At 72.0% G+C, this 113572-nt stretch carries 100 protein-coding genes, 1 pseudogene and 1 riboswitch (1 of these 102 cut by a window edge); of the genes and pseudogenes, 42 read left to right on the forward strand and 59 right to left on the reverse strand.

Annotation, left to right across the window (positions count from 1 at the left end; genetic code table 11):
• Positions 1 to 173: 173 nt before the first annotated feature.
• On the reverse strand, positions 174 to 1661 hold the full coding sequence (locus M4D53_RS03445; RefSeq protein WP_259951934.1) for a L,D-transpeptidase family protein: 1488 nt from the start codon (positions 1659 to 1661) through the stop codon (positions 174 to 176).
• Between the two features lie 115 nt (positions 1662 to 1776).
• Positions 1777 to 2181: a RidA family protein gene (locus M4D53_RS03450; protein WP_187663468.1), complete on the reverse strand. Its 405-nt coding sequence runs from the start codon at positions 2179 to 2181 to the stop codon at positions 1777 to 1779.
• 25 nt (positions 2182 to 2206) lie between these two features.
• On the opposite strand from M4D53_RS03450, the gene M4D53_RS03455 reads away from it, so the two are divergent.
• The 5 genes from M4D53_RS03455 to nagB all read left to right on the forward strand — a co-directional run bounded on the left by M4D53_RS03455 (position 2207) and on the right by nagB (position 9723).
• The gene (locus M4D53_RS03455) at positions 2207 to 3424 is read left to right on the forward strand and encodes a type III PLP-dependent enzyme domain-containing protein (protein WP_259951936.1); all 1218 of its coding nucleotides are present in this window, start codon (positions 2207 to 2209) and stop codon (positions 3422 to 3424) included.
• The gene (locus M4D53_RS03460; protein ID WP_259951938.1) at positions 3415 to 6687 is read left to right on the forward strand and encodes a family 20 glycosylhydrolase; all 3273 of its coding nucleotides are present in this window, start codon (positions 3415 to 3417) and stop codon (positions 6685 to 6687) included. The genes M4D53_RS03455 and M4D53_RS03460 overlap by 10 nt, the downstream gene beginning before the upstream one ends.
• A gap of 79 nt (positions 6688 to 6766) precedes the next feature.
• Positions 6767 to 7954: an ROK family transcriptional regulator gene (locus M4D53_RS03465; RefSeq protein ID WP_259951940.1), complete on the forward strand. Its 1188-nt coding sequence runs from the start codon at positions 6767 to 6769 to the stop codon at positions 7952 to 7954.
• 31 nt (positions 7955 to 7985) lie between these two features.
• Positions 7986 to 8951, forward strand: a complete 966-nt coding sequence (locus M4D53_RS03470) for an ROK family protein (RefSeq protein WP_259951942.1) — start codon at positions 7986 to 7988, stop codon at positions 8949 to 8951.
• Complete coding sequence (nagB, locus tag M4D53_RS03475) at positions 8944 to 9723, forward strand: glucosamine-6-phosphate deaminase (RefSeq protein ID WP_187663473.1); 780 nt, start codon at positions 8944 to 8946, stop codon at positions 9721 to 9723. The genes M4D53_RS03470 and nagB overlap by 8 nt, the downstream gene beginning before the upstream one ends.
• A gap of 10 nt (positions 9724 to 9733) precedes the next feature.
• Here the strand turns inward: nagB and M4D53_RS03480 are convergent, their stop codons facing one another.
• The 6 genes from M4D53_RS03480 to M4D53_RS03510 form a co-directional block, all read right to left on the reverse strand.
• Complete coding sequence (locus M4D53_RS03480; RefSeq protein ID WP_187663474.1) at positions 9734 to 10141, reverse strand: NUDIX hydrolase; 408 nt, start codon at positions 10139 to 10141, stop codon at positions 9734 to 9736.
• Positions 10134 to 11498, reverse strand: coding sequence for an FAD-binding oxidoreductase (locus tag M4D53_RS03485; protein WP_187663475.1), 1365 nt, complete (start codon positions 11496 to 11498; stop codon positions 10134 to 10136). Before M4D53_RS03485 ends, M4D53_RS03480 begins: the two co-directional genes overlap by 8 nt.
• 10 nt (positions 11499 to 11508) lie before the next feature.
• Complete coding sequence (locus tag M4D53_RS03490; RefSeq protein WP_187663476.1) at positions 11509 to 11880, reverse strand: YrdB family protein; 372 nt, start codon at positions 11878 to 11880, stop codon at positions 11509 to 11511.
• A gap of 9 nt (positions 11881 to 11889) precedes the next feature.
• Positions 11890 to 13935 (reverse strand): sigma-70 family RNA polymerase sigma factor, encoded by a 2046-nt coding sequence (locus M4D53_RS17495; protein WP_311198678.1) that lies wholly within the window; start codon positions 13933 to 13935, stop codon positions 11890 to 11892.
• 506 nt (positions 13936 to 14441) lie between these two features.
• Positions 14442 to 15614 (reverse strand): N-acetylglucosamine-6-phosphate deacetylase, encoded by a 1173-nt coding sequence (locus M4D53_RS03505; RefSeq protein WP_259951954.1) that lies wholly within the window; start codon positions 15612 to 15614, stop codon positions 14442 to 14444.
• Positions 15611 to 17122: a beta-N-acetylhexosaminidase gene (locus tag M4D53_RS03510; protein WP_259951956.1), complete on the reverse strand. Its 1512-nt coding sequence runs from the start codon at positions 17120 to 17122 to the stop codon at positions 15611 to 15613. The genes M4D53_RS03505 and M4D53_RS03510 overlap by 4 nt, the downstream gene beginning before the upstream one ends.
• A 117-nt stretch (positions 17123 to 17239) precedes the next feature.
• Positions 17240 to 17324: riboswitch (ZMP/ZTP riboswitch) on the forward strand.
• Between the two features lie 38 nt (positions 17325 to 17362).
• Here M4D53_RS03510 and glyA point away from each other — a divergent pair.
• Both glyA and M4D53_RS03520 read left to right on the forward strand, forming a co-directional pair.
• On the forward strand, positions 17363 to 18637 hold the full coding sequence (gene glyA, locus M4D53_RS03515; RefSeq protein ID WP_025103803.1) for a serine hydroxymethyltransferase: 1275 nt from the start codon (positions 17363 to 17365) through the stop codon (positions 18635 to 18637).
• The gene (locus M4D53_RS03520; protein ID WP_259951964.1) at positions 18634 to 19512 is read left to right on the forward strand and encodes a bifunctional methylenetetrahydrofolate dehydrogenase/methenyltetrahydrofolate cyclohydrolase; all 879 of its coding nucleotides are present in this window, start codon (positions 18634 to 18636) and stop codon (positions 19510 to 19512) included. Before glyA ends, M4D53_RS03520 begins: the two co-directional genes overlap by 4 nt.
• 80 nt (positions 19513 to 19592) lie before the next feature.
• Here M4D53_RS03520 and M4D53_RS03525 read toward each other — a convergent pair whose 3' ends face one another.
• The 8 genes from M4D53_RS03525 to M4D53_RS03560 form a co-directional block, all read right to left on the reverse strand.
• Entirely contained in the window at positions 19593 to 20315 is a 723-nt protein-coding gene (locus tag M4D53_RS03525; protein ID WP_259951966.1) for a DUF6882 domain-containing protein, read from the reverse strand.
• Positions 20316 to 20337: 22 nt separating this feature from the next.
• The gene (locus M4D53_RS03530) at positions 20338 to 21582 is read right to left on the reverse strand and encodes an MFS transporter (protein WP_259951967.1); all 1245 of its coding nucleotides are present in this window, start codon (positions 21580 to 21582) and stop codon (positions 20338 to 20340) included.
• An 81-nt stretch (positions 21583 to 21663) separates the two neighbouring features.
• Positions 21664 to 22467, reverse strand: coding sequence for an HpcH/HpaI aldolase family protein (locus tag M4D53_RS03535; RefSeq protein WP_259951968.1), 804 nt, complete (start codon positions 22465 to 22467; stop codon positions 21664 to 21666).
• On the reverse strand, positions 22452 to 23237 hold the full coding sequence (locus M4D53_RS03540; RefSeq protein WP_259951969.1) for a fumarylacetoacetate hydrolase family protein: 786 nt from the start codon (positions 23235 to 23237) through the stop codon (positions 22452 to 22454). Before M4D53_RS03540 ends, M4D53_RS03535 begins: the two co-directional genes overlap by 16 nt.
• Before the next feature lie 9 nt (positions 23238 to 23246).
• Entirely contained in the window at positions 23247 to 24413 is a 1167-nt protein-coding gene (gene hpaD / locus M4D53_RS03545; protein WP_259951970.1) for a 3,4-dihydroxyphenylacetate 2,3-dioxygenase, read from the reverse strand.
• A 29-nt stretch (positions 24414 to 24442) separates the two neighbouring features.
• A complete protein-coding gene (gene hpaE / locus M4D53_RS03550; RefSeq protein ID WP_025103810.1) occupies positions 24443 to 25942 on the reverse strand; it encodes a 5-carboxymethyl-2-hydroxymuconate semialdehyde dehydrogenase in 1500 nt (499 codons plus the stop codon).
• Entirely contained in the window at positions 25939 to 26625 is a 687-nt protein-coding gene (locus M4D53_RS03555; protein ID WP_025103811.1) for a GntR family transcriptional regulator, read from the reverse strand. The genes hpaE and M4D53_RS03555 overlap by 4 nt, the downstream gene beginning before the upstream one ends.
• Positions 26622 to 28094 carry a fumarylacetoacetate hydrolase family protein gene (locus tag M4D53_RS03560; RefSeq protein ID WP_187663487.1) on the reverse strand — a complete coding sequence of 491 codons (1473 nt, stop codon included), beginning with the start codon at positions 28092 to 28094 and terminating at the stop codon, positions 26622 to 26624. Before M4D53_RS03560 ends, M4D53_RS03555 begins: the two co-directional genes overlap by 4 nt.
• Positions 28095 to 28237: 143 nt before the next feature.
• On the opposite strand from M4D53_RS03560, the gene M4D53_RS03565 reads away from it, so the two are divergent.
• On the forward strand, positions 28238 to 29617 hold the full coding sequence (locus tag M4D53_RS03565; RefSeq protein ID WP_187663488.1) for an MFS transporter: 1380 nt from the start codon (positions 28238 to 28240) through the stop codon (positions 29615 to 29617).
• 57 nt (positions 29618 to 29674) lie between these two features.
• Here M4D53_RS03565 and M4D53_RS03570 read toward each other — a convergent pair whose 3' ends face one another.
• Positions 29675 to 30382 carry an IclR family transcriptional regulator gene (locus M4D53_RS03570; RefSeq protein ID WP_259951973.1) on the reverse strand — a complete coding sequence of 236 codons (708 nt, stop codon included), beginning with the start codon at positions 30380 to 30382 and terminating at the stop codon, positions 29675 to 29677.
• A gap of 128 nt (positions 30383 to 30510) precedes the next feature.
• Here M4D53_RS03570 and M4D53_RS03575 point away from each other — a divergent pair, with 128 nt between their 5' ends.
• The 6 genes from M4D53_RS03575 (at position 30511) to M4D53_RS03600 (ending at position 36428) form a co-directional block, all read left to right on the forward strand.
• Positions 30511 to 32373, forward strand: coding sequence for an FAD-dependent monooxygenase (locus M4D53_RS03575; protein ID WP_259952188.1), 1863 nt, complete (start codon positions 30511 to 30513; stop codon positions 32371 to 32373).
• Positions 32374 to 32453: 80 nt separating this feature from the next.
• Complete coding sequence (locus M4D53_RS03580; protein ID WP_259951982.1) at positions 32454 to 33428, forward strand: ABC transporter ATP-binding protein; 975 nt, start codon at positions 32454 to 32456, stop codon at positions 33426 to 33428.
• A gap of 1 nt (position 33429) precedes the next feature.
• Positions 33430 to 34191, forward strand: a complete 762-nt coding sequence (locus tag M4D53_RS03585) for an ABC transporter permease (protein ID WP_259951989.1) — start codon at positions 33430 to 33432, stop codon at positions 34189 to 34191.
• Positions 34192 to 34220: 29 nt separating this feature from the next.
• Positions 34221 to 35348 (forward strand): sensor histidine kinase, encoded by a 1128-nt coding sequence (locus M4D53_RS03590; protein ID WP_259951991.1) that lies wholly within the window; start codon positions 34221 to 34223, stop codon positions 35346 to 35348.
• Positions 35349 to 35359: 11 nt separating this feature from the next.
• A complete protein-coding gene (locus M4D53_RS03595) occupies positions 35360 to 35971 on the forward strand; it encodes a response regulator transcription factor (RefSeq protein ID WP_259952189.1) in 612 nt (203 codons plus the stop codon).
• Between the two features lie 76 nt (positions 35972 to 36047).
• Complete coding sequence (locus M4D53_RS03600) at positions 36048 to 36428, forward strand: VOC family protein (protein WP_187663491.1); 381 nt, start codon at positions 36048 to 36050, stop codon at positions 36426 to 36428.
• A gap of 520 nt (positions 36429 to 36948) precedes the next feature.
• Here the strand turns inward: M4D53_RS03600 and M4D53_RS03605 are convergent.
• Both M4D53_RS03605 and M4D53_RS03610 read right to left on the reverse strand, forming a co-directional pair.
• Entirely contained in the window at positions 36949 to 37797 is an 849-nt protein-coding gene (locus tag M4D53_RS03605) for a PhzF family protein (RefSeq protein ID WP_259951994.1), read from the reverse strand.
• A gap of 26 nt (positions 37798 to 37823) precedes the next feature.
• Positions 37824 to 39551: a thiamine pyrophosphate-binding protein gene (locus M4D53_RS03610; protein ID WP_259951996.1), complete on the reverse strand. Its 1728-nt coding sequence runs from the start codon at positions 39549 to 39551 to the stop codon at positions 37824 to 37826.
• A gap of 160 nt (positions 39552 to 39711) precedes the next feature.
• On the opposite strand from M4D53_RS03610, the gene M4D53_RS03615 reads away from it, so the two are divergent.
• Entirely contained in the window at positions 39712 to 40221 is a 510-nt protein-coding gene (locus M4D53_RS03615) for a phosphoribosyltransferase (protein ID WP_187663494.1), read from the forward strand.
• Here the strand turns inward: M4D53_RS03615 and M4D53_RS03620 are convergent, their stop codons facing one another.
• The 8 genes from M4D53_RS03620 to M4D53_RS03655 all read right to left on the reverse strand — a co-directional run bounded on the left by M4D53_RS03620 (position 40222) and on the right by M4D53_RS03655 (position 46980).
• Positions 40222 to 41760 (reverse strand): ATP-dependent DNA ligase, encoded by a 1539-nt coding sequence (locus tag M4D53_RS03620; RefSeq protein WP_259951997.1) that lies wholly within the window; start codon positions 41758 to 41760, stop codon positions 40222 to 40224.
• 67 nt (positions 41761 to 41827) lie between these two features.
• Positions 41828 to 42598, reverse strand: a complete 771-nt coding sequence (locus tag M4D53_RS03625) for an enoyl-CoA hydratase/isomerase family protein (RefSeq protein ID WP_259952000.1) — start codon at positions 42596 to 42598, stop codon at positions 41828 to 41830.
• A gap of 12 nt (positions 42599 to 42610) precedes the next feature.
• Positions 42611 to 43774: a 1,2-phenylacetyl-CoA epoxidase subunit PaaE gene (gene paaE / locus M4D53_RS03630; protein WP_259952003.1), complete on the reverse strand. Its 1164-nt coding sequence runs from the start codon at positions 43772 to 43774 to the stop codon at positions 42611 to 42613.
• Positions 43774 to 44277 (reverse strand): 1,2-phenylacetyl-CoA epoxidase subunit PaaD, encoded by a 504-nt coding sequence (gene paaD, locus M4D53_RS03635; protein WP_259952005.1) that lies wholly within the window; start codon positions 44275 to 44277, stop codon positions 43774 to 43776. The genes paaE and paaD overlap by 1 nt, the downstream gene beginning before the upstream one ends.
• A complete protein-coding gene (gene paaC, locus M4D53_RS03640) occupies positions 44271 to 45161 on the reverse strand; it encodes a 1,2-phenylacetyl-CoA epoxidase subunit PaaC (protein WP_396817655.1) in 891 nt (296 codons plus the stop codon). The genes paaD and paaC overlap by 7 nt, the downstream gene beginning before the upstream one ends.
• Positions 45158 to 45487: a 1,2-phenylacetyl-CoA epoxidase subunit PaaB gene (paaB, locus tag M4D53_RS03645; protein WP_025103829.1), complete on the reverse strand. Its 330-nt coding sequence runs from the start codon at positions 45485 to 45487 to the stop codon at positions 45158 to 45160. The genes paaC and paaB overlap by 4 nt, the downstream gene beginning before the upstream one ends.
• Positions 45487 to 46476: a 1,2-phenylacetyl-CoA epoxidase subunit PaaA gene (gene paaA / locus M4D53_RS03650; protein ID WP_396654799.1), complete on the reverse strand. Its 990-nt coding sequence runs from the start codon at positions 46474 to 46476 to the stop codon at positions 45487 to 45489. The genes paaB and paaA overlap by 1 nt, the downstream gene beginning before the upstream one ends.
• A gap of 84 nt (positions 46477 to 46560) precedes the next feature.
• Positions 46561 to 46980, reverse strand: coding sequence for a pilus assembly protein CpaE (locus M4D53_RS03655; protein WP_187663501.1), 420 nt, complete (start codon positions 46978 to 46980; stop codon positions 46561 to 46563).
• An 88-nt stretch (positions 46981 to 47068) separates the two neighbouring features.
• On the opposite strand from M4D53_RS03655, the gene M4D53_RS03660 reads away from it, so the two are divergent.
• Positions 47069 to 49195, forward strand: coding sequence for a RecQ family ATP-dependent DNA helicase (locus M4D53_RS03660; RefSeq protein WP_259952007.1), 2127 nt, complete (start codon positions 47069 to 47071; stop codon positions 49193 to 49195).
• Positions 49196 to 49219: 24 nt separating this feature from the next.
• Here the strand turns inward: M4D53_RS03660 and M4D53_RS03665 are convergent, their stop codons facing one another.
• The gene (locus M4D53_RS03665; protein ID WP_259952009.1) at positions 49220 to 49987 is read right to left on the reverse strand and encodes an IclR family transcriptional regulator; all 768 of its coding nucleotides are present in this window, start codon (positions 49985 to 49987) and stop codon (positions 49220 to 49222) included.
• A gap of 146 nt (positions 49988 to 50133) precedes the next feature.
• On the opposite strand from M4D53_RS03665, the gene dhaK reads away from it, so the two are divergent.
• The 6 genes and pseudogenes from dhaK to M4D53_RS03695 all read left to right on the forward strand — a co-directional run bounded on the left by dhaK (position 50134) and on the right by M4D53_RS03695 (position 56878).
• The gene (dhaK, locus tag M4D53_RS03670) at positions 50134 to 51126 is read left to right on the forward strand and encodes a dihydroxyacetone kinase subunit DhaK (RefSeq protein ID WP_259952011.1); all 993 of its coding nucleotides are present in this window, start codon (positions 50134 to 50136) and stop codon (positions 51124 to 51126) included.
• Positions 51126 to 51767: a dihydroxyacetone kinase subunit DhaL gene (dhaL, locus tag M4D53_RS03675; protein WP_259952013.1), complete on the forward strand. Its 642-nt coding sequence runs from the start codon at positions 51126 to 51128 to the stop codon at positions 51765 to 51767. The genes dhaK and dhaL overlap by 1 nt, the downstream gene beginning before the upstream one ends.
• On the forward strand, positions 51764 to 54319 hold the full coding sequence (gene ptsP, locus M4D53_RS03680) for a phosphoenolpyruvate--protein phosphotransferase (protein ID WP_259952015.1): 2556 nt from the start codon (positions 51764 to 51766) through the stop codon (positions 54317 to 54319). Before dhaL ends, ptsP begins: the two co-directional genes overlap by 4 nt.
• A gap of 158 nt (positions 54320 to 54477) precedes the next feature.
• Complete coding sequence (gene paaI / locus M4D53_RS03685; RefSeq protein ID WP_259952019.1) at positions 54478 to 54855, forward strand: hydroxyphenylacetyl-CoA thioesterase PaaI; 378 nt, start codon at positions 54478 to 54480, stop codon at positions 54853 to 54855.
• Positions 54856 to 54890: 35 nt separating this feature from the next.
• A pseudogene (gene paaK / locus M4D53_RS03690) lies at positions 54891 to 56206 on the forward strand (phenylacetate--CoA ligase PaaK).
• Positions 56207 to 56269: 63 nt separating this feature from the next.
• Positions 56270 to 56878 (forward strand): TetR/AcrR family transcriptional regulator, encoded by a 609-nt coding sequence (locus tag M4D53_RS03695; protein ID WP_259952020.1) that lies wholly within the window; start codon positions 56270 to 56272, stop codon positions 56876 to 56878.
• 87 nt (positions 56879 to 56965) lie between these two features.
• Here the strand turns inward: M4D53_RS03695 and paaZ are convergent, their stop codons facing one another.
• The 8 genes from paaZ to M4D53_RS03735 form a co-directional block, all read right to left on the reverse strand.
• Positions 56966 to 59050 carry a phenylacetic acid degradation bifunctional protein PaaZ gene (gene paaZ, locus M4D53_RS03700; RefSeq protein WP_259952022.1) on the reverse strand — a complete coding sequence of 695 codons (2085 nt, stop codon included), beginning with the start codon at positions 59048 to 59050 and terminating at the stop codon, positions 56966 to 56968.
• A gap of 14 nt (positions 59051 to 59064) precedes the next feature.
• On the reverse strand, positions 59065 to 59940 hold the full coding sequence (locus M4D53_RS03705) for a 3-hydroxyacyl-CoA dehydrogenase family protein (RefSeq protein ID WP_259952023.1): 876 nt from the start codon (positions 59938 to 59940) through the stop codon (positions 59065 to 59067).
• Positions 59937 to 60683: an enoyl-CoA hydratase/isomerase family protein gene (locus M4D53_RS03710; RefSeq protein ID WP_259952026.1), complete on the reverse strand. Its 747-nt coding sequence runs from the start codon at positions 60681 to 60683 to the stop codon at positions 59937 to 59939. Before M4D53_RS03710 ends, M4D53_RS03705 begins: the two co-directional genes overlap by 4 nt.
• Positions 60680 to 61870, reverse strand: coding sequence for a thiolase family protein (locus M4D53_RS03715; RefSeq protein WP_259952028.1), 1191 nt, complete (start codon positions 61868 to 61870; stop codon positions 60680 to 60682). The genes M4D53_RS03710 and M4D53_RS03715 overlap by 4 nt, the downstream gene beginning before the upstream one ends.
• Positions 61871 to 61989: 119 nt before the next feature.
• Positions 61990 to 63309: an MFS transporter gene (locus M4D53_RS03720; RefSeq protein ID WP_259952031.1), complete on the reverse strand. Its 1320-nt coding sequence runs from the start codon at positions 63307 to 63309 to the stop codon at positions 61990 to 61992.
• A 135-nt stretch (positions 63310 to 63444) separates the two neighbouring features.
• Complete coding sequence (locus tag M4D53_RS03725) at positions 63445 to 64863, reverse strand: dihydrolipoamide acetyltransferase family protein (RefSeq protein ID WP_259952035.1); 1419 nt, start codon at positions 64861 to 64863, stop codon at positions 63445 to 63447.
• Positions 64860 to 65888 carry an alpha-ketoacid dehydrogenase subunit beta gene (locus M4D53_RS03730; RefSeq protein WP_259952038.1) on the reverse strand — a complete coding sequence of 343 codons (1029 nt, stop codon included), beginning with the start codon at positions 65886 to 65888 and terminating at the stop codon, positions 64860 to 64862. The genes M4D53_RS03725 and M4D53_RS03730 overlap by 4 nt, the downstream gene beginning before the upstream one ends.
• Positions 65885 to 66997 (reverse strand): thiamine pyrophosphate-dependent enzyme, encoded by a 1113-nt coding sequence (locus M4D53_RS03735; protein ID WP_259952040.1) that lies wholly within the window; start codon positions 66995 to 66997, stop codon positions 65885 to 65887. Before M4D53_RS03735 ends, M4D53_RS03730 begins: the two co-directional genes overlap by 4 nt.
• A gap of 149 nt (positions 66998 to 67146) precedes the next feature.
• Between M4D53_RS03735 and M4D53_RS03740 the strand changes: the two genes are divergently transcribed.
• The 4 genes from M4D53_RS03740 (at position 67147) to M4D53_RS03755 (ending at position 72433) form a co-directional block, all read left to right on the forward strand.
• Entirely contained in the window at positions 67147 to 67584 is a 438-nt protein-coding gene (locus tag M4D53_RS03740) for an Lrp/AsnC family transcriptional regulator (protein ID WP_259952041.1), read from the forward strand.
• A 227-nt stretch (positions 67585 to 67811) separates the two neighbouring features.
• Entirely contained in the window at positions 67812 to 69413 is a 1602-nt protein-coding gene (locus M4D53_RS03745) for an HNH endonuclease signature motif containing protein (protein ID WP_259952042.1), read from the forward strand.
• Positions 69414 to 69461: 48 nt separating this feature from the next.
• Positions 69462 to 70940 (forward strand): aldehyde dehydrogenase family protein, encoded by a 1479-nt coding sequence (locus tag M4D53_RS03750; RefSeq protein ID WP_259952043.1) that lies wholly within the window; start codon positions 69462 to 69464, stop codon positions 70938 to 70940.
• Positions 70941 to 70966: 26 nt separating this feature from the next.
• Entirely contained in the window at positions 70967 to 72433 is a 1467-nt protein-coding gene (locus M4D53_RS03755; protein WP_522711861.1) for a GMC family oxidoreductase, read from the forward strand.
• Positions 72434 to 72499: 66 nt separating this feature from the next.
• Here the strand turns inward: M4D53_RS03755 and M4D53_RS03760 are convergent, their stop codons facing one another.
• From M4D53_RS03760 to M4D53_RS03780, 5 genes are read right to left on the reverse strand one after another with little or no spacing between them, the layout of a single operon-like run.
• Positions 72500 to 72886, reverse strand: coding sequence for a DUF202 domain-containing protein (locus M4D53_RS03760; RefSeq protein WP_259952045.1), 387 nt, complete (start codon positions 72884 to 72886; stop codon positions 72500 to 72502).
• A 13-nt stretch (positions 72887 to 72899) separates the two neighbouring features.
• Positions 72900 to 73256 (reverse strand): YidH family protein, encoded by a 357-nt coding sequence (locus tag M4D53_RS03765; protein WP_025103854.1) that lies wholly within the window; start codon positions 73254 to 73256, stop codon positions 72900 to 72902.
• Positions 73257 to 73281: 25 nt separating this feature from the next.
• Positions 73282 to 74925, reverse strand: coding sequence for an amidohydrolase (locus tag M4D53_RS03770; RefSeq protein ID WP_259952046.1), 1644 nt, complete (start codon positions 74923 to 74925; stop codon positions 73282 to 73284).
• Between the two features lies 1 nt (position 74926).
• Positions 74927 to 75766, reverse strand: a complete 840-nt coding sequence (locus M4D53_RS03775; RefSeq protein WP_259952048.1) for a molybdenum cofactor biosynthesis F family protein — start codon at positions 75764 to 75766, stop codon at positions 74927 to 74929.
• A gap of 39 nt (positions 75767 to 75805) precedes the next feature.
• A complete protein-coding gene (locus M4D53_RS03780) occupies positions 75806 to 77260 on the reverse strand; it encodes an APC family permease (protein ID WP_259952050.1) in 1455 nt (484 codons plus the stop codon).
• A 243-nt stretch (positions 77261 to 77503) separates the two neighbouring features.
• On the opposite strand from M4D53_RS03780, the gene M4D53_RS03785 reads away from it, so the two are divergent.
• Both M4D53_RS03785 and M4D53_RS03790 read left to right on the forward strand, forming a co-directional pair.
• Positions 77504 to 78253 (forward strand): SDR family NAD(P)-dependent oxidoreductase, encoded by a 750-nt coding sequence (locus M4D53_RS03785; protein ID WP_259952051.1) that lies wholly within the window; start codon positions 77504 to 77506, stop codon positions 78251 to 78253.
• A 53-nt stretch (positions 78254 to 78306) separates the two neighbouring features.
• Entirely contained in the window at positions 78307 to 79122 is an 816-nt protein-coding gene (locus tag M4D53_RS03790; protein WP_259952053.1) for an SDR family NAD(P)-dependent oxidoreductase, read from the forward strand.
• 34 nt (positions 79123 to 79156) lie between these two features.
• On the opposite strand, the gene M4D53_RS03795 is transcribed toward M4D53_RS03790, so the two are convergent.
• The 8 genes from M4D53_RS03795 to M4D53_RS03830 all read right to left on the reverse strand — a co-directional run bounded on the left by M4D53_RS03795 (position 79157) and on the right by M4D53_RS03830 (position 87474).
• Complete coding sequence (locus M4D53_RS03795) at positions 79157 to 79807, reverse strand: HAD-IA family hydrolase (protein ID WP_259952055.1); 651 nt, start codon at positions 79805 to 79807, stop codon at positions 79157 to 79159.
• Positions 79808 to 79918: 111 nt separating this feature from the next.
• Entirely contained in the window at positions 79919 to 80611 is a 693-nt protein-coding gene (locus tag M4D53_RS03800; RefSeq protein WP_259952057.1) for an ABC transporter ATP-binding protein, read from the reverse strand.
• Positions 80608 to 82380, reverse strand: a complete 1773-nt coding sequence (locus tag M4D53_RS03805) for a branched-chain amino acid ABC transporter ATP-binding protein/permease (protein ID WP_259952058.1) — start codon at positions 82378 to 82380, stop codon at positions 80608 to 80610. Before M4D53_RS03805 ends, M4D53_RS03800 begins: the two co-directional genes overlap by 4 nt.
• Positions 82367 to 83227 carry an ABC transporter permease subunit gene (locus M4D53_RS03810; RefSeq protein ID WP_101846949.1) on the reverse strand — a complete coding sequence of 287 codons (861 nt, stop codon included), beginning with the start codon at positions 83225 to 83227 and terminating at the stop codon, positions 82367 to 82369. The genes M4D53_RS03805 and M4D53_RS03810 overlap by 14 nt, the downstream gene beginning before the upstream one ends.
• 189 nt (positions 83228 to 83416) lie before the next feature.
• The gene (locus M4D53_RS03815; protein WP_187663528.1) at positions 83417 to 84583 is read right to left on the reverse strand and encodes an ABC transporter substrate-binding protein; all 1167 of its coding nucleotides are present in this window, start codon (positions 84581 to 84583) and stop codon (positions 83417 to 83419) included.
• 33 nt (positions 84584 to 84616) lie between these two features.
• Complete coding sequence (locus tag M4D53_RS03820; RefSeq protein WP_187663529.1) at positions 84617 to 85039, reverse strand: nuclear transport factor 2 family protein; 423 nt, start codon at positions 85037 to 85039, stop codon at positions 84617 to 84619.
• 112 nt (positions 85040 to 85151) lie between these two features.
• Positions 85152 to 85940: a MoaF C-terminal domain-containing protein gene (locus M4D53_RS03825; RefSeq protein ID WP_259952061.1), complete on the reverse strand. Its 789-nt coding sequence runs from the start codon at positions 85938 to 85940 to the stop codon at positions 85152 to 85154.
• 577 nt (positions 85941 to 86517) lie between these two features.
• Complete coding sequence (locus M4D53_RS03830) at positions 86518 to 87474, reverse strand: AraC-like ligand-binding domain-containing protein (RefSeq protein WP_259952063.1); 957 nt, start codon at positions 87472 to 87474, stop codon at positions 86518 to 86520.
• A gap of 105 nt (positions 87475 to 87579) precedes the next feature.
• Here M4D53_RS03830 and M4D53_RS03835 point away from each other — a divergent pair, with 105 nt between their 5' ends.
• Positions 87580 to 88722, forward strand: a complete 1143-nt coding sequence (locus tag M4D53_RS03835) for a DUF998 domain-containing protein (RefSeq protein WP_259952064.1) — start codon at positions 87580 to 87582, stop codon at positions 88720 to 88722.
• 23 nt (positions 88723 to 88745) lie between these two features.
• Here M4D53_RS03835 and M4D53_RS03840 read toward each other — a convergent pair whose 3' ends face one another.
• Positions 88746 to 89603, reverse strand: a complete 858-nt coding sequence (locus M4D53_RS03840; RefSeq protein WP_259952066.1) for a MurR/RpiR family transcriptional regulator — start codon at positions 89601 to 89603, stop codon at positions 88746 to 88748.
• A 102-nt stretch (positions 89604 to 89705) separates the two neighbouring features.
• On the opposite strand from M4D53_RS03840, the gene M4D53_RS03845 reads away from it, so the two are divergent.
• The 3 genes from M4D53_RS03845 (at position 89706) to M4D53_RS03855 (ending at position 92277) form a co-directional block, all read left to right on the forward strand.
• The gene (locus M4D53_RS03845; protein ID WP_259952069.1) at positions 89706 to 90596 is read left to right on the forward strand and encodes a BadF/BadG/BcrA/BcrD ATPase family protein; all 891 of its coding nucleotides are present in this window, start codon (positions 89706 to 89708) and stop codon (positions 90594 to 90596) included.
• Complete coding sequence (murQ, locus tag M4D53_RS03850; protein ID WP_259952070.1) at positions 90586 to 91518, forward strand: N-acetylmuramic acid 6-phosphate etherase; 933 nt, start codon at positions 90586 to 90588, stop codon at positions 91516 to 91518. The genes M4D53_RS03845 and murQ overlap by 11 nt, the downstream gene beginning before the upstream one ends.
• 96 nt (positions 91519 to 91614) lie before the next feature.
• A complete protein-coding gene (locus tag M4D53_RS03855; RefSeq protein ID WP_259952072.1) occupies positions 91615 to 92277 on the forward strand; it encodes an SDR family oxidoreductase in 663 nt (220 codons plus the stop codon).
• Positions 92278 to 92306: 29 nt separating this feature from the next.
• Here M4D53_RS03855 and M4D53_RS03860 read toward each other — a convergent pair whose 3' ends face one another.
• Positions 92307 to 94295, reverse strand: coding sequence for a primary-amine oxidase (locus tag M4D53_RS03860; RefSeq protein WP_259952074.1), 1989 nt, complete (start codon positions 94293 to 94295; stop codon positions 92307 to 92309).
• 103 nt (positions 94296 to 94398) lie between these two features.
• Complete coding sequence (locus M4D53_RS03865; protein ID WP_259952075.1) at positions 94399 to 94983, reverse strand: TetR/AcrR family transcriptional regulator; 585 nt, start codon at positions 94981 to 94983, stop codon at positions 94399 to 94401.
• 65 nt (positions 94984 to 95048) lie between these two features.
• Here M4D53_RS03865 and M4D53_RS03870 point away from each other — a divergent pair, with 65 nt between their 5' ends.
• Positions 95049 to 95582 (forward strand): hypothetical protein, encoded by a 534-nt coding sequence (locus tag M4D53_RS03870; protein ID WP_259952076.1) that lies wholly within the window; start codon positions 95049 to 95051, stop codon positions 95580 to 95582.
• 22 nt (positions 95583 to 95604) lie between these two features.
• On the opposite strand, the gene M4D53_RS03875 is transcribed toward M4D53_RS03870, so the two are convergent.
• From M4D53_RS03875 to M4D53_RS03900, 6 genes are all read right to left on the reverse strand, one after another.
• Positions 95605 to 96816 carry a multidrug effflux MFS transporter gene (locus tag M4D53_RS03875; protein WP_232089195.1) on the reverse strand — a complete coding sequence of 404 codons (1212 nt, stop codon included), beginning with the start codon at positions 96814 to 96816 and terminating at the stop codon, positions 95605 to 95607.
• Positions 96813 to 97796, reverse strand: a complete 984-nt coding sequence (locus tag M4D53_RS03880; RefSeq protein WP_259952078.1) for an alpha/beta hydrolase — start codon at positions 97794 to 97796, stop codon at positions 96813 to 96815. Before M4D53_RS03880 ends, M4D53_RS03875 begins: the two co-directional genes overlap by 4 nt.
• Entirely contained in the window at positions 97793 to 98764 is a 972-nt protein-coding gene (locus M4D53_RS03885) for an alpha/beta hydrolase (protein ID WP_187663540.1), read from the reverse strand. The genes M4D53_RS03880 and M4D53_RS03885 overlap by 4 nt, the downstream gene beginning before the upstream one ends.
• Before the next feature lie 23 nt (positions 98765 to 98787).
• Positions 98788 to 99747 carry an aldo/keto reductase gene (locus M4D53_RS03890; RefSeq protein ID WP_259952080.1) on the reverse strand — a complete coding sequence of 320 codons (960 nt, stop codon included), beginning with the start codon at positions 99745 to 99747 and terminating at the stop codon, positions 98788 to 98790.
• 8 nt (positions 99748 to 99755) lie between these two features.
• Positions 99756 to 100856, reverse strand: a complete 1101-nt coding sequence (locus M4D53_RS03895; RefSeq protein WP_259952081.1) for a zinc-binding dehydrogenase — start codon at positions 100854 to 100856, stop codon at positions 99756 to 99758.
• 94 nt (positions 100857 to 100950) lie between these two features.
• Positions 100951 to 101685: an SDR family NAD(P)-dependent oxidoreductase gene (locus M4D53_RS03900; protein ID WP_259952082.1), complete on the reverse strand. Its 735-nt coding sequence runs from the start codon at positions 101683 to 101685 to the stop codon at positions 100951 to 100953.
• Positions 101686 to 101784: 99 nt separating this feature from the next.
• On the opposite strand from M4D53_RS03900, the gene M4D53_RS03905 reads away from it, so the two are divergent.
• From M4D53_RS03905 to M4D53_RS03940, 8 genes are all read left to right on the forward strand, one after another.
• Positions 101785 to 102747 carry an aldo/keto reductase gene (locus M4D53_RS03905; RefSeq protein WP_259952083.1) on the forward strand — a complete coding sequence of 321 codons (963 nt, stop codon included), beginning with the start codon at positions 101785 to 101787 and terminating at the stop codon, positions 102745 to 102747.
• Positions 102748 to 103957: 1210 nt separating this feature from the next.
• Positions 103958 to 105487, forward strand: a complete 1530-nt coding sequence (locus tag M4D53_RS03910; RefSeq protein WP_232089196.1) for an ABC transporter substrate-binding protein — start codon at positions 103958 to 103960, stop codon at positions 105485 to 105487.
• Positions 105488 to 105560: 73 nt separating this feature from the next.
• On the forward strand, positions 105561 to 106502 hold the full coding sequence (locus tag M4D53_RS03915) for an ABC transporter permease (RefSeq protein ID WP_187663545.1): 942 nt from the start codon (positions 105561 to 105563) through the stop codon (positions 106500 to 106502).
• Entirely contained in the window at positions 106499 to 108295 is a 1797-nt protein-coding gene (locus M4D53_RS03920) for a dipeptide/oligopeptide/nickel ABC transporter permease/ATP-binding protein (protein WP_259952084.1), read from the forward strand. Before M4D53_RS03915 ends, M4D53_RS03920 begins: the two co-directional genes overlap by 4 nt.
• Positions 108292 to 109140, forward strand: coding sequence for an ATP-binding cassette domain-containing protein (locus M4D53_RS03925; RefSeq protein ID WP_259952086.1), 849 nt, complete (start codon positions 108292 to 108294; stop codon positions 109138 to 109140). Before M4D53_RS03920 ends, M4D53_RS03925 begins: the two co-directional genes overlap by 4 nt.
• Before the next feature lie 47 nt (positions 109141 to 109187).
• Positions 109188 to 109775 carry a TetR/AcrR family transcriptional regulator gene (locus tag M4D53_RS03930; RefSeq protein ID WP_101846902.1) on the forward strand — a complete coding sequence of 196 codons (588 nt, stop codon included), beginning with the start codon at positions 109188 to 109190 and terminating at the stop codon, positions 109773 to 109775.
• Between the two features lie 34 nt (positions 109776 to 109809).
• Positions 109810 to 110484, forward strand: a complete 675-nt coding sequence (locus M4D53_RS03935) for an alpha/beta fold hydrolase (RefSeq protein WP_259952087.1) — start codon at positions 109810 to 109812, stop codon at positions 110482 to 110484.
• 74 nt (positions 110485 to 110558) lie between these two features.
• On the forward strand, positions 110559 to 111548 hold the full coding sequence (locus M4D53_RS03940; protein ID WP_259952088.1) for a methyltransferase family protein: 990 nt from the start codon (positions 110559 to 110561) through the stop codon (positions 111546 to 111548).
• A gap of 86 nt (positions 111549 to 111634) precedes the next feature.
• Here M4D53_RS03940 and M4D53_RS03945 read toward each other — a convergent pair whose 3' ends face one another.
• Positions 111635 to 112978 (reverse strand): amidohydrolase family protein, encoded by a 1344-nt coding sequence (locus M4D53_RS03945; RefSeq protein WP_259952090.1) that lies wholly within the window; start codon positions 112976 to 112978, stop codon positions 111635 to 111637.
• 164 nt (positions 112979 to 113142) lie between these two features.
• Here M4D53_RS03945 and M4D53_RS03950 point away from each other — a divergent pair, with 164 nt between their 5' ends.
• Positions 113143 to 113572 carry the start of a glyceraldehyde-3-phosphate dehydrogenase gene (locus M4D53_RS03950; RefSeq protein WP_259952092.1) on the forward strand. It continues 1013 nt past the right edge of the window, so the window shows 430 of its 1443 coding nt (coding positions 1-430); its start codon is at positions 113143 to 113145; the stop codon falls past the right edge of the window.

Consider the following 113572-nt stretch of genomic DNA (forward strand, 5'->3'; position numbering starts at 1 on the left):
GGGGCGCCGCGGGGGGGGGGGGGGGGGGGGGGCCCCCCCCCCCCTTCTCGCTGTCCGCCCTCCGCCAGGCCCGAGCACGACTGCGGAGCGCGACCGCGACACCCTGGGAGAGGGGACGCCTCGGCGGCGTGTCGTTCCGCGTCTCCGAAGCTGTGCTCGGCACGCGAACCGGATCAGTTGTAGACGGAGACCTCGAGGCCGACGGGGGACCAGTCGTAGACGTACTTGGCGAGGTCGATCGGCAGGTTCACGCAGCCGTGGCTCATCCGGTTGCCGAAGTTGTTGTGCCAGTAGGTGCCGTGGAAGCCGATGTTCGGGGCGAACCACGTGATCCAGGGCACGTCCTCGGTGCAGTACGGCGCACCCTCGTAGCAGCCCATGTCCTGCATCGACGTGTGCGCGAAGACCTTGAAGTTGCCGGTCGGCGTCGGCGTACCGGGCAGGCCCGTCGAGACCGCCCAGGACTGCACGACCTTGTCGTTCTCGAAGAGGTAGGCGCGCTGCGTGCTGAGGTTGATCTCCGCACGGCGGAACAGGTTCGTCGTCTCGAACGGCGTCTCGGTCACGGAGAGCGCGAAGGTGCCGTCGCCCGCGGCGAGCTGCGTCGCGAAGTCGTCGGCGATGCCGTCGGTGTCTCCCAGGGCGCGTCCGGTGGCGCCCTCCTTCTCGGCGCGCAGCACATTCCCCGCGGAGTCGACGATGTTGATCGCGTTCACGGGCGCGCGGTCCACGGTGGCGGGCAGCGTGTCGACGGTGGTCTGGATCGCCGCCGGATCCGCCTCGATGCGGAGCTGGCCGTCTTCGTCGACCACGGTCAGCCAGGACGCGGCGACCGCGGGGGAGACCGGGACGGTGCGCTCCTTGCCGACGTAGAAGCCGATGGTGGACAGCATGGTGTTGAGGGTGGTGGCGGTCGCCGTCGCGTCGTCGTCGGACACGGCGGGCAGGGCTTCGACAGGGCCGCCCGGGTACTCGAAGGTCGTGCGTCCGTCGCCGACAGCCTCGACGAAGGCAGCGTTCAGATCGGCCACGTCGACACCGGTGCCGGGAACGGACGGAGTGACGGTGTAGGTGCCCTTCGCGGCGTCGAAGACCACGGCGGCGTCGACCGGGTCGACGAAGCTCCCGGGGACGGCCGCCCGGAGCGCGGCGGATGCGGTCTCCTGGTCGAGGACGATGTCCGCGGGCACGGGGTCGCCCATCCAGGCGCCGAGATTCCACATCGGATGCGCCGAGAACGCGGCATCGGCGAGGGCCGTGGCGTCGGCGGTCGCCCCCAGGTCGGCGCCGGTGAGCACGGCGTCGTCGCCGTCGCCCGTGAGGGTGACCTCGGTCTGGGCGAGGTGCGAGCTGATCGTCTCGGCGGCGGCACCGGGAGTCATCCAGCCCACCGGGATGCCCGCGACGGTGGTGCCGGGGGCGATGAGGATCATCGAGGCGGCGCCGGCGCCGAGCGCGACCACGCCGAGGCCGAGACCGATCCACAGGCCGAGGCGGCGCTTCTTCGGGGCCGGCTCGACGGGAGCCCAGGCCAGGGGCTGCTCGCCGGTCTGCGGCGGGACCGTGTCGGTCGCCGCCTCCGGCGTCAGGACGCTCGTCGGGGTCGCATCGTCGGGCTGTGCCCCCGTCGCAGTGCCCGGCGTGGAAATCAGATCGGTCACGAACTACACCCCCCGCAGTCTCGACGTGTCCTGTCGTCCATGGTACGGGATGGCTGGTAACGGGGAGGCAACGGTCCTGATAAGGTGCCTCCCCGTTCGCCAGGGGTGTCGGGGGTCAGTCGATGACGGCGAGCCCGTCGATCTCGACGAGCATCTCCTCGCGGGGAAGACCGGTGAAGACGGTGGTGCGCGAGGGCAGCACGCCGCTGGTCGTGTGGGCCTCGACGAACGCGCCGTAGGCCTCGTTCATGATCGGGAAGTCCTCGCGCGTGGTGAGGTACACGCGCAGCATCACGACATCGTCGAACGTGGCGCCGGAGGCCTCCACGATGGCCTTGACGTTCTCGAGCGTGCGGGTGGTCTGCGCCGCGACGTCGCCCGGGTACAGGTACTCGTTGGTCTGCGGGTCGACGGGGCCCTGGCCGGAGACCTGGACGATCGGGCCCTTGCGGACGCCCTGGGAGAACGTGTGCGCGGGAGCGGGGGCGGCGTCGGTGGAAACTCGTGTCTTCGCGGTCATGCCGCCAGCCTAGTAGCCTTGTTAGATGCCTCTACAAATTCCGGATCCCGTCCTCGGCGCCTGGGCGAAGGGGTTCCCGGCGCACGCCGCGGGGCTGCGTCTGTCGGAGGTCGCCGGTGCGGGGCTGCGCCTCTCGGACCTCGGCACGCCGGTGCTCACGGTGCATGCCGACGCGATCGCGCACAACGAGGACACGGTGTTCGGCTGGGCCGCGCGCGAGGGCGTCCGCCTCGCCCCGCACGGCAAGACCACCATGGCGCCCGCGCTGTGGCAGCGCTTGCTGGACGCCGGGGCCTGGGGGATCTCCGTGGCGACGCCGTGGCAGGCCCGCGTCGCCGTCGACGCCGGTGTCCCGACGGTGCTCATCGCCAACGGGGTGACCGACGGTGCTGCGGCCCGTGAGCTCGGGGCGCTGCTCGCGGCCGACGAAGGCCTGCGGATCCTGTGCGGGGCGGACTCCCTCGCCGGCGTGGCGATCCTCGCCGACGCCCTCGCGGACGCCCCGCGTCCGCTGGACGTGCTCGTGGAGCTCGGCGGTGCGCAGGGGCGCACGGGTGCGCGGACCGTGGCGGAGGGCGAGCGCATCGCCGCGGCGATCATGGCCGCCCCCGGTCTCCGCCTCGCCGGAGTGACGGGCTACGAAGGGCCCTTCGGCCCCGATCGCTCCGCGGCGTCAGTCGCCGCGGTGGACGGTTTCCTGGCCACCCTCGTCGAGCTGCATCGCCGACTGGAGTACCCCGACGGTGTCCGCCCCGTGCTCAGCGCGGGCGGCAGCTCCTTCCCCGATCGCGCCGCCGCGGTCCTCGGCGCCGCGGGAGCGGACGCCGAGGTCGTGCTGCGCTCCGGTGCCTTCCAGATCCACGACGACGGCTTCTACTCCCGCATGTCGCCGTTCGGTCCGCTCACGCACACCGCCCCGCTGCGCTCCGCGATGCACGCGTGGTCGCGGGTGGTCTCGCAGCCCGAACCCGGCCTCGCCCTGCTCGACGCCGGGCGGCGGGACGTGCCGTTCGACATCGACCTCCCGGCGCCGCAGTCGGTCGCCGGCACCGTGACGGCCCTGAACGACCAGCACGCCTTCCTCCGACCCGCCGACGGGGCGACCGTCGCGGTCGGCGAGGTCGTACCCCTCGGCCTCTCGCACCCGTGCACCGCGTTCGACAAGTGGCGCGTCGTCGCCGTGATCGACGACCCCGACGCCGCGGACCCGCGGGTGATCGGGGCGGTGGCGACATGCTTCTGAGCGCGGAGAAGGCGGCGGCGGGCCTCGTACGCGTCTACCGGCGGGCGACCGTCGTCGACGGCACCGGCGCCCCGCGCTTCGTCGCGGACGTCGCGGTGGAGGGGGCCAGGGTCGTCGCCGTCATCCGCGACGGCGACGGGACGACGCTGGAGCTGCCGGACGACGCGGTCGAGGTCGACGCGTCCGGCCTCGTCCTGGCGCCTGGTTTCATCGACATGCACGCGCACAGCGACCTCGCGGTGCTCCAGGGCGCCGCGCACGACGCCAAGATCCGTCAGGGGGTCACGACAGAGGTGCTCGGCCAGGACGGCCTGGGCTACGCGCCGCTGGACGAGGCGACCGCCGCCGTCATCCCCGCCCAGATCGCGGGCTGGAACGGGCGGCCGGCGGAGGTCCCGTGGCGGTCGATGGACGATTTCCTGGAGGCGATCGACGTCGCCGCGGTGGCCAACGCCGCGGTGCTGGTGCCGCAGGGCAACCTCCGGATGATGGTGGTCGGGCACGATGACCGTCGGGCGACCCCCGCCGAGATCGTGGCGATGGCCGACCTCCTCGGCCAGGCCCTGGATGCCGGGGCCTTCGGCATGTCGAGCGGCCTGACCTACACCCCGGGGATGTACGCCGACGTCGCCGAGCTGGAGGCGCTCTGCCGAGTGGTCGCGGAGCGCGGCGGCTACTGGGCGCCGCACACCCGCAGCTACGGGCGGGCGGCGCTGGATGCGTATCGCGAGGCGATCGAGATCGGCCGCCGTACCGGGTGTCCCGTCCATCTCACGCACGCGACCATGAACTTCGTGCCGAACCGCGGGCGTGCCGCGGAGCTGCTGGCGCTCGTCGACGAGGCGACGGCCGACGGCGTCGACGTGACGCTGGACACCTACCCGTACCTCCCGGGGGCGACCACTCTCGCGGCGCTCCTGCCGAGCAGGCTGGCGGCGACCGGCGACCTGCTGGGCGTCCTGGCCGGCCTGGATGCGGAGGGACGCGAGGCCGTCCGCGTCGAGCTGGAGGAGATCGGCTGCGACGGGTTCCACGGCGAGGTGGCGGACTGGTCGGTGATCCAGATCTCGGGGACAGGCACCCCCGCTCTGGCCGGCCTCGTCGGCCGCACGATCGCCGCCATCGCGGCGGAGACCGGGCAGCGCGCCGTGGACGTCGTGATCGACACGATCCTCGCCGATGCGGGCGCCACCGGCGTGCTCATGCACATCGGCGACGAGGACAACGTCCGCGCCATCATGCGGCACCCGCGGCACTCCGGAGGCAGCGACGGCATCCTCATCGGTGCCCGGCCGCACCCGCGCGGCCGCGGCACATTCCCTCGCTACCTCGGTCACTACGTCAGGGACCTGGGGGTGCTGAGCCTCGAGGAGGCCGTCCGCCATCTCTCCGGCAACCCGGCCGCCCGCCTGGGCCTCGACCGCGGTGACGCGCCGCGCGGTGTGCTCCGCGAGGGCGCCACCGCCGACCTGGTGCTGTTCGACCCGGAGACGATCGCGGCGGGAGCCACGTTCGACCACCCGCACGGTGCGCCGCAGGGTGTGCGCGAGGTTCTCGTCGGCGGTGTGCCGGTCGTCATCGACGGCGACCCCACCGGTGCGGTCGCCGGCCGCGCGCTGCGGATGCCCCCCTCGGCGCCGCGCGCGACGGTGCCGCACGTCGTCGCAGAGATCGACTCCCTGGCTCCGGGCTTCCGATGGACACCGTCGACGCCGATCGAGGCGGCACCGGAGCTGGCCGCGGCCGTCGCACGACTCGGCGGCGGGGGAGCGGACGACACGCTGCCCGCCATCCGCCTCGTGATCGATTCGGAGCTGGGCGCCGCGGCATCCGCGGCAGGGCGCCATGGCCCGGAGGCCTTCCGCGTGACCGTGACGGCCTCGGGGATCGAGATCGCGGGGGCGACGCCGGAGGGGGTCTTCCGCGGCGCGACCACGCTCCGTCAGCTCCGCGACCCGGACCACGACCCCGCTCTCCCCGCGACGATCCCGGCAGGGCGCTGGGAGGGCTCTCCCGCCTACGCCTGGCGTGGAGCGATGCTCGACGTGGCGCGCCACTTCCGCCCCGTGGAGGACGTGCGTCGCCTCATCGACCTGCTGGCCGATCACCACCTCAGCATCCTGCACCTGCACCTGACGGACGATCAGGGCTGGCGGTTCGAGGTGCCGGGATATCCGCGCCTGACCGAGGTCGGTGCGCGGCGCGAGGCCACGCAACGCGGCCACGGCCCTGAGGCCACGGTCGAGCCCGGCGTGCACGAGGGCTTCTACACGACCGCCGAGCTGCGCGACCTCGTGCGGTATGCGGAGGAGCGCTTCGTCACTCTCGTGCCAGAGGTGGAGCTGCCGGGACACATCCAGGCCGCGCTCGCCGCGTACCCGGAGCTGGGCAACCTCGACGTCGGGACGCCGCCCACCGGGCCGTGGGAGCGTTTCGGCGTGAACGCGCGCACCCTCGCGCCGAGCGAGGAGGCGCTGGCCTTCGGCCGTGCCGCCATCGATGCGCTGTGCGACGTGTTCCCGTCCGCGTGGATCGGGATCGGCGGCGACGAGGTGCCGGTGACCGAGTGGGCGGAGAGCGCGGCCGCCGCCGCGCGGATGCGGGAGCTCGGGCTGGCCACCGCGCACGACGTCCAGCCCTGGTTCACGGCGCACTTCGTCGCGCACGTCCGCCGCAGGGGACGGACGGCACTCGCCTGGGACGAGGTGCTGGAGGGCGAGGTCCCGGAGGGCGTGCGCATCCTCGCCTGGCGCGGGCCGGTCGCCATGCGCGAGGCGCTGCGGCGGGGGATCCCCGTTGTCGGGTGCCCGGATCTCGAGGTGTACCTCGACTACCCGCAGTCCGAATCGACCGAGGAGCCCATCCGCGTCGGTCCGCCGCTCACCGTCGAACGGGCGTATTCCTTCCGCGTGGTCGACGGCGCGGTCGGCGGGCAGGCGAACATCTGGACGGAGCACCTGCCGAGCAGGGACCGGGTCGACTTCGCGATGTTCCCGCGCCTCGCCGCGATCGCGGAGCGGTTGTGGGACGGGGGAGAGCCCGCGCCCTTCGCGGACTTCGCCCGGCGGCTGCCCACGCATCTGCGGCGCCTCGCCGCAGGGGGCGTGCGGTATCGTCCGCTGGACGGGCCGTCGCCCGAGCAGCGGCGACCGGGGGTTCCCGGCAAACCCATGACCGTCGAGACCCGGGAGGGGATCGTCGCCGGGCTCGTCGAGCGGCTGCTCCGGATGGCGGCGGACGACGAACCACCGCGGTCGGCATGATGTCACGTTTCGGTAACCCTGCCCGCGGAATCGCGCGGAACAGTTGCACAAATCCTGTTCGTAAGGTCTACTAACAAACATGTCCGTTTCGGATGATCAGCGCCCCGCGGCGACGACAGACTTCGTCGCCGCGAACGCGCACGCCTTCGGCCCCGCGCGGCATCTCCGCTCGCGCACCAAGGTGCTCCCCGAGCACGCCCGCGGACACAACCGCGCGCTCGTGCTGCAGACGCTGTATCACTCGGGGGCGATGAGTCGCGCTGACCTCTCCCGCGAGACCGGCCTCACACGCGTCACGATCTCGGATCTGGTCGCGGAGTTCATCGCCGACGGCATCGTCGTCGAGATCGGCGTGCGCGAGGCCGTCGGCCCCGGCAAGCCGCCCATCCTCATCGACATCGATCGGGTGGGGCATCAGATCATCGGGCTCGACCTCTCCGGTCCGACCGCCTTCGAGGGTGCCGTCCTCAGCCTGGACGGCGACGTGCTGGAGCGGCGGCAGGTGCCGCGTCCGGAGACGCCGGACGGCGATGCCGCGTATGAGGCTCTCCGCGGCCTCGCGCAGACCCTCGTCGAGATCGCCACGCAGCCGGTGCTCGGCGTCGGCATCGGCACCCCGGGCGTCGTGCGCCCCGACGGCCTCGTCCTCAGCTCGCCCAACCTCGGCTGGACGGACTTCCCGCTGGAGGCGAAGCTCAGCGCCGACCTCGACCTGCCGGTGCTCGCACGGAACGACGCCAATGCCGCGGTCCTCGCCGAGTACACGTTCGGCGAGGCGGAGGCCGACTTCATGCTGATCAAGATCGGTCGAGGCGTGGGTGCTGGGCTGATCACCGGAAGCCAGCCGCTCCTCGGCAGCCGTTTCGCCGCCGGGGAGATCGGTCACGTCGTCGTCGGCACGGACGGCGGCCCTCGCTGCGCCTGCGGCAAGATCGGCTGCCTGGAGGCATGGCTGAGCGTGAGTCGCATGCAGGAGGCGCTCGACGCCGACCCGGCCGCGCGCGAGGAGATCCTCCGCGACTCCGGGACGCGCATGGCGATCGCGATCGCCCCGATCGTCGCCGCCCTGGACCTGTCCGAGGTCGTGCTCTCCGGGCCCGCCGAGCTGCTGGACGGCACGCTCATCGACGCGGCCGTCGAGACGCTGCACGCGCGGACGCTCGAGGGCGTCTTCGAGGACGTCATGGTGCGGCTCACCCGTCAGGACGACATCGTGCTCCGCGGTGCCGCCGTCATGGTCCTCTCCGGGCAGCTGGGGGTGTCGTGACATCCGCGACCATGATCGGGAACGGCATCCGATGATTGTCCCCGCCTCCGCCGACCGCGCCGGTCGGCCCCTTCGCGTGGGCCTGGACGTCGGCGGCACGAAGATCGACGCCGTCGCCGTCGATCCGGCAGGGACGATCCTCGCCCGCCTCCGCCGCCCGACCGGGTGGGGAGAGGACGCCGTCGTCGACAGCATCGTGTCGACCGTCGCCGCCCTTGCCGAGGAGAGCGGACTGCCGCTGTCCGCGGTCGGATCCGCCGGCATCGGCATCCCCGGCCTCGTCGATGCGGAGACCGGCCGCGTGCTGCACGCCGTGAATCTCGGGGTGGAGTCGCTCGACCTCGCGGCGCGCGCCGAGCAGGCGCTCGGCGTTCCCTTCCGGGTGGAGAACGATGTGAAGGCCGCCGCGCTCGGCGCCGCGGTCCTGAGCGACGTCGCCGGCTCCATGGCCTATCTGAACCTCGGCACCGGCGTCGCCGCCGGCATCGTGGTGGACGGCCGCATCTGGCGCGGCGCACGCGGGACCGCCGGCGAGGTCGGACACCTCTCCGTCGATCCCCGCGGCCGGCTGTGCGGGTGCGGGCAGCGCGGCTGCGTGGAGACCTTCTGCGGCGGTGGGGCGCTGGCCAAGGCGTGGGGACGTCCCGGTGCGCTGCCGGTCAAGGACATCGTCGAGGCGGCCGACGCGGGCGATCCGCACGCCCAGGCCCTGCAGGCGGACCTCTTCTTCGGGGCCGCGGCGGCCGTGCGCGTGCTCGTGCTGTCGGCCGACGTCGAGACCGTGGTCATCGGCGGGGGACTCACCGCTCTCGGCGGCCGGCTGGCGGCGGGGGTCCGTGCCGCCCTGCACGCCGGTGCCGAGGCGTCACCGTTCCTGAAGTCCCTGCGGCTGGATGAGAGAATCGAACTGCTCCCCGCGGGTTCCCCCGCCGCCGCTTTCGGCGCCGCTCTGGTGGGCGCATCCATTTCTGAGAAGGAGATCGTTCCGCATGGCTGAGGTCGTCATCGTCGAGAATGCCGAGGCCGCCGGCGCCCTGGTCGCCACCGAGATCGTCGAGCTCATCGACAGCCGTCGGGACGCCGTCCTGGGGCTCGCGACCGGATCGACGCCGCTGCCGGTCTATCAGGCTCTCCGCAGCCGCCTCGCGGGACGCGACGTGTCGCAGGTGCGCGGCTTCGCGCTCGACGAGTACGTCGGCATCGACCCGTCCCACCCGGAGAGCTACCGCTCCGTGATCACCCGTGAGGTGGTGGAGCCGCTCGGCCTCGACCCGGAGCGCATCCACGTGCCGAACGGCGCGCAGGCCACCATCCAGCACGCCGGTGAGGACTACGACGCGGCCATCGCGGCGGCCGGCGGCGTCGACCTGCAGATCCTCGGCATCGGCACGGACGGCCACATCGGGTTCAACGAGCCCGGGTCCTCTTTCGCGTCCCGGACGCGGGTGAAGACCCTCACCGAGCAGACGCGCGAGGACAACGCCCGTTTCTTCGACTCCATCGACGACGTGCCGATGCATTGCATCACCCAGGGCCTCGGCACCATCCTCGAGGCCCGCCACCTCGTGCTGCTGGCATTCGGCGCCGGCAAGGCGGAGGCGGTGGCCGGCGCGGTCGAGGGGCCGCTCACGGCGCTGCTGCCCGGATCGGCCATCCAGTTGCACCCGCACGCCACCGTCGTCGTCGACGAAGCCGCCGCGTCGAAGCTGCAGCTCGCGGACTATTACCGATACACGTTCGCGAACAAGCCCTCCTGGCAGGGCATCTGACCCGGACGGGCTAGCGCGCTGCGGCGGGCCAGGCGAGCGGCAGCAGGTGCTCGACGCTCAGCGGGGCCAGCGGAAGCGTCGCGACGTCCGCCGGGGTGATCCAGCGCAGTTCGGCGAGCTCGGCCTGCACCCGGACCCCGTCGGGATCGATCGAGGCCGAGAACGCGTCGGCCACGACGCGGTGCCCCGGCTCGTTGGCGGCCGCCGACACGAAGCGCCCCAGCGGCCGGAGGTCGGTCTCCGCGAGCTCGAGACCGAGCTCCTCGTGCAGCTCCCGGATGAGGGTCTCGGCGGGGGACTCGCCCGCTTCCGGCTTCCCTCCCGGCTGCATGAAGCGCGTCGTGCCGTGCTTGCGGACGACCAGGACGCGGCCCTCCGCATCGACGATCACGGCCGCGCTCACGTGGATGTCAGGCATCGGGGGAGAAGACCTTTCCGGGGTTGAGGATGCCGAGCGGATCGAACACGGCCGCGATGTCGCGCTGAAGGCGCCACTGGTCCTCGCCGAGTTCGTCGGCCAGCCATCGTCTCTTGAGGACGCCGATGCCGTGCTCCCCGGTGAGGGTTCCGCCCAGCCGGATCGCGGCGCGGAAGAGCTCATCGGCCGCCTCCCACACCCGGGCCGGGGTCTCCGGGCCCTCGAAGATGAAGTTCGGATGCAGATTGCCGTCGCCCGCGTGTGCGACCGTCGGGATCACCATGTCGAACTCCCGCTCGATCCGTGCGATCTCGTCGAACATCGCCGGCATGGCGCTCCGCGGCACGGAGACGTCCTCGATGAGGGTGGTCCCGAGCGACGCCATCGCGGCGTGCATGGATCGCCGGACCGCGAGCAGCCGATCGCCCTCGACGGGGTCGTGCGAGACCACGGGGACGCCCTCGTGGGCGCTCAGGATCGCGGCGATGGCCTCCGCCTCCGCGCGGGCGGCGGGGCCGTCGGTCTGGATCGTCAGCTGCGCGGCCCCCGGCGTCGGTGCCGGGAGCCCGAGGAGGGCATGGACGGCGGTGAGACTGGCGGCATCCATGAGCTCCATGATCGCCGGCTGGATTCCCGCAGCGGTCACGGCGGCAGAACCCGCGGCCGCGGCTCGCACGCCGGGGAAGGTCGCGGTCACCGTGCAGGTCTCGCCCGGCACCAGTCTGCGCAGCTTGAGCGTCGCCCCGACGACGACGCCGAGCGTTCCCTCCGATCCCACCACGAGAGCGGTGAGGTCGAGCCCGGTCACGCCCTTCACGCTGCGGTGGCCGAGGTGCAGCAGGCGACCGTCCGCGAGGACGAGGTCGACGCCGAGGACCGCATCCCGCACGACACCGTACTTCGCGCAGAGGAGTCCGCCGGCTCCGGTCGCGATGTTGCCACCCACCGTCGAGATGTCGCGGCTGGCGGGGTCAGGGGCCCACCAGAGGCCGTGCGCGGCCAGGTGCGCGTTGAGGTCGGCGTTGAGGATCCCGGGTTCGACCACGGCGAGGAGGTCGTCCGGTCGCACCTCGAGGACGGCGTCCATCCGGCGGAGGGAGAGGACGATCTCGCCGTCACCCGCATTCGCGGCGCCGGCGAGGCCCGTCCCGGCGCCGCGCACGACGACGGGAGTGCGCGTGGCGGTGGCGATCCGCATCGTCTGCTGCACGTCGTCCACGCTCTCGGCATGGACGACGGCCAGCGGGAGGCCCACCGCGGCATGACCGGAACGGTCGGACCTGGCGTCCTGCCTCGTCTGCTCGCTGACGTCCACGCGCGCCCCGAGGGCGTCGCGGAGCAGCGAGACGACGCTCACGACCGTGCGCTCATGCCAGGGCGCGGCGTCCGCTGAGGACGCCCGCGACGACGGCGACCAGGGCGAAGGCGGTGCCGATCAGGGCCTGGCCCATGGACCACCAGGCGATGGTCACGCCCACGTAGATGAACAGTTCGACGACCGCCCGGAGGAAGGGGTGCACGCGAAGAACCGGCCGCGGCGAGAGGAAGAGCGCCCACAGCAGCAGGGTGACCACGGGGGCGCCGACGCCGATGACGATGCTCCACGGCAGGTCCCAGCTGGCGAACCCCCACAGGGCGAGCGAGGCGATCGCCACGATGAGGACGACGACGCGCACGATGTCGAGGGCCGTGATGGCCGGACGGTCGACGCCGGCGACGGGGGCGGAATCCGGGGTCATGCGTCCAGTCTATTCCGCGACCGGAGCGTCCTCGGTCGGAGCCGGGGCCTCCGTGGCCGGGGCCTCCTCGGCCGGTGCAGCTTCGGCGGCCGGCGCAGTTTCGGGGGCCGGCGCGGGCTCCGCCGGCGCGGGCTCCACGGGTGCGGGAGCTGCCTCGACCTCGTCGGCGGGTGTCGCGGTGTCCTCAGAGGCGGCGGGCGCCGGGGCCTCGACCGGAGCGGTCACCGGCTCGGCCTCGTCGATGACGACCGCCGTCTGCTCGACGGGCGCAGCCGCCGCAGCGCGCTCATCGGCCGCCGCGTCCTGGGGCTGCAAGGCGTAGAGCGTGGTGACGGCCGACGGGGCGTCCGCGCCGGAGGGGAGGACGTAGCGGAAGGTCACGGGCACGAGACTGGCGAACAGGAACTGGTCCAGCGAGGCGCGGAGTTCGAGGGCGCCGGTGCCGTCCTCGCCGAGGACGACGCTGCCGGCGTCTGCGGTGCCGAGGAGAGCCTGCACGATCGTGCCCGGAGCTCCGGCGATCGGCACGAGGTAGTACCAGTGCAGGTCTTCGCCAAGCCAGTAGTCGGCGGGGCTCCAGGTGGGCGGCTCCGTCGGGATCGTAGGATCCACGGGGTCCACGGGGTCGACCGGATCGACCGGGTCCACGGGGTCGACCGGCTCCACCGGATCGACCGGATCGACAGGGTCCACGGGATCGACGGGGTCCACGGGATCGATCGGGTCCACCGGAGCGACGGGCGGCTGCGTGGCCTCGGGAAGCGCCGCGGGGACATTCGGGACGGCGGGTGCCGTGTCGGGCCCAGCCTCCGAGGAGACGGGCGGCGCCGCCTCCTCCTCGGCAGGAGGTGCAGGCGTCTCGTCGTTCTCCGGCGTCTCGATCACCACGGGCTCGTCGAGGTTCAGCGAGGAGTCCGGGGCGATGTCGGTCGCGATCGACGACGGGTCGGTGTCCGAGGCGCTGGGCAGGGAGGTCGCCGGGTTCGCGCCCGCGAGTCCGGGGACGATGGCCGCTGCGGCGACCACTCCGGCCACCACGAGCGCTGCCGACCCGGCGCCGACGACGGCGCCCATGCCCGTGAAGACTCCGCCCGTGCTCGCGCCCGAGCCGGCGCCGCCGGCCGATCCCGCTCCTGAGCCGGCTGCGCCCGCGCCGGAGGTGGCCGCCGCGGCCTGGCCGATGCCGCCGTCACCGACGAACACCGCGCCCGGGATGGTGGACGACATCCCAGCCACGGCCAGGACCGGCGCACCGCCCTGCAGGGCGGCGAGGTACCCGGAGGCCCCGGTGGCGCCGAGGACGAGCGGGAGCAGGACGAGGGCGAGACGCTTGGAGACGTCCTTGGCCTCGGCGGCGACGATCATGCAGCGGGCACACTCGTCGAGGTGCAGCTCCAGGCGACGGTGGTCGCGGGTCGCGAGGTTGCCGCGCGAGTAGGCGCCGAGGTGCTCGATCGTCCACTGGCACTCGGAGCCGGGGCTCGCGCTCCGCAGGTGCGCCTGGATCCACGCCTCGCGGAGCCCCTCACGCGCACGGAACGCGAGCTGCGACACCGCGCCGGCCTTCATCCCGAGGAGCGGAGCCACCTCCTGCGGCTTCATCTGCTCGATCTCGGTGTACCAGAGCACTTCCTGCCACCGCGACGGGAGGCTGCGGAAGGCTTGCGCGGTGAGGCTGCGGTCGAGGGCCTCGTTCGTGGCGTGCTCGGTGCTGTCCGGATCGGCCACCGTGTCGAGCTCGTCGATCGCGGTCTCGCGACGTGCTCGTCCCCACGCCGCGGCGGTGTTGCGGATGCTGGTGAAGAGGTAGGCGCGGAACGAGCCGTTGGGGCCGCCGCCCTTGAGGATCGCCTGGTAGATGCGCGTGTAGGACTCCTGCACCAGATCGTCGGGATCGATCGACGAGGTCACCGATCGCGCGACGGCCATGCCGGACGGATAGTGCCGCCTCCAGAGTTCCCCGAACGCCCCCTTGTCGCCGGAGCGGACGCGGAGGATCAGGTCGGCATCGCCGATGGTCTCGTCTGGTGTGGTGTTCTCTCGGTGCACGGTCATCCATCTGGTCCCGGGGCACACAACCGTCCCCAGGAGGAGAGACGCGAGAAGGCGTCTTTCATTACGCGGTCAGTCCATTCTCTCGCGAAACAGGCGCGGTGGCCACCCCCGGGGAGGACTCGGAGCAGATGCTCGGGGACCCCTCCGCGCCCCGGCGGTGATGCCCGGCGAGAACTTTCTGAACTTTTTTCCGAGAACCGCGTAATGAACCGGGCCGGCCCTCGTCTCATCCCGTAGAGACAGCCGAAATGGACTCCACCGGGGGGCGGAGTTCCGGCGCTGGTGCGGGGGGTACTGCACCAGTGGGCGGGTCGGGATCCTCGGGGGAGGAGCTCCCGGCCCCGCCCGCTCGAACGGGAGGGAAAGGGCCGCCGATCTGGGGAGAACGGCGGCCCTCCACTCCCACCTCGCGAGAAGCGCGACGTCGATCTGGGGAATTCGGCGCCGCCATCTCGTCCGATCGACCGGAGACCGCAGCGCTGCGCGTCGCGCGGAGCGCTGTCTTCCTAGGCGGGCAGCGCCGGTCCTGTCCAGACCCGCGCGACGCGCAGCTCCGCGTCCAGCAGCACGGCATCGCCGAGCAGGCCGGGACGCAGTGCGCCGAGGTGGGCGTCGCGCCCGATCGCCCGCGCCGGCGTCTCGGTCAGCGCACGCACGACCTCCGGCAGATCGACGCCCGCTGCCACGGCCCGCTGCAGCGCGACGTCCTGGGTCAGGGTGGAGCCGGCGATCGAGCCGGTGTCGTCGGCGCGGGCCACGCCGTTCTCGACGGTCACCTTCACCGCACCGAGGTCGTATCTGCCGTCGGCGCTTCCTGCGGCCGCCATCGCATCGGTGATGAGCGCCACGCGGTGCGGGGCCGCGTCGAACACGAGCTTGACGACGTGGGGGTCGAGGTGGACGTCGTCGGCGATGGCCTCCAGGATCACCCGGTGGTCGGCGGCCGCGGCGAGCACCGGGCCGGGAGCGCGGTGGTGGATGCCGGGCATCGCGTTGAACGCGTGGGTCAGCAGCGAGGCGCCGGCCTCGAAGGCCGCGACGGCCATGGCGGCATCGGCGTCGGTGTGACCCACGGCGGCGGCGGCGCCGGCCGCGACGATCTGACGGACGGCGTCGATCCCGCCCGGGAGCTCCGGAGCGATGGTGACCTGGCGGACCGTGCCTTCTCCGGCCTCCAGCAGCCGGGCCACATCGGCCGCGACGGGGTGCCGGAGCAGCGTGGGCTCATGGGCCCCATGGTGACCGGGGTCGAGGAACGGGCCCTCGAGGTGCGAGCCGAGCACGTCCCCGTCGGTCCTGGTCAGGGCGGCGATCAGGGCGACGCTGCGGGCCAGGTCGTCGATCGTGCCGGTGACGAGCGAGATGACCGCCCTGGTGGTGCCGTGCTCGCGGTGCAGGTTCCGCCCCGTCCGGATCGCGTCCACCCCGTCGTCGTACGCGGCGCCCGCTCCACCGTGACCGTGGATGTCCACGAAGCCCGGCGTGAGCAGCGCGCCGGGGCCTGCCACCTCCGTCCCGTCCACCACCTCGGTCGCGGGCTCCCAGTCCGTGCCCGTGCCGCGCGCGACGACGACGCCGTCCTCGATGCGCACCCACGCGTCCTCGGCGATCTCCCCGCGATCGACGAGGCGGACGGAGTGGATGACGAGGGAACCGGTCGCGGAGGAGAGGGTCTTCAACGGGCGCTCCAGGGGATCTCGGGGGCGGGGTGGAAATCGACCCCCTCAGCCTTCCACAGCGGTGCGAGCGCACCGAGTCGGTCGCGGAAGGACTCCCACGTGCGGCCGACGCCCTCGCGCGGCGACCAGGCGATCTCGGCCTGCGCGGCGGCACGGGGGAACACGAGCTGCTCCACCTCGTCGAGCGTGCGGGTGGTCTCGGACCACAGCGGCGCCTCGATTCCCAGGATCGCCTCGTCGGGCACGTCGAGGACAGCGGTCGGCTCCCACTCGTAGGCGCGACGGACGTCGATGATCGCGGCCCAGGTGAGACCCAGCGGGAAGTCGGCGGTGTATTTCATGTCGAGGTAGGTCGCATCCGCCGCCGACATGATGAGGGCGCCGCCGCGCTCGACGAAGTGCGCGGCCTCCTCGGCGTGCGTTCCGGTCGGCGTCGTCATACCCCAGTACTGGCCGACCGTGCCGGAGGCGATGCCCGCAGCCGAGCCCATCTCGTGCCAGGCCACAGGGGTCTTGCCCTCCTCGACGACGATCGCCGTCGCGCGCTCCGCGAAGAGGTCGAAGTCGGCCTGTGGCGTGCCGAGGGACTCGTCGCCGCCGATGTGGATGTACGGCCCCGGGGTCATCTCGGCGAGCTCGCGGACGACGTCGCGGACGAATCGATACGTCTCCTCCTCGTGGATGCGCACGCTGGAGTGCCCGACGCCCCAGCCCAGATAGGGCTCTCCGGCCACCGGGAGCGGCTGGCCGAGCTGCTCGGACTGGGCCACCAGTGCGTCGTTCAGGACAGGGGCCTCGACCAGCTCGGGGTAGGCCACGCCGATCGCGTGGGTGTGCCCGGGGAGGTCGACCTCGGGGATCACGATCATGTGGCGTGCGGCCGCGTACGCCACGATCTCGCGGTAGCCGTCCTTGGTGTAGAAGCCACCGGGGGCGCCGTCGGCCGCGGTGGTGGCCGCCCGCTCGGTGAGCAGCGGCCAGGAGTCGATGTGCACGCGCCAGCCCTGGTCGTCCGTCAGGTGCAGGTGCAGGTGGTTGAACTTCAGCGCGGTGGTGCTGTCGATGAATCTCTTCACGTCGTCGACGCCGAAGAAATGCCGGGCCACGTCGAGCATGACGCCGCGGCGGGCGAAGCGCGGGGCGTCCGCGATGTCGGCACGGAGCAGCGCCCAGCCGGCGTCGTCCTCACGCAGCAGCTGCAGCAGCGTCTGGACCCCGTAGAAGAGCCCCGCCTCATCGGCGCCGATGAGGATGGCGCGGTCGCCGATCTCGAGCGTGTAGCCCTCCGGCGCGGAGGATGCCGGATCGACGAACAACTCGATCTCGGCGGGGCCGGAGTCCGCCGCGGTGAGGGTGAGGCCGGTGCGGCGTGCGACGGCGTCGATCAGCTGTCCGGCGGCGGGGGAGGAGCCGAGCACACGCGTCGTCGCGGACAGCGGCAGGCGTCCGTCGCGGGCCTTCGCGGACACCGGTGCAGGGACGAGGGGCAGATCAAGAGGTAGGACCATGAACAAAACCTAGCCGCCGGAACGCCGCAAGGGAACAGGGCGATCGAAACGATTCTGCAAGCGGCGGGCACGACGCCCGAAACGACCGCGTGCGCGGCGTCGCGCATCGGCTATGCTCGTAACCGTCGCGACTGGCGTCTGGGTGGACAACCACCGGGGAGCGACTGACCACGGAATTCGACCGCGCGCCTGGGCCGATAGGAACACCCTTTTCGAATCCGTCGTCAAAAGGAGCACGTCATGACCGACCGTTACTTCAACGCCCCGCTGTCCGAAGTCGACCCGGAGATCGCCGAGGTCCTCGATCGCGAGTTGAAGCGCCAGCAGACCTTCCTCGAGATGATCGCCTCGGAGAACTTCGTCCCCGTCTCGGTCCTGCAGTCGCAGGGCTCCGTGCTCACCAACAAGTACGCCGAGGGCTACCCCGGCCGTCGCTACTACGGCGGCTGCGAGGAGGTCGACGTCGCGGAGGAGCTCGCCATCTCCCGCGCCAAGAGCCTGTTCGGCGCCGAGTTCGCGAACGTCCAGCCGCACTCCGGTGCCTCGGCGAACGCCGCGGTCCTGCACGCGATCGCCCGCCCCGGCGACACCCTGCTCGGCCTCTCACTCGACCAGGGCGGCCACCTCACGCACGGCATGAAGATCAACTTCTCCGGCCGCCTGTACGACATCGTGGCCTACGGGGTCGACGCCGAGACCTCGACGATCGACATGGACGAGGTCCGCCGCCTCGCCATCGAGCACAAGCCCAAGGTCATCATCGCCGGGTGGTCCGCCTACCCGCGCACGATGGACTTCGCCGCGTTCCGCGCCATCGCCGACGAGGTGGGCGCGATCCTCTGGGTCGACATGGCGCACTTCGCCGGCCTCGTCGCCGCCGGCCTGCACCCCAACCCGGTGCCGCACGCGCACGTCGTGTCCTCCACCGTGCACAAGACCATCGGCGGCCCCCGCTCGGGCTTCATCCTCACCAACGACGCCGACCTCGCCAAGAAGATCAACACCGCGGTCTTCCCCGGTCAGCAGGGCGGTCCGCTCATGCACGTGATCGCGGCGAAGGCGACCGCCTTCAAGCTCGCCGGCACGCCGGAGTTCAAGGAGCGCCAGGAGCGCGTGCTGCGCGGGGCGAAGCTCATCGCCGAGCGCCTGTCGCAGCAGGACGTGAAGGACGCCGGCATCGCGGTGCGCTCGGGCGGGACGGACGTGCACCTCGTGCTCGTCGACCTCCGCGACGCCGAGATCGACGGCAAGCAGGCGGAGGACCTCCTGCACGACATCCACATCACCGTGAACCGCAACGCCGTGCCGAACGACCCGCGTCCGCCGATGGTGACCTCGGGCCTCCGCATCGGCACGCCCGCGCTCGCGACCCGCGGTTTCGGCGACGCCGAGTTCACGGAGGTGGCCGACATCATCGCCCTCGCGCTGCTCCCCGGTGCCGACATCGAGGCGCTCCGTGCCCGCGTGGACGCGCTCGCCGCGGCCTTCCCGCTCTACCCGGACCTGCAGCAGTGACCGCGGTCGTCCTCGACGGCAAGGCGGCGGCGGCCGACATCCGTGCCGAGCTGACGGAGCGGGTCGCGGCGCTGAAGGAGAAGGGCGTCACCCCCGGCATCGCCACGGTGCTGGTGGGGGCCGACCCCGCCTCGCAGCTCTACGTGGGCATGAAGCACCGGCAGTCCGAGGCGATCGGGATGAACTCGATCCAGCGCGAGCTGCCGGCCGACGCCACACAGGCCGACGTCGAGGCGCTGATCGACGAGCTCAACGCCGATCCCGCCTGCCACGGGTACATCGTGCAGCTGCCGCTGCCGAAGCACCTCGACACCGACGCGATCCTGGAGCGGATCGATCCGGCGAAGGACGCGGACGGGCTGCACCCGACCAACCTCGGACGCCTCGTCCTCAATGTCAACGCGCCGATCCACACGCCGCTGCCGTGCACCCCGCGCGGGGTCATCGAGCTGCTGCTGCGCAACGACTACGACCTCAAGGGCAAGCACGTCGTGGTCGTCGGTCGCGGTGTCACGATCGGGCGCTCGATCGGGCTGCTGCTGACCCGTCGCGACCTCAACGCCACGGTCACGCTGACGCACACCGGCACGGTCGACATGCCGCGCTACCTGCGGGAGGCCGACGTGATCGTCGCGGCCGCGGGGGTCAAGCACCTCATCCGCGCCGAGGACGTCAAGCCCGGCGCCGCGGTGCTGGACGTCGGCGTGACCCGGGAGACGGACCCGGGGACCGGGAAGAACGTCGTCTTCGGCGACGTCGCTCCCGAGGTCGCCGACGTCGCCGGGTACCTGTCGCCGAATCCGGGAGGGGTGGGGCCGATGACCGTCGCCCTGCTCATGACCAACGTCGTCGAGGCGGCCGAGCGGACGGTCTGACCTCCGCGCCGCGTCGCAGATTCACGCGAACGCCGCAGGGATCCCGGTGATCCCTGCGGCGTTCGTGCGTTTCTGCGGACTCAGACCTGGCCGTGCAGCGAACTCTGCACGCCGCTGATCCGGGCCTGCTCGTCGAAGCGGATCGTCGCGGTGCCCGAGGCATCCGTCACCGTGGCGCCGGAGAACGACTCGTCCGTCCAGGTGAGGGTCCACCCGGCGAGGCGGGCGAGGTCCCAGACGGCCGTGCGGGCGTCGGGTAGGGGCGTCTGCGCGAGGGTGCGGGGGAGGGCCACCACCGTGTCGGCGACCGTGAGCGGGGCCAGCGGCGCGTCGAGCAGGAACACCGCGCGGGTGCCGCCGTCGACGGGTGCCGAGTAGTACGGGGAGCGTCCGGTGAGCTCGACCGCGACGCCGCCGATCGTGTGCGCCGCGCGGGCGATCCAGTCCGCGTCGCCCGAGGCATCGGCGGGGAACGGGACCTCGGGGGTGGTGAGCTCGGCGATCCCGTGCTGCTCGCCGTAGGCGCGGAGCTGTGCCGCGACGCCCTGGGGGTCGCCCTGCGGGTGCGCCCACGCCCACAGCAGCGAGCGCGGACCGGGGGCGATCGTGGCGATGAGGTGCGCGCGGGTCACGAGCTGCCGGGTCGGGTCGGCGTTCGCGGTGAAGGTCAGGGTCCCCGCAGCGAGATCGGCGTCCCACCGGTGCTCGCCGAGTGCGTCGGCGGCCGCGGAGAGGGCGTCCTGGCGGAGCGCGGTGAAGAGAGCGGCACGGTCGGCGAGGGGCTGCAGCGGTGGGAAGGTCATGCTCACAGTCTCGCCGGGATTGCTATGAATCCGCCACTCCCGCGCGCTCCGTGACGGCCGCCGCGGGGCGCCCCATCCGCCACACCGCGGGGACGAGCAGCGTCACCAGGGCGATCGCGGCGTAGAGGACGGCGGAGGTGGTGAGCACGGTGGCCGGTTCCGCGTGCGTCACCAGCCAGCCGTACACGAGCGTGCCGATGGGCATCACGACGAAGCTGCCGAGCATGTCGTAGCTCGCGACCCGCGAGAGCTTCTCGCCGGGGATGTTCTCCATCATCGCGAGGTTCCAGCCGGTCGCGAAGACCTCGGCCCCGGCCCCGGCCACGAACGCGGCCATCGCGAGCAGCACCACGGCCGGGTGCACGCCGAGGAGGGTGAGCGGCAGGGCGAACACCGCCATCCCGATCATCCCGTAGCGCAGGGGGCGGCGGAGCGGGAACCACATCAGCAACAGGGTCATCACCAGGACCCCCGCGCCCTCCGCGCTCACGACCCACCCCCAGCCGGAGATGCCGAGGCGATCGTCGTTCTTCGCGATGTAGGGGCCGACGACGCCCCAGGCTCCGACGTGGATCGCGTTCATGATCATGAAGGCCAGCACGATCGTCCACAGCCAGGAGCGGCTCCAGAACTCGCGCCAGCCCACCCGGAGGTCGTGGAACATCGTGGTGCCGCCGGAGGCCGCAGGCGGCGGGAGCTTCACGAGGGCGAGGACCGGGATCGCGAGCAGCCAGCCGGCCGCCTGGACGACCATGGCCCACGCGGGTCCCGCGGTCGCGACCAGGACGCCCGCGATGACCGGCCCGCCGATCGTGACCGCCGAGCGGACGAACGACAGCATCGCGTTCGCCTGCTGGAGGTGCGCGGGAGTGGTCAGCTGCGGGATGATGCCCTGCATCGCCGGGAGCACGAACGCGGACGAGGCGCCGTTGATCGCGGACAGCACCGCGAGGAGCGGGACCGTAGCCGTGCCGGTGAACAGCAGAGCGGCCATCGCCCCGACCGACAGGATGTCCACGACGTAGCAGGACTGGATGATGAGGGCGCGGGGGAGGCGGTCGGCGACGACCCCTCCGAACAGGACGAACACGATGTTGCTGATCGTGAAGGCCGCGAGCACGATCGAGAGCGAGCGGGCGTCGTTGTCGATCTCGAGCACCGCGAACGCCAGGGCGATGGCCGACATCGAGCCGGTGACGAGCGTCAGGGCGCGCGCGAGGAAGAACCACCGGAAGTTGCGGTCCTGCATCGCCGCCAGTCTGTGCACCGGCTCATCCTTCCCGGCCGCTTCGAATCGCGCAAATGGCCCCATTCCGGCCGCGGATGGAGCCAGGTGCGCGACTCGAAGTCAGTAGCTGGGGCGGCCGGGGGCGTCGGAGCGGGGGAGGAAGCGGGCGGCGAGGGCCTCGGAGGCACGGGCGAGGAGGGCGACGTCGGCGCCGACGGCCACGAAGTCGGCACCCGCCGCGAGATATGCGTCGGCGGCGGAGGGGTCGAAGGCGTTCACGCCCACCGGCTTCCCGGCGGCGCGGACCGCGGCGAACACCGACTCGACGGCGGCGACCACGTCCGGATGCGTCTGCTGTCCGAGCAGGCCCATCGACGCGGACAGGTCGGAGGGGCCGACGAACACCGCGTCCACTCCGTCCACCGCGGCGATGTCGGCGGCGGCCTCGACCCCCGCGGCCGTCTCGATCTGCACCGTCAGCGACACGTGCTGCGCGGACTCCTGCAGGTACCGGTCGACGCGGTTCCAGCGAGCGCTGCGGGCCAGGGCGCTGCCGACCCCGCGGACGCCCTCGGGGGGATACCGCGTCGCGGCCACGGCGGCCCTGGCCTCGTCGGCGGACGACACCATCGGCACGATGAGGTTCTGCGCGCCGAGGTCGAGCACCTGCTTGATCGCGACCGCATCGTTGAAGGGCACCCGGACGAGCGGGGTGACCGGATAGGCCGCGACCGCCTGGAGCTGGGTCAGCACGGACTCGAGCGTGTTCGCCGAGTGCTCCATGTCGATGAGCAGCCAGTCCAGCCCGGACCCCGCGGCGACCTCGGCGAGCAGCGGGCTGCCGGAGCACACCCACATGCCGACGAAGGGGCGGTCGGACGCGGCGAGCTGCTCACGGAAGGACGGATCTAGACGAAGCGGCATGTGATAGTCCCCATCGGTCCGTAGTCGCACAGCACCTCGTCGCCGCGCGACACCCACATCGGGCGTGTGAACGATCCTGCCAGGATGATCTCGCCCGCCTCCAGACGCGCGCCGTGCTGATGGAACTTGTTCGCGAGCCAGGCGACTCCGGTGGCGGGGTGGCCGAGCACACCTGCGGCGACACCGGTCTCCTCGATCTCCCCGTTGCGGGAGAGCACGCCGGGGACCCACCGCAGGTCGATCTCGTCCGGGCGCTTGCGCACCGTCCCCAGCACCATCGCCCCGTAGGCGGCGTTGTCGCTGATGGTGTCGACGATCGTGCGGCCCTCGAGCTCGATGTGCGAGTTCAGCACCTCGAGGGCCGGCACGGCGTAGTCGATCGCGGCGAGGGCGTCGTCCAGCGTGCAGTCGGGGCCCTCCAGGGGCTCCTTGAGCACGAAGGCGAGCTCGACCTCGATGCGGACGTTGGAGAAGTGATCGGTGGGGATCTCCGCGCCGGACTCGTACACGGTGTCGTCGAACATGACGCCGTAGTCGGGTTCGGTGATCCCCGTCGCCTGCTGCATGGCCTTCGACGTCAGACCGATCTTGCGGCCCACGAGCCGACGTCCGGCCGCGACCTGCGAGTCCCGCCACACGCCCTGGATGGCGTACGAGTCCTCCACGGTCGCCTCGGGGTATCGCGCGGTGATGCGCGGGATCACCCCGTGGGTGCGGTCGGCCTCGGCGAGCTCCGCCGCGATCTGCGCGATCGTCTCCTCAGACAGCATCCGTGACCCCTAGAGCTGGTGGCCGAGCTTGTACTCGCCCTGCTTGTACTCGGGCATCGAGGTCTCGCCCTCGTCCGCGCGGGTGTAGGAGAAGCCGTCGGCGCCGATCGTCACGGCCATCTCGCTGGAGTCCGTGCGGGCGATCACCGGCTGCGGGTTGCCGTCGAGGTCGAGCACGAGCGAGGCGTCGGTGTACCAGGAGGGGACGACGGGGGTACCCCACCAGTCACGGCGCTGGTTGTCGTGCACGTCCCAGGTGACGACAGGGTTGTCGGGGTCACCGGTGTAGTAGTCCTGCGTGTAGATCTCCACGCGGTGGCCATCGGGGTCGCGCAGATAGAGGTAGAACGCGTTGGAGACGCCGTGCCGGCCGGGGCCGCGCTCGATGGCGTCGGAGCGGCGCAGCGCCCCGAGCTTGTCGCAGATCGCGAGGATGTTGTGCTTCTCGTGCGTGGCGAAGGCGACGTGGTGCATGCGCGGACCGTCGCCGCCCGTCGCCGCGGTGTCGTGCACGGTGGGCTTGCGGCGCATCCACGCGGCGTACACGGTGCCCTCGTCGTCCTGGATGTCCTCGGTCACGCGGAAACCGAGGTCCTGGTAGTGGCGCACCGCGCGCGGCACGTCAGGGGTGACCTGGTTGAAGTGGTCGAGGCGCACGAGCTCGCCGGGCGTGTGCAGGTCGTATCGCCAGGACAGGCGCTCCACGTGCTCGGTGGCGTAGAAGAACTCGTACGGGAAGCCGAGCGGGTCGACGACGCGCACCGAGTCGCCGATGCCCTTCACGAAGCCGTTCTCCTGCCGACGGACGTCGCAGCCGAGCTCCGTGTAGAACTCCACGGCACGGTCGAGGTCCTCCGCGGCGCGCACCCGGTACGAGAACGCGGCGACCGCGGCGATCGGCCCCTGACGCAGCACGAGGTTGTGGTGGATGAACTCCTCGGTCGAGCGCAGGTAGATCGCCTCGTCGTCCTCCTCGGTCACGTACAGGCCCAGGATGTCGACGTAGAACTGGCGCGAGGCGGCCAGGTCGGTCACGACGAGTTCCATGTACGCGCACCGCAGGATGTCCGGCGGGGTGCTCTTCGGCGTCGCGACGGGGTTGTCGCTCTGGATCGGTGCCTCCTGGCTCACGTAGTAGCCGGAGGAGGTGAGGGTCTTGGCGGTCTTATCGGTCATGTCAGCGTCCTTGCTTGTGTCCGGGGGCGTCAGTTCTTGCCGAACGTCGGGTTGTGCGGGGTCGAGGCGAGCGTGATGTGCACGCTCTGCTGGTCGGTGTAGAAGTCGATGGAGCGGTAGCCGCCCTCGTGGCCGAGGCCCGACGCCTTCACGCCGCCGAAGGGCGTGCGCAGGTCGCGGACGTTGTTGCTGTTCAGCCACACCATCCCGGCCTCGACGGACTGCGCGAACGTGTGGGCGCGCTTGAGGTCGTTCGTCCAGATGTAGGCCGCGAGGCCGTACTTCGTGTTGTTCGCGAGCGCCAGCGCCTCCTCGTCGGAGTCGAACGGGGTGATCGCGACGACCGGGCCGAAGATCTCCTCCTGGAAGATGCGGGCGTCGGGGGCCACGTCGGCGAACACCGTCGGGGCGACGAAGTTCCCCTCCTCGAAGCCCTCGGGGCGACCGCCGCCGGCGACGAGGCGGCCCTCGGTCTTGCCGATCTCGACGTAGGACATCACCTTGTCGTAGTGCTCGGGGTGCACGAGCGCGCCGACCTCGGTCTCGGGGTCGTGCGGGTAGCCGACCTTGACGCGCTGCGCCTGCGCGGCATAGCGCTCCACGAACTCGTCGTAGATCGAGCGCTCCACGATGATGCGGGAGCCGGCGGTGCAGCGCTCGCCGTTGAGGGAGAAGACGCCGAAGATCGTGGCGTCGACGGCGGCCTCCAGGTCGGCGTCCGCGAAGACCACGGCGGGCGACTTGCCGCCGAGCTCCATCGACAGGCCCTTGAGGAACGGGGCGGCGTTGCCGAAGATGATCTGTCCCGTGCGGCTCTCGCCGGTGAAGGAGATGAGCGGCACGTCGGGGTGCTTCACCAGGGCGTCGCCGGCGTCTTCACCGAGACCGTTGACGAGGTTGAAGACGCCCTGCGGAAGCCCGGCCTCCTCGAAGATGCCCGCCCACAGCGAGGCGGAGAGGGGCGTGAACTCGGCCGGCTTGAGGACGACCGTGTTGCCGGTCGCGAGCGCGGGCCCGAGCTTCCACGACTCCAGCATGAACGGCGTGTTCCAGGGGGTGATGAGTCCCGCGACACCGATCGGCTTGCGGTTGACGTAGTTCATCTGCTTGCCGGGCACCTTGAAGGCGTCGTCGGCCTGCGCGACGATCAGGTCGGCGAAGAAGCGGAAGTTCTCGGCGGCGCGGCGGGCCTGGCCCAGGGCCTGCGTGATCGGCAGGCCGGAGTCGTAGGACTCCAGCTCCGCGAGGCGGGCGTCGCGCGACTCCACGATGTCGGCGATCCGGTGCAGCACGCGCGAGCGCTCGCGGGGGAGCATGCGCGGCCATGGACCCTCGTCGAAGGCGCGCTTGGCGGCGGCGACGGCCCGCTCGATGTCGGCCTTCTTGCCGGCGGCTGCCGTCGTGTAGGTCTGGTTCGTCACCGGGTCGAGCACGTCGAACGTGTCGCCGTCGATCGAGTCGACGAAAGCGCCGTCGATGTAGTGCTGGATGTGGTCGGGCAGGTCGGCGGGGATACGGGAGTCGGTCATGATGCTTCTCCTTCGGCGGGGACGGAACGGGTGTGCAGGGCGTCGAGGAACGCGTCCCTCGTGCGCCACCGGTGGTTGCGGGCGGCGAGCTCGATCTCCAGCGGCTCGGCGCCGTCGCGGATGAGCTCGAGGATCTGGGTGTGCTCGTCGACCGAGTGGTGGGCGCGGCCGGGCACGTAGGCGAAGGTCGAGTCGCGGATGCCGGACAGACGGGCCCAGCCGCGGTGCACGAGGTCGAGCAGGTGCGGGTTGGGGCAGGGCTCGAACAGCACGGAGTGGAACTGCCGGTTGAGCTCGGTGAACGTGTGCGGGTCGAAGTGGTCGAGCAGGCGGCTCATGCGCTCGTTGACCTCCGCGGCCTGCGCGAGCGCGTCCGCATCGAGCAGGGGAGCGGACAGCGCGGTCGCCGCCCCTTCGACGAGTCCGAGCGTCTGCATGGTGTGCGCGTACTCGCCCTCGTCCACGAGGGTCACCCGGGCGCCGACGTTGCGCTCGAAGGTCACGAGCCCCTCGGCCTCCAGGCGGCGGATCGCCTCGCGCACCGGGACCACGCTCATGCCCAGCTCCTCGGCGATCGGCCCGAGGACCAGACGGTAGCCGGGACCGTAAGTGTGCGCCGAGATGCGCGCGCGGATCCAGGCGTACGCCTGCTCCGACTTGCTGGCGCTCTCGACCGTGCTCACTTCCGCTCCGCTCCGGTGCCGGTCGCCTGCTCGTAGCGGGCGCGCCATTCGGCGTTCATCGGGAACAGGCCGTCAACCGGGTGTCCGGCGGCGACCTGCTCGGCGATCCAGGCGTCCTCGATCTCCTGGGCCACGGCGTCGGCGGCGACCTCGGCGGCGAGAGCCGGCGGGATCACGATCACACCGTCGCTGTCGCCGACGATGATGTCGCCGGGCTGCACGGTGGCACCGCCGCACGAGATCGTCACGTCGACGTCCCACGGCACGTGCTTGCGGCCGAGTACGGACGGGTGCGCGCCCTGGGAGAAGACCGGCAGTCCGATCTCGGCGACGGCCTGGAAGTCGCGGACGCCGCCGTCGGTCACCACGCCCGCCGCACCGCGGGTCTGCGCGCGCAGGGCGAGGATGTCGCCGAGCGTGCCGGTGGTCGCGTCGCCGCGGGCCTCGATGACGATGATCTCGCCCTCGGCCACGGCGTCGAACGCGCGCTTCTGGGCGTTGTACCCGCCTCCGTGGCTCCGGAAGAGATCCTCGCGGAACGGCACGAAGCGCAGGGTCTTCGCGGTGCCGACGATCTTCGTGTCCGGGAGGTTCGCAGAGACACCGTCGATGAAGCAGGAGTGGTGTCCGCGCTTGCGCAGCTGTGCCGAGAGGCCGGCGGTGGGGGCTTCGAGAAGCTGGGCGCGGAGCTCGGGGGTGAGCGTGGGCGCGGTGTCCTCGGCGGGCAGGCCCGCGGCCTCGCGGGAGCCCCAGGCCTCGGTGCGCTGGAGGTCGTCGACGGCGGGGAGCGAACCGAGGTCGCCGTCGAAGGGGACATCGCCCTGCGTGACCGTCGTGATCAGGCGGCCCGACGTGGGAGCGCCGGGGGCGTCCGGGGCGTCGACCTCGATCTCGACCACGTCGCCGGGGACGATGACCGAGGATCCTGCGGGAGTGCCGGTGAGGATCACGTCGCCGGTCTCCAGCGTGAAGTGCTGGGAGAGGTCGGCGACGAGCTGGGCCAGCGGGAAGATGAGGCCCGCGGTGGTGTCGTCCTGGCGGAGCTCGCCGTTCACCCAGGCGCGCACGCGGAGGGCCGCCGGGTCGACCGTGCGGGCGTCGATCAGCTCCGGACCGAGCGGGGTGTACCCGTCGCCGCCCTTGGAGCGGACGTTGGAGCCCTTGTCGTTCGCGCGCAGATCGTAGAGGCCGAGGTCGTTCGAGGCGGTCACCCACTGCACGTGATCCCAGGCGTCGGCGAGGGCGACCCGGCGGGCCGGGGCGCCGATGATCAGCGCGATCTCCCCCTCGAACGCGAGCAGTTCGGTGCCGGCGGGGCGCTCGACGGTGCCGCCGGAGGCGCCGACCGAGCTGGCCGGCTTGAAGAAGTAGGAGGGGTGGGCGGGGCGTCGACCACGCTGGTCGGCCCGCGAGGCGTAGCTCAGGTGGATCGCGATGATCTTCCCAGGGCGGGCGATTGTGTCCGTCACGGATGCGCCTCCTCGCGCTCGTCAGGACGCGTTGTGCGTCGTATCCGAAATCATATATCATCGTCTCACCCCTCGGCAAGCAGATCGGATTCACGTCCGTGCGCGCCGTGACAACGCGGTCACAAGCACAAAGGAGACACCCCATGAGCGGGCAGTCACAGGATGGGTTCACACCCACCGGAACCATCGCGACGGCGGCCGACCGGCGTCGTGTCGTCTTCGCCACCGTCGTCGGGACCACCGTCGAGTGGTACGACTTCTTCATCTACGCCACGGCGGTCGGGCTCGTCTTCGGACAGCTCTTCTTCGCGCCGCTCGGCGCCAACAGCGCTCTCGTCGGCTTCGCCACGGTCGGCGTGAGCTTCCTCTTCCGGCCCCTCGGCGCGTTCCTCGCGGGCCACTACGGCGACAAGCTCGGCCGCAAGGCCGTGCTGATGTGGACGCTGATCCTCATGGGTGCCGCGACCGCCCTGATCGGTCTGCTCCCCACCTACGAGACCATCGGCGTGATGGCGCCGATCCTCCTGGTGCTGCTGCGCATCGTGCAGGGCATCTCGGCCGGCGGCGAGTGGGGCGGCGCGGTGCTGATGGCCGTCGAGCACGCCCCCCGCAAGAAGCGCGGCATCTTCGGCGCCTCCCCGCAGATCGGCGTGCCGCTCGGCCTGCTGCTGGCGTCGGGCGTCATGGCGCTGATGACCGCGATCGCTCCGGGAGACCAGTTCCTCGCCTGGGGCTGGCGCGTGCCGTTCCTGCTCAGCGTCGTGCTGATCCTCGTGGGTTACTACGTCCGCCGTCGCGTGGAGGAGAGCCCGGTGTTCGCCGAGCTCGCCGAGCGCAAGGAGAAGGCGAAGATGCCGATCGTGCAGCTCTTCCGCAAGCACCTGCTGCTCGTCATCATCGCGGCCCTCGTCTTCGCCGGGAACAACGCCGTGGGCTACATGACCACCGGCGGCTACATCCAGGGCTACGCCACGAACCCCGACGGACCCATCGGGCTCGAGCGCGGGCCGGTGCTGTGGGCCGTCACCGGATCGGCCGTGACCTGGCTGCTGACCACGCTGCTGGCCGGCTGGGTGTCGGATCGCATCGGCCGTCGCACGACCTACCTCATCGGCTGGGTGCTCCAGCTCGTCGGCGTGTTCACGCTGTTCCCGCTCGTCAACACCGGCGAGGTGGGGCTGCTGTTCGCGGGCCTCGCGATCCTCACGATCGGCCTCGGCTTCACCTACGGGCCGCAGGCGGCGCTGTACACCGAGCTGTTCCCCGCGAGCATCCGGTTCTCCGGTGTCTCCATCTCCTACGCGATCGGCGCGATCGCCGGTGGCGCCTTCGCGCCCACCATCGCGACGTTCATCGTCGATCAGACCGGCTCCACCGAGGCGGTCACCTGGTACCTCGCAGGCATGACGCTCCTCGGTCTCGTCGCCACGCTCCTGCTGCGCGACCGGTCGGGCATCCCGCTCGGTCCGGACCACGAGGAGGAGCAGTCCGTCAGCCCGATCCGCGGGCTCGCGAAGGTCTGACCCGGCGATCCGAGAGCGCACGTCCCTGAGGGGGCGTGCGCTCTCGTGCGTTCCGGCTCAGCCCTCGAGGGCTGAGCGGATGAGGTCGGCGGAACGCTGGAGTCGCGCGGCGATCTCCCCGTCGTCCAGGTCGGTGGCCACGTGCACGACCGCGATCGCGGCAGGACGCTGGCCGCGCAGACGCAGCGGGACGGCGACGGACTGCACCGTGGGGATGACCTCGTCGTGGCTCGTGGCATAGCCGCGTGCGGCGGCGGTGTCGATGTCGGCGCGCAGGGCGGGGGAGATGCCGACGGGCACCTCCGCCGGGTCGAGCTGCGCGAGGATCGCCTTCCCGGGAGCGCCGACCGTGACGGAGTGCCGCGCGCCGGGGCGCTGGGCGACGCTCGCGACGGCGTGCCGCGGTTCGACGCTGGCGAGGGTGATGCACTCGGCGCCATCGAGGACGGCGAGGAAGCAGGTCATGCCGAGCTCGTTCGCGATGGCGGTCAGCTCCGGCAACGCCTCTGCCTGGAGGTCGTGGGCGACGCCGGCGGCGAGAGCGGCCATGCGGGCGCCGAGGCTCACGGCGCCGCTCGCATCGCGGGTCACGAGGCCGTGATCCTCGAGCGTGCGCAGGAGACGGTAGGCGATGGACCGGTGCACGTCGAGGCGCCCCGCGATGACGTCGATGGTCAGCGCGCCGCGGGCGTCGGCGAGCGCCTCGAGGATGCGGATGCCGCGACTGAGCGTCTGCGACGCGGGGGCGGCGGGGCGCTCGGGCATGGCTCTCCTTGCGATGCGCGAGGCACCGGTCTAGGCTGTGTTCAATAGTAGAACACTGTGTTCGAATATAGAACACCGTGTTCCTGGACGCAACACCCGACGAAGACGTCCGGAAGGAATCGACGACGATGCAGTTCCACCACCACGGCTATGTGTCCGGAGACCCGCGCGTGCAGGACGCCGCCGGCACCGGGATCGACCGCCCCGCCGCCCTGCCCGACGAGGTCGACGTCCTCATCGTCGGCTCCGGGCCCGCGGGCATGCTGCTCGCGGCACAGATGTCGCAGTACCCCGACATCACCACCCGCATCATCGAGAAGCGCGAGGGCCGCCTCGTCCTCGGGCAGGCCGACGGCATCCAGCCCCGCAGCGTGGAGACCTTCCAGGCATTCGGCTTCGCCGAGCGCATCATCGCCGAGGCCTACAACATCGGCTGGATGAACTTCTGGGGCCCCGATCCCGAGCACCCCGATCAGATCGTGCGGACCACCCGCACCGCCGACTACGCCTACGACATCTGCGAGTTCCCGCACCTCATCGTCAACCAGGCGCGCGTGCTCGACTACTTCGCCGAGGCGGCGGCCGACGGTCCCGGCCGGATCGTGCCGGACTACGGCGTGGAGTTCCTCGGGCTCACCGTGCACGAGGAGGGCGAGTACCCGGTCGAGGTGCACGTTCGGCACGTCGGTGACGCAGAGGAGCGCGTGGTCCGGGCGAAGTACGTGGTGGGCTGCGACGGCGCCAGGAGCGGCGTGCGGCAGGCGATCGGCCGCACACACGTGGGTGCGAGCGCCGCACACGCCTGGGGCGTCATGGACGTGCTCGTCAACACCGACTTCCCGGACTGGCGCACCAAGTGCGCGATCAACTCCAAGGCCGGCAACATCCTGCACATCCCGCGGGAGGGCGGCTACCTCAGCCGCATGTACATCGATCTCGGCGAGGTCGCCGCGGACGACGACCACCGCGTGCGCCAGACGCCCATCGAGGAGATCATCCGGCGCGCCAACGCGATCCTCCACCCCTACACGCTCGATGTGAAGCAGGTGGCCTGGCACAGCGTCTACGAAGTGGGCCACCGTGTGACGGACGGCTTCGACGACGTCGACCCCGGCGTCGATCGCAGCCCGCGGGTCTTCCTCACCGGCGACGCCTGCCACACGCACAGCGCCAAGGCCGGCCAGGGCATGAACGTGTCGATGCAGGATGGCTTCAATCTCGGCTGGAAGCTCGGTTCCGTGCTGAGCGGCCGTGCCCCCGAGGCGCTGCTCGCCACGTACGGCGCCGAGCGTCGTCCCGTCGCGCAGCAGCTCATCGACTTCGACCGCGAGTGGTCCAGCCTCATGGCCCGCAAGCCGGAGGAGATCTCCGACCCGAACGAGCTGGCCACGTACTACCTCGCGACGGCGGAGTTCCCCTCCGGTTTCATGACCCAGTACACGTCCTCCATGATCACCGGCACCGACGCCCATCAGGAGCTCGCGGTCGGCTACCCGCTGGGCAAGCGCTTCAAGTCGGCGGAGGTCGTGCGGGTCGGGGACGGCAACGTCGTCCACCTCGGGCACCATGCGAAGGCCGACGGCCGCTGGCGGGTCTACGCCTTCGGCGACCGGACCGGGGAGGCGCTCGCCGCGTGGGCGGAGGAGGCGGCGCCGGTGTTCGCGCGGTTCACCCCGGCTGACGCTGACGCCGACGCCGTGTTCGACGTGAAGGCCGTGTACCAGCAGCCCTTCGAGGAGGTCGAGGTCACGACGACGCCCGAGCTCTTCCAGCCGAAGACCGGCCCGCTCGGACTCACCGACTGGGAGAAGGTCTACGCCGCGGGCCCGAGCAAGTGGTGCGAGACGGACATCTTCGAGGCGCGGGAGCTGTCCCGCGACGGCGTCGTGATCGTCGTGCGTCCGGACCAGTACGTCGCCGCGATCCTCCCGCTGGACGGCGTGGACGAGCTGGCGAAGTTCCTGGACGGGGCGCTGCTGCCGGCGCGCTGACCCTCAGCATGACACGTGTCATGCCGAGGAGATGACACCGCCCTCCGGACAGCCGCGCGCTCCGGCGCGAGGCTGGAGGCATGAACGAGACATCCGTGCAGGAGGCGGCACCGCGCGTCGCGTCGTCCTCCGCGTCCCCCGCCGTCGATGACAGACCCGTGGCGCTGGAGCTGATCGACCTGCGCAAGCACTTCGGCAGCGGCGAGCGCCGCGTGCCGGCCGTCGACGGTGTCGACCTCTCCATCCGGCGCGGCGAGGTGGTCGCCCTGCTCGGCCCCAACGGCGCGGGCAAGACCACCACACTCGACATGCTCCTCGGGCTCACCGCCCCCAGCAGCGGGACCGTGCGCGTGCTCGGGGCGGCTCCGGAGCGGGCCACCGCGAACGGGGCCATCGGAGCCGTGCTGCAGACCGGGGGGCTGCTCGGCGACCTCACCGTCGGCGAGACCGTGCGGCTGATCGCCTCGCTCTACGGGCGGGAAGCCCTCGCACGCGTGCCGGAGGTGATGCGCCGTGCCGACCTCGCCGGTCTCGCGCGCCGCCGGGTGTCCAAGTGCTCGGGCGGCGAGCAGCAGCGCGTGAAGTTCGCGCTCGCGATGATCTCCGATCCCGACATCCTCGTGCTCGATGAGCCGACCGCCGGTATGGACGTCACCGCGCGGCGCCACTTCTGGGACGTGATGCGTGCCGACGCGGACGCCGGGCGCACGATCGTGTTCGCCACGCACTATCTGGAGGAGGCGGAGCAGTTCGCCCGCCGCACGGTGGTCATGCATCGGGGCACCGTCGTCGCGGACGCGCCCACCGCCCTGCTCCGCGCGAGCCTGGGCGAGCGCACGGTCTCGGCCACCGTGCCCGCCGTGTCGGACGCGCTGGTCGCCGCGCTGACCGCCGCGGAGGGCGTGACGGGCGTGCGCATCGACGGGGACCGCCTCAGCCTCCGCGCCACCGACTCCGACGCCGCCGCCCGCCTGCTGCTCGACGGGGGAGCGCACGACCTGGAGATCGCCGCCCCCACGCTCGAGACCGCCTTCACCGCCCTCACGGAGGACTGACATGACCACGACCGTCTCGCCCACCATGCTGCGCATCGAGGGGCTGCGCCAACTGCGCAACCCCTACACGCTCGCCTTCACCCTCGCCATGCCCGTGGCCATGTACCTGCTCTTCGGTGCGGGCATGGGGTACGGCACGCTCTCTGCCGGCAACGGCAACGTCTCCTTCTACGTGATGGTCTCGATGGCGGCCTACGGCGCCGCGGTGGCGATGAGCTCGCTCACCTCGCTCGCGGCCACCGAGGCCCAGCAGGGGTGGGGAAGGCAGCTCGCGATGACGCCGCTGACGACCACCGGCTACGCCCTGACGAAGCTGCTCACCGCCGTGTCGTTCGCGGCGCTCGCCCTCGTCGCGGTGTTCGTCGCCGGGCTGCTCACCGGCGCGGAGGCGGACGGCGCCTGGCGCTGGGTCGTGACCGCCGCCCTCATCCTCGGCATCGGCCTCATGTTCGGCCTCTACGGGCTCGGGGTCGGCCTGTTCTTCGGCTCCGACTCCGCCGCCGCGCTCGCGTCCATCTCGATGACCTTCTTCGCCTTCTTCGGCAACGTGTTCATGCCGCTCGACGGCGTCATGCTCGACATCGCCCGGTTCACCCCGTTGTACGGCTTCGTCGCCCTGAGCCGGTGGCCGCTCACGGAGGGCGTGCTGACGACGGGGCAGACGGATGAGCTGTGGATGCTGCTCCTCAACGTCGCGGTCTGGCTCGTCGTCTTCGCGGTGCTGGTGACGATGGGCGTGCGGCGTTCACGGTCACGGCGGTGAGCGCCCCGGCGCGACAGTAGGTTGGACGGATGACGATGCAGGAGGGCCGGGAGGCGGACGCCCGATCCGGGACGGGCAAGGACCCCTGGGCACGGTTCGGCTGGCTGATGGCCGTCGTCTGGCTCGTGTTCCTGGTCTACCCGGTCCTCGCGCTGCTCGCCTCCGCCGCTCCGCCGGCGTGGGTCGTCACGGGATGGGTGGCGCTGGTCGCGTTCATCGTCCTCTATGTGACGGGGTTCATGCACGGCATGCGCGGCGGAGGCGGCCTCGGTCGCACCCCCTCGCGGCGACAGTGGATCACGTTCGCCGCGCTCATCGCCTGCGCGCTGGTCACGATCCCGGCGGTGGGCGGGTCGGCGCTGAGCTTCCTGCCGTTCATCATGTCGTTCGCCTCGTACGGACTGACCCGTGCCTGGCACTGGATCACGACCATCGCCGCGCTCGTGGTGGCGGCCGGCTGCGTCTTCCTCATCCCCGACAACCTCTCCTACCTGTCCGTCCTCGCGATCGTCGCCCTCCTCGGCGTCGTGAACACGGTCTCGACCTGGCTCATCGTGCGCTCGGCGGAGGCGGAGCAGCTGGGTAGGGAGCTGGCGACCAGCGAGGGGCGGGAGGCTGTGGCGCGCGACGTGCACGACCTCATCGGCCACTCGCTGACGGTCGTCGGACTCAAGGCACAGCTCGTGCGGCGGCTGATGGACTCCGACCCGGAGCGCGCCAAGGCCGAACTCGCCGACATCGAACGTCTGACCGCGGAGGCCATCGCCGGAGTGCGGCAGACCGTCGCCGGTGCGCGGGCGACGACCCTCGTCGAGCAGCTCGCCTCGACCGAGGACTCGCTGCGCGCCGCGGACATCGCGCTCGTCGTGGACGGGACCCCGGACGCCCTCTCGCCGGTCCAGGCGATCACGGCGAGCTGGATCCTCCGCGAGGCGACGACCAACACGCTGCGGCACTCCGGTGCCGCGGCCGTCCGTGTGCGCATCGCTCCGGGCGTGCTCACCGTGGAGGACGACGGTGTCGGGCCTGCGTCCGGGACCGGGCATCGCGAGGGCAACGGCATCCGGGGGATGCGGGAGCGCGCGGCGGCGGCGGGCGCCGGATTCGCCGTGCGGCCGGGCGAGGCGGCGGGCACGCTGGTGGAGGTGACGTGGTGACCGCGGCCCCGATGGTTCCGATCCGGCTGCTCATCGCCGACGACCAGGCACTCGTGCGCGGGGCGCTCGGGGCCCTTCTCGACCTGGAGCCGGATCTCCAGGTGCAGGGCCTGGCAGCGGACGGCGCGGAGGCGCTGCGCCTGGCGGAGGAGCTGCAGCCGGACGTGTGTCTGATGGACATCCAGATGCCGAGGGTGGACGGCGTCGAGGCGACGACGCGGATCCGCGCGGTCAGTCCGCAGACGCGCGTGCTCGTGGTGACCACGTTCGCACGACCCGGATACCTGCGCGCGGCGCTCGACGCCGGGGCGAGCGGGTTCGTGGTGAAGGACACCCCGGCCGAGGAGCTCGCCGCGGCCGTGCGCCGCGTGCACGCCGGACTCCGAGTGCTCGATCCGAAACTCGCCGAGGAGAGCCTGTTCGAGGGAGCCAACCCGCTGAGCGACCGGGAGCGGCAGGTGCTGCGGCTCGCCGCCGACGGACGATCCGCGGCGGCCATCGCGGCGGAGGTGTTCCTGTCGGCGGGCACCGTGCGCAACCACCTCTCCGCCGCGATCGGCAAGACCGGTGCCGAGAACCGGGCGCAGGCGGTGCGGATCGCGTCCGATAAGGGCTGGCTCTGACTCCTCTGGCGGGTGTCGGAGGCCGCGCGTACTGTGAGGGCCGACGGGTGACGGAGCCCGACAGGAGGAGTGCGTGATGGACTGGAAGATCGAACTCATCTTCGTCCCGGTCAGCGATGTCGACCGGGCGAAGGACTTCTACGTGAAGATCGGTTTCAACGCCGACCACGACCATGTGCCGTACGAGGGGCTGCGCTTCGTGCAGATGACGCCGCCGGGATCGGCCTGCTCGATCGCCTTCGGCACGGGGCTGACCACCGGCTTGGAGCCGGGGCAGCAGAACACCATCCAGGTGGTCGTCCCCGACGCCGACGAGGCTCTCGCGCACCTGCGCGGCCTCGGCGTGGAGGCGGAGGGCGTGGACGAGCAGGACTGGGGGCGCTTCGTGCGCTTCGACGACCCCGATGGCAACACCTGGACCCTGCAGGAGCTCCCGGACTACAGCGCCCAGGGGTGACGACTCGGGGTCCGGTTCGGGCTCCGGTTCGGGTTCCGGGTTCGGGTTCCGGGGTCTGGTTCGGGTTCCGGGGTCTGGTTCCGGTTCGGGTTCCGGGGTCTGGTTCGGGTTCCGATTCGGGTTCCGGGGTTCGGTTCGGGTTCCGGATGCACGATGGCGGGGCGGGTGCACGACCAGGGGCTGAGGTTGGTCCTGCAGGCGGAATCGGCTCGTGCAGATGTTCCGGTGCCCGGGAAGGCGGGGCTCGAGTCGGATGACGGGTGCGCGAGGCGGGCGCGGGTGCACGACCCGGGGAGGGTTTCGGTCGTGCAGACGGAGCCGGGTCGTGCAGACGGAGCCGGGTCGTGCCGGTGAGACCGTGCCGTAGGAGCGAGGTACCGGGTGCTGTGACGGATGCACGATCCGGGGACGGATGCACGGCCGGGCGAGGGCTGTGGTCGCGCAGACGGAACCGCGTCGTGCGGGTGACCGCGCGTGCCTCGTGCTCGGTCTCTCGAGTCCGAGGAGTCTGCGGCCGGGGTCAGGGGAGGCGGGTGGCTCCGCCCGAGACGACGAGGCCTCCGGTGGACGGGATCGCGACGCGGAGTTCGCTCGGGCGACCGACGTGGGCGCCCTGATGGATGCGGACGGTGTCGCCCGGATAGCCCTGGGCGCGGAGGTAGGCGCCGACCGAAGCGGCCGCGGACCCTGTCGCCGGATCCTCCGTGATGCGCCCCACGGGGAAGAGGTTGCGGGCCTGGATCTCGGCAGGATCCTCGGCGTGCAGCACCGTCACCGTGCCGTGCCAGCCCCGCGCGCGCATGAGGGCCGCCACGTCGGCGGGGGAGAAACGGAACTGGTGGAAGAGCTCCCGGTCGGCGACGAAGACGATCGGATGCCAGTTGCCCGCGAACGCCTCGCGGACCGGGAAGCGCGGGTCGACATCGGCCGGCTCCATCCCCAGCAGCGCGAGGAGGCGGTCACGCACGACGGGGTCGAGGTCGCGCACCTCCGGCTCGACGCTCGTGAACGACACCGTGACCCGGCCGTCCGCGTCCGCGAAGGACTCCATCGACACGTCTCCGGCCGCGGTCTCGAACACGACCGCCCCGGGACCCTGCCGTTCCGCGAGGGCGACCGCCGTCGCGACCGTCGCATGACCGCAGAACGGCACCTCCGCGGCAGGCGACCAGTACCGCACCCGGAAGCGGGAGCCGTCCGCCGCAGCGTCCTGCACGAACGCGGTCTCCGAGTAGCCGACCTCGACCGCGATCCGCTGCATGTCCGCCTCATCGAGCCCGTCCGCCGCGAGCACGACGCCCGCGGGGTTGCCGCCGTCCGGGGTCGCGGCGAAGGCGCTGTAGCGCAGGACCTCGGGAGCATCCGTCATCCCGGGAGCCTATCGGCCCGCGCGGGTCAGGAGTTCACGCGGATGATCTCCTGCTGGTACGGCGCGATCACGTCGCCGGAGATCCGGAGGTCGAGGACGAGGAAGCGCCGGGTCGCCGGGTCCTCCTCGGCCCAGGTGGCCAGACGCTCCAGGTCATCGAGCGTCCGCACGACGACACCCTCCGCGCCGACCGCGGCTCCGAACGCGGCGAAGTCGACCTCGGGGATGCGCATCGGACCCTCGGCCAGGCCCTTCAGTCCGTAGAGGTTGACCTCGGCACCGTACGCCGCGTCGTTCCAGACAACGGCCATGCCGCGTCCGCCCGCCGCCCGCACGGCCGATTCGAGGTCGGCGATCGCCATGAGCCCGCCGCCGTCGCCCGAGGTGAGCACGATGGTCGCGTCACGACGGGCGAGGGCCGCCCCCACCACGCTGGGCCAGCCCTGTCCGATCGACTGGAACGCGGTGCCGATCATCATCATCCGGTCCGGTGCGGCGACCGGCCAGTACATGTTCGCCCAGCCGATGAAGTGTCCGCCGTCCGACACCACGACGCGGTCCTCGGGGAGGAGCTCGGCGATCCGGCGCGCGGCGGAACGCGGGTCGAGGCGTCCGTCGGGTGCGAGGTCGTCCCCGGGCTCGTACGCGCGGGCCGCGGCGACATCGACCGTCTCCCGCCAGGGTCGGGCGGACACAACTGCGGAGCCGGTGCCCGACTCGCCGCCGGAGTCGGGGGTGGCCCCGGCGAGTCCTGCGGCATCTCCGAAGTCGTGCCCGGAGGAGAGGCGGGCGACGAGGGCCTCGGCGGCGAGACGGGCATCGGCGCGCACGAAGCCGCCGACATGGGCATGCGTGGCGGCCGGAGCGGTGTCGATCTGGAACACCCGGGTACCAGGGGCGAAGAGATCGCCGAAGCGCATCGTGAACTGGTTCAGGCTCGCGCCGAAGACCACGGCGACATCGGCGGTCCGCACGAGCTCCATCGCCCCCTCGGCGCCGAAGCCGCCGGTGACCCCGAGGTCGTACCGGGCGTCCGGGAAGATACCGCGGCCGAGGGCGGAGGAGGCGGTGAGGGCCCCGGTCCGCGCGGCGAGGGCGCCCAGAGCCTCGCCGGCGCCGGCCAGCCAGGCCCCGCGGCCGGCGAGGAGGAACGGACGCTCGGCGTCGCGCAGGGCGGCGGCGATCTCATCCAGCATGCCCTCGGCGAAGTCCCCGCGCGGTGCGAGCGGCGTGGGGAGTCGAGGAGCCGGGGCCGCCGGCACCGCGCCCGCCTCGAGGGCGGCGACGTCGTAGGGGATCGCGAGCACCACGGGCACGCGATAGGTGAGGGCGTGCTCGACGGCGATGACGGTGGTCGCGGCGGCATCGGTCCGCCCGACGGTGTAGGTGCGGGCGCCCACCGCCGAGGCCAGCGCGATCTGGTCCACGTCCCACGGACGCGGTCCCGAGGTCGGCTCGTCGCCCACCACGAGGACGAGCGGCACGTGCGCCTGCACGGCCTCGGCCAGCGCCGTGATCGTGTTCGTGAAGCCGGCGCCGTAGGTGGAGGTGCCCGCGGCGATGCGGCCGGACGCGCGGAAGTGGGCGTCGGCCGCGACGACCGCGCCCTGCTCGTGGCGGACGGCGGTGAACGTGGCGTCGGTCTGCGTCTCGAGGGCGTCGAGGAAGTAGGCGTTGCCGTTGCCCATCACGCCGAAGACGGCATCGACGTGCTGGGCGACGGTGAGGGCGACGTGCGCGGAGACGGAGGGCATGGAGAAGCCTTTCGAGACAGGGACGGAGAAGGGGGATCCGTATGTGTCTCGCCCTCGCGGCGATGCGAGGTGCTTCGTGCCTCTTTTTCAGGCACCGGCGGGGCCGGACCTGCTCAGTCTAGCGGCGGCTCGGGCGGAGCGGATGCGCGAGAATGGACCGATGACGGATGCATCGATCGAGCGCGAGACGCTCACCTGGGACGGCTTCGGCGTGGCGACGCGCGATCTGGCGCGGAACATCTCGGCGACGGGCTTCGAGCCGGAGGTCGTGGTGGCGATCGCCCGCGGCGGCCTGCTCCCGGCCGGGGCCATCGCGTACGGGCTCGGCGTGAAGAACTGCGGCGCGATCAACGTCGAGTTCTACACCGGCATCGGCACCGTGCTGGACGCCCCGGAGGTGCTGCCGCCGGAGCTCGACATGGCCTATCTCGACGGCCGCCGGGTGCTGCTCGTGGACGATGTCGCCGACTCCGGTCGCACGCTGGCGCTCGCGGTGCAGCTGCTGCAGGAGAAGGGCGCCGACGTGCGCTCCGTCACGATCTACACGAAGCCCTCGACGATCATCCAGCCGGACTTCGCGTGGAAGGACACCGACCTCTGGATCGACTTCCCCTGGTCGTTCCGCGGCACGGTGCGCCAGGAGGACGAAGGCCTCCCGCCCACGGCCTGATCAGGCGTCGTCCGTCGCGCCCCGCCGCAGGGCGAGGAGCGTCTGGATCGTGTCGGCCTCCGCAGCGGTCTTGTCCGGACGGTAGCCCTTGACCCGGGCGAACCGGAGGGCGAGGCCGCCGGGGTAGCGCGGGGACCGCTGCACGCCGTCGATCGCGATCTCGACCACGAGCTCCGGCCGGAGGAACACCGTCGACGCGGAGCGATGGGTCTCGTGCGCCGGGAACTCGTCGGTCTGCCACTGCAGCAGCGCATCCGTGAGGCCCTTGAACGTCTTGCCGACCATCACGAAACCGCCCGGGTGCCCGAAGTCGCCGTCCGGGTCCCGCGCGCCGAGGTGCAGGTTCGACAGCCATCCACGCCGGCGCCCCGACCCCCACTCGGCGCCGAGCACGACGAGGTCGAACGTGAGCACGGGTTTCACCTTCACCCAGGACTTGCCGCGTCGACCGGCGGCGTACGGCGCATCCACGGCTTTGACCAGCACACCCTCGTGGCCGGCCGCCAGGGCTTGGCGGGACAGACGCTCGGCTTCCTCCGCACTGTCGGTGACGATGCCGGGCATGCGCCACTCACCGGCGACCGCGGCCAGGACCTCCTGACGCACCGACAGCGGCTCGTCGAGCAGATCACGGCCGTCCACGTGCAGGACGTCGAAGAACCAGGGGCGCAGGGCGAGTTCCCGCGCGGCATCCGCACCGAACCGCGACATCGTCTCCTGGAACGGCCGGGGACCGCCGTCCTCATCGAGCGCCAGGGTCTCGCCGTCGAGGATGACCTCCTGCGCGGGAAGACCGCGGACGACCTCGACGATCTCGGGAAGCCGGTGGGTGACGTCGGCGAGGCTCCGTGTGTAGATGCCGACATCGTCGCCGCGGCGGTGCACCTGGATGCGCGCGCCGTCGAGCTTGTACTCGACCGAGGCGCGGCCGGTGATCTCCAGGGCGGCTGTGGGCGTCGGCGCGGTGGCCGCGAGCATCGGGAGGACGGGGCGTCCCACCCGGAGCCCGACCTCGTCGAGTGCGCCCTCGGCGCCGGTGAGCGCGAGCAGCGCCGTCTCACCGAGGTCGCCGGAGAGCATGGCGGCTCGTCGCACCGTGGCGGGCGGGGCCTCGGCGGCGCGGGCGATCGCGTCGAGGAGCACGCCGCTCAGCGCTCCGGTGCGGAGCTCCCCGAGCATCGCCCTGGTCAGGAAGTCCCATTCGGGAGCGGTGGCCCGGGCGGCGAGGTCGTGCAGCAGCTCGCTGCGCACGCCCGCCGAACCGGAGCCCGAGGTGTACGCGAGGGTGTCGAAGGCGTCGTCGACCTCCGCGATGGTCAGCGTCGGCGTCGTGGTGTGCTCGATGGCGAGGGCCGTCAGCCCCCGCCACCCCACGCCGAGGCGACCCTGGCGGGGTGCCGCGAGGAGCAGCCCCACGAGAGGCGGGATGTCGTCGGCGTCGGCCCGACGGAGCAGCGCCGCGATCGCCTCGACCTTGGCCAGGCGGGACGAGGTCGCGGCGACCTGGTCGGTGGTGGTGACGAGCTCCGAGAGCAGCATGCGGGCATCCTCCCACCGGGGTCGGACACCGCGCGAGACGGTTGACAGCGACGACCGGGCCGTGGCGTCAGCGCCCGTGGAACTCCGGCTTCCGCTTCTCCTGGAACGCGGCGAAGCCCTCGCGGTAGTCCTCGGTGTCGCACAGGGCGGCCTGCGCCGCGTTCTCGACGTCGATGGACTCCCACAGGGTGAGGCGTTCGTCGCGGATGCGGGCGACGAGCTCCTTGCTCGCCCGGAAGGCGGCCGTGGCGCCGTGGGCGGCCTTCCCCGCAGCGGCCGTCGCGGCGGCCCGCACCTCGTCGTCCGGGAGCACCTGGGAGAAGAGCCCCGAGCGGACGGCTTCCGTGCCGCTCATGAGCCGGCCGGTGTAGATGAGGTCGAGCGTCTTGTGCGGGCCGAGCCGGTCGAGGAACAGCGCGTGCCCGCCGGAGTCGAGGGTCGCGCCGAGCGCCGCGAATGGGGAGCCGATCTTCGCGGACTCGGCGACGTACACGACGTCCGTCGCGATGAGCAGGCCGAGTCCCACGCCGAGGCAGGCGCCGTGGGCGACGGCGAAGGTCGGCGCCGGGAAGCGGGACATCCGCTGCAGCAGAGGCGTCACGCGTCCGCCGAGGTAGCCGAGCACATCGTCGTCGCGCGGATCGACGGCGGAGATGTCCCGCCCGGCGCAGAACGCCCGCCCTTCACCGCGGAGCAGCAGCGCCCGCACCCCGGCGGCCTCGGCCTCCCGGTACGCGGCGTCGAGCTCCGCGAGGGCGGCCTCGTCCAGGGCGTTGAGCTTCGCGGGGGCGTCGAGCACCACGGTGGCGACGTCGTCGGCGATGGCGAGATCGATCATGGGGTCTCCGGGTCAGACGTCGTAGTCCACGACCACGCGGTCGCTGGTCGGGTGGGACTGGCAGGTGAGCACGTAGCCGCGCTCCAGCTCGTCGGGCTCCAAGGCGTAGTTCTCGGTCATCGTGACGCTGCCCTCCAGCACGCGCGCCCGACAGGTGCCGCAGACGCCACCCGCGCACGCGAACGGGGCGTCCGGCCGCACCCGCAGTGCGGCGTTCAGCACCGACTCGCGCGCTGCGACGGGGCTCTCCACCGTCGACGAGACGCCGTCGAGGTTCACCTCGATCCGCACGGTCTTCTCGCCCGAGCGCACCGTGACCGGTCGGGCGGCCCGCACCGGCTCGTCGCCGGTCGTGAACAGCTCGAAGCGCACGTGCTCGCGGGGCACGCCCACGTCGGCCAGCACCTCCCGGCACAGGTCGACGAGTGCGAGCGGTCCGCACAGGAACCACTCGTCCACGTCGGCCGGATCGATCAGCGCGTCGAGGATCGTCCGCAGCTTGGTCTCGTCGATGCGGCCGGACAGCACCGGCGCGGTCCGCTGCTCGCGGGACAGCACGTGGTGCAGCGTGAGCCGTGTCGGGTAGCGGTCCTTGAGGTCGGCGAGGTCCTCCAGGAACATCACGTCCAGCGTCGAGCGGTTCGTGTACAGGAGCGTGAACCGCGAGGTCTGCGAGCGGGAGAGCACGGTGTGCGCGAGGGCCATCAGCGGCGTGATCCCGGAGCCGGCCGCGATCCCGACGACGTGCTTCTCGTCCAGATCGTCGAGGCCGGAGGTGAAGGTGCCCTGGGGGCTCATGACGTCGATGCGGAAGCCCGGGTGCAGGCCGGTCTGGGCCCAGGTGGAGAACGTCCCGCCCTCGTCGCGCTTCACGGCGACGCTCAGGCGGGTGGGTGCCCCGTCGGTGCGATGCTCGGGCGCCCGGCACAGCGAGTACGAACGCCGCACCTCCACGCCGTCCAGCGTCGTGCGCAGCGCCACGTATTGCCCGGGGAGATGGTCGTAGTCGTCGGCGAGCTCCGCGGGCACCGTGAAGGTCACCTCGACGGAGTCCTCGGTGAGCGGCCGGACGTCCTCGACCTCGAGCGTGTGGAACCGGGCACGGCTCCGTGTGCGGTTCGGAGTGGCGGGAGCGGCCGACGGCGTCGTCGCCGGGGCCGGGGAGAACAGCGACATCAGTGCACCTTGAAGTGATCGAAGGGTTCCAGGCAGGCCCGGCACTCGTACAGTGCCTTGCACGAGGTCGACCCGAAGCGGGAGACCTCCCGGGTGTCGAGCGAGCCGCACCGGGGGCAGCGCACGCTGAGGGCGAGCCGGATCGGACCTGCGGGCATCGCCGCGCGGCCACTGGGCGGCGCGATCCCGTACTCCCGGAGCTTCTGCTTCCCCGCGTCGCTCATCCAGTCCGTCGTCCACGCGGGGGAGAGCACGAGTCGCACCTCGACGTCCGCGAAGCCGGCGGCCGTCAGCGCGAGCACGACGTCGTCGCGGATCGTGTCCATGGCCGGGCACCCGCTGTAGGTCGGCGTGATGTCGACGACCACGCGCTCGCCGCGGAGCTCGACCGCCCGCAGCACGCCGAGGTCCTCGATCGTGAGCACCGGCACCTCCGGGTCCGGCACGGCGGCGGCGATCCGCCAGGCCTGAGCCTCGACATCGGCGGTGGTCCGGGTCACCATGACGCCCCCGGATGCCGTCGCGCCAGCACCTGCATCTCGGCGAGGAGGTGACCGAAGGGGGTCGCGTGGGCGCCGTTCCGGCCGCCCGCGGACGACGCCGCCACCGGCGGCACCGCGAGCTCGGCCTCGGCGAACACGGTGGCGATGACCGCGTCGAACGGCGCGCGGAGCGTCGACGGTCGCACGGCGGCGTCGCCCAGCCGGTCGATCAGCGGTTCATCGCGGAACAGCTCGTCGACGTACGGCCACACATCCGCGAGGGCACGGATCATGCGGCGCCGCGACTCCTCCGTCCCGCCCGCCAGGCGCAGCACCCACTGCACGGCGTGGTCGCGGTGGTAGTCGACCTCCTTCAGCGCCTTCTCCGCGATCGCGGCGAAGGTGGGCTCGGAGCTCGCACGGAGCGCGGCGTACAGCTCGACGAGGTAGACGGACGCGACGAGCTGGCGGGCGATGGTCTGCGCGAAGTCGCCGTTCGGCTGCTCCATGATCCAGGCGCTGCGGAACTCCGGCTCGTCGCGGAAGTAGGCGAGGTCGTCCTCGGAACGGCCGTCCCACGTCCCCGCGAAGTGCAGGAAGGAGCGGGCGTGGCCGAGCAGGTCGAGCGCGATGTTCCCGAGCGCGACGTCCTCCTCCAGCTCGGGGGCCCGGGAGATCCAGGCGCCGAGTTGCTGCGACAGGATGAGGGCGTCGTCGCCGAGCCACAGGGCGTACTCGGCGATGTCGGCGCTCGCCGCGGTCGTGCCGGCGCCCGCGAGCTCCTCGCTGAGCCGCAACTCGTCGACGGAGACGTCCCCGTGCGCATCCCCGTGGACGTCGCCGGCTTGCTGAGCGGAGCGGGGTCCCTGAGCGGAGCTGGGTCCCTGAGCGTGTCGAAGGGTCACAGGTGCGGCACCCCCTCGGACGCGGTGTAGTACACCGCGTGCCGGTAGTTCTTACCCGCGGGACTCTCGAAGTACGCGCCCTTGGCGTCGGGGTCGCTCGTGGTGATCGCCTCGGCGGGGACCGCCCAGATCGACACGCCCTCGCCCCGGCGGGTGTAGAGGTCGCGGGCGTTGCGGATGGCCATGTCAGCATCGGGGGCGTGCAGCGAGCCGACGTGCACGTGGCTCAGCCCGCGGTTCGCCCGCACGAAGATCTCCCACAGCGGCCAGACCTCCCGTCCCTGGGTCCCTGAGCTCGTCGAAGGGTCGGCCCCGGGGGTCGCCATCACGCCACCGCCCCTTCAGGGGTCAGGCGGGAACGCTGCTTGCGGGCGTACTCCGCGGCGGCCTCCCGCACCCACGCGCCCTCGTCGTGCGCCGTGCGGCGGCGCTCCAGACGCTCGGCGTTGCACGGGCCGTTGCCGCGCAGCACCTGGAAGAACTCGTCCCAGTCGATCTCACCCATCTCGTAGCGACCGGTCTCCTCGTCGAACCGCAGGTCGGGATCGGGGAGGGTGACGCCGAGGATCTCGGCCTGGGGCACGAGCATGCTCACGAACCGCTGACGCAGCTCGTCGTTGGAGAAGCGCTTGATCTTCCACGCCATCGACTGGGCGGAGTTGGGGGACTGGTCGTCGGGCGGCCCGAACATCGCCAGGCTCGGCCAGTACCAGCGGTCGACCGCGTCCTGCGCCATCTGCCGCTGCTCGTCCGTACCGCGCATGAGCGAGAGGAGGATCTCGAACCCCTGGCGCTGGTGGAACGACTCCTCCTTGCAGATGCGCACCATCGCGCGGCCGTAGGGGCCGTAGGAGGCGCGGCACAGCGGCACCTGGTTGCAGATCGCGGCGCCGTCGACGAGCCAGCCGATCGCGCCCATGTCGGCCCAGGTCGGGGTGGGGTAGTTGAAGATCGACGAGTACTTCGCCTTTCCGGAGATGAGCTGGTCCATCATCTCGTCACGGGTGATGCCGAGGGTCTGCGCGGCGGAGTAGAGGTAGAGCCCGTGACCGGCCTCGTCCTGCACCTTCGCCATGAGGATCGCCTTCCGCTTGAGGCTCGGGGCGCGCGTGATCCAGTTGCCCTCGGGCTGCATGCCGATGATCTCGGAATGGGCGTGCTGGGAGATCTGCCGGATGAGGGTCTTGCGATAGGCCTCGGGCATCCAGTCGCGGGGCTCGATGCGCTGCTCGTTCGCGATCAGCTCGTCGAACAGGCGTTCCTCGTCGGAGGTCTCGCCGTCCACGAGGGACAGGTCTGCGGGACTGGTCATCATCGACTCCTCGGGGTCCGGTCCTTCTTTACTGACCGATCGTTAGGTAATTCTGACACACGCGACGGCCCGATTCAACAGGACGTGTCAGCGGGAGCGCGAGATCAGCGCCAGCAGGGCGCGGCCGTAGGCCTCCGCCGGGTCCGGGTGCTCGAACAGCAGGGGAGTCCCGGCGAGCTCGATCTCGACGCGGAACGTGTCGGGGAGGCGGATGAGGGCACGGAACGTCCCGCGGAGCAGGTCCCGCAGCTGGTCCTCGCGCGGCAGCCACACCGCATCGGCGAGGGTCACGGCGTCGAGCGCCCACTCCGTCGTGCCGTTGAAGGCGAGATCCGTGCCGGCCGGCGTCTGCCGCGCCTCGATGGTCATCGCGCTCACCGTGAAGACGTCGGCCTCCGCCTCCAGCTCCACCTCGTCCGGGAGGTCGAGCTGGAACCGGTCACCCTCCGCGGGCTTCCAGGTCAGGCCGGCATCGCGGAGCGCGACGGCGAGTTCGCGGGTGATCATTCCTCCACGCTACGGGTTCCGCGCCGGTCGTCCACCGAGCGTGGGCGACGGGCAGAGTCCTGTCAGAGGCCTGCGGCAGAGTGGAGGCATGACCTCCACGACTGCCGTGCCCCTCCGCGAGGCTGCCCGCGCCGCCCTCGGCGAACTCGTCGGCCGCCCCGACGTCGACTTCCACGACGGCCAGTTCGAGGCGATCGAGGCGCTGGTGGAGGGGCGTCGCCGCGCGCTGGTCGTGCAGCGCACCGGGTGGGGGAAGTCGGCGGTGTACTTCGTCGCGACCCTCCTGCGCCGCCGGCAGGGCACCGGCCCCACCGTGCTCGTCTCCCCGCTCCTGGCGCTCATGCGCGACCAGATCGCCGCGGCCGAGCGCGCGGGGGTGCGCGCGGTCGCCATCAACTCGACGAACGCGCACGAATGGGCGGAGGTGCAGGGCAGCCTCGCTCGGGACGAGGTCGACGTGCTGCTCGTCTCCCCGGAGCGGCTGAACAACCCGGCCTTCCGCGAGGAGCAGCTGCCGACGCTGGTGGCGCGGCTCGGCATGCTCGTCGTCGACGAGGCGCACTGCATCAGCGACTGGGGGCACGACTTCCGTCCGGACTACCGCCGGCTCCGCGATCTCATCGCGCAGATGCCGGCGGACGTGCCGGTGCTGGCGACGACCGCGACGGCCAACAGTCGCGTGGTGGCCGACGTCGCGGAGCAGCTCGGGGCGCTGCCGGGTGGCGCGAGCGGAGCGGAGGCGGTGCCCGTGCTCACGATCCGGGGGCCGCTCGCCCGCACCTCGCTGCGGCTCGGCGTGCTCCGCCTCAGGGACTCGGCGAGCCGCCTGGCCTGGCTGCTCAGTCACCTCGACGACCTCCCCGGCAGCGGGATCATCTACACGCTGACGGTGGCGGCGGCGGTCGACACCGCCCGATTCCTGCGCGACCACGGCCACGACGTGCGCGCCTACACCGGCCAGACCGATCCCGAGGAGCGCGCCGAGTCGGAGGGCATGCTCAAGCGGAACGAGGTGAAGGCGCTCGTCGCGACCAGCGCCCTCGGCATGGGGTTCGACAAGCCGGACCTCGGGTTCGTCGTGCATCTCGGTGCCCCGTCCTCGCCCGTCGCGTACTACCAGCAGGTCGGACGAGCCGGGCGTGCCAGCGAGAGCGCGGACGTGCTCCTGCTCCCCGGTGTCGAGGACCGTGAGATCTGGCACTACTTCGCGACCGCGTCGATGCCCGATCGGGAGCGCGCGGAACGGGTCATCGCGGCGCTCGGCGACAGCCCGATCTCCACGCCGGCGCTGGAGGCCGTCGTCGACATCCGTCGTACGCCCCTCGAGCTGCTGCTGAAGGTGCTCGACGTGGACGGTGCCGTGCGCCGTGTGCAGGGCGGCTGGGTCGCGACGGGACAGCCGTGGACGTACGACGCCGAGCGCTACGAGCGCATCGCCGCCGAACGGGTCGCGGAGCAGGAGCACATGCTGGAGTACGAGCGCACGGACGGCTGTCGCATGGCCTTCCTGCAGCGGGCGCTCGACGACGACACCGCGGCTCCCTGCGGTCGGTGCGACAACTGCGCGGGCGTGTGGTTCGCGGCGGAGATCGCGCAGACGGCGAGTGCACAGGCGACGGAGTCCCTGGACCGGGTCGGTGTGCCGGTCGAGCCTCGCCGCGCGTGGCCGACCGGCGCCGACCGTCTGGGCGTGCCGGTGCGCGGTCGCATCCCCGCGGGGGAGCAGGCCGACGAGGGACGCGCCCTCGCCCGGCTCACCGACCTCGGCTGGGGCGGCGCGCTGCGCGAGATCTTCGCCGCGGGTGCCGCGGACGCGCCGATCAGCCCGGCGCTGCTGCAGGCCTGCGTGCGCGTGCTGGCCGGGTGGGACTGGGCGGAGCGGCCGATGGCTGTGGTCGCGATGCCGTCGCGCTCGCATCCGCAGCTCGTCGACTCCCTCGCCCGCGGGCTCTCGGAGATCGGGCGGCTGCCGTACCTCGGCGCGCTGGAGTGGCGGAACGGGGGTCCCTCGGGGCAGGCGGGCGGGAACAGCGTGTTCCGGCTCGCGGGGGTGTGGGATCGGTTCGACGCGGCGCATCTCGAGGTCCCCGCCGGTCCGGTGCTGCTCGTCGACGACCTCATCGACAGTCGCTGGACCCTGACGGTCGCGGCGCGCGCGGTGCGGCAGGCCGGAGCCACGGCCGTGCTGCCGTTCGCGCTCGGCCTGCGCGGCTGAGCACCGGTCCCCGAACCGACGCCGTCAGTCCTCGGCGGGGGCCACGGGTGGCGGCCAGGTCGTCGCGCCGAGTTCGCGGGAGATGTTCCGTGCCGTGTCCCGCAGCGCGTGCATGGTCGCGTCGGATGCGGGTGCCTCCGACGTCGGCAGCACGACGGCGACGGCGGCGACGATCGTGTTCGAGGCGTCGGCGATCGGGGCGGCGAGGGAGGATTCGCCGAGCACGGCTTCGTCCGTCTCGGCCGCCGTCCCGCGCTCCGCGATCCCCGGCAGCTCGAGGGTCAGTCGGGCGACGTCAGTCATGGTGTCGCCGGTGAGGCTGCGCAGGGGCTCCGCGAACACGCTCTGCTGGAAGCCCTGGTCGTAGGCGAGGAGCACCTTCCCCATGGCGGAGGCATGCGCGGGGACGGCCATCCCCGTCTCCAGCATCTGCGGGCTGTCGTCGGGCCGGAGGTTGTGGTGGATAACGAGGACGTCCGTGAGGTGCGGCGCGCCGAGGCGCACGGACAGCTCGGTGCGCCGGGCCAGTTCCTGCGTCCAGCGCATCGCCCGCGCTCGCACATCCAGTGTGTCGAGGTACACGTTGCTCAGCCGCAGGAGGGTAGGGCCGAGCATGTAGCGCTGTCCGCCGCGCTCCTTCGCGACGAGGCCGTGCGCGCGCAGCGACTTCACCAGCCCGTGCACGGTCGACGGCGGAAGGCTCAGGGCCGCGGCGAGATCGGTGATACCGAGGTGGCGGGCGCCCTGGAGCAGGTCGAGGATCTTCGCCGCGCGGTCGATCGCCTGGATCATGCGTCCTCCTTCCGGTCGTCGTCGAGCCGGGTTTCCGGTCGCCGGATCGATCTTGACAACCCGGCAGGCTCCGAGCATATTCGACATTGACGAATCCTTTTCGGATTTTTGCTCGAGACTCACGCCGCATCAAAGGAGATCGCAGGATGAAGAAGCTCATCAACGCCCCGGAGGACGTCCTCGTCGAGTCCCTGAAGGGCGTCGCCGCCGCGCACCCCGAACTCTCGGTCGACCTGGAGAACCACGTCATCACCCGGGCTACACCGAAGGAACAGGGCAAGGTGGCCGTCGTCTCCGGAGGGGGATCCGGCCACGAACCGCTGCACGGCGGCTACGTCGGCACCGGCATGCTCGACGCGGCCGTCGCCGGCGAGGTCTTCACCTCGCCCACCCCCGACCGCGTGCAGGTGGCGACCCAGGCGGTCGACCGCGGCGCCGGCGTGCTGCACATCGTCAAGAACTACACGGGCGACGTGCTCAACTTCGAGATGGCCGCCGAGCTCGCGGCGATGGAGGGGATCGAGGTCGGCACGGTCGTCGTGGACGACGACGTGGCCGTGCAGGACTCGCTCTACACCGCCGGCCGTCGCGGCGTCGGCCTCACCGTCCTGCTGGAGAAGCTCGTAGGGGCCGCGGCGGAGGAGGGCCGCGACCTCGCGGCGGTCGTCGACCTCGCGAAGCGCATCAACGGGCAGGGGCGCTCGATGGGCATGGCCCTCACGAGCTGCACGGTGCCCGCCGCCGGGAAGCCCACCTTCGACCTCCCCGACGATCAGATGGAGATCGGCATCGGCATCCACGGCGAGCCGGGACGGCATCGTGAGCCGCTCGCGCCGGCGTCGGAGATCGCCCGGCAGCTCGTCGAGCCGATCCTCGGCGACCTCGACGCCACCGGACCCGCGATCGTGATGCTCAACGGCATGGGCGCCACGCCCCTGATCGAGCTCTACCTCATGTACGGCGAGGTCGCCGCGATCCTGGAGAAGTCCGGCGTGCAGATCGCGCGGAACCTGGTGGGCAACTACATCACCTCCCTCGACATGGCCGGGTGCTCCGTCACGGTGCTGAAGGCCGACGACGAGCTGCTGCGGCTGTGGGACGCCCCGGTGAACACCCCCGGCCTGCGGTGGGGCGCGTGATGGCGGCCGTCGGCACCGACGTCCTCGTCGACTGGATCTCCCGCTACCGCGAGGCCGTCACCGCGCAGCGCGACTGGCTCACGGAACTGGACTCCGCGATCGGGGACGCCGACCACGGCGCGAACATGGCGCGGGGCTTCACGGCGGTCGGGGAGAAGCTCGCGGCGACGACGCCCGCGACGATCGACGAACTCCTCAAGTCCGTCGGCATGACCCTGGTGAGCTCGGTGGGCGGTGCGAGTGGCCCCCTCTACGGCACCTTCTTCCTGCGCATGGGGATGTCGGCCGGTGCGGTGACGACATTGGACGGACCGGCGCTCGCCGCGGCACTGCGGGCGGGGCTCGAGGGCATCGTCGCGCGGGGCAAGCCCGAGGCCGGCGACAAGACGATGTTCGATGCGATGGCCCCCGCGGTCGACGCTTTCGATGCCGCCCTCGCCGGCGGAGCGGATACCGCGGCGGCGGCCAGGGCGGCTGCGGACGCCGCGGCCGCCGGTCGTGACGCCACGGTGCCCCTCGTCGCCCGGAAGGGCAGAGCGAGCTACCTCGGTGAACGCAGCGCCGGACATCTCGACCCGGGAGCCGCCTCGACGGCGCTCCTGTTCGAGACGCTCGCCGCGGCCCTCGCGGACGCCGGATGATCGGGATCGTCGCCGTCTCCCACAGCGCCCGGCTCGGGGAGGCGGCGCTCGAACTCGCCCTGCAGATGGTGCCGGGCGGCGGCGTGCAGGTCCGTGTGGCGGCCGGTGCGGGTGTGGACGCGGAGGGTGCGCCGATCCTCGGGACGGACGCCGTCGCGGTGTCGGCGGCGATCGACGAGCTCGCCCCCGACGTCGACGGCGTGCTCGTGCTGATGGATCTCGGGTCGGCCGTGCTGAGCGCCGAACTCGCGCTCGAACTGCGCAGCAGCGACGTGCCGGTGCGGCTGGCTCCGGCACCGTTCGTCGAGGGGCTCCTCGCGGCGGTCGTGGCTGCGGCGGCAGGCGGCGACCTCGACGCGATCGCCGACGAAGCCTCGTCCGCCCTCGCGGCGAAGACCGGCCAGCTCCTCCCGCCGGACGCGGAAGGCACGGCGGCAGTGGACTCCGCGCCGGTGTCGGCGGGGGACGCCTCCGCCTCGCCCGACGTGGCCGGGGAGACCGTGACGCGTCGTGTGCGCGTGCGCAACCCTCTCGGCATCCATGCCCGCCCCGCCGCGCTGATCGCGGAGTCGGCGGCGGGTGCGGACGTGCGTCTGCGACGGCTGCCGGACGGCCAGGAAGCCGCGGCCGGAAGCCTGACCCGGCTGCTCGCGCTCGGGGCGCGTCCGGGGACCGAGATCGAGCTCACCGGTCGGGGAGCGGACGCCGAGGCGGCGATCGACCGCCTGGTCTCGCTCTTCCAGGGAGGGTTCGGCGAGGGCGTCGAGACGGACGAGGGCGCCGCCGGCAGCCCGGGAACCGCACCCGCGCCCGCGCCCGGCACGGTCGGGGACGCTCAGACGGGAACCGGGGCCGACCACGCGTCCGCGCCGCCGCCGGAGATCGTCTCCGGGACCGTGCTGCAGGGCCGTGGGGTCAGTCCCGGACGTGTGGCCGCGAGGGCGGTGTCCCTCGCACCGGCACTCCCGGAACCGGATGCCGAGACCGTCGTCCCGCCGGAGGGTCGGGAGGCCGAGGTCTCCACGATCGAATGGGCGGCGGTCGCCGTCGCCGATCAGCTGCGATCGCGCGCCGAGCGGGCGCGCGGAGAGGCGCGGGCGATCCTGGACGCGTCACGGCTCCTCGCCTCGGATCCTGAGCTGGTGGCCGAAGCCACCGCCCTCGTGCGCGCACAGGGGCGGACGGCGGCGCGAGCGGTCTGGGAGACCTCCGCGGCGCACGAAGCGGCGCTCACGGCTCTCGGCGGGAGGATGGCGGAACGCGCCGCCGACATCCGTGACGTTCGCGACCGCATGATCGCCGAGATCCTCCGGGTGGACATGCCAGGGGTCCCCGAGCGCGACGAGCCGTTCGTGCTCGTCGCGACCGACCTGGCTCCTGCCGACACCGCGGCGCTGGAAGGGGGCAGCTGCGTCGCCCTCGTGACAGCGGACGGCGGGCCGACCTCGCACACGGCGATCATCGCGCGCGCGCTGGGACTGCCCGCCGTGGTCGGGGTGGCCGGAGCGACGGGGATCCCCGAGGATGCCATGCTCCTCGTCGACGGCGACCACGGCACCATCCACGTCGACCCGGACGAGGCGGAGATCGCCGAGGCACGGGCCGCGGCGGTCGTCGTCACCTTCGATGGACGGGGCCGTCTCGCCGACGGGACCCGCGTGCCGCTCCTGGCCAACGTCGGAGGGGCATCGGATGCCGGGAGCGCCGCGGCGGCGCACGCCGAGGGGGTCGGACTGTTCCGCACCGAGTTCTGCTTCCTCGACCGGACCGAAGCGCCGAGCATCGAGGAGCAGGTGGAGGCGTACCGCGGGGTCCTTCGCGCGTTCCCCGGACGCAAGGTGGTCGTGCGCACGCTGGATGCGGGGAGCGACAAGCCCCTGCCGTTCGCGAACGACGACGACGAGGACAACCCGGCGCTCGGCGTCCGGGGCCTGCGTCTCTCCCGTCGCCGGCCAGCGCTGCTCGACGACCAGCTCCGCGCGCTCGCCAGGGCTGCCGACGCGGAATCCGCGGACGTGGAGGTCATGGCGCCGATGGTCGCCACGGTCGACGAGGCGGCGGACTTCGCCGCGCGGTGTCGTGCCGCGGGGCTGGACAGAGCGGGGATCATGATCGAGACCCCGGCGGCGGCGCTGCTGGCTGCCGAGCTGTTCGAGGTCGTGGACTTCGTGAGCCTGGGGACCAACGATCTCGCGCAGTACACTCTGGCCGCCGACCGGCTGTCCAGCGCGCTCGCCGATCTCAACGACCCCTGGCAGCCGGCGGTGCTGCGGCTGATCGGGACGGTCGGGGCGGCGGGGCGAGCGGCGGGCAAGCCGGTCGGGATCTGCGGGGAGGCGGCCGGTGATCCCGCGCTCGCTCCGGTACTCGTCGGGCTCGGCGCGACCTCGCTGTCGATGACGCCTCGCGCGCTCGGGCGGGTGGCGGCAGCGCTCGACGCGGTGGGCCCGGACGAGTGCCGGCGGGCGGCGGAGGGGGCGAGCCGCGCGGCGACCGCTGCGGAGGCGCGGCAGGCAGCAGCTCTCGTGCTCGGCGGAGGCGGCGCCGGCTGAGCCGCACGGCTCCTGCGTCCAGCTCCTTGCGTTACTGACCGATCGTTCAGTTAGTATGGGCGGGCGGGACGAGGTCGTCCCGCCCGAGCGCGACGAGGAGGTCGGCGATGACGGAGACGACGACGGAGACGGCGGAGGCCGTCCGGCCGAATCGGGCCATGATGGCACGAGACCGGGCCTCGGCGATGCTCGGTCTGGTCGTGGAGCGTGACGACCCCGGGCACGCGGTCGTATCCATGCGCGTCCGTGACGACATGACCAACGGCTTCCGGATCACCCACGGCGGGCTCGTGTTCGCGCTCGCCGACACCGCCTTCGCGATCGCGTGCAACGAGGACGATCGGGTGACCGTCGCCGCCGGTGCCGACATCTCGTTCCTCAAGCCCACCGTCGCGGGGCAGACCCTCACCGCGACCGCCGTCCGCCGCACCCGTAGCGGTCGCTCCGGCCTCTACGACGTGACGGTCGTGGACGAGCACGGCGACGCGGTCGCCGAGTTCCGCGGCCGCTCCCGCACGACTTCCCGCACCTTCTGACCCCGCCCCCGTCCCGAGGAGTCCCCGTGTCGACGATGACCGCCCCCGCCTCCGCCCTCCGCCCGCCCACGGCCGATGAGCTCGACCCCGAGGAGCGGATGAGCCGCGCCGAGATCGAGCAGCTCCAGCTCGAGCGCCTGCGGTGGACCGTGCAGCACGCCTACCGCAACGTCCCGCTCTACACGCGGAAGTTCGATGAGGCGGGCGTGCACCCCGACGACATCCGCACGCTCGACGACGTGCACCGGCTGCCGTTCACCACCAAGGAGGACCTGCGCGAGACGTACCCGTTCGGGATGTTCGCGGTGCCGATGGCCGACGTCGCCCGCATCCACGCGTCCAGCGGCACCACGGGGCGCCCGACCGTCGTCGGCTACACGCGTGGCGACCTCGACCGCTGGGGGTCACTCGTGGCCCGCTCGCTCCGGGCCAGCGGAATCCGGCGCGGCATGAAGGTGCACAACGCCTACGGCTACGGCCTCTTCACGGGCGGGCTCGGCGCGCATGCCGGGATCGAGGCGCTGGGAGCGACCGTGATCCCCATGTCGGGCGGGCAGACCGCGCGCCAGGTGCAGCTCATCCGCGACTTCGAGCCGGACGCGATCCTGTGCACGCCGAGCTACCTGCTCACGATCGCCGACGCGATGGCCGCGCAGGGCATCGACCCGCGGTCCACCTCGCTCAAGGTCGCGGTGCTCGGCGCGGAGCCCTGGACCAACGAGATGCGGCACGAGCTGGAGCAGCGGCTCGGCATCGACGCCCTCGACATCTTCGGGCTCAGCGAGGTCATGGGACCGGGCGTCGGCAACGAGTGCCTCGAGACCAAGGACGGCCCGCACCTGTGGGAGGACCACTTCCTGCCGGAGGTGATCGACGGCGACACCCTGCAGGCGCTTCCGGACGGCGAGCGGGGGGAGCTCGTCTTCACCTCGCTCACCAAGGAGGCCTTTCCCGTCATCCGGTACCGCACACGGGACATCACCCGTCTGCTCCCCGGCACGGCGCGGCCGGGGATGCGGCGCATGGAGAAGGTCACCGGACGCAACGACGACATGATCATCCTGCGCGGCGTCAACCTCTTCCCGACGCAGATCGAGGAGCTGGTGCTCGGGATCGAGCAGCTCACGCCGCACTTCATCCTGGAGCTGACGAAGGAGGGCCGGATGGACGCCCTCACCGTGCGCATCGAGCGTCACCCCGACCTCTCCGTGGAGACGTGCGAGGCGGCGGCACAGGTGCTGGTGCAGCGTATCAAGGTGTTCATCGGCTCGTCGGTCGCCGTGCGGCTGGAGGAGCCGGGGCACTGCCGCGTAGCGAGGGCAAGTACAAGCGCGTGTATGACCTGCGCTGACACGCGGGGGTCTCGGCGGCGACCTCCGCGATGAGCGCGGCGGGCGGTGCGAGACTGAGGGGGATGTCCGAGATGCAGACCACGCGGCGCGGCCGCCCCGGGTACGACCAGCAGGGGATCCTCGCCGTCGCGGTGGCCGCCTTCAACGAGCACGGCTACGACGCGACCTCGATCGGGATGCTCGCGGAGCGCCTCGGGCTGTCGAAGTCGGCGATCTACCATCATTTCGGGTCGAAGGACGAGATGCTCGACCGCGCCCTCGACAGCGCCCTCGGCGGGCTGGAGGGCGTGGTCGACGCGCCCCTCCCGGACAGCGGGGGAGCCGCCGATGCGGTCGCCCGCCTGGAGCACGTGCTCCGCGGGGCCGTCCATGTGCTCGTGGACCAGCTCCCCGCCGTGACGCTGCTGCTGCGCGTGCGTGGGAACACCGAGGTGGAGCGCCGTGCCCTCACCCGGCGGCGGGCGTTCGACCGCCGCATCACCGCTCTCGTCGCGGAGGCGCAGGCCGAGGGCTCTCTGCGCTCCGACATCGACGCGGCCGTCGTCGCCCGTCTGACGTTCGGCATGATCAACTCGATCGTCGAGTGGTACCGCCCCGGCGGTCGCGAGGGCGCCGATCGTCTCGCGGACGACGTCGTCGCGATCGCCCTCGACGGCCTCCGCCACCCCTGACCCGCGAGACCCCGGCTTCGCGCCGAGGCCCCGCCCTCTCCGCGTGGGAAGGGCGGGGTCTCGACGAGTGCCCGGGGTCTCGGGGGACTATGCGGCGGGGGTGAGCTCCTTCGCGACGAGTGTCAGGACGTCGTAGGTCGCGACGAGCTCGTCCTCCTGGTTCTTCAGGACCGCGTCCCAGCGCACCTCACCGTACTCGTCGGTCTCCCGCGGCGTGATCTGCTTGGCGGTGAGCTCGACGCGGATCTCGTCGCCGGGGGAGACCGGGGTCACGAAGCGCAGGTTCTCCAGCCCGGAGTTCGCGAGCACGGGCCCGGGAGCCGGGTCGACGAAGAGCCCCGCCGCCCACGACACGAGCAGGTAGCCGTGGGCCACGCGTCCGGGGAAGAACGGGTTCGCCGCCGCCGACGCCTCGTCCATGTGCGCGTAGAACGTGTCGCCCGTGAACGCCGCGAACGTCTCGATGTCGTCGAGGCTGACGGTGCGTGAGGGACTGACGACCTGGTCCCCGATGCGCAGCTCCGCCAGCGACTTGCGGAAGGGGTGCACGCCGTCGCCGGCGTCGAACGGACGGGCCGAGGCCCCCTGGTGCCACACCCCGGTGAGCGCGGTCATCATCTCCGGGGAGCCCTGCACCGCCGTGCGCTGCATGTGGTGCAGCACCGCCCGGATGCCGCCGAGCTCCTCGCCGCCGCCGGCGCGGCCGGGGCCGCCGTGCACGAGGTTCGGGAGCGGGGAGCCGTGTCCGGTCGAGCTGCGGGCGTCGTCGCGGTCGAGGAAGAGCACGCGGCCGTTGTACGCCGCGATCCCCGCGGCCAGCGTCGTCGCGACCTCCGGGTCGTGCGTCGCGACGCTCGTCACGAGCGAGCCGCCGCCCCGGGCCACGAGCGCCGCCGCCTCGTCCAGCGTGCGGTAGCCGAGGATGCTGGAGACGGGGCCGAACGCCTCGATCTCGTTCACGGCGGGGCTCGTCGCATCGGTGAAGCGCAGGAGCATCGGCGCCACGAACGCGCCGTCCTCCGCCGGGCCCTCGCTGCCGTCCGCACGGCGGACCGTCGGCGCCTCGGGGGAGCCGATCACGAGCTCGCCGCCGCCCTCGCGGAGTCGCGCCACCTGCCGGAGCACCTCGTCGCGCTGGGCCGTCGAGGCGAGCGGTCCCATCGTCACGCCCTCGGCGCGCGGGTCGCCCACGACGATCCGCGCCGCGAGCCGGTCGCGCACGGCGGCGATCACGTCGTCCACCGCGTCCTCCGGCACGATCGCCCGCCGGATCGCGGTGCACTTCTGCCCGGCCTTCGACGTCATCTCCGCGACGAGCTGCTTCACGTAGGCGTCGAACTCCGGGGTGCCGGAGGCGGCGTCCGTGCCGAGGACCGAGGCGTTGATCGAGTCGGTCTCGCTGGTGAAGCGGACCCCGCCGGTCTGCACCGCGTCGTGCGCCCGCAGCCGCTCCGCCGTCGACGCGGAACCGGTGAACGCGACGAGGTCGCCCAGGCGGAGGTGGTCGAAGAGGTCGGGCACGCTGCCGGACACGAGCTGCAGCGACCCCTCGGGCAGCAGACCGGACTCGACCATCACCCGCACCATGGCCTCGGTGAGGTAGCCGGTGGGGGTGGCGGGCTTCACGACCGTGGGGACACCGGCGAGGAAGGCCGGCGCGAACTTCTCCAGCGAGCCCCAGACGGGGAAGTTGAAGGCGTTGATCTGCACCGCCACCCCGGGCAGCCGGGTGTAGATGTGCCGACCGAGGAAGGAGCCGTCTCGCGAGAGGTTCTCCACGGCGCCGTCGACGTAGACCTTCGCGTTCGGCAGCTCCCGGCGGCCCTTGCTGGAGTACGCGAAGAGCACGCCGATGCCGCCGTCGATGTCGACCCAGGAGTCCTGCGCGGTGGCGCCGGTGCGGCTGGAGATCGCGTACAGCTCCTCCTTGCGGGCGGTCAACGCGAGCGCGAGCTGCTTGAGCAGCACGGCGCGCTGGTGGAACGTGAGCTCCCCGAGGGACGCCTGACCGGTGGTGCGGGCGAAGCCGAGCGCCGCGCCGAGGTCGAGGCCGGTCGTGGAGACGCGGGCGACCGTCTCTCCGGTCGAGGCGTCGCGCACCTCGGTGGCGTCCGCATCGGAGGCGGGCGTCCACCAGGAGCCCTGCACGTAGCTGGGGAGGATCTCGGTCATCGGGGTTCCCTTCATCAGTCGTCCCATTCGTAGAAGCCGCGTCCGCTCTTGCGGCCGAGGTGTCCTTCGGCGACGAGGCGGCGCAGCAGGGCCGGGGGTTCGAAGCGCGAGCCGAGCTGTGCCGCGAGGTACTCGGCGATGCCGAGCCGGACGTCCAGCCCGACGATGTCGGTGAGCCGGAGCGGCCCGACCGGGTGCTTGTAGCCGAGGGTCATGGCGGCGTCGATGTCGGCGGCGTCGGCGACGCCGTCCTCGAGCATCCGGATCGCCTCGAGGCCGAGGGCGACGCCGAGGCGGGAGGACGCGAAACCGGGGGCGTCGGCGACGACGATGGGCGTCTTGCCCAGCGCGCGGACCCAGGAAGCCGCGTCCGCGACGAGGTCCGGCGCGGTCGCGGCGCCGCGCACGACCTCCACGAGCGTGGAGGCGGGCACGGGGTTGAAGAAGTGCATCCCGAGGAACCGGGTGGGGCGGTCGAGCACGGCTGCGAGCTCGTCGATCGAGATGGACGAGGTGTTGGACGCGAGCGCCGCATCGTCCGCGAGGTGCTGCTCGACACGGGTGAGCGCCTCGATCTTGAGCGACAGCTCCTCCGGGACGGCCTCGACGACGAGGGTGCAGTCCGCGAGCAGTGCGGTGTCGGTCCCGGTCGCGAAGCGGGCGCGATACGCCTCGGCGGTCTCGACGGCCGTGCCGCGGGAGAGCGAGGCGTCGATCGACGCGTGCACGCGGGCGGCGGCGGCCGCGGCGGCGTCGTCGTCCCGCTCGACGACGGTCACGGGGGATCCGGCGAGGAGGAAGGCGTGGGCGATACCGGCGCCCATGCGTCCGCCACCCAGCACGCCGACGCGGGCCGGGACTGCGGCCTCGGGGGAGGAGGGCGTGCTCATCGGTCTCTCCGTTCCAGGAAGGCGGTCATGCGACGGTGCTTCTCCGGGCTCTCGAACAGCGCGGCCTGCTCCTCGAGGTCGGCTGCGGGGTGCTGGTCGCGCGGCGCCCGGAAGACCCGCTTGGTCGCGATGGTCGCCGCGGGGTCGTTGCGGGCGATGCGGTCGGCGACCGCGTGGGCGGCGGCGAGGAGATCGGCGGGTTCGTGCAGCGAGGAGACGAGCCCGATGCGGAAGGCCTCCTCGGCGTGCACGGTGCGTCCCGTGAGCAGCAGTTCGATGGCACGGGCGTCGCCCACGATCTCCTTGAGCCGCCAGCTCGCTCCGGCGGCGGCGAGGATGCCCAGGCCGGTCTCCGGGTTGCCGATCTTCAGGGTCGGCGTCGCGAGGCGGATGTCGGCGGCATACGCGAGTTCCGCGCCACCGCCGAGCGCGTAGCCGTCGATCGCGGCGATCACCGGCATTGGCAGCTCCGCGACGCGGACGAACGCGTGGGCGTTGATGCCGCGACGGGCGTCGTCGGCGCGACGGTCCCGGAGCTCCGCGATGTCGGCGCCCGCCGCGAACACCCCGTCGGCGCCGGTGAGGATGAGCGTGCGCGGCATCTCCTCCAGCTCGGCGCACAGCGCGTGCAGGGCGTCGATCGTGGCCTGGTCGATCGCGTTGCGCTTGTGCGGACGGTTCAGGGTCGCGACGACGCGGTCCGCGGTTCGGGTGACGAGCAGCGGCTCGTCCGCGCCCCTCACACCTTCTCCAGGATCACGGCCGCGCCCTGGCCGACGCCGACGCACATCGTGGCGAGGCCGTAGCGGGAGTCCTCGCGCTCCATGCGTCCCATCAGCGTCACGAGCAGGCGTGAGCCGGATGAGCCGAGAGGGTGGCCGAGGGCGATGGCTCCGCCGTCGGCGTTCACGCGGTCCTCGTCGAGGCCGAGCCGCCGGATGCAGGCGAGCGACTGCGAGGCGAACGCCTCGTTGAGCTCCACCGCGCCGATGTCGTCGAGGGAGAGCCCCGAACGGCGCAGCGCCTTCTCCGTCGCGGGGACCGGTCCGAGTCCCATGATCTCCGGAGCCAGGGCTGCGGAGGTGCCGACGACGATCCGCGCGCGGGGCGTCAGTCCGTCGCGCTCGACGGCTTCGGCGCTCGCCACGAGCACGGCCGAGGCGCCGTCGTTGAGGGCGCTGGAATTGCCGGCCGTGACGACCTCTCCGCCGGCCACGACGGGGCGGAGGCGCGCGAGCACCTCGAGGGTCGTGTCCGGACGCGGGCCCTCGTCGACGAGCACCTCGCCGTCGCGGACCGGCACGCCGACGATCTCCGGGGCGAAGCGGCCCGCGGCGATCGCGGCGGCGGCGCGCTGCTGGGAGCGGACGGCGAAGGCGTCGGCCTCGGCGCGCGTGATGCCGTCGACGCGGGCCACCTCCTCCGCCGTCTCCGGCATGGTGAAGGTGGCCTTGTCCCGCGCGGCGAGCCGCGGGTTCGGGAAGCGCCAGCCGATGGAGGTGTCGAAGGCGGCTCCGGGCTTCGCCCACGCCTTCTCCGGCTTGGCCTGCACCCAGGGGGCGCGGGTCATGGACTCGACGCCGCCGGCGACGAGGAGATCGGCGTCGCCCGCGCGGATCGCCTGCGCGGCCATGGTCACGGCGGACATCCCGGAGGCGCACAGGCGGTTGACCGTGATGCCCGGCACGGTGTCGGGGAGACCGGCGAGGAGCACGGCCATCCGGGCCACGTTCCGGTTGTCCTCTCCGGCCTGGTTGGCGGCGCCGAGGATGACCTCGTCCAGCTCGGTACGCGCCGGGTCGAGCCCGGCGCGGCGCACGGCCTCGCCGACCACGAGCGCCGCGAGGTCGTCGGGACGGACGGCGGAGAGGGTGCCGCCGTAGCGGCCCACCGGGGTGCGGACCCCTCCGACGAGGTAGGCCTCTGGCATGCGGATCTCCTGACTTCGTCGTCCTGGTGTGGTCCGGGAGCGGCCGGTCGTGAATTACTGACCGATCGTAAGGTAATTATGGCACAGGCGCACGGCCGGCCGCGATCCCGGACCGGGAGTCAGACGCTGAGATCCACGCCCTTCGTCTCCTTCACCAGCGAGACGCCGATGAGCGAGATGAGCGACGCGACCGCGATGTAGACGCCGATCGTCCACGCGGCGTGGAACTGGTTCAGCAGCGCCTCCGCGATCATCGGTGCGAATGCGCCGCCGAGGATGGCGCCGAGGGCGTAGCCGATCGAGACGCCCGAGTAGCGCACGTTCGCGGGGAACATCTCGGCGTACAGCGCCGCCTGCGGCCCGTACGAGAGTCCGAGCGCGAACGTCATGACAAACAGGGCGACGAAGTACCAGACGATGTTCGCGGTGTCGATGAGGAACCACATCGGGATGGCCCACACCGCGAGGGCGACGTACCCGATCTGGAACGTGCGGATCCGGCCGAGACGGTCGGAGAGCGCCCCGCCCCAGAGGGTGAAGATCAGCCACCCGAACGAGGCCAGCGTCGTCGCCAGCAGCACCGGCGGGCGCTCCATGCCGAGGCCCGTGACCGCGTACGTCGCGAAGAAGGCGATCAGCAGGTAGCCCGCGGCGTTGTTCGCGATGAAGATGACGGCCGTGAGCACGACCTTCTTCGTGTGCGCGCGGAAGAGCTGTCCGAGCGGGGCCGAGGCCTCCTTGCGGCGGCGGCGGAGGTCTTCGAACACGGGGCTCTCGTCGACGGCGCGGCGGATGACGTAGCCGACCGCGATGAGCATGATGGAGAGCAGGAACGGGATACGCCAGCCCCACTCGAGGAAGGCCTCGGGAGACATCGAACTCGTGAGCGCCCACAGGGTGAAGGTGGCGAGGATCATGCCGACCGGCACGCCGATCTGCGGGAACGCGCCGAACAGGCCGCGTCGCGCCGACGGGGCGTGCTCGACGGCCATCAGGGCTGCGCCGCCCCATTCGCCGCCGGCCGAGAAGCCCTGCAGGATGCGCAGGAGGATCAGGAGGATCGGGGCGGCGACGCCGATGGCGGCGTACGTCGGCAGCAGGCCGATGAGGGACGTGGACAGTCCCATCATCACGAGGGTGAAGACGAGCATCTTCTTCCGGCCGAGCTTGTCGCCGAGGTGCCCGGCGACGATCGCACCGAGCGGGCGGAAGAGGAACGAGATGCCGATGGTCGCGAACGAGAGCACCTGGGCGAGCCCGGGGCTCGACTCCGCGATGGGAGCGAGGAAGAGCGGGGCGAGCACGAGGCCCGCCGCCTGGGCGTAGATGAAGAAGTCGTACCATTCGATCGACGTCCCCACGAGGGTGCCGGCGAGGACGCGCCGCTCCTCTGCGGGCATCCTTCCGGTCGACGAGGCGGCTGCGGTGGCTGAGGTCATGCGAACTCCGTTGTTCTGCGAGGGGGGAGCACCGACGCGGGTACGTCGGCGATGACTTACCGAATGATCGGTCAGTAATCGCCGAGCGTAGCGTATCGGCGCTCCGCCCACGAGGGTTCGACGGCCGGATCGACCTCAGACCCTCCCGAAGGCGCGGAGCGGATGCTCGATGAGCTCCCCCACGCGGCGGAGGAATCCCGCCGCGTACCCGCCGTCGCAGACCCGGTGGTCGAACACGAGGGAGAGCTGGACGATGCGACGCGGCACGATCGCCCCGTCCACGACCCAGGGGCGCTCGATGATCCGGCCGATGCCGAGGATCGCGACGTCGGGGTGGTTGATGATCGCCGCCGAGCCGTCGACCCCGAGCCCGCCGTAGTTGTTGAGGGTGAAGGTGGACCCGCGGAGCCGCTCGGGCGGCAGGGTGCCGGCGCGCGCGGTGGCCGCGAGCTCGCGCAGGGCGGCGTCGAGGTCGGTGACAGTGAGCCGGTGCGCGTGCGGGACGACCGGGACGAGGAGGCCGCGTTCGGTGTCGGCGGCGACGCCGAGGTTCACGCCCTCGAACGAGATCAGCTCGGAGCCGTCGTCGCTGAGCCGCGAGGCGAGCACGGGGTAGTCCTCGAGCGCGAGGAGCACGAACCGCGCGAGCAGCGCCGTGATCGACGGGGCCTTCCCGCCGTCGGGAGCCATCTGAGCGCGGAGATTCCAGAGGTCGGTGGCGTCGACGTCGACCCATACGGTGGCCTCGGGGATCTCCGAGCGGCTGCGGGCGAGCCGGGCGCTCACGGTGCGACGCAGCGGGGAGAGGCGCTCCCTGCTGCGGACCGGGAGGCCGTCGATCTCGCCGGTGGGAGTGGTCGCGGAGGTCGGCGTCGGGGCCGCGGCGACGCCGTCCACGGCGTGGTCCACGGCGGCGCGCAGCACGTCGGCGCGGGTGATCGCCCCGTCCGCTCCGGTGGGGGAGATCGCGTGCACGTCGAGGCCCAGATCGCGGGCGAGGCGCCGCACGAGCGGCGATCGCACGGCGACCGGAGCGGGTCGTGCGGCGTCGCGGGCGACCGGTGCGGCTGACTCCGGAGCGGTCGAGGCGGGTGCTGCGGGTGCGGGCGCTGTCGAGGCCGGCGCCGGCGTGGGGCGTGGCGGCGCGGGGCGCCGTCGCCGACCCGTCGAGGCGGACGCGGAGGTGCCGTACCCGATGAGGACGTTGCCCGACCCCGCACGCTCCTCCTGCCGGTACGCCTCGTGCTCGGGCTGCGTGGCGGGGGGCTGCGGCGCGGACGCGGTCTCCTCGCTGCCGGGGTCGGCGACTTCCAGCACCGGGGCCCCGACGTCGATGGTGTCGCCGGGGGTGCCGTGCAGGGCGGTCACGACTCCGGCGAACGGCGAGGGCAGTTCGACGACGCTCTTCGCGGTCTCGACCTCGGCGATCGCCTGGTCGGTCGTGATCGTGTCGCCGACGGCCACCAGCCACTGCACGAGGCCGGCCTCGGTCAGTCCCTCGCCGAGGTCGGGCAGGCGGAACACGCGGGCGGCGGTCTTCACAGGCGTGCTCATGCGTCGTCCTCCCAGTGCAACGAGTCGATCGCGTCGAGCACGCGGTCGACGTCGGGCAGGTACCAGTGCTCGAACTTGGGGGGCGCGTAGGGGGTGTCGAACCCGGTCACCCGCCGCACGGGGGCCTCCAGGTACTCGAAGCAGCGCTCGAACACCCGGGCCTGGATCTCGGAGGCGACGCTGACGAAGCCCGGGGCCTCGGCGATCACGACCGCGCGTCCCGTGGACCGTACCGCCGCGGTGACCGTCTCGTCGTCGAAGGGGGAGAGGGAGCGCACGTCGACCACCTGCACGCTGCGTCCTTCGCCCGCGGCGACCTCCGCCGCCTCCAGCGCGAGCGGCACGGAGGCCCCGTACGCGAGGAGGGTCACGTCGGTGCCGTCCCTGGCGATGCGCGCCGAGCCGATCTCCGCGGTCACCGCGGTGTCGACCTCGCCCTTCGACCAGTAGAGCTTCTTCGGTTCCAGGAAGACCACGGGGTCCGGCGAGGCGATGGCCGCGCGGAGCAGCGAGTAGGCGTCCTGCGGGGTGGACGGGCTCACGACCGTGAGGCCGGGCGTGTGCGCGTAGTACGCCTCGGACGAGTCGCAGTGGTGCTCGACGCCCCCGATGCCGCCGCCGAAGGGGATGCGGATCACGAGCGGCATGCGCATCCCGCCGCGGGTGCGGTTGCCGAGCTTCGCGACGTGGCTGACGATCTGCTCGAACGCGGGGAGGGCGAAGGCGTCGAACTGCATCTCGACCACAGGGCGCATCCCGTTCATCGCCATGCCGACGGCGGTGCCGATGATGCCGGACTCCGCGAGCGGGGTGTCGAAGCAGCGGTCCTCACCGAAGCGGGCGGTGAGCCCGTCGGTGATGCGGAACACGCCGCCCAGGGCTCCCACGTCCTCTCCGAACACGACCACGTCGGGGTCGGCGGCGAGGGCGTCCGCGAGGGCGCGGTTGAGGGCGGCGGCCATGGTCATGGTCGTGGTGGTGCCGACGGTCGTCGCGACCGGCGTCTCGTGCTCGGCGATGGTCATCGGGCGCCTCCGGTCGTCATCGTCTCGGCGGGGTGGGAGCGGGCGATCTCGTCGCGGAGGAGCTGCCACTGCTCCTCCCGCTGGGGCGAGCGGGTCGCTGTCACGAAGCGGAAGAGGTCTTCCGGGTCGAGCTCCGCATCGGTGTTCAGGGCGGTGCGCATGGCGGCGGCGATCTCCTCCGCGCCCGCGGCGAAGCGCGTCTCGGCCTCGTCGTCCAGCGTCCCCGTCGCGGTGAGGTGCGCGCGCAGGCGGACCAGCGGATCGCGGGCGAGCCAGGCCTGCACCTCCTCGCGTTCGCGGTAGCGGGTGTCGTCGTCGGCGTTGGTGTGCGCCTGCATGCGGTACGTGTGGGCCTCGATGAGGGAGGGGCCGCCGCCGGCGCGGGCGCGGTCGACGGCCTCCGTGAGCACCGCGAGGACCGCGGCCACGTCGTTGCCGTCGACGCGCTGCCCCGGCATGCCGTAGCCGACCGCCTTGTGGGCGAGGGAGGGGGCGGCGGTCTGCCGGGAGAGAGGGACCGAGATCGCGAACTCGTTGTTCTGCACGAAGAACACGACCGGGACGTGGAAGACGGCGGCGAAGTTCATCGCCTCGTGGAAGTCGCCCTCGCTCGTCGCGCCGTCGCCGCAGAGCGCGAGCACCACGGTGTCCTCGCCGCGGTGCTTCGCCGCCTGCGCGAAGCCGACCGCGTGCAGGAGCTGGGTCGCGAGCGGGGTCGCCTGCGGGGCGACGCGGTGCGCGCGGACGTCGTAGCCCGAGTGCCAGTCGCCCTTGAGGAGCACCATCGCCTCCGCAGGCGCGACGCCGCGGGCGATCACGGCGACCGAGTCGCGGTAGGTGGGGAAGAGCCAGTCGGTGTCGCCGAGCACCATCGCCGCCGCCACCTGGCAGGCCTCCTGGCCGTGCGACGACGGGTAGACCGCGAGGCGGCCCTGGCGCACGAGCGCGCCGGCCTGATCGTTGATACGACGGCCTTCGACGAGGCCGCGGTAGGCCGCCAGCAGGGCGTCGGCGGCGGGGAGCGCGTAGGTCTCGTCGGGGAGGGTGGTCCCGTCCTCGGCGATCAGTCGTACCGCGGTGTCGCGCGGGAGCATGTCGTGGGGGTGCATCCGTCCGCCTTCCTTGCCGAACTCGATGAGGACAGCATGCCGCGCATGCGACACTCATCCAAGATCCGTCGGGTGATCGTGGACGATTGCGCTCCACATGTCAGAATGGCGTCCGAAGTGTCAAGATTCCCGGACGGGAGAGGGGTGTCATGGCGGCGCTGGACGAGACGGATCGCGCGATCCTCGCGGAGCTGCGGCAGGATGCGCGGGCGTCCATGACCGCAATCGCCGAGGCGGTGCACATCTCGCGGGCGGGGGCGCATGCGCGGATCAAGCGCCTCACCGACGCCGGGGTGATCACCGGGTACACGGTGCGCACCGACCCCGTGCTGCTGGGGCATCACGCGAGTGCCTATGTCACGCTCGCGATCGAGCAGGCCACCTGGCAGGAGGTGAGCGCGCGGCTCCGGGCGATCCCGGAGATCGAGCACATGGCGCTCGTCGGCGGCGACTTCGACGTGCTGCTGCTCGTGCGCGCGAACGACGCCCGCGACCTGCGCCGCATCGTGCTGGAGGACATCCAGGCGATCCCGTCGATCCGCTCGACGCGGACGATCCTGATCTTCGAGGACTCCGACCGGGCGTGACGTTCTCTCCCGCGGCCGAGGGTACGGGCTTCTCGCTGGGGTGCGGCGGGCGCCGGTGAGGTGCGGGGGTTTCGGCGGCGGCGGGCGGTGTGGATGCTGCGGTGCTGGGGAATGTCGATCGCGGGTCTCTGTGGATGCAGGAAGAGTCCCTCGCGCGTATCGGAATATTGCGCTGAACGGGGATTATCGGGCCTCGCAATGTCGGTGGCCCTCTGTTGAATCGTCGTATGGAAAGCACCCCGGCAGCGATTCTCGACGACACGCTCGTCGCTCTCGACGCCGTGCTGCGATCCGGCACGGTGGGCGCTCTCGACGCGCGGGAGATGATGGACCTGTTGCGGGTCGCGGGCGAGATCCAGCGACGCGTGGAGGCTGTGATCGTGGACGCGGTGGCGAGCGCCGATCCGCGTCCGGCGGGGTCCGGGGAACCGGCGTTCTGCGGACGGTTCGGCTGCCGCTCGATGAACGAGCTGCTACAGCGTGTGCTCCGCACCGACGGCGCGTCCGCCGCGCGCCTCGTGAAGAGCGCGCGGTTGGTGCGGCGCGAGGTCGACCTCTCCTCCGGGGAGTGGCTGCCGGCGCGGTGGCCGGCGCTGCGCGAGGCCCTCCTCGACGGGGCGATCGGGGTGACCGGGTTGCTGGCCGCGACCGGGCCGATCGAGCAGGCCGGCCCTCGCGTGCGCCTCGCCGACCGCTGGGAGGCCGACGCGTATCTGGCGGAGGTCGCGCGGGGCGAGGAGAGTTGCGAGGGCGCCGAGAACAGTGATGATGACGAGAACGAGACCGGGCCGGCACCGACGCCCGAGGACCTGAGGGTGCGGGCGCAGATGATCGTGCAGTACCTCGATCCGGACGGCGCGGAGCCTGCGGAAGACATCGCGCTGCGGGCCCGGGGCGTCGTGCTGGGCCGCGCCAAGGACGGCGTGATCCCGGTCAGGGGCGCGCTGCTGCCCGAGGTCGCGGGGCAGCTGCAACGGATCTGGGACGCGTATCTGAACCCGAAGGTCGACGGTCCGCCGCTTCCCGGCGTCCACTTCGTGCCGTCGGAAGTGCGTGACGACGCTGCTGGGGAGCAACAGGCACCGGTCTCCCCGGATGACGATGTGCTCCCGGCCGGCGATCCCGGCGGGATGGTCGACGGGCGCACGCGGGCACAGAAGCAGCACGACGCGCTCGCGGCGGCCCTGGGGATCGCGGCCCGGCACGACGACATGCCGCGGCTGGGCGGTGCCGCCCCGACACTCGTGGTCACGGTCGCCGCCGAGGACTATGCCACGGGGCACGGCTGGGCGCGGGTCGAGGGCGTCGAGACGCCGGTGTCGACGCGGGTGGCCGCGCACACGGCGTGCGGAGGGACAGTCCAGCGCGTGGTGCTCGGTGCCGGAGGAAGGATCGTCGGGCTCGGGTCGAGCGACCGGATCTTCACCCCCGCGCAGCGCCGGGCGATCGGCGTGCGGGACGGCGAGTGTCTGATCCCCGGCTGTCACGTCCCGGCCGCCTGGTGCGAGATCCACCACGTCACGGAGCACGCTCGCGGGGGTCCGACTCACACCGACAACGGCGTCGCGCTGTGCTGGCACCATCACCGCACGTTGGACACCTCGGGCTGGCAGATCCGCATGCGAGGGGGAGTGCCGCAGGTGCGAGGGCCGGCCTGGTGGGATCCGAGACGACGATGGCGCACGCCGCGCCCGGCTCTTCCCGGCTCCCCGGACCGGACGGGGGCCCGATTCGCTCACGCGGGACCGGTCCGCGGACGCATCCTTCGCGCGGGGACATCTCCGGCGCGCTCCGCGACAAGTGCGGCGGGAAGGGCCGACCGAGAATGAGAAGAAGACCGGCGTCCGCGCCGTGACCCGCTCGAAGGAGAGACACCGATGTCCGATTCCGCCGTTCCCGTAGCCGTCGACTCCGGATCCACCGATGCTGCGGCGTCCGCCGCCGCGGCGCTGCTCGACCGTATCCAGCCCCCGCGCGGCGAGGGTCGCGAGATCCCCGATGCCGCGACGCGGGAGGTCATCGGACGCGCGCCCGTGGCCACGGTCGCGGACCTCGACGATGCCATCGCCCGCGCGAAGGCCGCGCAGCCCGCGTGGGAGGCGCTGGGACACGAGAGGCGGAGCGCACTCCTCCTGGCCGCGGCCGACGCCATCGACGCGAACGCCGAAGGGCTCGCCTACCTTCTGTCGCGGGAGCAGGGGAAGCCGCTGAACGGCCCCAACGCGCGGTTCGAGCTCGGCGCCTGCTCGGCCTGGCTGCGCACCAACGCCACCACCGTCCTCGAGCCGCAGGTGCTCGTCGACGACGAGACGCTGCACGCCGAGCTCGTCTACAAGGCCGCCGGCGTGGTCGGGGCCATCGGGCCGTGGAACTGGCCGCTTATGATCACGATCTGGCAGATCGGCCCGTCGCTGCGCATGGGCAACACGGTCGTCGCGAAGCCCAGCGAGTACACGCCGCTGAGCGTCCTGGCGATGCTCGCCGTCATGAACGACGTGCTGCCCGCCGACGTCCTCATCGGGGTCTCCGGAGACCGTGAGGTGGGTGCCCGCCTCGCCTCGCACCCCGACATCGCCAAGATCATGTTCACCGGCTCCACCGCGACCGGGCGCCGCATCATCGAGAGCTCCGCGGGCAACCTCGCCCGCCTCACGCTGGAGCTGGGCGGCAACGACGCGGGCATCGTGCTCCCCGGCACGGATCCGTCGGCCATCGCGGAAGACCTCTTCTGGGGTGCGTTCATCAACACCGGACAGACCTGCGCCGCCATGAAGCGCCTCTACGTGCACGACTCCGTGTACGACGAGGTCGTGGACGCTCTCGCCGCGATTGCCGAGCAGGTGCCGATGGGCAACGGCCTCGACGAGGGCAACGTGCTCGGACCGCTGCAGAACCGCCCGCAGTTCGACATCGTCAGCCGCCTCGTCGACGACGCGAAGAGCCGCGGCGCCCGGATCGTCGCGGGCGGCGAGCCGGCATCCGACCTCGGCGAGCTGTTCTACCGGCCGACCATCGTCGCCGACATCGACAACGATGCGGCGCTCGTCCAGGAGGAGCAGTTCGGCCCCGCCCTCCCCGTCATCCGGTACAGCGACGTCGACGAGGCCTTCGCGCTGGCGAACGCCCTCGATGTGGGCCTCGGAGCCTCGGTGTGGGCGAGCGACCCGGAGGAGGCCCGCGCCGTCGCCGCGCGTATGCAGTCCGGCACGGTGTGGATCAACTCGCACGGCGGGCTGCACCCGATGGTGCCTTTCGGCGGCGTGAAGAGCTCGGGTTACGGGCTCGAGTTCGGCGTCGAGGGGCTCAAGTCCGTCGCGGTCACCCAGGTCGTCTCCGGACCCGGCCGGAAGGCCTGAGCGTGGCCGCGACGAACAGCGGCGCGGTGCGCTCCGCGATCGTCGTCGGAGCCGGTACGTCGGGCGCCATCGTCGCGCGGCGTCTCACCGACGCCGGTGTCGCGGTGACGCTCGTCGAGGCGGGTGGTTACGACACGAACCCGGCCATCCACGACCCCTCGCGGGCGGGCGAGCTCTGGCACTCCGCTGAGGACTGGGACTTCTTCACCGTGCCGCAGCCGCACGCGGCCGGTCGTCGTCTGCATCTGCCTCGCGGGAAGGTCACCGGCGGTTCGCACGCGCTGAACGCCATGATCTGGGTGCGCGGCGCGGCCTCCGACTACGACGCGTGGGAGGCGGCAGGGGCGACCGGATGGGGGTGGGCCGAGGTCGAGCCGATCTACGACGCGATCGAGAACGACCTGCTGCCCGTGACCGACGACTACGCGCTCTCGCCCATCCAGGCCTCGATCATCGATGCCGCGGTGGAGGAGGGGCTGCCGCGCAACCGGAACTACAACGGCGGCACGCTCGACGGGGTGTCGCAGGAGCAGGTCACGATCAGGGACGGCCGCCGCGTCAACACGTGGACCGCTTACGCGCAGCCCGCCGCCGACCGGATGACGATCCTCACCGGTCGCGCCGTCCATTCCGTGATCGTGCGCGACGGGCGCGCGGTCGGCATCCGGCTCGGGGAGGGCGATGACACCGAGGAGGTGTTCGCGGACGAGGTCATCCTCTCCGCGGGAGCACTCGGCACGCCCGTCATCCTGCTCCGCTCGGGCATCGGTCCCGCTGCCGAGCTGAGTGCCCTCGGCATCCCCGTCGTGCTCGATGCCCCCGCCGTCGGCAAGAATCTGCACGACCACCTCCTGTCACCCGTGATCTTCGCGACCGAGAAGAAGCCCGTCGGCCCGCCGCAGCCGGGAGTGTCCGTCACGCAGAGCCACCTGTTCTGGCGGAGCCGGGACGGCCTCGCACAGCCGGACACGCAGCCCATCCACTTCTCCGTGCCCATGTGGGGCGAGCTGGAGCCGCGCGGCACCGACGGGTTCACGCTCATGGCGGGCCTGGTGACGCCGTACAGCCGTGGCGAGCTGCGCCTCACCGGCCCCGGCGTCGACGACCTGCCGCACATCGACCTGGCGGCGCTGGAGGATCAGCGCGACGCCGACGCCCTCGCGGCCTCCGTGCGCCAGTGCCGCCGCATCGGCACGCAGCCTGCGCTCGCCGAGGAGTGGGGAGCGGTCGAGGTCTACCCCGGCCTGGACGTAGCGGACGACGACGTGGAGGAGTGGGTGCGCCGCACGGCCATCACCTATCACCACCAGGTCGGCACCTGCCGCATGGGCTCCGACCCGGAGTCCGTGGTCGACCCGCAGCTCCGGGTGCGCGGGATCGAGGGGCTCCGGGTGATCGACGCCTCGGTCATGCCGACCGTGCCCACCGGCAACACCAACGCGCCCGCGGCCATGATCGGCGAACGCGGCGCGCGATTCATCCTCGCGGACTGAGGGAGGGCGGCGAGGGGACGCGGGGCGATCACGGCATCTGTCGCGATCGCCTCGCGCTCCTGCGCGTCAGCGCGTGAGCAGCGTCACGGCCACGAGCGCGAGGGCGACGATCCCGAATCCGGTCGCGAACACCGTCAGCGCGAGCGGGAGACCGCCGCCCGGCAGCGGGCCGCGCGCCCGCGCGGTGAGCACCGCGGTCGTCCGACGCTGCCGACGGCGCGCGGCGATCCAGAGCAGTGCCGCCGTGCCCACGCCCAGCACGCCCGGCACGAGGCCCCACCCCTCGGCGCCGCTCGGCAGCACGAGAGGAAAGACCCGCAGCGACAGCAGCGAGCCGACCGCGATCGCGAGGGCCGTGCGCCGCCAGGCCAGCTCCGTCCGCTCCGGCTGCAACCCGGGGTCGTACAGATCGGGCGCCGGGGTGTCGGGCACCGGAGTATCGGGGGCGGTCATCGGCAGGCCTCGCTCAGCGCCACAGCACCCCGGCGAGGACGAGCAGCCCCGTCGTCACCACGACCACCGCGAGCACCACCGCCGACAGCGCGCCGGGCAGCGGTCGTCCCTGCCGGAGGGCGCGCTCCGCACGCATCCACTCGAACCACGCGAGCGGCGCCACGGCCGTGCCGGCGATCATCAGCAGCAGCGAGGCCGCCAGCCGGAACCCGGGGTGCAGGTCGAGGCCGAGGACCTCGAGCGCGACGCCGCCCGCGATCAGCGCCAGGCCGGTCCGGGTCCAGGCCAGGAACGTGCGTTCGTTGGCGAGGGAGAACCGGGGGTCGGGCTCGTCCCCGACCCGATAGACGGAGGCGGGGAAGCGGCGCATGCGCCCATCGTACGGCGCGGCGCGCTCAGCGCTCGTGCACCGGGCGCCCGGCGAACCACGTCGAGACGACCTCGGTGTGCACGATCTCCTCCGCCGGTCCGCCGATCGCATCCCGTTCCAGGATCACGAAGTCGGCCGACTTGCCGGGGGTCAGGGACCCGGTCTCGGCGCCGAGCCCCATCGCCGTCGCGGCGTTGATCGTGAAGACCTCCAGCGCCTCCTCGACCGAGATCGCCTGCTCCGGCCAGAGCGTGCCCGCGGCCCGACCGAGCGGATCGGCGCGTGTCACGAGCCCCTGCAGGCCCTCGAGCGTGTTCGGCGACTCGCTCACCGGCCAGTCCGAGCCGCCGGCCACGAGGGCCCCGGCGTCGAGGAGTGCGCGGTTGGGCTGCGAGTGCTCGGCACGCTCTCCCAGCACGTCCGCCAGCGCCTGGGGGATGACGCCCGGGTACCAGATGAACGGGGAGATGTCGGCGGAGACGTCCAGCGCCGCGAGTCGGGGGATGTCGCTCTCCGCGAGGAACTGCCCATGCGCGATCTGCACCGGCGTCGTGAATCCGTCCGCGCGCAGGCGCTCGGCGGCGTCCAGGACGAGGCGTGCCGACCCGTCGCCGGTGCAGTGCACCTTGGCCCCGAGACCGCGCGCCGCGACGGCCCGGAGCCAGTCGGTGAGCTCGTCGAGGGTCATGGTCGTCTCGCCGTGGAAGTGCGCCCCGTGCACCGGATCCGCCGGATACGGGTCGAGGAACGAGGCGGTGCGGGCGGGCGGGACGCCGTCGAGGAAGATCTTCACGAAGTCGGGACGGTGGTGCGGCGTGCGGAACTCCTCGCCGCGGTCGAGCAGGGGAGCGCCGATGGGGTCGAACCCGAAGATCTCGTCGTTGATGAGGAGCGAGGAGACCACCCAGGCGTGCAGCTCGTCGGCGCGGTCGAGTCCGGCGAGCGCGGCGAGGATGTCGACGGAGACCCCCGCGTCCTGGAACGCCGTGATCCCGAACGAGTTCAGCAGCTCGATCCCGCGACGGGAGGCGGCCGCGTGCTGCTCCGCGGTGAGTCCGCCGCTGCGGTCGTACGCCTCCTGCACCGGGATGCCGGCGGCTTCCAGGAGTACGCCGGTGGGGGTGCCGTCGTCGGGGTCGAGCAGCGTCACCCCGGAGGTCGGGATGCTGTCCGCCGTGATGCCGGCCAGCTCCAGCGCCCGGGTGCTGGCCCACCGGTTGTGGCGGGAGTCCTCCATGAGCGCCACCGGCCGTCCGCCCGCTGCCTCGTCGAGACGCAACCGCGTGGCGGTGTTGGCGAGGGTGGGAAGCAGGGTCGTGGCCACGGCGCCGCCGACGATCCAGGCGTCCTCGGGCAGGGTCTGCGCCTTCTCCCGCACCCGGTCCAGGATCTCGTCGAGCGTGAGGGAAGGGGCCAGCGACAGTTCGAAGAGCTCGGTCCGTCCGGCGAGGGCGTGGTGGTTGTGCACGTCGACGAACCCGGGATAGACGGCCGCGTCGCCGACCTCGACCACCTGCGTGCGGCGGCCCCGGAACGCCTCCACGTCGGCGCGGTCGCCGACGGCGAGGATCCGTCCGTCTCGTACGGCGAAGGCCTCGGCGCGCGGACGGGCGCGGTCCGACGTGCGGATCACGGAACCGGTGACGATGAGGTCGGCGACGTCGGTCATGTCAGGCGTCTCCGAAGGTCGCGGGCTCGAACGACGGGGAGTGGTGGGTGGTCGACAGCAGGCGGCCGTGTGCGCCGAACGTGAAGTGCGTCGGCACCTCACCGCTCTCGTCCAGTCCGAACAGCACGCCGTGGGAGCGGATCGCGTTCACGTCGCGGTGGTCGGCGATCGTCACCGAGGCGCACGGGATCACCTTCTCGCGCCACGCGAAGATGTAGATCCCGGGGCGGACCTCCCACACGCTGTTCTCGTCGGTGTCGGCGAGCCCGCGCTCCGGACCGGCCAGGCACTGCCACGAGTACCAGCGCGGGGAGAGGTAGACGTGCTCGTAGGCGTGCTCCTCGCTGTAGACCCACTCGACGCGGCGGCCGATGAGCGTGGTCGTGGGTGCGGCCTCGGCACCGGTGACCGCGGCGCCCTCGATGGTGCCGGGGGCGAAGTGGTGCTGCACCCGGGTGCGGCCCTGCTCGGGCGCGGGGAGGATCTCGGAGATCACCGCGAGGGAGCGTCCGTGCCGCAGATCGAGCACGAGCGAGACCGCCTCGTTCGGGAGGTAGCGGTGGTGGAACTGCACGAAGTAGAGCTCGTCGTCGACCTCGAACGCCTCGTAGTCGTCGGTGTCGGACGCGGCCTCCGTGGGGTCCTCGGCGCCGGGCTGGTACTCCCAGGCGACCGTCGAGTCGTCAAAGCGGTGGACGATGCGGGTGCCGCGGGCGTCGACGACAGCGATCTCGCGACCGCTGAGCGCGGTGCTGTGCGGGGCCTTGTTGGCGTCGAAACCGGGCGCGAGGCCTTCCAGTGGCAGCCAGGTGGAGGTGTCGGCGGGGTTGAGGGTCGTCATGGGGATTCCTTCCTTCGGGGAACGGGGTCGGCGCGGGCGTCAGCGGTCGCTGAACCGCTCCAGGTCGGTGGCGAGGCCGTCGTAGACGGCGGGCTTGGCGCGGCGGAGGTAGGCGGCGTAGACGATGCCGCCGATCAGCGCGAGCACGAGCAGGAGCGGCATCAGGCGGATCGCGAGCTCCTCGGAGCCGGCCACGATGTTGAAGTTCACGATCGCCAGGATCGAGATGGCCGCGATGCCGAGGAAGCCGATGCCCGGCGCGATGAACGTGCTCCACCACCGCGGGTCGTTCCGGCGCCGGAAGTACACGACGATCGAGATCGCCGCGAGCCCCTGCAGGATCAGCACGCTGAGGGTGCCGAAGCCGAGCATCGCGGGCACGAGCGTGACGATGGGGTCGGCGCCGGCGAGGGCGAACAGGATCGCCACGATCGCCGCGAAGCCGGCCTGCGCGATGCCCGCGAGCTGCGGGGCACCGTTCGGGCGGGTGCGGGCGAGGGCCTGGGGGAGGATCTTCGCGCGACCCAGCGAGTACAGGTAGCGGGTGGCCGAGTTGTGGAACGCGAGCATCGCCGCGAACAGGCTCACCAGGAGCAGCACCATCATCACGGTCGTGAGCGGACCGCCCAGGTACTGCTGCGAGAGCGAGAAGATGAGGTCGCCCGTGGGCAGGTGCTCCAGCGCCGTGGCCTGCGCCTGCGCGACGCCGGTCGCGCTCACCACGGCCCAGGTCGTGACGCCGAGGATCACGCCGATCGCGATGATCGAGGTGTAGGTCGCCCGCGGGATCGTGCGCAGCGGCTGCTTGGCCTCCTCGCTGAAGAGCGCAGTGGCCTCGAACCCGAGGAAGCCGGTCGCCGCCAGCAGCAGGCCGATGGGCAGCGAGCCGGAGAACACGGCCTCCGGGCTGAACGCGGCGACGTCGTACCCCGTCTGCACGAGGACGGAGACGTCGAACACGACGAGCATGAGCACCTCGAGCACGAGGCACACGCCGAGGATCTTCGAGCTGAAGTCGACGCCGATCCGGGCGAGGACGAAGCAGACGACGATCGACAGCAGGCCCCAGACGAGCCAGTGCACGTCGAGACCGGTGAGGTCGCGGATGATCGTCTGCATGAAGAAGCCGCTGGTGCCGATCGTGCCGACGACGAAGAAGTTGTAGCCGAGCGTCGCGATGAGGCCCGCGACGAGTCCGCCGGTGCGGCCGAGGCCCTTCACGACGAAGGCGTAGAAGCCTCCCGCGTTCACGAGCTGCTTCGACATCTGGGCGTAGCCGATCGCGAACAGCAGCAGGATCGCTGCGACGAGGAAGAACGACATCGGGGTGCCGCCGCCGTTGCCCAGGGCGATGGCGAGGGAGGCGACGACGACGATCCCGGTCAGCGGCGCGACGGCGGCCAGGACGAGGAAGACGATGCCGGCGACGCCGAGGGCGCCGGGGCGGAGGGAGGTGTGGTGCGGCGTCGTGGGTGCGGAGATCTGCTCTGCCACGTCGGCTCCTTTGCTCGGGTGACGGCCGTGCGGACACGGCATCGACGACGAGGGGAATCGTCGATAGAGCGAGTCTGCTCGCCGCCTCGATCCGGCGCTTGACCGTGAGCGAAGGACGATGGTGCCACCGCGCACACCCCGCCGGTGGGCGTGCGGCCCCTTCGCCCCGCGGAGCAGGATGACCGGGACGACACCGCTGTCTCGTCGGCGCCGCGCGGCGCCGGGCCGCGGTCGGAGGACGCGATGGACCTGCAGCTCGACGGCACGACGGCCCTCGTCACGGGGGCCGCCAGCGGCATCGGCCGTGCCGTCGCCCGGGCGCTCGCCGCCGAGGGGGTGCGGGTCGCGCTGCTCGATCGGGATGCGGCTGCGCTCCGGGACGCCGCCGAGGACGCCGGCGCCGATCCGGTGCTGCTCGCCGCCGACGTCACCGATGAGCAGCAGGTGGCCGCCGCGGTCGGCGCGGGTGTCCGAGCGCTGGGCGGTCTCGACGCCGTGGTCTGCTGCGCCGGGATCTCCGGCCCGGTGGGGACGCCGATCGAGGAGACCGCACTGGAGGAGTGGAACCGCGTCCTCGCCGTCAACGTCACCGGCGCGTTCCTCGTGCTCAAGCACGCGATCCCGGCGCTCCGGGAGTCCGCCCCGGGGTCCGTCGTGCTGCTCGCGAGCGACTCGGCCGTCGTGGCCTCGCCGGGCATGGCTCCCTACGCCGCATCGAAGGCGGCGCTCGTGCAGTTCGGGCGGGCGCTCTCGGTCGACCTCGCCGGCACCGGGGTGCGGGTGAACGCGGTGGCACCGTCCATCGTCGACACTCCGATGAGCCGCGGGGATCTCGGTTCGGAGGCCTTCGCCGACCCCGCCTTCCCCGTGCAGAGCGCCGACGAGGTCGCCGGGCACGTGGCGTACCTCCTCTCCCCGCGGAGCCGGACCGTGAACGGCACCACCCTCCTCAGCGACTTCGGGTACACCGCCCGGTCGGGATTCCCCGCCTGACGCGACCGCGTCCGGCCCCACAGCGCACGCGCGCAGAACACACAGGAGCACACATGGCAACCGTGGTCGGATCAAGCGTCTCCGGACGCGTCGTCGTCATCACCGGAGGCGGCACGGGCATCGGCGCAGCGGTCGCGGAGCGGTTCGCGGCCGAGGGGGCGCACGTCGTCGTGGTGGGCCGCAGGCCGGAGCCGCTGCACGAGGTCGAGCGCGCGGTCGGAGCCCTGCCCGTCGTCGCCGATGCGGCGGACACCGCGTCGGCGCAGGCCGCGATCGCCGAGATCCTCGCGCGGTTCGGCCGGATCGACGTCCTCGTCGCGAACGCCGGGGGACACGGGTTCTCGCCGGTCGCCGAGACCGACGACGCGAGCTGGGACGCGGCGATCCGCGCCAACCTCACCACCGCGTTCGTGATGGCACGCGAGGCGCTGCCGGCGCTGATCGAGGCCAAGGGGCAGGTGGTGATCGTCTCGTCGCTGGCCGGACTCTTCGCGGGGCCGTCGGTGGCCGGATACACGGTCGGCAAGCACGCGCTCATCGGCCTCACGCGGACGCTCGCGCGCGACTACGGGCGCCACGGCGTCCGCGTCAACGCGATCTGCCCCGGATGGGTGCAGACGCCGATGGCCGACGAGGAGATGGACGAGTTCGCCGCGCATGCCGGCCTCGGCTCCCGGGAGGAGGGGTACGCGACGGTCACCGCCGATGTGCCGCTGCGCCGCCCCGCGCGTCCCGCCGAGATCGCCTCGGTCGTCCGCTTCCTCGGGTCGGGGGAGTCGTCGTACATCACCGGCGCCGTGATCGTGGCGGACGGCGGTTCGCACGTGGTCGACGTGCCGACCATCGCCTTCGACCACGCCGGGATGTAGCGCGGGGTCAGGGTCGAGCGGCGGCTGTCGCGCCTCAGTCGATGCGGAGCTCGAAGCCGTCGTCGGTCCGGACCACGGCGACGTGCGTGAGGTCGTCGACGTGCGCGGTCGGGGCGTGGGCTGCGGCGTGCGGGCCGATGCCGATCACGCGCATGCCCGCAGCGTGGGCGGCCTGGATGCCCGCGCCGGAGTCCTCGAACACGACGCAGTCTGCGGGGTCGATGCCGAGCGTGCGGGCGGCGAGGAGGAAGCCCTCCGGATCGGGCTTCGAGGCGGAGACGTTCTCCGCCGTGACGGCGAGCTCGGGGACCGTGAGCCCGGCCTGACCCATCCGCGCGGTCATGAGGGCGACGTTGGCGGAGGTGACCACGGCGTGCGGGAACGGCTGCAGCGCGGCGAGCAGGTCCTCGGCACCCGGGATGCCGATCACACCGTCCACGTCGGAGGCCTCGGTGGCGAGCATGACCTCGTTCTCGCGGAGGTTGATCGCGTGGTCGCGCTCGGGGAGCAGGATCGCCATGCTCTGGTGCCCCTGGCGTCCGTGGACGGTGCGCAGCACGGTCTCCGGGTCGATCCCGTGCGGCTCCGCCCAGGCGAGCCAGAGGCGCTCCACGACGGCGGTCGAGTCGACGAGGGTCCCGTCCATGTCGAGGAGGGCGGCGCGGGCGTGGAGGATCTCGGTCACTCCCTCAGGCTAACCCCCACGCCGCCGACCCACCCCCTTTCGCGCGCCCCGGCCCCCTGCGCACGTACGCACGGGGCCGGGAGGAACGCCACGGGGTGGGTCGACGGGGAGTCAGCCCCCGAGGTAGGCGCGGTGGAGGAGGGCGGGGTCGTCTTGGAGGGCCTGCGGCGCGCCCTGGAACGACACGCGACCGCCGGCGACGACCACCGCCTCCTGCGCGAGACCGAGCGCGAGCTGCGTGAACTGCTCCACCAGCAGCACCGCCACCCCCGACTCCGCGATCGACGACACGATCGGCATCAGGCGCAAGAACACCACCGGCGCGAGGCCCAGGGACATCTCGTCGATGAGCAGCACCCGGGGTTTCGCCGCGAACGCCCGTGCCAGCACCACCATCTGCTGCTCCCCACCCGACAGCAGCGCCGTGGGGGAGTCGATGCGCTTCTCGAGCTCCGGGAACTGCGCCAGCACGGCCTCGATCTCGCCGGCGGTACGCGCCGTGAGGGAGAGGTTCTCGCGCACGGTCAGCGAGGGGAACACGGCGCGCCCCTGCTCGATGTGCACGATGCCGCGCCGGGCTCGCGCCACGCGGGAGAGCCGGTCGATCGGATCCCCGTCCAGCAGGATCGACCCGGCCGAGTGCGGTGTCACGCCGGACACCGCCTCGATCAGACTCGTCTTGCCGGCGCCGTTCGGGCCGACCAGCGCCAGGACCTCGCCGCCTGTCACCCGCAGCGAGACGTCCGAGATGACCGGCCCGGCGCCGCGGCTCACCGTCACGCCGTCGAGCACCAGTTCGCTCATTTCAGCAGCTCCGTCTCTCCCATGTACGCCTTGACGACGTCGGGGTTCGCGAGGACCTCGGCCTGCGGGCCGCTCGCCCGGACGCGGCCGAAGTCGAGGACCGTGAGCGTCGGGCACACCGAGCGGACGAGGTCCAGATCGTGCTCGATGATGATGAGGGCCACGCCGTAGCGCCCGGGGAGCTCGCGGAGGCGAGCCGCGAGCGCCAGATGCTCCTCGTGCGAGAGGCCGGCGGCGGGTTCGTCGAGGATGAGCAGGCGCGGGCGGGCGGCGACGTTCGCCGCGACCTCCACGAGCCGCCGGGTGCCGACGTCGACGCTCGAGAGGCGCGCCCGGGCCGGCGGGCACCCGAAGAACGCGAGGACCTCGTCGATGTCCGCCGCGGCGAGGCGCCGCCGGGCCACGAAGCGCACATAGCCGCCCACCGTGAGCGCCGGCGGGACGCGGTCCTGCTGGAAGGTCCGTCGCAGTCCGAGGCGGGCGCGCCGGGTGGGGGAGAGCCCGGCGAGGTCGCGGTCGCCGAGGAGCACGCGGCCCTCGTGCTGGGGGAGGAACCCGCTGATGGCGTCGACGAAGGTCGACTTCCCGGCGCCGTTCGGACCGATGAGCCCCATGATCGAGGCGGCGGGCACGGTGAACGAGACGTCGTCGAGGGCCTTGAGCGCCCCGAACTGCACGGTCAGCCCGTCGACCGTGAGCACCGGGGCGCCGTCGAGGGCGGCCTCGTCGACGGTGGCCGTCGTGGTCGTGGTGATCGCCGTCGCATCGGTTCCCGCGTCCGGCGGGAGCGCCGTGAGCTCCGCGGTGGCCGTGCGCCGGTCGGCCCGCCGGTACAGGAGGTTGCGGATGCCCTGGCCGAGGTTCGTGCCGCTCGTGAGGGCCTGGACGCCCAGCACGCCGAACACCACGAAGCCCCAGTCCTGCGGCACGCCCCAGCGCTTGAGCAGCTCCGGCACGAGCACCCAGAGCAGTCCGCCGAAGATGGCCATGTCGATGAGGTGCGCGCCGGACATGATCGCCAGCACGTACAGGGCGAGGGACTGCAGTGGTGTGAAGCTCGAGGCGAAGGGAAGCTGCACCTGTCCGGCGAGTAGCCCGCCGGAGATGCCGCCGAGGGCCGCCGACACCGCGAACGCCGTGAGCTTCGCGGTGCGCACGCTCTGCCCGGCCGCGGCCGTGCCCCGCTCGGAGAATGCGACGGCCTTCCAGCTGGCGCCCCAGCGTCCGCGCTGCAGGAAGAACACCGCCAGGCCGCAGACGGCGAGCACGACGATGGAGAGGAAGAAGAACTCCCGGTCACTGCCGAACAGCGCGGGCCGCTCGATCGCGATGCCGTCCGCGGAGCCGGGGAACTGGATCTGCACGAGCGTGACGTCCGCCGCGGCCGCGAATCCGAGCGTCACGACGGCGAGGTTCACGCCGCGCAGCCGCAGGGCGGGGAGGCCGACGAGGATGCCGACGAGACCGGCCGCGACACCGCCGAGCACGAGCCAGACGGGGAAGCCGCCGGGCGCCTGCATCACGTTCAGCAGGGAGACGATCCACGCCCCGACCGCGGCGAAGGTCAGCTGGCACAGGGCGATCATCCCGGCCGAGCCGGTGACGATGCCGAGGCCGAGGATCGCGATCGCGGCCGTGACGGCGCTGATCGCGAGGAAGACGAAGTAGCCGGGAAGGGCGGCGCTGAGGAGCGCGCCCACGCCGATGCCGACGACGGCGACGGCGAACGGCCAGGTGATCCGGAACCAGGGGCGGTCAGCGAGCGGCATCCCACACCTCCTTGCGTTGCGTCCAGAGCAGCAGGACGACGATGAACAGGAACGGCAGGAAGTTGCGCACGAGCGCCACTTCGTCGATCTGCGCGACGAGTCCGCCGAGGACGCCGAGGAGCAGCCCGCCGACGACGGCGAGGTCGAGCCGGCGGAAGCCACCGAGGAGGGCGGCTGCCGCAGCGGGGACGATGAGCATGGACAGGCTCGTGGCATCGTTCGACTGCGAGGGCGCGACGATGATGATCGCGATGGCGCTGATGATCCCGGTGACGAACCAGACGGCGATCGACAGCGGCCGGGAGCGGATGCCGAGCAGCTCCGCCGTGGTCGGCCGCTCCGACAGCGCGCGCAGCTGGGTGCCGACCCTGGTGCGGCGCAGCACGATGCGGACGGCGACGGCGGTGACGACGGCCATCGCCACCGTCGCGACGGTGACCTGGCTGATGACCACGCCGCCGAAGGAGAACGCGGGCCCGGCGATGATCGGGGTGAACGGCTGCGGCTTGTTGCCGAACAGGATGAACGACAGCGAGATGAGCAGCAGGAGCGGGCCGACCGTCATGGCGGAGCGGGTCGTCGTCGAGGCCTCCGACAGCCACGTCGCGGCGATGAAGCCGATGGCCGCGGCGAGCAGGCCCGCGACGAGGACGCCGAGGATCGAGCCGAGCCAGATGGGCAGTCCGATCTCGCGCACGAACCACACGGCGGTGAACGCGCCGAACATGCCGGTCGCGGCCTGGGCGAAGTTCACGACGCGCACGAGGCGTGACATGAGGGTGAGGCAGACGCCGAGGACGGCGTAGAGGCCGCCGGCGGCGAGTCCGGCGATGGCGCCTTGGAGCATCAGGCGTCCTTTCTGGTGAGGGCCCTTCGACAGGCTCAGGGACCCGGCGTGGGTCGCTGAGCCTGTCGAAGCGCGGGGACCCGGCGTGGGTCGCTGAGCCTGTCGAAGCGCGGGACCCGGCGTGGGTCGCTGAGCCTGTCGAAGCGCGGGGACCCGGCGTGGGTCGCTGAGCCTGTCGAAGCGCGGGGACTATTCGCCGATCCGGAGCCAGTCGTCGGCGACCTTCTCCCAGGCGTTCGTGCCCGACTTCAGGATGATCGGCCAGCCCGCGGTGTTCTGCGTGCCGAAGGCGTAGGGGGTGCCCACCATCGGGTTCTCGATCGGGTCCATGCCCTTCAGCGCCTCGGAGACGCTCTCCCGGGTGATGTCGCCGTCGATGCTCTTCAGCACCTCGATGAAGTACGTCGCCGCGAGGTAGCCGCCCTGGCTGAACGAGGTGAGGGGGATGTCGTTCTCCTCCATCAGCGTCCGCCAGTCCGCGTTGATGTCGCTGTCGTCCGTGAACGGGTAGAACTCGGCGGGGACGTAGATGCCGGCGCCCGCGTCGTCGATCGCGTCGGCGAAGTTCTCGCTGTAGACGCTCGTGAGGTAGAGCCAGGTCACGTCGTCCCAGCCCTGCGCGTTCGCGGCCTTGACCTGTCCGATCGCGTCGGGCTCGACCGGGTTGATCGCGAGGGCCTTGCAGCCCTGGTCCCGCGCCTTGACGATGTAGGGCGTGTAATCGGAGGCGCCGTACGGCACGGTGTCGTCGACGTACTTCGGCTCCTTGCCCGTGATCTCGGTCCACTTGTCGATCGCGGCCTGATAGGTCGGACGGGTGGAACCGGCGATCTCCAGCAGGATGCAGATGTCGTCGAGTCCGAGCACCTCGGAGCCGTACTGCAGCGTGAGGGTCATGTCGTTGAACGGGCCGACGTTCGCCGGCGAGATGTTCTCGCTGTCGAAGCAGCCCGTGTCGACGCCGATGCCGGGCACCGAGAGGATGCCCTCCTGCTCGTAGTACTTCGCGTTGATCTCGCACTCGATGAGGCTCGCGGAGCCCACGAGCGCGACGGCTTCGTCGCTGCCCACGATCTCCCGCGCCGAGGCGGTGGCCGTGGCGGGGTCGCCCTTGTCGTCGAGCATCTTGTACTCGATCGTGCGGCCGTCGAGGCCGCCGTCCTCGTTGAACGCGTCGAAGACGGCGGCAGCCGCCTGCGAGGCCTCCGGGAACGTCGCCGGGCCGCTGATCGTGTTCACGGAGCCGACGACGATGGGGGCACCGTCGCCCCCGGCTCCGTCGCCGCCGGCGCAGCCGGCGAGAGCGAGGGCGGCCACGGCGATGATCGCCGCGGCGCCGGATGCTCGTCTGTTCATGTGCTTCCTGCCTCTCCTGTTCGGGTCGTGCTGTCAGCTCGAAGGCTGGGTCTCGGTGCTCGTCGACGGCGCGCGCAGGGCGCGGTTCACGAGCTCCGTGTCGGTGAACTGCTCGAAGGCGACGATCTCGCCGCCCGCCACGCGCCAGACGTGGGCCACCCGGGCGGCGAAGAACCGCCCGGTGCGCTTGTAGGTGCCGGAGTAGGTGCCGATGCCGACCACGACGTCGCCGCCGTCGACGACCTCGTCGATCGCGACGGTGTAGTCGTCCCACTCCTCCTGGATGCGGCCGAAGACGTTCTCGGCGACCGCGTCCGGGCCGATGTACGTTCCGGCGTAGGGGAATCCGGCGGCCTCGGTCCACTCGATGTCGGCCGCGAAGGGCGCGAGCATGCCGTCCAGGTCGCCGCGGTCGTTGGCGGCGTAGTGGTCGCGGATCAGGTCTGCGTTGCTCATGTGCTCTCTTTCCGTGGTGGGTCGCTGCGCCCGTCTGGGTCCCTGAGCCTGTCGAAGGGCCCTGAGCCCGTCTGGGTCCCTGAGCCTGTCGAAGGGTCGAAGGGTCGAAGGGTCAGGCGGGCTGTGCGTCGGGGTAGGCGACGGCGCCCAGCGGGTAGATGTGTCCGCCGGCGCGGGAGTGCTCGGACTCGCCGTCGCCGTTGAGTCCGAGGAAGATCCCCGTCGTCATGAGCTGGTAGCCGAGGTCGTGAAGCCAGACGCTCGCCACCGCGATCCGGAACTCGCGGAAGCAGAACAGGTAGAGGCCGTCCGCGAACTTCCACACCGTGGAGAGGTCCATGTCGCCGTGACCGCGCTGGACGCCCTCCAGGCACTGCCACGCGTAGCGCTGGCTGGAGACGTAGACGTGCTCGTACAGGTGGTGGGGGCTGTAGCGGTAGATGTTCCGCTTGCCGATGAGGTCACGGCTCGGACCGGGGACCTCGCCGGTCGCGGGTCCGGCGTCAGTGGTCGCGGCCCAGAAGTCCTGCCCCACCTGCGGGGTGCCCTCGACGGCCTCGGCGGCGATGCGGGAGCGGATGACGGTGGCGCGGTGGGTCGTGGTGGAGAACACGACGGTGAGGGCTTCTCGCTCGCGGGTCTCGAAGGGGATGTTCACGAAGACGACGTCGTCACGGACGCGGACGGCGTCGTACGGGTCGCGACCGGAGGAGCCCAGGCCCTCCCAGGCCACGGAGTCCTCGTCGAAGCGGAGCGCGAGCGCGGTGTCGTCGTCGAGGGTGAGCGTGAGCGCGGTTCCGGCGAGCATCGTGTTTGGCAGGCGGAACGTGTCGATGCCCGCGGCGAACTCGTCGTACGTGCGCCATTCGTCCAGAGCGGGGTCGGCGGAGATGTCGGTCATGAGGGTCCTGACGTCGCACACGGCGGGGCCTCGTCGCCCCGGGCACCGCGTCGTCGCGATGCGCTTGCCTCATGCTCCGGCCGGCCCGGGGGAGCCCTCAAGCGCGCGGAGTCCATCCCGCACCGAGAGTCAACCGGCGTGCCCTCCCGGGCAAGCCCCGCCCCCGCGCAGCTCCGTCCCCGCGGTTCCGTCCCTGGATTCGCCCCTGGCCCCCGTGCGGGATCAAAACCGCCCCTGCCGGACGCGAGTGGGGTGCCTTCCTGATCCCGCACGGGCGTCCCGCCTGCGGCCGCCCCGGCGCGGGACGGAAACCGCCCCTGCCGGACGCGTGTGGGGTGCGTTCCTGATCCCGCACGCTGGAGTCGTGTCATCTGGCGCGCGGGAGTCGTGTCTCTCGCGCACGGAGTGCCGCGCGTCGGTGCGGGGTCGAAAGTGCCCCTGCCCGACGGGAGTGAGGTGCGTTCCTGATCCCGCACGCGGGGCGAGGGGATGGTGCGGGATCAGGAACGAGCGCGGGGCGAGCGCTGGCGGGGCGGTTTTGATCCCGCGCGCGACGGGGAGAACGGGAACAACAGGGTCAGTGGGTGGCGCGGTACTCGCTGGGGGAGACGCCGAAGGCGGTCTTGAACGCGCGGCTGAAATGCGCCGCGTCGACGAAGCCCCAGCGGGCGGCGATGGCGGCGACGGGGCGGTCGGCGAGCATCGGGTCGAGGAGGTCGCGACGGCACTGCTCCAGGCGGCGGGTGCGGATCCACGTCGACACGGTCACCCCCTGCTCCTGGAACAGTCCGTGCAGGTGGCGGGTGGAGATGAAGTGCGCGGCGGCGATGGAGGCCGGTCCGAGGTCCGTGGAGGCGAGGTTGCGGTCGATGTGCGAGCGGATCCGCTGCATGAGGGCACGGTGCGGGTCGGCGGAGACCTGGTCGAGACCGAGCTCCCGCGTGAAGACGGTGGTCACGAGGTCGAGGGCGCTGTGCGCGAGCCGGGCTCCCGTCGTGCCGGCGAGTTCATCGAGGTTGCCGGCGAGCTGCGTCAGGTACGGCACGACCATGCCGCCGAGCCCTTCCTGACCCGAGATGCGGACGGCCGTGAGCTGCCCGATCATGTCCGGCGGGAGGCTGATCAGGTGCTTCGGGAACATGACGACCATGGTGCGGAAGTCCTGGTCGAAGACGAGGGAGTACGGCCGATCGGTGTCGTAGACGGCGAGGTCGCCGGGCTCCAGCACGGCCTCGCGGTCGTCCTGGATGAGCAGGCCTGTCCCGGCGAGCATCAGGCTCACCTTGAAGTACGAGCGGTCCCCGCGGGCGATGAGCTCGGTGGTGCGCTCGACGACGTGCGAGGTCGCGCGGATGTCGTTGACGTGCACCTCGTCGACGGCGGCGCCGCGGATCACGCCGCGGAACTGGTCGGCGCCCGCGGTGGACACCTGCAGCGGGACGAACGACTCGGAGACGGCGGCGCGGAACTCGCTGATGTTGCGCGCGACGAGCGTGGACACCGATTCGGCGGGGGTGGTGAGGGCACCGTTCATGACTGATCACCTCGGGCTGGTGGGAACGACGACGTTGTATACGATCCGTTCCGTGATGCTACCACCGGCGACGATCCTGCGGGGGTGCCGTCTAGGATGTGGTCCGTGAACGGCGGGATGATGTCGACGGTGACGCAGCGGATCCGGCAGGTGCTCCGCCAGGTGCGCGGACCCGCCACCTCCGACGCGGTGTTCGAGGCGACCGCGCTGATCGTCGGTGCGGCGTTCCTCCTCGTCGGGTTCCTCGTGGCGTTGCCGGTGTTCTGGGGGCGGGAGCTCTCGATCAGCGGCACCGGCTCGATCGGTATGTTCGCGGCCTACGGCGGCGCGATCGCGGCGGCGCTCGCCTTCGCCCTGGGGCGGCTCGCTGTGCGGGTTCCGGAGCCCGACCCCACCCGCGCCAGGGACGGATTCGCGGTACCCGGCGACCGCCTGCGCTGGTACGACCTCGCCGCCATCGCCTTCGCGCACGCCGCGATCGCCTACCTCGGCTGGTTGGGGATCGCGCAGCTGCTGGAGCAGAGCTTCGTGGACGCCCCCGTCTTCGCGTTCCCCGGAGCGATCCTGGTCGCCGTGGCGTTCGCGCTCACGGGCTACGTCGCCTTCCTCAGCGCCGTCGCTCTGACGCCGACCGTGCTGTCGCTGGTCCTGGCGGTGTTCCTCGTCGTCGGGGCGTTCGCGGCGATGCTGGCCTCCAGTGACGTGCACTGGTGGCGCGACAACCTGTCGGCGCTGGGCATGAGCAGCAACAGCGCCTCGGTGGCCTTCAACGTGACCCTCGTCATCGCGGGGATCATGGTGACGACCATCTCGCGCTATGCGACGGCGGGGCTGCCTGTCGACGACCCGGTCGACCGCCGTGGCCGGACCATCGTGCGCGGCGGGCTCATCCTGATGGGCATCTTCCTCGCGTGCGTCGGGATCTTCCCCGTCGACGAGTTCTTCGGTCTGCACAACACCGTCGCGACGGGCATGGTGGTGGTGTTCGCGGTGGTCGTCGTCGGTCTGCCGTGGTTCGTGCGCAGCATCCCGCGCGTCTTCGTCGGCCTCGGCTGGACGTACGTGCTGGTCATCGTGCTGCTTGGGGCGTTCTTCGCTGTCGGCTACTACAACCTCACGGCGGTCGAGCTCATCGCGGCCGTGCTGATCTTCAGCTGGATCATCGTGTTCCTGCGCACGGCGGGGACGATGGGAAGCCACACGTCACGGACGGAGGCTCCGACGGTGCTGGACGCCCCTGTCCGCTGACGCACCCGCGCTCGGCGGCGTCGTCAGTCGCGGAGGAGGCGCGTCGCCTGACGCGTGCGCTGCAGGGCGTCGACGGTCTCGGCGTACCGCCGCTTGGCGACGCCGATGAACAGGCAGTCCACGAGGGCGAGCTGCGCGATCCGGCTCACCATCGCCCCGGCACGGAAGGTCGACTCGCGCACCTCGGTGAACAGGGCGTGGTCGGCGACCTGGGCGAGAGGGGAGTCCTTCACGGAGGTGACGGCGACGGTCGTCGCGCCGTTGGCGACGGCGGCTTCGAGGAACCGCACCGTCTCGATCGTCGACCCCGCGTGCGAGAACCCGATGGCGACGGTGGTCCTGACGGGCAGGACCGCGGCGGCGATCGCCTCGTGGGGGTCGGCGAGGACGTGGGCGTTGCGGCCGACGCGGAGGAGCTTGTGCGCGAGGTCCTCCGCGACGAACTGACTGGCGCCGATGCCGTAGAGGAGGATCCGGTCGGCGCCGTCGATAGCGGCGACAGCCGCCGCCAGCACAGCGAAGTCGAGCTGGCCGACGGTCTCCTCGATGGCGAGGAGCTCCAGGGCCGCGAGCTTGGAGACCGCCTCCTCGAGGGTGTCCTCGTCGGAGATCTCCGAGCCGTAGGCGCCGCGGGCGGAGAACTGCGCGGCCTCCTTGCCGAGCTCGGTGGCCAGGGCCATCCGCAGCGGCGCGTAGCCGGTGAAGCCGATCGCGCGGCAGAACCGCACGACGGAGGCGACCGAGGTTCGGCACTCCTCGGCGAGCTCGCTGATCGTCTTGTCGATCACGAGGCTCGGATTCTCCCGCACAGCGGCCGCGACGCGCGCCAGCGACGGGGGCAGGGTCGCAGCGGCGGCCTCGATCGTGGACTGGATGCTCACGGTATCCTCCGGAACGGCGGAACGGGATGGTAAATTCTTTTCAGCGAGTCTACGTGTTGTGTAGTCGCTTTTCTTTCTTTCCGCCGGATCCGAGGAGTGCCGATGAGCGAGACGACCGCCACCGTCGACCTCGGCAAGTCCCGCTGCCGCCTCGTCGTGCACGGCGCGACGGCCGGGGAGCGCTCCGGGATCGGAGCGCCGGGCCTCGCCGCGGCGGGCGGACTGGAGGCGGCGCTCACCGCGATTCTCCCGCTGCTCGACGGTGTCGAGCGCATCGACACGCTCGGCGTGGGGGCGGCCGGCGCCTGGTTCGCCCCGGAGGCGGCCGAGGAACTCGCCGCCGCGCTCGCCGCACGGACCGGAGCGCGCGTGGCCGTGGCGTCGGACGTGGTCACCGCCCATGCGGGCGCCCTCGACGGCGCGGCCGGCGTGCTGCTCATCGCCGGCACCGGAGCCGTGGCGCTGGGCGTCGACCCCTCCGGCGCGCGTCTGGTCGACGGCTGGGGCCCCGAGCTGGGCGACTTCGGCAGCGGATCCTGGCTCGGCCGCGAGGCGTTGCGGGCCGTGCTCCGTGCCCACGACGGGCTGGCGGCGCCCACCGCTCTCACCGCGGCGCTCGCCGCCCCCGTCGGCCCGCCCTCGGCCGTGCAGGCCTGGCTCGCCGCCGATGGCGCCCTCGCCCGCCGCCTCGCGACCCTCGCGCCCCTCGTGCTCGCCGCCGCCGCAGCCGACGACCGCATAGCCCGCGGGATCGTCGACGAGGCCGTCCGGCTCCTCGCGGCGACGACCGCTGCGGCCGCCGGGCCGACCGCGGACGTCGCACTGCACGGCGGCCTCACCGACCACGACGGATTCCGCGCCGCCCTCGCACGCGCGCTCGAAGGGAGCGGCCGTCGGGTCGTCCCCGCGCGAGGCGGCGCCATGGACGGGGCCCTGCTGCTGACCCGTCGCCTCGACCTCCCCCATGAAAGGTTCGTGCACCGTGCCGAATGACCCCCGTCTGACCACCCTTCTCGCCGAGCTCGCGGGCCTGGACACCGAGGCCTCGTCCACCGAGCGGGGCGATCTCGACCTGCTGAGCACCACTGAGCTCGTCGAGCGCATGAACGCCGAGGACCGTCGCGTGCCCGAGGCCGTGGCCGGTCGCACGGCGGAGATCGCGGCGGCGGTGGACGGCATCACGGAGCGCTTCCGACGCGGCGGTCGCCTCATCTACATCGGTGCGGGCACGGCAGGTCGCATCGGCGTGCTCGACGCGAGCGAGTGCCCGCCCACCTTCGGCACCGACCCGTCGATGGTGGTCGGACTCATCGCCGGCGGGGAGACGGCCATCCGCTCGGCGGTGGAGAACGCGGAGGACGACGACGAGGCCGCGGCCCTGGCTCTGCGCGACCTGGACCTCACCGAGCGGGACACGGTGGTGGGGATCTCGGCATCCGGCCGCACGCCCTACGTCATCGGCGGGCTGCGGTACGCCCGGGGCCTCGGCGCCCTCACGGTGGCGATCGCCTCGAACGCGGGGTCGGCGATCGGCACGGAGGCCGACATCGCGATCGAGGTCGTCACGGGGCCGGAGTTCATCTCGGGCTCCACGCGGCTGAAGTCCGGCACGGCCCAGAAGCTCGTCGTGAACATGCTGACGACGCTCTCGATGATCAAGCTCGGCAAGACGTACCGCGGGGTCATGGTCGACCTGCTGGCCACGAACGAGAAGCTGCACGCGCGCTCGATCCGCACGGTGTCGCAGCTCGCGGGTGTGGACGTGGACGCCGCGTCCGCCGCGCTACAGGCCGCGGACGGTTCCGTCAAGCTCGCGCTGCTCCTGCTCGCGACGGGCGCCTCCGCCGAGACCGCCGCTGAGGCGCTGGCCGCGGCCGACGGCATCCTCCGCGACGCGATCGCCGCCCTCGCCTGACCCGCTCTCCCCTCGGCAGGGATGAGAGACGCGCCTGACGGGAGCGATCGGGGCACCTTTTCGCACCCGCGACGGGCTGCCCGCTAGCGTGAGGGCATGCCCCTCGCTCTCGTCACCGGCGCCGCGCGCGCGAACAGCATCGCCGCGGGCATCGTCCCGCGGCTCCGTGCCGACGGCTGGACCGTCGTCACCAGCGACCTCGACGACGCCGATCACCCCGCCGACCTCTCCACCGCGGACGGACCGGAGCGCCTGATCGCCGAAGTTGCGGCAGCGCACGGCCCGATCTCCGCGCTCGTCCTCAGCCACGCGCACGACGTCGAGTCCGGAATCCTCGACACCACGGCGGAGAGCTTCGACCGGCACGTCGCCGTGAACGCGCGGGCGAGCCTGCTCCTCATCGCGGCCTTCGCCCGGCAGGCCGAGGAGGGCGGCGCGGTCGTGGCGCTCACGAGCGATCACGTGACCGGGAACCTGCCCTACGGGGCGTCCAAGGGGGCGCTGGACCGGCTCGTCATCTCGGCCGCACGGGAGCTCGGTCCGCGCGGCATCTCCGCCAACGTCCTGAACCCCGGCCCCATCGACACCGGATGGATGGACGAGGAGACGCGCGTCGGCCTCGCCGGGATGACTCCGCTCGGGCGCCTCGGCACCCCGGGTGACATCGCCGCCGTCGTCTCGTTCCTCGTCTCGGATGAGGGGCGCTGGATCTCTGGTCAGCTTCTCCACGCCGACGGGGCCTTCTCCGCCCGCTACTGATCGCGCGGCGGAGCGGCCCCGGGGGGCGCTCAGTGGCCGCAGGCGCAGGAGTCGCCGCCGCAACAGGAGGGCGTCGCCGTCGCGCCGCCGTGCGCCTGGGAGGACTCCGGCACGTCCATGGCGGGGTTCTGGTCGAGGAAACCGTAGGGCTTGAACCAGAATCCCGCGTAGTCCACGGGCATGATCGGCCAGTCCTCCGGGCGGGGGAAGTGCGTGAGGCCGAAGGTGTGCCACAGCACCATGTCCTCGCCGTCGATCCGGCGGTCGTCGGCCGTGTACTCCGGGAGGCCGGCGCCGCCCTGGTGCGCGTTGGGGTAGCGCCCGGCCGGCCAGATCTGCCCGTGCTCGTACCGGGTCGCCCAGAGGTGCTTCGTGGCGAAGGCCGCGCGCGCGGCGACGGAGGAGGCGGGGTCGGCCATCAGCAGGGCGGTCGGCTCCGGGACGAGGTGGTAGGCGGTCGGGCGGCCGACGTGGTTGGTCCGCGAGGCGCTCTGCACCTCCCACACCCGGGCGGCGGAGGAGTCGGCCTCACGCTGGGCGGCGTGCTCGGTCTCGAGCACCGTCTCCGACCAGGTGAACGCGTTGCCGAACGGGTTGTCCGGCCCCATCGGCACCCGCTGCGCGTCGACCTCCACGAGGCGGTTGTCCTGGCCGTCGATAGCCACGTCGAGCCGCGCGCAGAACAGATGCTGGTGGACCGGGGCGAAGACGCCGGGGGCGAGCTCGGTGGCGTGCTTCTGACGGACGCCCGGCTCCCCGGCGCCGGCGAACACGATGCCCGTGGCCTTGGCGACGACCTCGATGGAGCCGTCCAGTCCGAAGTTCCAGTAGAAGCCGTAGTCGTAGTTGCCGATCGTGGAGAAGTACGAGACCACGAAGCGCCGTGAGCGCCGCACGTCGGACCGTCCCGAGAGGTCGGTGTGCTTCCAGAGGATGCCGAAGTCCTCCTCGTGCATGCAGATCACGTTCGGGATGCGCACCGGGTGGCCGTGGTCGTCGGCGACGTAGCCGTCGAGATACCGGATCACGCCCAGGCAGTCGCAGCCGAGCTCCAGGTGGTTGGCGTTCTTGCCGAGGAGGTATTCGCCCGCGTCGAAGTAGCTGATCCAGAAGCGCCCGGGGGCGGTGTCACCGTACGGCACGACCATCTCCGGCACGCTCGCCCGGTGCAGCACGGAGCGCCCCTGGAACGACACGTCGTGCAGGACGAGGCCTTCGCGGGCGTTGAAGCCCACGCGCATGGACCAGCCCTCCCACTCGACGAGCGATCCGGACACGGCGAAGCTCGGCCCGTCCGGCTGGGTGATCTCGATGGGCCGCAGCGTCGTCCGTGCCGCGCCCTGCACCTCCGGGTAGTAGTTGCCGTGCCCGGCGGGCACCGGCACGTCGCCCTCGTCCTCGACGCGGATCACGCTGTCCGTGGTGAGGTCGATGTGCACGATCAGCCCCTCGACGGGGTGGGCCCACGGGGAATCCTGCTCGTCGTATCGGAGGAAGGTGAGGGACCGGATCACGCGGCGGCCCACCTCGTCGGCCCGGCCGGTGTAGCCCGGGGCCAGGGGGGAGCAGAAGGCGAGGGCCATGTGGTCCGCCAGGCCCCGCCGCCGCATGGCCGCCTGCCAGTCCGGGGACGCCTTGGCGATGGCCTCTGCCCGCTCGTACTCCTCGAACAGGTACTGCGGCTGGCCGTACGGCGGGGCGTCGTTCGGCACTCGCTCCTGCCGCACGACCTCGCCACGGGTGATCGAGACGATCAGCTCGGTCGCGACGCCGGTGGCGGTGTCGAGCAGCGTCACGTCGACACGGCGGTCGATGGGAGAGCCGGGACGCCAGGCCGCGAGCTCCTCCTTCGTGGCTTCGTCGGGGAGCAGCATCGGCACGCGGGTGGTCGCCGTCAGCAGGCCGGCTGCGTCGAGCACGGCGCGGGCGGCGGCGATCTCGGCACCGGTGAGCGGGTCGAGCGGGTGCGGGACGGCGATCGGCTCGAGGGAGACGGGCTGGGGGGAGTGCGGGGACATCGTTGACCTCACTATTTTCGAGCAAGTGCTCAAGAAACGGGTTGGCACGATGATACGACGGCGTGCACGGGCGCACAACCGTGGCGTGTGGGCGATGTCGAGGTCAGCGACGCCAGGGGGCGAGGATGCTGTCGAGGACCGCGAAGTGCGCCGCCGCCGTCTGCGGTTCGGTGACCTCGACGACCTGCTGGCCGTACGTGATCGAGCGCAGGAGGGCGAGGAGGTCGCCGGTGGGGGTGTCCGGGCGCAGCTCTCGGTCGCTCACCGCCTCCTCCAGTGCCTCGCGGATGCTGCCCTGCCACGTCGCGAGGGTCGGCGCTCCGGCGTCAGGAGTCGGGGCGAGGGTGGCCAGGCGCCCCCAGAAGCCGACGACGACGTGCGCCTCGGTGCGAGTGCGCTCGTCGACGGGGAGCACCTCGCCCATCAGGGCCCGCAGGCGCGCCAGGCCGCGGAGTCCGTCCGTCGCCGCGGCGATGCGCTCGTCGGTGCGACGGGTGACCTCGGCCGCGGCGGCCCGGACGACGTCGTCGAAGCCGTCGAAGTAGTGCCACAGGGAGCCGGTCGCGACGCCGAGCTCCTTCGCCACCGCCCGCGAGGACACGCTCTCATGGCCGTCTCTGGCAGCGACGACGAGCAGCGCGTCGGCGATCTGACGGCGACGCTCATCATGGTCGACGATGCGGGGCACGTGCTCATTGTGTCGCATGAAGTGCGGCCTCGCTTTTTTGAGCGAACGATCAATATACTTCGGCTGTGGACCTCCTGCTCCCGGCAGCATCGTTGCTGATGGCGGCGGCGGCGCTCGTGTCGGTCGGCGCCTGCCTCGCTGCGCGGCGCGCCGTGCCGTGGCAGGGGCGCCAGGCCGCGGTGGTGATGGCGGCGGGGATGCTGCTGATGGCGACGGGCGGGACCGGGCCGCTGGGTGCCCTGCTGATCGGTGCCCTGCTGCTCGTGTCCGGCATGATCGGCACGATGGGCGTCCGCGGGGCGACGTCCGCGGCCCCCTGCTGTCACCGCGCTCTCGGATCGCTCGTGATGGCGATCTGCGCCTTCCACGGCGCGGCGGGATCGGTCGGTCAAGGCGTGGTGACGTCCGCGGGGCACGGGGGTCATGGACTCGGCGGCGCGCTCGGCGCGCTCGTCCTCCTCGGCACTCTCAGCGTCGTCGCCTGGACGATCGCCGCAGGGTGGCGGACGACGGCGCATCGGGGCCGCGCCGCCCGGCTGCTCGCGGTGGAATCCTGGGCGATGGCGATCGGGGTCGTCGCGATGAGCATCGCGGGCTGACCGTCCGGTGCGACGGCCGACCTCACTCCCGCGCGGCGGGGCGGACGAAGGCCCAGGCGGCGATCGCCGCGACGGCGGCGGCCAGGGTCATGGTGACCGCCATCGTGACGGCGTTCGTGCCCCCGATCCCGGCGGCGACCGGGGCGAGCACCGGGCCGAACAGGAACGACGACATGCCGAGCAGGGCGGACGCCGTCCCCGCCCTGGCGCCGTGATGCGCGAGGGCGAGTGTCTGGCCGTTCGGGCCGCCGAGGCCCGCGCACAGCATGAACCCGACGAGTGCTGCCACCACGCCCGCCACCCCCGTCCCGCTCAGTGCCAGGACGAGGAAGGTCGTGGTCGCGACGAGCGTCGCCGTGACCCCGCCGAGGTAGACGCGGAGGGGGCCGAAGCGGCGCACGACCAGGCGGCTCGACTGGCTGCCGACGATGCTCGCGAGGGCGCCGGCGGCGAAGGCGAGACTGAAGCTCTGCGGGCTGAGGCCGAACTCGTCCTGCAGCACGAACGACGACATCGAGAGATAGGTGAAGAACGCCACGCCCGCACCGGCGGAGGCGCACAGGACCGCGGCGAAGAGCCGGTCGCCCAGCACGGCGCCGGCATGCGCCCGCAGCACGCGGAGGCCTCCGCCGTGGCGCGCCTCCGGTCGCAGCGTCTCCGGCAGGAGGAAGACGACCACGAGCAGCAGGATGACGCCGATCCCGCTGAGCACCCCGAAGATCCCGCGCCAGTCCATGATGCGGGCGAGCTGGCCGCCCACCACCGGCGCGATGATCGGCGCGGTGCCCGAGACGAGGAACAGCAGCGAGAGCATGCGGGAGAGCTCGATGCCCTCGAACTGGTCGCGGGCGATCGCCAGGCAGATCACGATGCCCGCCGATCCCGCCAGCCCCTGCAGGAAGCGAGCGACGAGCAGCAGCTCGATGGTCGGGGCGACCGCGCACACCGCGGAGAGCACCGCGAACGCCGCGACTCCGACCAGCAGCGGCAGACGTCTGCCCAGCCGGTCGCTGAGGGGACCGGCCACGAGCTGCCCCAGGCCGAGGCCGATCATGCACGCCGACATGGTCACCTGCGCCAGGGCCTCGGTCGTGCCGAGCGACGCCGCGAGCTGGGGGAGCTGGGGCAGGTAGAGGTCCATCGACAGCGGACCGAAGGCTTCCAGCATGCCGAGCACCAGCATCGCCCGCAGCGTGCCCATCCGCGCGGGCTCACCGCGCGCCGGGAGACTCATCCGCCCAGGCGCAGCACGCGGCGCAGCCAGCTCTCCCGCGCGGCCACCGCGGCCTGCGAGACCTCGGCCTCGGGGGAGAACCCGGAGAAGCCGTGGTAGCCGCCCGCCCAGACGTGCAGTTCCGCCTGCCCGCCCGTGGCCCAGATCCGCGACGCGTAGTCGACGGCCTCATCGCGGAAGGTCTCCGCGGCACCCACCTCGATGAACGCCGGAGCGAGTCCCCACAGATCCGTGGCCCGGGTCGGCGCCGTGTACGGCGACACGCGGTCGGTGAACCGGTCGGCTCCGGCGATCGCGTCCCACGCGGTGTCGTTGTTGTTCCGGTCCCAGGCGCCGAAGCCGTCGTACTGCCGGCTCGACGGGGTCTCGTTGCGGTCGTCGAGCATCGGGCAGCCGAGGAGCTGCCCGGCCAGCCGTGGTCCGCCGCGGTCGCGGGAGAGTAGCGCGACCGCCGCCGAGAGTCCGCCGCCGGCGCTCTGCCCGGACGCGACGATGCGGGAGGTGTCGATGCCGAGCTCGTCGGCGTGGGCGACCATCCACTCCAGTGCCGCGTAGCAGTCCTCCGCCTGCGCCGGTCCGGGGTGCTCCGGGGCGAGACGGTACTCGACCGCGACGCCGACGACACCGTGCCGCTCGGCGAGGTCGATGAGCTCGGCGGTGCCGAAGAAGCGCGTGCCGAGCACCATGCCGCCGCCGTGGATCGACAGCACCGCCGGTGCCGGGTCTGCGGGCGCCTGCGCCGGGCGCACGATGGTGACCTCGAGGTCCGGAGCCCCGACGGGGCCGGGGATGACCCGGTCCTCCCAGGTCACGGCGCGACCCTCCGCCTGCACGGCCATCGGCGGGATGATCGTGGCGAAGTGATCGCGGTTGGCGTGGATGGTGTCCGCGCGCAGCGGGATGACCTCGACGAGGTCGACGAAGGCGTCGAGTCCGGCGACGAGCTCCGGGTCGTAGGGCACCGGTTCGGGCGTGCTCATGCGGCGGTCCGCCAGATCCGTCGCAGCCAGGAGGCACGTGCGGCGAGGGCAGCGCGGGTGATCTCGGCGTCCGGCATGTACATGTCGAAGCCGTGGGCGCCGCCGCCCCACACGTGCAGCTCGGCCTGACCGCCGGTCTCCCAGATCCGGAGGGCGTACACGGTGTCCTCGTCGCGGAACATCTCCGCCTCGCCGACCTCGATGTAGGCGGGCGGAAGGCCGGAGACGTCTGTCGCCCGGCTCGGCGCGGCGTAGGCGGGAGCCTCGACGCTGAAGGCGAGCTCCTCGCCGAGGACGCACGACCAGGCGAGGAGGTTCATGTCGCGCTGCCAGGTGCCGATGCCGTCGTACTGCCGACTGGCCACCGTGGTGTTGGTGTTGTCGATCATGGGACACAGCAGCAGCTGCCCGGCCATGACGGGGCCCCGCCGATCACGCGCCAGCAAGGCGACGGCCGCGGTGAGGCCCCCGCCCGCGCTGCCGCCGCCCACGACGATGCGCGCGGGGTCGATGCCGAGCTCCGTGGCGTGGGTGTGCGTCCACACGAAGGCCGCGTAGCAGTCCTCCACGCCCGCGGGGTACGGGTCCTCCGGAGCGAGGCGGTACTCGACGTTCACGGCCACGACGCCGTGCTCCGCGACGATGTCGACGACTCGAGCCGTCTCCCAGGAGCGGTGGCCGACGATCATGCCGCCGCCGTGGATGTTCACGAAGCCGGGGAGCGTCGAGGTCTCCGAGCCGGCGGGGCGGAAGATCGTGACCTCGATGTCCGGTGCTCCGGGCGGGCCGGGGATGACGCGGTCCTCCCAGGTGATGTCCCGGCCGGCGATCACGGCGTCGTTGTCCGGGAACATCCGGTCGACGCCGTCGCGCGGCAGGGTCTCGCGGGTGAGGGCGGGCTGCGGGTTCTTCGCGATCTCGTCGAGCACGGCCTGCACGTCGGGATCGAAGGGGACGGGGATGGTCATGGTTCTCCTCGGGTGGGACGGCGTCAGGGGCCTTCGGGGTCGACGACCCCGCGGTCGGCCCAGAAGGGCTCGACGAGACGGCGCAGCTCGGCGGCGCCGACGCGGTCGACGAGGGCGGCCGCGTCGAGGTTCGCCCGCAGCTGCGCGACGCGGGAGGCGCCGAACAGCGTCGTCGTCAGGGCGGGGTGGGTGAGGGTGAACGCGATGCCGAGCTGGGCGGGGGTCACGTCGAGGTCGTCGGCGACCGCCGTGAACGCGGGGACGTCGGCGATGATCCGTTCGCGGATGCCGCCAGGGTCGCGCCCGATCTGCCGGTCGCCGATCACCTTCCCGGCGAGGATCCCGCCCTCCAGGCAGTCCGAGGCCTGCAGCGTGAGGCCCTGCTCCCAGAGGCGCGCGAAGGGCTCGCCGTCCGGGATCGACCGCCGCGAGACGCTGTACTTGAGCTGCGCGATCTGCGGACCGGGCACGCCTTCCGCGGCGGCGAGGTCGATCAGGGCCTGGATGCTCGCCGCCGACCAGTTGTTCACGCCCCACGCGCGGATGAGGCCGGCGTCGGCGAGCGCGGCGAGGTCGAGCACGAGATCGCGCAGCTCGAGGTCGTCGCGGCGGAGGTCGCCGAGGATCACGAGGTCGGCGTGCTCGACTCCCACCCGCATCAGCGCGTTCTCGAGCTGTGGACGGAAGCCGTCGGCGCCGAAGGCCTCGAGCCAGAGCTTCGACGACAGCAGCCACTCCTCTCGGCGCAGCCCGGCCGCGCGCACCATCGCCGAGAAGATCACGTCGGTGAAGACGGGCGGGGCGCCGGGCGCGGAGTACACGCCCACGTCGAAGAGGTTCACGCCGCGGTCGGTGGCCTCGCGGAGGAGCGCCACCGCGTCGGCGAAGTCCATGCGGTCGTAGGTGTGCCAGGAGCCGAGGGAGAACAGGGAGGCGTGCAGGCCGCTGCGGCCGATCTCGCGGAGGGGGAGGGGAGTGGTCATGGTGCTCCTCAGAGGCTCGGGTCGATGACGGCCTTGACCTCATCGAGGTGGTGCATGTGGGCGATCTTCGCGGAGGCGTCGGCGAGGCCGACCGGGGCGCTGAACAGGTCGTCCCAGGGGAAGCGGTCGGCGAACGCCATGAAGAAGTCGATCGCACGGGCGTAGTCGGAGATGTCGCCGTTGAGCGAGCCGACGACCGTGAGCTCCTTGCCCATGATCGTGCTGAGGGCGAAGCCGTCCCCGGCCGGACCGGTCGAGCCCACGATCGCCACGGTGCCGCGTTGGGCGGCCATGCCGACGGCGTCCGGGCCGACGCTCGGGGCTCCAGCGAAGTCGAACACGTGGTCCGCCCCCTCGCCTCCGGTGAGCGCCAGGACCTGGTCGACGACGGGCCCGTCGCGGAAGTCCACGACGGCGTCGGCGCCGAAGCGGGCGGCGAGCTCCAGACGAGCCGCGGGTGCGCCGACGGTGATGACCTGCCCGGCACCCGCGATCCTCGCGACTGCGGTGGCGAAGATGCCGAGGGCGCCGGAGCCCTGCACCACCACGCGGGAGCCGGGACGGATCCGGCCGGCCCGCTCGAACGCGCGGAGGACGGTCTTCGCGGCGCAGCCCGCCATGGAGGCCCAGGTGTCCTTGACGGCCGCCGGGAGCAGGAGCGTGGCGGCATCCGGGGTCACGTACGCGTACTCGGAGAGCCCGGCCGTCGCGAACGGCGGAACGTCGGCGCGCTGGAGGAAGCCGTAGCCGCGGCGGGAGCACGCGACCGGCTCGCGCAGCACGACGCAGCCGTGGCACTCGCCGCAGGTGGACTCCGACCAGCCGATCCGGTCGCCGGGGGAGAGTGCGCGGCCGAGCGCGTCGCGGGTGTCGGGCCCGGTGGCCACGATCTCGCCGACCATCTCGTGACCGAGGACCATGGGCAGCATGCCGGGGAACGACATCTTCCCCTCCCAGATCTCGATGTCCGTGCCGCACAGCGTCGTGCAGGCGATGCGGACGAGGGCGGCGCCGGGTTCGATCTCGGCGGGCAGCGGGAGGTCCTGCAGCGTGAGCGGCTCGCCGTGCGCGGTGAGCACCGCGGCGCGGGTGGTGGTGGGGAGGGTCATGGTTCTCCAGTCGCGGGGCGGGTGGCGGGATCGAAGACGGTCCTCCGCGGTGCCAGGAGGGGCGGGATCGATCCCGCACGGAGGGGGACGGGGGTCAGACCAGGAGCTGGCCGCCGTCGACGGGGACCGAGACCCCGGTGATGTGGCTGGCGGCCTCGCTCGCGAGGAAGAGCACGAGCGGGGTGACCTGGTCGACCTCGGCGATGGTGCCGAGCGGGATGCGCGATTCCCAGGCGGCGCGGGCATCGGGGTTCGAGGCGAAGTCGGCGGTCAGGGGCGTGAGCACGGGACCGGGGGCGACGGCGTTGACGCGCACCCCGGAGCCGGCGAGCTCGATGGCGGCCGTCCGGGTGAGCGCGTCGACCGCGGCCTTCGTGGCCTCGTAGTGTCCGAGGCCCGGTGTGGGCTGCCGGGCGCCGATCGAGGAGATGTTGACGATGGCCCCGTGGCCGGCGGCCGCGAGCAGCCCGCCGAAGACCCGCAGCATGAGGAACGTGCCGCGGACGTTGACGCGCAGGGCCGCGTCGACCGCGTCGACCGCGACCTCCTGGAGTGTGCCCCCACCGGCGACGACGCCGGCGTTGTTGACGAGGACGTCGAGCCCGCCGGCCTCCGCGAGCTGCGCGGCGGCGGTGGTGACCGCGCCCTCGTCGGCGATGTCGAGGGGGAGGGCGGTGGCGCCGATCTCGGCGGCGACGGCCCGGGCGGCCTCGAGGTTCACATCGCCGAGGAACACCTCGTCCCCGGCGGCGCGGAAGGCGCTGGCGATGCCGCGGCCGAGCCCGGAGGCTCCTCCGGTGACGAGGATGCGGCGCGGGGAAGCGGTCATGGTCGTCCTCACTGACGGTGTTCCGATGGGATTCCTCCGTTATATTCTACAAACATAGAAAAACACAACCCCGTGCCCCGAGACGGCGAAGGAGCCCTCATGCCCGATGTGACATACCCCCGCAAGCCGCTGTCTCCTCGGGGTGCGACGGTGCCGCCGCTCGCCCTCGGATCGTGGAACACCTGGGACCGCATGGGCTTCGACGATGCCGTGCAGCTCATCCAGCGGGCGGTCGACCTCGATGCCGGATTCTTCGACATCGCGTACTACAACATGGGGCCGCATGCCGAGAACTCCCGGACCGACATCCTCTTCGGAGAGGCCTTCCGGGCGAGCGGGGTGGACCGTGCCCAGGTCGTGCTGTGCGGCAAGCTCTGGCTCTGGGACTGGCCGCACCAGGGCTTCCGCGGGCAGATCGAGGAGTCGCTCGAGCGGGCCGGCCTCGACCGCTTCGACACCCTCGTGGTGGGGGACTACCTGGACGCCCCGGACATGCCGCGACTCGTCGCCGACGTGAACGCCCTCATCGCCGACGACCTGGTCGACTCGTGGGGGATCAACAACTGGCGGATCGCGGACACCAGGGCGGCGCTCGCCGAGGCGGACGCTCAGGGGCTGATCGGCCCCGCGTTCGCGCAGCTCAAGTACGGCATCGCGCGCCGGGCCATGGCGGAGGGCGACGCCTACGGGCCCCTGTTCGCCGACGGAACCCTCACGCTGCAGGCCTCCGACGTGTTCGAGGGCGGAATCCTCGCCACGGGACGGATGCCCCAGCGCAAGATCGGTGCCGATGTCGGGGGTATCCGCGAGCGGATCCTCGCCGTGTACCCCGAGGTCGCGCGGGTCGCGGGGGAGTTCGGGGTGACGCCGGCTGCCCTCGGCATCGCCTTCTGTCTGGCGAACCCCGCGACGGCCAACGTACTCTTCGGTGCCTCTCGCGTCGCGCAGCTCGAGGACAACCACGCCGCCCTCGCCCTCGCCCGAGACCATGGCGCCGAGGTCCGCGCCGCCCTCGCCGACTGCCGCGTCGACCACGCCGTCCGCCCCGACGGCACCTGGTGACCTTTCGTATCTCGCACCCGCACCTCCCCCCGCTTCCCCCGCCCGCTTCCCCGGCGTCCAGGATCACTTCCGCACCTCCCGCGCGTCCCGCAGGCCCGTTTCTGATCCCGCCTCGCTCGGCCCCCGCCTCCCACTCCGGGTGCGGGATCAGTTCCGCACCTCGCGCGCACCCCGCAGGCCCGTTTCTGATCCCGCACTCGCTCGCCCCCGCGTCCCACTCGGCCCGCGCGTCCCACTCCGCGTGCGGGATCAATTTCGCACCTCGCGCGCACCCCGCAAGCACGTTCCTGATCCCGCTTCGCTCGGCCCCGTCCCACTCCGCCCCGCGTCCCACTCCGGGTGCGGGATCAGTTCCGCACCTCGCGCGCACCCCGCAAGCACGTTCCTGATCCCGCTTCGCTCGGCCCCGTCTCATTCCGCCCCCGCGTCCCACTCCGGGCGCGGGATCAGTTCCGCACCTCGCGCGCGCCCCACGGGCACGTTTCTGATCCCGCAGGACGTGACGTTCTGCGTGCCGATTCGAGAACGCGCCGAGTAGGGAGGGCGTGCGGCCGATTCTGATCCCGCTTCTGGTGGCGGCTGTGTGTCGGTCGTCGGGCGCGCCGCTCGTGCGCGACCGGACCGCTCTCCGGAGCCCCGGATCAGAAGTGCTCCTCGAGTTCGCAGCAGATCGTAAGCGCTCCTCGCCTCCGTGCTGGATCGGAAGTGCCCCGCGCACGCTCCGGATCAGAAGTGCTCCTGGGGCCCGGGTGGGAGGTGCGTTCTTGATCCCGGGAAGGGGTGCGGGGCCCTCGGGAGCGGCAGTGTGGCCCGTTCGCGCCGTCGTTCACCCCGATGCGGGATGAGAAGGGTGCCGAAAAGGCGTCGCCGAGGGGTGTTTCTGATCCGGCTGGAGGGGTGGGCGCGGTGGCGGGGTCAGAAGTGGGCCGCGCGGGGAGGACAGGGGTGCGTTATTGATCCCGGTACCCGCACCTGCACCCGCGGGGTGCGGGCGGGCGGGGTACGGGACGGGGCGGGGTGTGCGCGGGGGAGCAAGGCGGGTGCGCGCTGAGGCATCGGTCCGCGCGGCCAGAGGAAGAAACCCGCTTGCGCTCTTTTTCCACGCATGTAGACTAACCAGCACGACACATCGAAGTGGCGTCGGTCCCGGTCTCCGGTCAGCGGCTCTTCGAACCTTCTTCACCACCCCCTGCACCCGAGAGAAGGAACCATGAAACGAATGCCCCTCGCGGTCGCCGCCGCCGTCGCCGCGACCCTCGCACTCGCCGGCTGCAGCGGCGGCGGAACGCCCTCGCCGTCCGAGGGCGGCGGCGCCGAAGGCCCCGACGCCCTCAACATCGGCAACTTCCTGGACGTCACCTCGTGGGACCCGTCCCTCGCCGACATCGGCTTTGACGGCCCCTACCTGTCCGCGGTGTACGACGCCCTGATCGCCCTCGACGCCGACGGCACCCCGATCCCGTCGCTCGCGACGAAGTGGACCGTGGCCGACGACGACCTCAGCATCGACCTCGACATCCGCACCGACGCCGTGTTCAGCGACGGCACCCCGGTCGACGCCGACGCCGTCGTCGCGAGCCTCGAGTACCTCAAGGCCGGCGCCCGGTCCGGTGAGGCCTACGTCAACGCGAAGGGCTTCGAGAAGGTCGATGACGACACCGTCCGCATCGCCCTTACGCAGCGCGACGACACGATCCTCTACCTGATGGGCCTCGGCCGCAGCTACGTCATGCCCCCGGCCTCCATCGAGGCGGGCACGCTGGGCAGCGACCCGGTCGGCTCCGGCCCCTATGTGCTCGACAGCGACACCAGCGTCGCGGGCGCCGAGTACCACTTCACCAAGACCGAGGACCACTGGGACGCGAAGACGTACCCGTTCTCCGAGCTCGCGATCTACCCGATCACCGACGCGACCGCCCGGCACAACGCGATGCTCAGCGGACAGATCAACGTGCAGTACGGCGACGTGGCCAACCTCGACCAGGCCGAGCAGCAAGGCTGGAACACCGCCCAGCGCGTCTCCGGGTGGGCGGGCCTCGTCATCACCGACCACACCGGCGCGAAGAGCGAGCCCCTCGGCACGCTCGAGGTCCGCCAGGCGCTGAACTACGCGTTCGACGGTGCGGCCGTCCTCGCGGCGGTCGGCAGCGGTGCGGGTGTGGCCACCAACCAGGTCTTCCCGGACGGCGGCGACATCAACGACCCCGAGCTCAACGATGCCTACGCGTTCAACATGGACAAGGCGAAGGAGCTCCTGGCCGACGCCGGCTACCCGGACGGCTTCGACATCTCGATGCCGATGTCCCCGATCTTCGAGATGTGGAAGCCGTCGGCCGAGCAGGCCCTCAACGAGCTCGGCATCACCGTCACCTGGGACAACATGCAGATGCCGGACTACCAGCTCAACGCCCCGAACTACCCGATGTTCATCTCCTTCCTCGCGATGGACGGCAACGACGTGGCCACCGTCTCTCGCCAGCTGACGAGCGTGCAGTGGTTCAACCCGGAGCCCGACTACGCGAAGAACGAGGTCATCGCCCCGCTCGTCGAGAAGGTGCAGACGGAGCGCGGCGACGCGCAGACCGCCGCCATCAAGGAGCTCAACGAGGCCCTCGTCGACCAGGCCTGGTGGTCGGTCTGGTACCAGGCGAACAACATCTACTACACGGCGCCCGGCATCCAGCTGCAGCCCGTCGTGGGGATGATGTTCCCGACGCTGCGGTACATCACGCAGGGCTGAACGCCCGCCGGGGCGGTCGCCCCGCGGCCGCCCCGGCACCCCTTCCCCTCCTCCTCACCATCGAGAGGCCCCCATGCTCCTCTTCACGGCGAAGCGGGTGCTGTCCGGCATCCTCCTGCTCGTCGCGGTCTCGATCGGCACGTTCTTCCTCGCCCACCTCGCGATCAGCGATCCGACCGCCTCGCTCCTCGGCACGACCGCGAGTCCCGCGCAGCAGCAGGCCCTAGCGGCGAAGATCGGACTCGACCGCCCCCTGATCGTGCAGTTCTGGGACTGGTTCTCCCACGCGGTCCTGCTCGACTTCGGCGTCTCGTGGCGCAACTTCCAGCCGGTCGGCGCGCAGCTCGCGGTGAAGGTCCCCGTCACTCTCTCCGTCGTGACCCTCGCGACCCTCATCACCGCGGTCATCGGCGTCGCCTTCGGCATGATCACCGGACTCCGCCCCGGCACCTGGTTCGACCGCATCATCAAGGGGATCTCCGTCGTCCTCTTCGCACTTCCCGGGTTCTGGGTGAGCCTGGTCCTGGTGATGTGGCTGGCGGTGCAACTCAAGTGGTTCCCCGCCGTGGGCTACGTCCCGCCGACGCAGTCCGTCGAAGGCTGGCTGCGCTCGATCACGCTGCCGGCGATCTCCCTCGCCCTGGGCGGCATCGTCGCCGTGTCGGAGCAGCTGCGCAATGCCGTGATCGCCCAGAGCCGCCAGGACTGGGTGCGCACGCTCCGCAGCCGCGGCCTGTCCGCCGCCCGGGTGAACCTGCACATCCTCCGCAACGCCTCGCCCGCCGCGCTCACGGTGATCGCCCTGATGTTCGTGGGCCTGCTCTCCGGGGCGATCGTGGTGGAGCAGATCTTCAGCCTCCCCGGTCTGGGGCAGCTCACGAACCAGTCGTCGCAGAACGGCGACATCCCGATGCTGCTCGGGATCACGGTGGTCTCCATCGTCTTCGTCGTCCTCATCAATCTCCTGCTCGACCTCGTGCTCGGCTGGATCAACCCGAAGGTGCGCGTCGCATGACCACGACAGACATCCGCGTCGCCTTCGACCGGGCCGCCCAGAAGCGCCGGTCGAGCCTGTTCCGACGCTTCCTCCGTCACCCCGGCGGCTACATCCCGCTCGCGATCTTCGTGCTCATCGTGCTCGTCGGGGTGTTCGCGCCGTTGCTGGCGCCGATGGACCCGAACCTCGTCGACCTCGCGGCAGCCAAGGCCCCGCCCTCGCCGGAGCACCTGCTCGGCGGCGACTCCACCGGCCGCGACATCCTCAGCCGCCTCATCTACGGGACGAGGACGACACTGTGGGGTGCGCTCATCACGATCGTCACGGCGCTCGTCGTCGGGGTCCCGTCGGGCGTCGCAGCCGGGTACTTCGGCGGCGTCTTCGACCGGGTCGCGACCTGGATCAGCGACGCCCTCCAGTCGATCCCCGGGATGATCATCCTCCTCGTGGTCGCCGCCGGCAGCCGCAACAACTTCGAGCTGCTGATGGTCACCGTCGGCGTCTTCATGGTGCCGGGGTACTTCCGCATCGCGCGGTCGCAGACGCTCGCCGTCCGCGGCGAGGCGTACATCGATGCCGCCCGCGTGTCGGGCCTGTCGGACGCGCGCATCATCTTCCGGCACGTCATCACCGCCGTCTACCCGCCGGTCATCATCCAGACCGCGCTCACGGCGGGCATCGCGATGGGCATGCAGGCCGGCCTCCAGTTCCTCGGCATCGGCGACTCGAACGTGCCGAGCTGGGGTGCGATGATGCTCGAGGGGTTCCGGCTCATGCTCACCTACCCGCTCATGCTGCTGTGGCCCTCCGCGGCCCTCGGGCTCACGATCGCCGTCCTCGCGATCATGGGCTCCACGCTCGCCGAGCTCGTGCAGGTGCGCACGCCGCGTGCGGCCCGACGGCGGCGGCGCGGCGTGCTCGAGACCGCCGACGAGGTCGCCGCGGCTCCCGCCACGGGCAGCGTCCGCCATGAGGCCCCGAAGTCGGCCCTCCGCGTCGAGAACCTGCACGTCGTGCACGCGACGCCGACAGGGGAGACCGAGGTCGTGCACGGCGTGACCCTCGACGTCGCACCTGGGGAGGTCGTCGGAATCGTCGGCGAGTCCGGGTCCGGCAAGTCGCAGACCGTGTTCTCGGTGCTCGACCTGCTCCCCGCGACCGGTCGGGCGACCGCCGACGCGATCTGGGTCGGCGGCGCGGAGGTCACCCACGCGGCGCCGAAGGAGCGCCAGGCGCTGCTCGGCCGCACGATCGGATACGTGCCGCAGGAGCCGATGAGCAACCTCGACCCCTCGTACACGATCGGGCATCAGCTCATCGAACCGCTGCGTCGCACACAGGGGCTCGGCAAGGCCGCCGCCCGGCAGCGCGCGCGGGAGGTGCTCCTGCGGGTCGGGCTGTCCGATCCCGATCGCGTGATGCGCAGCTACCCGCATCAGGTGTCCGGCGGCATGGCCCAGCGCGTGCTCATCGCCGGCGCGATCGCCGGTCGACCGTCGCTCCTCGTCGCGGACGAGCCCACCACCGCCCTCGACGTCACCGTGCAGGCCGAGGTGCTCGAACTGCTGCGGGAGCTGCAGGCCGAGTACGGCATGGCGCTGCTCATCGTGACGCACAACTTCGGCGTCGTCGCCGACATCTGCGACCGCGTGATCGTCATGCGCGGCGGCGACATCGTGGAGTCGGGGCCCGTGGACGAGCTCTTCGCCGCGCCCACCCAGGAGTACACGCGCGAGCTCATCGCCGCGTCGCTCGACGAAGCCGAGGGCCGCGCCGCGCTCGACGGCAGGCGGACGGAGGTCCCCGCATGAACGCCGCTCCGGTGAACCCCCTGCTGCAGGTCGACGACCTCCTGGTCGAGTACGGCCGCGGAAGACACGCCTTCCGCGCGCTGCACGGCGTCTCCCTCGACATCGCCCCCGGTGAATGCCTGGGCCTCGTCGGCGAGTCCGGATCGGGAAAGTCGACCCTCGGCAAGGCCATCCTCGGCCTCGCCCCGGTGACCGCGGGCCGCATCCGCTTCGACGGCCGGGACATCGGCGGCCTCGGCCGCAAGGCCCGACGGGCACTCGCCGATGATGTGCAGGTCGTGTTCCAGGACCCGTACGGTTCCCTCAACCCGGCACTGACCATCGGCGACATCCTCGCCGAGCCGCTGCTGACGACCGGCATCGGAGCGAAGGCGGCCGACACGCGCGTGCGCGACATGCTCGACCGCGTGCGCCTGCCCTCCACAAGCATGGACCGGTATCCGAGCGAGTTCTCCGGCGGGCAGCGGCAGCGCATCGCGATCGCCCGCGCCCTGGTCCGCGGACCCCGGCTGATCGTGTGCGACGAGCCGGTCAGTGCACTCGACCTCACCACGCAGGCGACCATCCTCGACCTCTTCATCGAGTTGCAGCGCGACACCGGCGTGGCCTACCTGTTCGTCTCGCACGACCTCGGCGTCGTCCGGCGGGTCTGTCACCGGGTCGCCGTGATGTACCGGGGGGAGATCGTGGAGATCGGGGACGGCGAGCAGGTCACCCGCGCGCCGCGTCACCCGTACGCCGAGCGCCTGCGACTGGCCTCACCCGTCGCCGACCCGGTGGCGCAGCGGGAACGCCGGGCGCAATGGCTCGCTCTGCGGGAGGTGCCCGATGCGGCGGTACGGTAGCTCCAGGCCGGAACACGCCACACCCCGGACTCGGCCGGAAGGACGCCATGCCGAAGATCATCGACCACGACCAGCGGCGACGGGACATCGTCGAGGTGGCCAAGAGCATCATCCTGAAGGGTGGGTTCGAGGCGGCGACCATGCGCAGCATCGCCGCGGAGGCGGGCTTCGCGAACGGCGCGCTGAAGCACTACTTCCCCGGGAAGGAGAGCATCGTCGCGGCGACGTTCGAGACGATCCTGCAGCAGATGTCCGAGGGCGTGGAGGCCGCGGGGCAGGAACCGGTGGCGGCAGACGACGCGCTGCGGGGCTTCCTGCAGGCCACCGTGCCGCGCGACCCGGAGCAGATCGCCGCGGGCCGGGTGCTCCTGGCGCTCTGGGAGTACGCGATGGCGAACGAGTCGCTGGCCGAGCTCTACCGCGGACACCTGGGTTCGTGGCGATCCTCGCTCATCGCGCGCATGGAGGCGGCCCGCGACGAGGGATCGATCCGCGATCAGGACTACGGCCCGCTCGCCGACGAGTACATCTCCGCGGCGGTCGGGGCGACGGTCATCAACCTCATGTACCCGGACGGCGACCGCATCGCCGACTACGAGAACTACATCGACCGGTTCCTCGCGCGGCTGCGCTGAGGGCGAGGGGCCGGTCCCGAGAGGACGGCCCGTCATGACCCTTCCCCCTGAACGACCCGTGGTGTTCTTGCACGGCCTCGCCTCGCGCGGCACGCAGGACTGGCCGGAGAGCGAGTGGGCGGCGGTGCTCGGCGACCGACCGCGCCGCGTCCTCGACCTGCCGGCGCACGGCGACGCCCCCGGGCTCGGAGCCGTGCCGACCTCCGCGGTGCTCGACGCGCTCGCCGCAGCGATCGGCCCGGACGAGATCGACCTCGTCGGGTACTCGCTCGGTGCCCGGCTCGCGTGGGACCTCGCCCGGCACCCGGGTGTCGCGGTGCGGCGTCTCGTGCTCGGCGGCCTCAGTGCGGGGGAGCCCTTCGCGCTCGTCGACCTCTCCGCCGCTCGGGCCGCGATCGCCGGCGGACCGGCTCCCGTCGATCCGCTGACCGGAATGATCGTGCACATGGTGAGCCTGCCCGGCAACCGCCCGGACGATCTGCTCGACCTCATCGAGGGGCTCGCGACCGAGCCGTTCTCGCCCGAGGCTGCTGCCCCGGCGATGCCCGTGCTGCTCCTGGGCGGTACCGACGACCCGATGGCCGCGGGCATCGACGAGCTCGCCGCGCGGCTGCCCGACGTCCGGGTGCGACGCGTCCCCGGGGATCATCTCGCGGCGCTGCACACCGCCGCGTTCCGCGACGCTGTGCGCGGGTTCCTCGCGGACTGACCCGCCCGATCGACGCCCGGCCCCCTCCTGTCCTTTATTTCCAACGTTCGTAGACATATCGAAAGGCATCCGCCATGACCGACACCCCCACTCCCGACGCCGCCCGCATCCTCGACATCGCCACCGGCCACATGGCCGCGAAGCAGCTCTTCCAGGCCAGCCGCATCGGTCTGTTCGCCGCCGTCGCCGCCGGCGCCGACACGGCCGTGGCGATCGCCGAGCGCTGCGGGGTGAGCGAGCGGATCGCCCGGCTGCTCGCCGACGCCCTCGCCGCGAAGGGTCTCCTCCTCCGCACCGAGGGGCGCTACGCGCTGGGCCCCGACGCGTCCGCCTACCTCACGGGGGAGGACGCGGTGATCGACCTCGCCCCCTTCCTCACGTTCCTCGACGAGATCAGCTACCCGCACTGGCTGCAGTTCGCCCACACGGTCGACACCACCCAACCGGGCGACCTGCAGATGGACGACGCGCGGTGGGGGACGTTCATGGCCGGCGTCATGACGTACAACCGCCTGCACGCGCAGGAGTTCGGCCGGCTCGTCGACCTCGCCGGCGCGACGAGGGCCCTCGACTTCGGTGGTCTGTCCGCCGAGTTCGCCCTCGCCGTCATGGCGCGCAACCCCGAGCTGCACACGACGTTCGTCTACGCCCCGGGATTCGAGGACGGCGTGGCCGAGGCGGTCGCAGCGGCGGGCGTCGCCGACCGGGCCGCCGTCGAGGTCGGGGACACGGCGACCACGGCTCCCGAGGGCGCGTACGACGCGGTGTTCGCCAACCACGTCATCCACCGGTTCTCCGCGGAGGAGAACGCGCAGATCTTCCGCCGACTCCGTGCGGCGGCGGCCGACGGGGCGACGCTGACGGTGCTCGACTTCTTCCTCGATGACGACGACGAGCAGCGCGCCCTGGATGCCCTGCACGCGGGGGAGTACCTCGTGATCGACGGCACCGTGGTGTACCCCGAGTCCGAGGTTCGCGGTTGGCTGTCGGATGCCGGGTGGGCGGTGCGCGACACCGTCGCCCTGCCGGGGAGCCCGCGCGTGCTCCTGGCCACCGCGGTCTGACGACCGCGGTCCGAGACTGGTCCGAGGGGGATCAGAGGCGGGCGGCATGCGTGAACATGCCGCCCGCCGTTTTCGTGGGTGGGTGGTCAGCCGCGCGCGAACACCGTGCGGCCGTCGACGATCGTGCGCTCGACCTGGAGGGCGGCGAACGGGCGCCCCGGGGTGCACGGATCCTCGTCGAGCACCGTGATGTCCGCGACCCTGCCGAGTTCGAGGGTTCCCTTCCAGGTCGCGGCACCGTCCTGGATCGCGGCGTCCGCCGTCATGGTGCGCAGCAGCCGGCGCCGAGTCGCGGCGTCGTCCGCCCGACCGTCGGCGGCGAGGAGGGCGAGGGAGGCGTCGAGGCTGGGGCGCCAGTCCGGCGTGGCGATCGGCGCGTCGCTGGTCAGCGTGGTCAGCGCCCCCGAGGAGAGCATCTCGGCCAGCGGCCAGGCGGCGGCGACGCGGGCTTCTCCGAGCTGCACGGCCGCCCAGGAGTGCGTGTGCGCGGCGATGAGGGGCTGCACGGCGAACCCGACGCCGAGACGCTCCGCGCGGCGGATCTGCGCCGGCGTCGCGAGGTCGCCGTGCACGACGTGGTGGGGTGCCGGCGGCGGGGGAGTCTCGCCGGCGCGTTCCAGTGCGGTGAGGAACTCTTCGATCGAGCGATCGCCGGTGGCGTGCACGGCGATCTGGAGTCCGCGACCGGCGGCCAGGGCGATCATCTGCTGGAAGGCGCTGAGCGGATCGGCGTCGCCGCGGGTGAGCAGGTGCCCGGTCGTCCCGTCGGGGTACGGGTCGGACGTCCATGCGGTGGCCATCGGCGGGATGCCGTCGGCGAAGATCTTCACGCCGGGGATCGCGAGCCAGCGCGGGTCGGTCGTCGGCGGCGGCACCGGGAGTCCGGCGGCGAAGTCCTTTAGGGAGCTCTCTCCGTCGATTGTCCCGAACAGGCGCAGCAGCGTGACGCGCGAGGTCTGGGCCCCCTCGCGGTGCAGCTCCACATACGACTCGAGCATGTCGGTGCCGAAGCAGCCGGTCTCCCCGTCGTCCTCCCCGGGGCCGATGCCCGGCTCCGTGTAGCTCGTGATGCCGAGCTCCGCGAGCAGAGCCCAGGCGCGGCGCAGGGCGCTGCGTCGCTCACCGGCCGTGGTCACGAGGCGGCCGGTCGGCTGCTCGTCGGGCGGGGTGTCGGAGAAGAAGAGGTGTGGCCAGCGTGCGCCCAGCCACGCGGCGTGGAGGTGCGCGTCGTTGAGGCCGGGGATCGCGGTGCGGCCGTCGAGCTGCACGATCTCGCGGGCCGAGAGAGCTTCGGCCGCGGCGTCGGTGGCGACGATCATCCCGTCGCGGACGGCGATCGCGGTGGCGACGGAATCGGTGGCGTCGAAGGTGTGGATGTGGCCACCGCGGAGGAGGAGGTCGGCGTCGTCGCCGAGGAGTGTGCTGCTCATTATTCCACCAGTGTAGACGTAAAACTCGCGCACTCGGGATGTCCCGCGCCGACCGATTCGGCGCGCGGTTCCGCGGCTTGTACCCTGGAGTCATCCCCCGAACACCCCGGCAACCTCGCGCGCGCCGGCGACCTCGGCGCGCGCTCACACATGCAAGGACGCAGATGAACGATTCCGCGGCACACCGCGACGAATGGACGGCGAGCGAAGAGCTGGCGGAGCGGATGATCCCGCTCATCGGGGCTCTCAAGCGCGAGCGCGACGTGGTCACCTCGCTGCACGGCCACCGCCTGCTCGGCCTCTCGGCCACCGGCCTCGTCGAGGTGCACGAGCGCGTGGCCCAGCTCGGCCACGAGCGGCTCGAGGTCGAGGACAGCCTGGCGGTGCTCGAAGGCATCCACGCTCTCGCCCCCGGCGCCTCGTCGATCGACGTGGCCCGCCTCGTGGAGGGGCACGCGGAGAGCGGCCGCCCGCTCGAGGAGTACCTGGCCGAGACCCTGGCCCCGGCCGTCGGCGCGGTCCCGGCGCCGCCGACCGACGTGGTGCTCTACGGCTTCGGGCGCATCGGCCGGCTGCTGGCCCGCATCCTCATCG

Origin of the sequence: Microbacterium meiriae (assembly GCF_025143875.1) — a bacterium.
Taxonomy (GTDB): Bacteria; Actinomycetota; Actinomycetes; order Actinomycetales; family Microbacteriaceae; genus Microbacterium; species Microbacterium meiriae.

Bases quoted from the DNA above. Each gene is read 5' to 3' on its own strand.
- M4D53_RS03450 (WP_187663468.1), bottom strand. From the start codon at position 2,181: ATGACCGCGAAGACACGAGTTTCCACCGACGCCGCCCCCGCTCCCGCG.
- M4D53_RS03455 (WP_259951936.1), top strand. From the start codon at position 2,207: ATGCCTCTACAAATTCCGGATCCCGTCCTCGGCGCCTGGGCGAAGGGG.
- M4D53_RS03460 (WP_259951938.1), top strand. From the start codon at position 3,415: ATGCTTCTGAGCGCGGAGAAGGCGGCGGCGGGCCTCGTACGCGTCTAC.
- M4D53_RS03465 (WP_259951940.1), top strand. From the start codon at position 6,767: ATGTCCGTTTCGGATGATCAGCGCCCCGCGGCGACGACAGACTTCGTC.
- M4D53_RS03470 (WP_259951942.1), top strand. From the start codon at position 7,986: ATGATTGTCCCCGCCTCCGCCGACCGCGCCGGTCGGCCCCTTCGCGTG.
- nagB (WP_187663473.1), top strand. From the start codon at position 8,944: ATGGCTGAGGTCGTCATCGTCGAGAATGCCGAGGCCGCCGGCGCCCTG.
- M4D53_RS03480 (WP_187663474.1), bottom strand. From the start codon at position 10,141: ATGCCTGACATCCACGTGAGCGCGGCCGTGATCGTCGATGCGGAGGGC.
- M4D53_RS03490 (WP_187663476.1), bottom strand. From the start codon at position 11,880: ATGACCCCGGATTCCGCCCCCGTCGCCGGCGTCGACCGTCCGGCCATC.
- M4D53_RS17495 (WP_311198678.1), bottom strand. From the start codon at position 13,935: ATGACCGTGCACCGAGAGAACACCACACCAGACGAGACCATCGGCGAT.
- M4D53_RS03510 (WP_259951956.1), bottom strand. From the start codon at position 17,122: ATGGTCCTACCTCTTGATCTGCCCCTCGTCCCTGCACCGGTGTCCGCG.
- glyA (WP_025103803.1), top strand. From the start codon at position 17,363: ATGACCGACCGTTACTTCAACGCCCCGCTGTCCGAAGTCGACCCGGAG.
- M4D53_RS03525 (WP_259951966.1), bottom strand. From the start codon at position 20,315: ATGACCTTCCCACCGCTGCAGCCCCTCGCCGACCGTGCCGCTCTCTTC.
- M4D53_RS03535 (WP_259951968.1), bottom strand. From the start codon at position 22,467: ATGCCGCTTCGTCTAGATCCGTCCTTCCGTGAGCAGCTCGCCGCGTCC.
- M4D53_RS03540 (WP_259951969.1), bottom strand. From the start codon at position 23,237: ATGCTGTCTGAGGAGACGATCGCGCAGATCGCGGCGGAGCTCGCCGAG.
- hpaD (WP_259951970.1), bottom strand. From the start codon at position 24,413: ATGACCGATAAGACCGCCAAGACCCTCACCTCCTCCGGCTACTACGTG.
- hpaE (WP_025103810.1), bottom strand. From the start codon at position 25,942: ATGACCGACTCCCGTATCCCCGCCGACCTGCCCGACCACATCCAGCAC.
- M4D53_RS03565 (WP_187663488.1), top strand. From the start codon at position 28,238: ATGAGCGGGCAGTCACAGGATGGGTTCACACCCACCGGAACCATCGCG.
- M4D53_RS03570 (WP_259951973.1), bottom strand. From the start codon at position 30,382: ATGCCCGAGCGCCCCGCCGCCCCCGCGTCGCAGACGCTCAGTCGCGGC.
- M4D53_RS03575 (WP_259952188.1), top strand. From the start codon at position 30,511: ATGCAGTTCCACCACCACGGCTATGTGTCCGGAGACCCGCGCGTGCAG.
- M4D53_RS03580 (WP_259951982.1), top strand. From the start codon at position 32,454: ATGAACGAGACATCCGTGCAGGAGGCGGCACCGCGCGTCGCGTCGTCC.
- M4D53_RS03585 (WP_259951989.1), top strand. From the start codon at position 33,430: ATGACCACGACCGTCTCGCCCACCATGCTGCGCATCGAGGGGCTGCGC.
- M4D53_RS03590 (WP_259951991.1), top strand. From the start codon at position 34,221: ATGACGATGCAGGAGGGCCGGGAGGCGGACGCCCGATCCGGGACGGGC.
- M4D53_RS03595 (WP_259952189.1), top strand. From the start codon at position 35,360: ATGGTTCCGATCCGGCTGCTCATCGCCGACGACCAGGCACTCGTGCGC.
- M4D53_RS03600 (WP_187663491.1), top strand. From the start codon at position 36,048: ATGGACTGGAAGATCGAACTCATCTTCGTCCCGGTCAGCGATGTCGAC.
- M4D53_RS03605 (WP_259951994.1), bottom strand. From the start codon at position 37,797: ATGACGGATGCTCCCGAGGTCCTGCGCTACAGCGCCTTCGCCGCGACC.
- M4D53_RS03610 (WP_259951996.1), bottom strand. From the start codon at position 39,551: ATGCCCTCCGTCTCCGCGCACGTCGCCCTCACCGTCGCCCAGCACGTC.
- M4D53_RS03615 (WP_187663494.1), top strand. From the start codon at position 39,712: ATGACGGATGCATCGATCGAGCGCGAGACGCTCACCTGGGACGGCTTC.
- M4D53_RS03620 (WP_259951997.1), bottom strand. From the start codon at position 41,760: ATGCTGCTCTCGGAGCTCGTCACCACCACCGACCAGGTCGCCGCGACC.
- M4D53_RS03625 (WP_259952000.1), bottom strand. From the start codon at position 42,598: ATGATCGATCTCGCCATCGCCGACGACGTCGCCACCGTGGTGCTCGAC.
- paaE (WP_259952003.1), bottom strand. From the start codon at position 43,774: ATGTCGCTGTTCTCCCCGGCCCCGGCGACGACGCCGTCGGCCGCTCCC.
- paaD (WP_259952005.1), bottom strand. From the start codon at position 44,277: ATGGTGACCCGGACCACCGCCGATGTCGAGGCTCAGGCCTGGCGGATC.
- paaB (WP_025103829.1), bottom strand. From the start codon at position 45,487: ATGGCGACCCCCGGGGCCGACCCTTCGACGAGCTCAGGGACCCAGGGA.
- paaA (WP_396654799.1), bottom strand. From the start codon at position 46,476: ATGATGACCAGTCCCGCAGACCTGTCCCTCGTGGACGGCGAGACCTCC.
- M4D53_RS03655 (WP_187663501.1), bottom strand. From the start codon at position 46,980: ATGATCACCCGCGAACTCGCCGTCGCGCTCCGCGATGCCGGCCTGACC.
- M4D53_RS03660 (WP_259952007.1), top strand. From the start codon at position 47,069: ATGACCTCCACGACTGCCGTGCCCCTCCGCGAGGCTGCCCGCGCCGCC.
- M4D53_RS03665 (WP_259952009.1), bottom strand. From the start codon at position 49,987: ATGATCCAGGCGATCGACCGCGCGGCGAAGATCCTCGACCTGCTCCAG.
- dhaK (WP_259952011.1), top strand. From the start codon at position 50,134: ATGAAGAAGCTCATCAACGCCCCGGAGGACGTCCTCGTCGAGTCCCTG.
- dhaL (WP_259952013.1), top strand. From the start codon at position 51,126: ATGGCGGCCGTCGGCACCGACGTCCTCGTCGACTGGATCTCCCGCTAC.
- ptsP (WP_259952015.1), top strand. From the start codon at position 51,764: ATGATCGGGATCGTCGCCGTCTCCCACAGCGCCCGGCTCGGGGAGGCG.
- paaI (WP_259952019.1), top strand. From the start codon at position 54,478: ATGATGGCACGAGACCGGGCCTCGGCGATGCTCGGTCTGGTCGTGGAG.
- M4D53_RS03695 (WP_259952020.1), top strand. From the start codon at position 56,270: ATGTCCGAGATGCAGACCACGCGGCGCGGCCGCCCCGGGTACGACCAG.
- paaZ (WP_259952022.1), bottom strand. From the start codon at position 59,050: ATGACCGAGATCCTCCCCAGCTACGTGCAGGGCTCCTGGTGGACGCCC.
- M4D53_RS03705 (WP_259952023.1), bottom strand. From the start codon at position 59,940: ATGAGCACGCCCTCCTCCCCCGAGGCCGCAGTCCCGGCCCGCGTCGGC.
- M4D53_RS03715 (WP_259952028.1), bottom strand. From the start codon at position 61,870: ATGCCAGAGGCCTACCTCGTCGGAGGGGTCCGCACCCCGGTGGGCCGC.
- M4D53_RS03720 (WP_259952031.1), bottom strand. From the start codon at position 63,309: ATGACCTCAGCCACCGCAGCCGCCTCGTCGACCGGAAGGATGCCCGCA.
- M4D53_RS03725 (WP_259952035.1), bottom strand. From the start codon at position 64,863: ATGAGCACGCCTGTGAAGACCGCCGCCCGCGTGTTCCGCCTGCCCGAC.
- M4D53_RS03730 (WP_259952038.1), bottom strand. From the start codon at position 65,888: ATGACCATCGCCGAGCACGAGACGCCGGTCGCGACGACCGTCGGCACC.
- M4D53_RS03735 (WP_259952040.1), bottom strand. From the start codon at position 66,997: ATGCACCCCCACGACATGCTCCCGCGCGACACCGCGGTACGACTGATC.
- M4D53_RS03740 (WP_259952041.1), top strand. From the start codon at position 67,147: ATGGCGGCGCTGGACGAGACGGATCGCGCGATCCTCGCGGAGCTGCGG.
- M4D53_RS03745 (WP_259952042.1), top strand. From the start codon at position 67,812: ATGGAAAGCACCCCGGCAGCGATTCTCGACGACACGCTCGTCGCTCTC.
- M4D53_RS03750 (WP_259952043.1), top strand. From the start codon at position 69,462: ATGTCCGATTCCGCCGTTCCCGTAGCCGTCGACTCCGGATCCACCGAT.
- M4D53_RS03760 (WP_259952045.1), bottom strand. From the start codon at position 72,886: ATGACCGCCCCCGATACTCCGGTGCCCGACACCCCGGCGCCCGATCTG.
- M4D53_RS03765 (WP_025103854.1), bottom strand. From the start codon at position 73,256: ATGCGCCGCTTCCCCGCCTCCGTCTATCGGGTCGGGGACGAGCCCGAC.
- M4D53_RS03770 (WP_259952046.1), bottom strand. From the start codon at position 74,925: ATGACCGACGTCGCCGACCTCATCGTCACCGGTTCCGTGATCCGCACG.
- M4D53_RS03775 (WP_259952048.1), bottom strand. From the start codon at position 75,766: ATGACGACCCTCAACCCCGCCGACACCTCCACCTGGCTGCCACTGGAA.
- M4D53_RS03785 (WP_259952051.1), top strand. From the start codon at position 77,504: ATGGACCTGCAGCTCGACGGCACGACGGCCCTCGTCACGGGGGCCGCC.
- M4D53_RS03790 (WP_259952053.1), top strand. From the start codon at position 78,307: ATGGCAACCGTGGTCGGATCAAGCGTCTCCGGACGCGTCGTCGTCATC.
- M4D53_RS03800 (WP_259952057.1), bottom strand. From the start codon at position 80,611: ATGAGCGAACTGGTGCTCGACGGCGTGACGGTGAGCCGCGGCGCCGGG.
- M4D53_RS03805 (WP_259952058.1), bottom strand. From the start codon at position 82,380: ATGCCGCTCGCTGACCGCCCCTGGTTCCGGATCACCTGGCCGTTCGCC.
- M4D53_RS03810 (WP_101846949.1), bottom strand. From the start codon at position 83,227: ATGCTCCAAGGCGCCATCGCCGGACTCGCCGCCGGCGGCCTCTACGCC.
- M4D53_RS03815 (WP_187663528.1), bottom strand. From the start codon at position 84,583: ATGAACAGACGAGCATCCGGCGCCGCGGCGATCATCGCCGTGGCCGCC.
- M4D53_RS03820 (WP_187663529.1), bottom strand. From the start codon at position 85,039: ATGAGCAACGCAGACCTGATCCGCGACCACTACGCCGCCAACGACCGC.
- M4D53_RS03825 (WP_259952061.1), bottom strand. From the start codon at position 85,940: ATGACCGACATCTCCGCCGACCCCGCTCTGGACGAATGGCGCACGTAC.
- M4D53_RS03830 (WP_259952063.1), bottom strand. From the start codon at position 87,474: ATGAACGGTGCCCTCACCACCCCCGCCGAATCGGTGTCCACGCTCGTC.
- M4D53_RS03845 (WP_259952069.1), top strand. From the start codon at position 89,706: ATGAGCGAGACGACCGCCACCGTCGACCTCGGCAAGTCCCGCTGCCGC.
- M4D53_RS03855 (WP_259952072.1), top strand. From the start codon at position 91,615: ATGCCCCTCGCTCTCGTCACCGGCGCCGCGCGCGCGAACAGCATCGCC.
- M4D53_RS03860 (WP_259952074.1), bottom strand. From the start codon at position 94,295: ATGTCCCCGCACTCCCCCCAGCCCGTCTCCCTCGAGCCGATCGCCGTC.
- M4D53_RS03875 (WP_232089195.1), bottom strand. From the start codon at position 96,816: ATGAGTCTCCCGGCGCGCGGTGAGCCCGCGCGGATGGGCACGCTGCGG.
- M4D53_RS03880 (WP_259952078.1), bottom strand. From the start codon at position 97,796: ATGAGCACGCCCGAACCGGTGCCCTACGACCCGGAGCTCGTCGCCGGA.
- M4D53_RS03885 (WP_187663540.1), bottom strand. From the start codon at position 98,764: ATGACCATCCCCGTCCCCTTCGATCCCGACGTGCAGGCCGTGCTCGAC.
- M4D53_RS03890 (WP_259952080.1), bottom strand. From the start codon at position 99,747: ATGACCACTCCCCTCCCCCTCCGCGAGATCGGCCGCAGCGGCCTGCAC.
- M4D53_RS03895 (WP_259952081.1), bottom strand. From the start codon at position 100,856: ATGACCCTCCCCACCACCACCCGCGCCGCGGTGCTCACCGCGCACGGC.
- M4D53_RS03900 (WP_259952082.1), bottom strand. From the start codon at position 101,685: ATGACCGCTTCCCCGCGCCGCATCCTCGTCACCGGAGGAGCCTCCGGG.
- M4D53_RS03905 (WP_259952083.1), top strand. From the start codon at position 101,785: ATGCCCGATGTGACATACCCCCGCAAGCCGCTGTCTCCTCGGGGTGCG.
- M4D53_RS03910 (WP_232089196.1), top strand. From the start codon at position 103,958: ATGAAACGAATGCCCCTCGCGGTCGCCGCCGCCGTCGCCGCGACCCTC.
- M4D53_RS03915 (WP_187663545.1), top strand. From the start codon at position 105,561: ATGCTCCTCTTCACGGCGAAGCGGGTGCTGTCCGGCATCCTCCTGCTC.
- M4D53_RS03920 (WP_259952084.1), top strand. From the start codon at position 106,499: ATGACCACGACAGACATCCGCGTCGCCTTCGACCGGGCCGCCCAGAAG.
- M4D53_RS03925 (WP_259952086.1), top strand. From the start codon at position 108,292: ATGAACGCCGCTCCGGTGAACCCCCTGCTGCAGGTCGACGACCTCCTG.
- M4D53_RS03930 (WP_101846902.1), top strand. From the start codon at position 109,188: ATGCCGAAGATCATCGACCACGACCAGCGGCGACGGGACATCGTCGAG.
- M4D53_RS03935 (WP_259952087.1), top strand. From the start codon at position 109,810: ATGACCCTTCCCCCTGAACGACCCGTGGTGTTCTTGCACGGCCTCGCC.
- M4D53_RS03940 (WP_259952088.1), top strand. From the start codon at position 110,559: ATGACCGACACCCCCACTCCCGACGCCGCCCGCATCCTCGACATCGCC.
- M4D53_RS03945 (WP_259952090.1), bottom strand. From the start codon at position 112,978: ATGAGCAGCACACTCCTCGGCGACGACGCCGACCTCCTCCTCCGCGGT.